This is a genomic window from Spirillospora sp. NPDC052242, from assembly GCF_040679555.1.
GTDB lineage: Bacteria > Actinomycetota > Actinomycetes > Streptosporangiales > Streptosporangiaceae > Spirillospora.
Window position 1 is genome coordinate 1 of sequence record NZ_JBFAUZ010000029.1, and the last position, 113739, is coordinate 113739.

At 73.9% G+C, this 113739-nt stretch carries 104 protein-coding genes and 1 pseudogene (1 of these 105 only partly in view); 48 read left to right on the plus strand and 57 right to left on the minus strand.

The window, feature by feature from the left end:
- Nucleotides 1–56: 56 nt before the first annotated feature.
- The 4 genes from AB0L25_RS23340 to AB0L25_RS23355 all read right to left on the minus strand — a co-directional run bounded on the left by AB0L25_RS23340 (nucleotide 57) and on the right by AB0L25_RS23355 (nucleotide 4467).
- Complete coding sequence (locus AB0L25_RS23340; RefSeq protein WP_500174771.1) at nucleotides 57–377, minus strand: hypothetical protein; 321 nt, start codon at nucleotides 375–377, stop codon at nucleotides 57–59.
- 128 nt (nucleotides 378–505) lie between these two features.
- Entirely contained in the window at nucleotides 506–1348 is an 843-nt protein-coding gene (locus tag AB0L25_RS23345) for a polysaccharide lyase family protein (protein WP_500174772.1), read from the minus strand.
- A gap of 4 nt (nucleotides 1349–1352) precedes the next feature.
- Nucleotides 1353–2945, minus strand: coding sequence for an alkaline phosphatase D family protein (locus AB0L25_RS23350; protein WP_500174773.1), 1593 nt, complete (start codon nucleotides 2943–2945; stop codon nucleotides 1353–1355).
- A gap of 127 nt (nucleotides 2946–3072) precedes the next feature.
- Nucleotides 3073–4467: a sulfatase family protein gene (locus AB0L25_RS23355; RefSeq protein WP_500174774.1), complete on the minus strand. Its 1395-nt coding sequence runs from the start codon at nucleotides 4465–4467 to the stop codon at nucleotides 3073–3075.
- A 390-nt stretch (nucleotides 4468–4857) separates the two neighbouring features.
- Here AB0L25_RS23355 and AB0L25_RS23360 point away from each other — a divergent pair, with 390 nt between their 5' ends.
- From AB0L25_RS23360 to AB0L25_RS23370, 3 genes are all read left to right on the plus strand, one after another.
- Entirely contained in the window at nucleotides 4858–7665 is a 2808-nt protein-coding gene (locus AB0L25_RS23360) for an aconitate hydratase (protein WP_500174775.1), read from the plus strand.
- Nucleotides 7666–7893: 228 nt separating this feature from the next.
- Entirely contained in the window at nucleotides 7894–9144 is a 1251-nt protein-coding gene (locus tag AB0L25_RS23365) for a sensor histidine kinase (RefSeq protein WP_500174776.1), read from the plus strand.
- Nucleotides 9141–9800 (plus strand): response regulator, encoded by a 660-nt coding sequence (locus tag AB0L25_RS23370; RefSeq protein WP_500174777.1) that lies wholly within the window; start codon nucleotides 9141–9143, stop codon nucleotides 9798–9800. Before AB0L25_RS23365 ends, AB0L25_RS23370 begins: the two co-directional genes overlap by 4 nt.
- Here the strand turns inward: AB0L25_RS23370 and AB0L25_RS23375 are convergent.
- A complete protein-coding gene (locus tag AB0L25_RS23375) occupies nucleotides 9797–10417 on the minus strand; it encodes a LysE family translocator (protein WP_500174778.1) in 621 nt (206 codons plus the stop codon). The genes AB0L25_RS23370 and AB0L25_RS23375 overlap by 4 nt on opposite strands.
- Nucleotides 10418–10737: 320 nt before the next feature.
- On the opposite strand from AB0L25_RS23375, the gene AB0L25_RS23380 reads away from it, so the two are divergent.
- Genes AB0L25_RS23380 through mug form a run of 3 tightly spaced genes read left to right on the plus strand, consistent with a single transcriptional unit; the run spans nucleotide 10738 to nucleotide 12425 of the window.
- Entirely contained in the window at nucleotides 10738–11124 is a 387-nt protein-coding gene (locus AB0L25_RS23380) for an aldo/keto reductase (protein WP_500174779.1), read from the plus strand.
- 18 nt (nucleotides 11125–11142) lie between these two features.
- Nucleotides 11143–11859, plus strand: a complete 717-nt coding sequence (locus AB0L25_RS23385; protein ID WP_500174780.1) for a sulfite exporter TauE/SafE family protein — start codon at nucleotides 11143–11145, stop codon at nucleotides 11857–11859.
- Nucleotides 11859–12425: a G/U mismatch-specific DNA glycosylase gene (mug, locus tag AB0L25_RS23390; RefSeq protein ID WP_500174781.1), complete on the plus strand. Its 567-nt coding sequence runs from the start codon at nucleotides 11859–11861 to the stop codon at nucleotides 12423–12425. Before AB0L25_RS23385 ends, mug begins: the two co-directional genes overlap by 1 nt.
- Here mug and AB0L25_RS23395 read toward each other — a convergent pair.
- From AB0L25_RS23395 to idi, 5 genes are all read right to left on the minus strand, one after another.
- A complete protein-coding gene (locus tag AB0L25_RS23395; RefSeq protein ID WP_500174782.1) occupies nucleotides 12422–12901 on the minus strand; it encodes a hypothetical protein in 480 nt (159 codons plus the stop codon). The two genes, mug and AB0L25_RS23395, sit on opposite strands and share 4 nt — an antisense overlap.
- A 242-nt stretch (nucleotides 12902–13143) precedes the next feature.
- Nucleotides 13144–13965: a carbohydrate ABC transporter permease gene (locus AB0L25_RS23400; protein WP_500174783.1), complete on the minus strand. Its 822-nt coding sequence runs from the start codon at nucleotides 13963–13965 to the stop codon at nucleotides 13144–13146.
- Nucleotides 13962–14855, minus strand: coding sequence for a carbohydrate ABC transporter permease (locus AB0L25_RS23405; protein WP_500174784.1), 894 nt, complete (start codon nucleotides 14853–14855; stop codon nucleotides 13962–13964). Before AB0L25_RS23405 ends, AB0L25_RS23400 begins: the two co-directional genes overlap by 4 nt.
- Nucleotides 14852–16165: an ABC transporter substrate-binding protein gene (locus tag AB0L25_RS23410; protein WP_500174785.1), complete on the minus strand. Its 1314-nt coding sequence runs from the start codon at nucleotides 16163–16165 to the stop codon at nucleotides 14852–14854. Before AB0L25_RS23410 ends, AB0L25_RS23405 begins: the two co-directional genes overlap by 4 nt.
- Nucleotides 16166–16276: 111 nt before the next feature.
- Complete coding sequence (gene idi / locus AB0L25_RS23415) at nucleotides 16277–16855, minus strand: isopentenyl-diphosphate Delta-isomerase (RefSeq protein WP_500174786.1); 579 nt, start codon at nucleotides 16853–16855, stop codon at nucleotides 16277–16279.
- A gap of 183 nt (nucleotides 16856–17038) precedes the next feature.
- Here idi and dxs point away from each other — a divergent pair, with 183 nt between their 5' ends.
- Nucleotides 17039–18958, plus strand: a complete 1920-nt coding sequence (gene dxs, locus AB0L25_RS23420) for a 1-deoxy-D-xylulose-5-phosphate synthase (RefSeq protein ID WP_500174787.1) — start codon at nucleotides 17039–17041, stop codon at nucleotides 18956–18958.
- A gap of 152 nt (nucleotides 18959–19110) precedes the next feature.
- Here the strand turns inward: dxs and AB0L25_RS23425 are convergent, their stop codons facing one another.
- The 10 genes from AB0L25_RS23425 to AB0L25_RS23470 all read right to left on the minus strand — a co-directional run bounded on the left by AB0L25_RS23425 (nucleotide 19111) and on the right by AB0L25_RS23470 (nucleotide 29314).
- Nucleotides 19111–19398: a hypothetical protein gene (locus AB0L25_RS23425; protein WP_500174788.1), complete on the minus strand. Its 288-nt coding sequence runs from the start codon at nucleotides 19396–19398 to the stop codon at nucleotides 19111–19113.
- Between the two features lie 114 nt (nucleotides 19399–19512).
- Nucleotides 19513–20868: an FAD-dependent oxidoreductase gene (locus AB0L25_RS23430; protein ID WP_500174789.1), complete on the minus strand. Its 1356-nt coding sequence runs from the start codon at nucleotides 20866–20868 to the stop codon at nucleotides 19513–19515.
- Nucleotides 20869–20916: 48 nt separating this feature from the next.
- Nucleotides 20917–22383 (minus strand): amino acid permease, encoded by a 1467-nt coding sequence (locus tag AB0L25_RS23435; protein ID WP_500174790.1) that lies wholly within the window; start codon nucleotides 22381–22383, stop codon nucleotides 20917–20919.
- A 189-nt stretch (nucleotides 22384–22572) separates the two neighbouring features.
- On the minus strand, nucleotides 22573–24663 hold the full coding sequence (locus AB0L25_RS23440; RefSeq protein WP_500174792.1) for a 3-hydroxyacyl-CoA dehydrogenase NAD-binding domain-containing protein: 2091 nt from the start codon (nucleotides 24661–24663) through the stop codon (nucleotides 22573–22575).
- A complete protein-coding gene (locus AB0L25_RS23445; RefSeq protein WP_500174793.1) occupies nucleotides 24660–25862 on the minus strand; it encodes a thiolase family protein in 1203 nt (400 codons plus the stop codon). Before AB0L25_RS23445 ends, AB0L25_RS23440 begins: the two co-directional genes overlap by 4 nt.
- A gap of 50 nt (nucleotides 25863–25912) precedes the next feature.
- Complete coding sequence (locus AB0L25_RS23450) at nucleotides 25913–26320, minus strand: hypothetical protein (RefSeq protein WP_500174794.1); 408 nt, start codon at nucleotides 26318–26320, stop codon at nucleotides 25913–25915.
- 69 nt (nucleotides 26321–26389) lie between these two features.
- Entirely contained in the window at nucleotides 26390–27535 is a 1146-nt protein-coding gene (locus tag AB0L25_RS23455) for a sensor histidine kinase (protein WP_500174795.1), read from the minus strand.
- Nucleotides 27532–28194 (minus strand): response regulator transcription factor, encoded by a 663-nt coding sequence (locus AB0L25_RS23460; RefSeq protein WP_500174796.1) that lies wholly within the window; start codon nucleotides 28192–28194, stop codon nucleotides 27532–27534. The genes AB0L25_RS23455 and AB0L25_RS23460 overlap by 4 nt, the downstream gene beginning before the upstream one ends.
- A 43-nt stretch (nucleotides 28195–28237) precedes the next feature.
- Complete coding sequence (locus AB0L25_RS23465) at nucleotides 28238–28771, minus strand: hypothetical protein (RefSeq protein ID WP_500174797.1); 534 nt, start codon at nucleotides 28769–28771, stop codon at nucleotides 28238–28240.
- Nucleotides 28772–28927: 156 nt separating this feature from the next.
- Nucleotides 28928–29314, minus strand: a complete 387-nt coding sequence (locus AB0L25_RS23470) for a nuclear transport factor 2 family protein (protein WP_500174798.1) — start codon at nucleotides 29312–29314, stop codon at nucleotides 28928–28930.
- An 86-nt stretch (nucleotides 29315–29400) separates the two neighbouring features.
- On the opposite strand from AB0L25_RS23470, the gene AB0L25_RS23475 reads away from it, so the two are divergent.
- Nucleotides 29401–30186, plus strand: a complete 786-nt coding sequence (locus AB0L25_RS23475; RefSeq protein ID WP_500174799.1) for a helix-turn-helix domain-containing protein — start codon at nucleotides 29401–29403, stop codon at nucleotides 30184–30186.
- On the opposite strand, the gene AB0L25_RS23480 is transcribed toward AB0L25_RS23475, so the two are convergent.
- The gene (locus AB0L25_RS23480) at nucleotides 30152–30742 is read right to left on the minus strand and encodes an aminoglycoside phosphotransferase family protein (RefSeq protein WP_500174800.1); all 591 of its coding nucleotides are present in this window, start codon (nucleotides 30740–30742) and stop codon (nucleotides 30152–30154) included. The two genes, AB0L25_RS23475 and AB0L25_RS23480, sit on opposite strands and share 35 nt — an antisense overlap.
- Before the next feature lie 167 nt (nucleotides 30743–30909).
- Between AB0L25_RS23480 and AB0L25_RS23485 the strand changes: the two genes are divergently transcribed.
- The 5 genes from AB0L25_RS23485 (at nucleotide 30910) to AB0L25_RS23505 (ending at nucleotide 34728) form a co-directional block, all read left to right on the plus strand.
- Nucleotides 30910–31389, plus strand: a complete 480-nt coding sequence (locus AB0L25_RS23485) for a hypothetical protein (protein ID WP_500174801.1) — start codon at nucleotides 30910–30912, stop codon at nucleotides 31387–31389.
- Complete coding sequence (locus AB0L25_RS23490) at nucleotides 31386–32426, plus strand: peptidoglycan-binding protein (RefSeq protein ID WP_500174802.1); 1041 nt, start codon at nucleotides 31386–31388, stop codon at nucleotides 32424–32426. The genes AB0L25_RS23485 and AB0L25_RS23490 overlap by 4 nt, the downstream gene beginning before the upstream one ends.
- Complete coding sequence (locus tag AB0L25_RS23495; protein ID WP_500174803.1) at nucleotides 32423–33112, plus strand: ABC transporter ATP-binding protein; 690 nt, start codon at nucleotides 32423–32425, stop codon at nucleotides 33110–33112. The genes AB0L25_RS23490 and AB0L25_RS23495 overlap by 4 nt, the downstream gene beginning before the upstream one ends.
- Nucleotides 33109–34302 carry an ABC transporter permease gene (locus tag AB0L25_RS23500; RefSeq protein ID WP_500174804.1) on the plus strand — a complete coding sequence of 398 codons (1194 nt, stop codon included), beginning with the start codon at nucleotides 33109–33111 and terminating at the stop codon, nucleotides 34300–34302. The genes AB0L25_RS23495 and AB0L25_RS23500 overlap by 4 nt, the downstream gene beginning before the upstream one ends.
- Nucleotides 34303–34365: 63 nt before the next feature.
- Nucleotides 34366–34728: a hypothetical protein gene (locus AB0L25_RS23505; RefSeq protein WP_500174806.1), complete on the plus strand. Its 363-nt coding sequence runs from the start codon at nucleotides 34366–34368 to the stop codon at nucleotides 34726–34728.
- A gap of 63 nt (nucleotides 34729–34791) precedes the next feature.
- Here the strand turns inward: AB0L25_RS23505 and AB0L25_RS23510 are convergent, their stop codons facing one another.
- The 3 genes from AB0L25_RS23510 to AB0L25_RS23520 all read right to left on the minus strand — a co-directional run bounded on the left by AB0L25_RS23510 (nucleotide 34792) and on the right by AB0L25_RS23520 (nucleotide 37127).
- Nucleotides 34792–36189, minus strand: coding sequence for a ribonuclease D (locus AB0L25_RS23510; protein WP_500174807.1), 1398 nt, complete (start codon nucleotides 36187–36189; stop codon nucleotides 34792–34794).
- Nucleotides 36190–36208: 19 nt separating this feature from the next.
- Nucleotides 36209–36775 (minus strand): DUF3000 domain-containing protein, encoded by a 567-nt coding sequence (locus AB0L25_RS23515; protein ID WP_500174808.1) that lies wholly within the window; start codon nucleotides 36773–36775, stop codon nucleotides 36209–36211.
- A gap of 136 nt (nucleotides 36776–36911) precedes the next feature.
- On the minus strand, nucleotides 36912–37127 hold the full coding sequence (locus AB0L25_RS23520) for a hypothetical protein (protein WP_500174810.1): 216 nt from the start codon (nucleotides 37125–37127) through the stop codon (nucleotides 36912–36914).
- 248 nt (nucleotides 37128–37375) lie between these two features.
- Between AB0L25_RS23520 and hemE the strand changes: the two genes are divergently transcribed.
- Entirely contained in the window at nucleotides 37376–38392 is a 1017-nt protein-coding gene (hemE, locus tag AB0L25_RS23525; RefSeq protein WP_500174875.1) for a uroporphyrinogen decarboxylase, read from the plus strand.
- 12 nt (nucleotides 38393–38404) lie between these two features.
- Here hemE and AB0L25_RS23530 read toward each other — a convergent pair whose 3' ends face one another.
- The gene (locus AB0L25_RS23530; protein WP_500174811.1) at nucleotides 38405–39409 is read right to left on the minus strand and encodes a DUF4349 domain-containing protein; all 1005 of its coding nucleotides are present in this window, start codon (nucleotides 39407–39409) and stop codon (nucleotides 38405–38407) included.
- Between the two features lie 167 nt (nucleotides 39410–39576).
- Nucleotides 39577–40740 carry a hypothetical protein gene (locus AB0L25_RS23535; protein WP_500174812.1) on the minus strand — a complete coding sequence of 388 codons (1164 nt, stop codon included), beginning with the start codon at nucleotides 40738–40740 and terminating at the stop codon, nucleotides 39577–39579.
- A 124-nt stretch (nucleotides 40741–40864) separates the two neighbouring features.
- Between AB0L25_RS23535 and hemG the strand changes: the two genes are divergently transcribed.
- Nucleotides 40865–42283 carry a protoporphyrinogen oxidase gene (gene hemG, locus AB0L25_RS23540; RefSeq protein WP_500174813.1) on the plus strand — a complete coding sequence of 473 codons (1419 nt, stop codon included), beginning with the start codon at nucleotides 40865–40867 and terminating at the stop codon, nucleotides 42281–42283.
- Complete coding sequence (gene hemQ, locus AB0L25_RS23545) at nucleotides 42280–42978, plus strand: hydrogen peroxide-dependent heme synthase (RefSeq protein ID WP_500174814.1); 699 nt, start codon at nucleotides 42280–42282, stop codon at nucleotides 42976–42978. Before hemG ends, hemQ begins: the two co-directional genes overlap by 4 nt.
- 35 nt (nucleotides 42979–43013) lie before the next feature.
- Here the strand turns inward: hemQ and AB0L25_RS23550 are convergent, their stop codons facing one another.
- Both AB0L25_RS23550 and msrB read right to left on the minus strand, forming a co-directional pair.
- Nucleotides 43014–43688 carry a TIGR04222 domain-containing membrane protein gene (locus tag AB0L25_RS23550; RefSeq protein WP_500174815.1) on the minus strand — a complete coding sequence of 225 codons (675 nt, stop codon included), beginning with the start codon at nucleotides 43686–43688 and terminating at the stop codon, nucleotides 43014–43016.
- Between the two features lie 17 nt (nucleotides 43689–43705).
- Nucleotides 43706–44107, minus strand: a complete 402-nt coding sequence (gene msrB / locus AB0L25_RS23555; protein WP_500174816.1) for a peptide-methionine (R)-S-oxide reductase MsrB — start codon at nucleotides 44105–44107, stop codon at nucleotides 43706–43708.
- A gap of 60 nt (nucleotides 44108–44167) precedes the next feature.
- Here msrB and AB0L25_RS23560 point away from each other — a divergent pair, with 60 nt between their 5' ends.
- Nucleotides 44168–45250 (plus strand): DNA polymerase domain-containing protein, encoded by a 1083-nt coding sequence (locus AB0L25_RS23560; protein ID WP_500174817.1) that lies wholly within the window; start codon nucleotides 44168–44170, stop codon nucleotides 45248–45250.
- Nucleotides 45251–45304: 54 nt separating this feature from the next.
- Here the strand turns inward: AB0L25_RS23560 and AB0L25_RS23565 are convergent, their stop codons facing one another.
- Complete coding sequence (locus tag AB0L25_RS23565; RefSeq protein ID WP_500174818.1) at nucleotides 45305–47269, minus strand: Xaa-Pro dipeptidyl-peptidase; 1965 nt, start codon at nucleotides 47267–47269, stop codon at nucleotides 45305–45307.
- A 181-nt stretch (nucleotides 47270–47450) separates the two neighbouring features.
- Between AB0L25_RS23565 and AB0L25_RS23570 the strand changes: the two genes are divergently transcribed.
- A complete protein-coding gene (locus AB0L25_RS23570) occupies nucleotides 47451–47654 on the plus strand; it encodes a DUF4236 domain-containing protein (protein ID WP_500174819.1) in 204 nt (67 codons plus the stop codon).
- 193 nt (nucleotides 47655–47847) lie between these two features.
- On the opposite strand, the gene leuA is transcribed toward AB0L25_RS23570, so the two are convergent.
- Entirely contained in the window at nucleotides 47848–49533 is a 1686-nt protein-coding gene (leuA, locus tag AB0L25_RS23575; protein ID WP_500174876.1) for a 2-isopropylmalate synthase, read from the minus strand.
- A gap of 288 nt (nucleotides 49534–49821) precedes the next feature.
- Here leuA and AB0L25_RS23580 point away from each other — a divergent pair, with 288 nt between their 5' ends.
- Complete coding sequence (locus AB0L25_RS23580; RefSeq protein ID WP_500174820.1) at nucleotides 49822–50529, plus strand: FadR/GntR family transcriptional regulator; 708 nt, start codon at nucleotides 49822–49824, stop codon at nucleotides 50527–50529.
- Nucleotides 50530–50535: 6 nt separating this feature from the next.
- On the opposite strand, the gene AB0L25_RS23585 is transcribed toward AB0L25_RS23580, so the two are convergent.
- A complete protein-coding gene (locus AB0L25_RS23585) occupies nucleotides 50536–52926 on the minus strand; it encodes a HelD family protein (protein WP_500174821.1) in 2391 nt (796 codons plus the stop codon).
- 209 nt (nucleotides 52927–53135) lie between these two features.
- On the opposite strand from AB0L25_RS23585, the gene AB0L25_RS23590 reads away from it, so the two are divergent.
- On the plus strand, nucleotides 53136–54815 hold the full coding sequence (locus tag AB0L25_RS23590; RefSeq protein ID WP_500174823.1) for an alkaline phosphatase D family protein: 1680 nt from the start codon (nucleotides 53136–53138) through the stop codon (nucleotides 54813–54815).
- A 458-nt stretch (nucleotides 54816–55273) separates the two neighbouring features.
- Here AB0L25_RS23590 and AB0L25_RS23595 read toward each other — a convergent pair whose 3' ends face one another.
- Complete coding sequence (locus AB0L25_RS23595) at nucleotides 55274–56365, minus strand: ATP-dependent DNA ligase (RefSeq protein WP_500174824.1); 1092 nt, start codon at nucleotides 56363–56365, stop codon at nucleotides 55274–55276.
- A 62-nt stretch (nucleotides 56366–56427) separates the two neighbouring features.
- On the opposite strand from AB0L25_RS23595, the gene AB0L25_RS23600 reads away from it, so the two are divergent.
- The gene (locus AB0L25_RS23600) at nucleotides 56428–57123 is read left to right on the plus strand and encodes a dihydrofolate reductase family protein (RefSeq protein WP_500174825.1); all 696 of its coding nucleotides are present in this window, start codon (nucleotides 56428–56430) and stop codon (nucleotides 57121–57123) included.
- Here AB0L25_RS23600 and AB0L25_RS23605 read toward each other — a convergent pair.
- Complete coding sequence (locus AB0L25_RS23605) at nucleotides 57102–57836, minus strand: pyrimidine reductase family protein (protein ID WP_500174826.1); 735 nt, start codon at nucleotides 57834–57836, stop codon at nucleotides 57102–57104. The two genes, AB0L25_RS23600 and AB0L25_RS23605, sit on opposite strands and share 22 nt — an antisense overlap.
- Before the next feature lie 118 nt (nucleotides 57837–57954).
- Here AB0L25_RS23605 and AB0L25_RS23610 point away from each other — a divergent pair, with 118 nt between their 5' ends.
- The gene (locus AB0L25_RS23610) at nucleotides 57955–58356 is read left to right on the plus strand and encodes a hypothetical protein (protein WP_500174827.1); all 402 of its coding nucleotides are present in this window, start codon (nucleotides 57955–57957) and stop codon (nucleotides 58354–58356) included.
- Nucleotides 58357–58362: 6 nt separating this feature from the next.
- Here AB0L25_RS23610 and glgX read toward each other — a convergent pair whose 3' ends face one another.
- From glgX to AB0L25_RS23625, 3 genes are all read right to left on the minus strand, one after another.
- Nucleotides 58363–60453 (minus strand): glycogen debranching protein GlgX, encoded by a 2091-nt coding sequence (gene glgX, locus AB0L25_RS23615; protein ID WP_500174828.1) that lies wholly within the window; start codon nucleotides 60451–60453, stop codon nucleotides 58363–58365.
- Nucleotides 60454–60564: 111 nt separating this feature from the next.
- Nucleotides 60565–61164 carry a GNAT family N-acetyltransferase gene (locus tag AB0L25_RS23620; protein ID WP_500174829.1) on the minus strand — a complete coding sequence of 200 codons (600 nt, stop codon included), beginning with the start codon at nucleotides 61162–61164 and terminating at the stop codon, nucleotides 60565–60567.
- A 32-nt stretch (nucleotides 61165–61196) separates the two neighbouring features.
- Nucleotides 61197–61745 (minus strand): DUF4262 domain-containing protein, encoded by a 549-nt coding sequence (locus tag AB0L25_RS23625; protein WP_500174830.1) that lies wholly within the window; start codon nucleotides 61743–61745, stop codon nucleotides 61197–61199.
- Between the two features lie 132 nt (nucleotides 61746–61877).
- Here AB0L25_RS23625 and AB0L25_RS23630 point away from each other — a divergent pair, with 132 nt between their 5' ends.
- Genes AB0L25_RS23630 through AB0L25_RS23640 form a run of 3 tightly spaced genes read left to right on the plus strand, consistent with a single transcriptional unit; the run spans nucleotide 61878 to nucleotide 65088 of the window.
- Entirely contained in the window at nucleotides 61878–63056 is a 1179-nt protein-coding gene (locus AB0L25_RS23630) for an acyl-CoA dehydrogenase family protein (RefSeq protein WP_500174831.1), read from the plus strand.
- A complete protein-coding gene (locus tag AB0L25_RS23635; RefSeq protein ID WP_500174832.1) occupies nucleotides 63047–63895 on the plus strand; it encodes a phosphate/phosphite/phosphonate ABC transporter substrate-binding protein in 849 nt (282 codons plus the stop codon). Before AB0L25_RS23630 ends, AB0L25_RS23635 begins: the two co-directional genes overlap by 10 nt.
- Nucleotides 63892–65088 carry a hypothetical protein gene (locus tag AB0L25_RS23640; protein WP_500174833.1) on the plus strand — a complete coding sequence of 399 codons (1197 nt, stop codon included), beginning with the start codon at nucleotides 63892–63894 and terminating at the stop codon, nucleotides 65086–65088. Before AB0L25_RS23635 ends, AB0L25_RS23640 begins: the two co-directional genes overlap by 4 nt.
- A gap of 108 nt (nucleotides 65089–65196) precedes the next feature.
- Here the strand turns inward: AB0L25_RS23640 and AB0L25_RS23645 are convergent, their stop codons facing one another.
- The gene (locus AB0L25_RS23645) at nucleotides 65197–66822 is read right to left on the minus strand and encodes an acyl-CoA dehydrogenase family protein (RefSeq protein ID WP_500174834.1); all 1626 of its coding nucleotides are present in this window, start codon (nucleotides 66820–66822) and stop codon (nucleotides 65197–65199) included.
- A 170-nt stretch (nucleotides 66823–66992) separates the two neighbouring features.
- On the opposite strand from AB0L25_RS23645, the gene AB0L25_RS23650 reads away from it, so the two are divergent.
- Nucleotides 66993–67679 (plus strand): DUF1707 SHOCT-like domain-containing protein, encoded by a 687-nt coding sequence (locus AB0L25_RS23650; RefSeq protein WP_500174835.1) that lies wholly within the window; start codon nucleotides 66993–66995, stop codon nucleotides 67677–67679.
- 4 nt (nucleotides 67680–67683) lie between these two features.
- On the opposite strand, the gene AB0L25_RS23655 is transcribed toward AB0L25_RS23650, so the two are convergent.
- Nucleotides 67684–68514, minus strand: coding sequence for a helix-turn-helix domain-containing protein (locus AB0L25_RS23655; RefSeq protein ID WP_500174836.1), 831 nt, complete (start codon nucleotides 68512–68514; stop codon nucleotides 67684–67686).
- A gap of 102 nt (nucleotides 68515–68616) precedes the next feature.
- Between AB0L25_RS23655 and AB0L25_RS23660 the strand changes: the two genes are divergently transcribed.
- The gene (locus tag AB0L25_RS23660; RefSeq protein ID WP_500174837.1) at nucleotides 68617–69348 is read left to right on the plus strand and encodes an SDR family oxidoreductase; all 732 of its coding nucleotides are present in this window, start codon (nucleotides 68617–68619) and stop codon (nucleotides 69346–69348) included.
- A 116-nt stretch (nucleotides 69349–69464) separates the two neighbouring features.
- Here AB0L25_RS23660 and AB0L25_RS23665 read toward each other — a convergent pair whose 3' ends face one another.
- The 3 genes from AB0L25_RS23665 to AB0L25_RS23675 all read right to left on the minus strand — a co-directional run bounded on the left by AB0L25_RS23665 (nucleotide 69465) and on the right by AB0L25_RS23675 (nucleotide 71322).
- Nucleotides 69465–69746 (minus strand): hypothetical protein, encoded by a 282-nt coding sequence (locus AB0L25_RS23665; RefSeq protein WP_500174838.1) that lies wholly within the window; start codon nucleotides 69744–69746, stop codon nucleotides 69465–69467.
- A gap of 66 nt (nucleotides 69747–69812) precedes the next feature.
- Nucleotides 69813–70517, minus strand: a complete 705-nt coding sequence (gene pepE / locus AB0L25_RS23670) for a dipeptidase PepE (RefSeq protein WP_500174839.1) — start codon at nucleotides 70515–70517, stop codon at nucleotides 69813–69815.
- A gap of 10 nt (nucleotides 70518–70527) precedes the next feature.
- Entirely contained in the window at nucleotides 70528–71322 is a 795-nt protein-coding gene (locus AB0L25_RS23675; RefSeq protein WP_500174840.1) for an IclR family transcriptional regulator, read from the minus strand.
- Nucleotides 71323–71418: 96 nt separating this feature from the next.
- On the opposite strand from AB0L25_RS23675, the gene AB0L25_RS23680 reads away from it, so the two are divergent.
- Nucleotides 71419–72363, plus strand: coding sequence for a DUF1177 domain-containing protein (locus tag AB0L25_RS23680; RefSeq protein WP_500174841.1), 945 nt, complete (start codon nucleotides 71419–71421; stop codon nucleotides 72361–72363).
- Between the two features lie 24 nt (nucleotides 72364–72387).
- Here AB0L25_RS23680 and AB0L25_RS23685 read toward each other — a convergent pair whose 3' ends face one another.
- The 4 genes from AB0L25_RS23685 to AB0L25_RS23700 form a co-directional block, all read right to left on the minus strand.
- On the minus strand, nucleotides 72388–73146 hold the full coding sequence (locus AB0L25_RS23685; protein WP_500174877.1) for a sirohydrochlorin chelatase: 759 nt from the start codon (nucleotides 73144–73146) through the stop codon (nucleotides 72388–72390).
- 20 nt (nucleotides 73147–73166) lie between these two features.
- Nucleotides 73167–73877 (minus strand): phosphoadenylyl-sulfate reductase, encoded by a 711-nt coding sequence (locus AB0L25_RS23690; protein WP_500174842.1) that lies wholly within the window; start codon nucleotides 73875–73877, stop codon nucleotides 73167–73169.
- Nucleotides 73878–74064: 187 nt separating this feature from the next.
- Entirely contained in the window at nucleotides 74065–75732 is a 1668-nt protein-coding gene (locus AB0L25_RS23695; RefSeq protein ID WP_500174843.1) for a nitrite/sulfite reductase, read from the minus strand.
- Nucleotides 75733–76014: 282 nt separating this feature from the next.
- The gene (locus tag AB0L25_RS23700) at nucleotides 76015–76227 is read right to left on the minus strand and encodes a hypothetical protein (protein WP_500174844.1); all 213 of its coding nucleotides are present in this window, start codon (nucleotides 76225–76227) and stop codon (nucleotides 76015–76017) included.
- Nucleotides 76228–76560: 333 nt separating this feature from the next.
- Between AB0L25_RS23700 and AB0L25_RS23705 the strand changes: the two genes are divergently transcribed.
- From AB0L25_RS23705 to AB0L25_RS23715, 3 genes are all read left to right on the plus strand, one after another.
- Nucleotides 76561–77637, plus strand: coding sequence for a YihY/virulence factor BrkB family protein (locus AB0L25_RS23705; RefSeq protein ID WP_500174845.1), 1077 nt, complete (start codon nucleotides 76561–76563; stop codon nucleotides 77635–77637).
- A 39-nt stretch (nucleotides 77638–77676) separates the two neighbouring features.
- On the plus strand, nucleotides 77677–78660 hold the full coding sequence (locus AB0L25_RS23710) for a phosphotriesterase family protein (RefSeq protein WP_500174846.1): 984 nt from the start codon (nucleotides 77677–77679) through the stop codon (nucleotides 78658–78660).
- 67 nt (nucleotides 78661–78727) lie between these two features.
- Nucleotides 78728–79453 (plus strand): phosphoribosyltransferase, encoded by a 726-nt coding sequence (locus tag AB0L25_RS23715; protein ID WP_500174847.1) that lies wholly within the window; start codon nucleotides 78728–78730, stop codon nucleotides 79451–79453.
- Between the two features lie 250 nt (nucleotides 79454–79703).
- On the opposite strand, the gene AB0L25_RS23720 is transcribed toward AB0L25_RS23715, so the two are convergent.
- From AB0L25_RS23720 to AB0L25_RS23735, 4 genes are all read right to left on the minus strand, one after another.
- Complete coding sequence (locus tag AB0L25_RS23720) at nucleotides 79704–80000, minus strand: WhiB family transcriptional regulator (protein WP_021600082.1); 297 nt, start codon at nucleotides 79998–80000, stop codon at nucleotides 79704–79706.
- A 190-nt stretch (nucleotides 80001–80190) separates the two neighbouring features.
- A complete protein-coding gene (locus AB0L25_RS23725) occupies nucleotides 80191–81096 on the minus strand; it encodes a ferredoxin family protein (protein ID WP_500174849.1) in 906 nt (301 codons plus the stop codon).
- Nucleotides 81097–81199: 103 nt separating this feature from the next.
- Nucleotides 81200–82741 (minus strand): glycerol-3-phosphate dehydrogenase/oxidase, encoded by a 1542-nt coding sequence (locus tag AB0L25_RS23730; protein WP_500174850.1) that lies wholly within the window; start codon nucleotides 82739–82741, stop codon nucleotides 81200–81202.
- A gap of 103 nt (nucleotides 82742–82844) precedes the next feature.
- On the minus strand, nucleotides 82845–83453 hold the full coding sequence (locus tag AB0L25_RS23735; protein ID WP_500174851.1) for a TetR/AcrR family transcriptional regulator: 609 nt from the start codon (nucleotides 83451–83453) through the stop codon (nucleotides 82845–82847).
- A gap of 59 nt (nucleotides 83454–83512) precedes the next feature.
- Here AB0L25_RS23735 and AB0L25_RS23740 point away from each other — a divergent pair, with 59 nt between their 5' ends.
- The 5 genes from AB0L25_RS23740 (at nucleotide 83513) to AB0L25_RS23760 (ending at nucleotide 90458) form a co-directional block, all read left to right on the plus strand.
- Nucleotides 83513–85099: an FAD-binding oxidoreductase gene (locus AB0L25_RS23740; RefSeq protein ID WP_500174878.1), complete on the plus strand. Its 1587-nt coding sequence runs from the start codon at nucleotides 83513–83515 to the stop codon at nucleotides 85097–85099.
- A gap of 2 nt (nucleotides 85100–85101) precedes the next feature.
- Nucleotides 85102–85998, plus strand: a complete 897-nt coding sequence (locus AB0L25_RS23745) for a diacylglycerol/lipid kinase family protein (protein ID WP_500174852.1) — start codon at nucleotides 85102–85104, stop codon at nucleotides 85996–85998.
- 601 nt (nucleotides 85999–86599) lie between these two features.
- Complete coding sequence (locus AB0L25_RS23750; RefSeq protein ID WP_500174853.1) at nucleotides 86600–88135, plus strand: metallophosphoesterase family protein; 1536 nt, start codon at nucleotides 86600–86602, stop codon at nucleotides 88133–88135.
- Nucleotides 88136–88225: 90 nt separating this feature from the next.
- Nucleotides 88226–88723, plus strand: coding sequence for a DUF4234 domain-containing protein (locus AB0L25_RS23755; protein WP_500174854.1), 498 nt, complete (start codon nucleotides 88226–88228; stop codon nucleotides 88721–88723).
- Between the two features lie 109 nt (nucleotides 88724–88832).
- Nucleotides 88833–90458, plus strand: a complete 1626-nt coding sequence (locus AB0L25_RS23760) for a bifunctional 3'-5' exonuclease/DNA polymerase (protein WP_500174879.1) — start codon at nucleotides 88833–88835, stop codon at nucleotides 90456–90458.
- A gap of 19 nt (nucleotides 90459–90477) precedes the next feature.
- Here AB0L25_RS23760 and AB0L25_RS23765 read toward each other — a convergent pair whose 3' ends face one another.
- From AB0L25_RS23765 to AB0L25_RS23785, 5 genes and pseudogenes are all read right to left on the minus strand, one after another.
- Nucleotides 90478–91737 (minus strand): flavin-dependent oxidoreductase, encoded by a 1260-nt coding sequence (locus AB0L25_RS23765; protein ID WP_500174855.1) that lies wholly within the window; start codon nucleotides 91735–91737, stop codon nucleotides 90478–90480.
- A 744-nt stretch (nucleotides 91738–92481) separates the two neighbouring features.
- Nucleotides 92482–93231, minus strand: a pseudogene (locus AB0L25_RS23770) (ABC transporter ATP-binding protein); the annotation flags it as partial.
- Between the two features lie 40 nt (nucleotides 93232–93271).
- Nucleotides 93272–94075, minus strand: coding sequence for an ABC transporter permease (locus tag AB0L25_RS23775; protein WP_500174856.1), 804 nt, complete (start codon nucleotides 94073–94075; stop codon nucleotides 93272–93274).
- The gene (locus tag AB0L25_RS23780) at nucleotides 94072–94848 is read right to left on the minus strand and encodes an ABC transporter permease (RefSeq protein ID WP_500174857.1); all 777 of its coding nucleotides are present in this window, start codon (nucleotides 94846–94848) and stop codon (nucleotides 94072–94074) included. The genes AB0L25_RS23775 and AB0L25_RS23780 overlap by 4 nt, the downstream gene beginning before the upstream one ends.
- Before the next feature lie 11 nt (nucleotides 94849–94859).
- Entirely contained in the window at nucleotides 94860–95837 is a 978-nt protein-coding gene (locus tag AB0L25_RS23785) for an ABC transporter substrate-binding protein (protein WP_500174858.1), read from the minus strand.
- Nucleotides 95838–96289: 452 nt separating this feature from the next.
- Between AB0L25_RS23785 and AB0L25_RS23790 the strand changes: the two genes are divergently transcribed.
- The 5 genes from AB0L25_RS23790 (at nucleotide 96290) to AB0L25_RS23810 (ending at nucleotide 102516) form a co-directional block, all read left to right on the plus strand.
- The gene (locus tag AB0L25_RS23790) at nucleotides 96290–99745 is read left to right on the plus strand and encodes a sensor histidine kinase (protein ID WP_500174859.1); all 3456 of its coding nucleotides are present in this window, start codon (nucleotides 96290–96292) and stop codon (nucleotides 99743–99745) included.
- Nucleotides 99742–100182 carry a roadblock/LC7 domain-containing protein gene (locus tag AB0L25_RS23795; RefSeq protein ID WP_026400464.1) on the plus strand — a complete coding sequence of 147 codons (441 nt, stop codon included), beginning with the start codon at nucleotides 99742–99744 and terminating at the stop codon, nucleotides 100180–100182. The genes AB0L25_RS23790 and AB0L25_RS23795 overlap by 4 nt, the downstream gene beginning before the upstream one ends.
- Nucleotides 100183–100212: 30 nt before the next feature.
- Nucleotides 100213–100674 (plus strand): DUF742 domain-containing protein, encoded by a 462-nt coding sequence (locus AB0L25_RS23800; RefSeq protein ID WP_500174861.1) that lies wholly within the window; start codon nucleotides 100213–100215, stop codon nucleotides 100672–100674.
- Between the two features lie 34 nt (nucleotides 100675–100708).
- A complete protein-coding gene (locus tag AB0L25_RS23805) occupies nucleotides 100709–101338 on the plus strand; it encodes a GTP-binding protein (RefSeq protein WP_026400462.1) in 630 nt (209 codons plus the stop codon).
- Between the two features lie 383 nt (nucleotides 101339–101721).
- A complete protein-coding gene (locus AB0L25_RS23810) occupies nucleotides 101722–102516 on the plus strand; it encodes an SGNH/GDSL hydrolase family protein (RefSeq protein WP_500174862.1) in 795 nt (264 codons plus the stop codon).
- 4 nt (nucleotides 102517–102520) lie between these two features.
- Here AB0L25_RS23810 and AB0L25_RS23815 read toward each other — a convergent pair whose 3' ends face one another.
- Nucleotides 102521–102916 (minus strand): STAS domain-containing protein, encoded by a 396-nt coding sequence (locus AB0L25_RS23815; RefSeq protein ID WP_500174863.1) that lies wholly within the window; start codon nucleotides 102914–102916, stop codon nucleotides 102521–102523.
- Nucleotides 102917–103084: 168 nt separating this feature from the next.
- On the opposite strand from AB0L25_RS23815, the gene AB0L25_RS23820 reads away from it, so the two are divergent.
- From AB0L25_RS23820 to AB0L25_RS23850, 7 genes are all read left to right on the plus strand, one after another.
- Nucleotides 103085–106708 (plus strand): AAA family ATPase, encoded by a 3624-nt coding sequence (locus AB0L25_RS23820; protein WP_500174864.1) that lies wholly within the window; start codon nucleotides 103085–103087, stop codon nucleotides 106706–106708.
- A 170-nt stretch (nucleotides 106709–106878) separates the two neighbouring features.
- Nucleotides 106879–108117 carry an LCP family protein gene (locus tag AB0L25_RS23825; protein WP_500174865.1) on the plus strand — a complete coding sequence of 413 codons (1239 nt, stop codon included), beginning with the start codon at nucleotides 106879–106881 and terminating at the stop codon, nucleotides 108115–108117.
- Nucleotides 108118–108126: 9 nt separating this feature from the next.
- Nucleotides 108127–108417 (plus strand): hypothetical protein, encoded by a 291-nt coding sequence (locus tag AB0L25_RS23830; protein WP_500174866.1) that lies wholly within the window; start codon nucleotides 108127–108129, stop codon nucleotides 108415–108417.
- 85 nt (nucleotides 108418–108502) lie between these two features.
- Nucleotides 108503–108661: a hypothetical protein gene (locus AB0L25_RS23835; RefSeq protein ID WP_500174867.1), complete on the plus strand. Its 159-nt coding sequence runs from the start codon at nucleotides 108503–108505 to the stop codon at nucleotides 108659–108661.
- Nucleotides 108662–109032: 371 nt separating this feature from the next.
- Nucleotides 109033–109173, plus strand: a complete 141-nt coding sequence (locus AB0L25_RS23840; RefSeq protein ID WP_169528779.1) for a hypothetical protein — start codon at nucleotides 109033–109035, stop codon at nucleotides 109171–109173.
- A 69-nt stretch (nucleotides 109174–109242) separates the two neighbouring features.
- Nucleotides 109243–109731: a glutathione peroxidase gene (locus AB0L25_RS23845; RefSeq protein ID WP_500174868.1), complete on the plus strand. Its 489-nt coding sequence runs from the start codon at nucleotides 109243–109245 to the stop codon at nucleotides 109729–109731.
- Between the two features lie 111 nt (nucleotides 109732–109842).
- On the plus strand, nucleotides 109843–110745 hold the full coding sequence (locus AB0L25_RS23850) for an oxidoreductase (RefSeq protein WP_500174869.1): 903 nt from the start codon (nucleotides 109843–109845) through the stop codon (nucleotides 110743–110745).
- Here the strand turns inward: AB0L25_RS23850 and AB0L25_RS23855 are convergent, their stop codons facing one another.
- Together AB0L25_RS23855 and AB0L25_RS23860 are read right to left on the minus strand one after the other, a co-directional pair.
- Nucleotides 110746–111288: a methylated-DNA--[protein]-cysteine S-methyltransferase gene (locus AB0L25_RS23855; protein ID WP_500174870.1), complete on the minus strand. Its 543-nt coding sequence runs from the start codon at nucleotides 111286–111288 to the stop codon at nucleotides 110746–110748.
- A gap of 141 nt (nucleotides 111289–111429) precedes the next feature.
- A protein-coding gene (locus tag AB0L25_RS23860) for a DUF7824 domain-containing protein (protein WP_500174871.1) crosses the window boundary here: on the minus strand, nucleotides 111430–113739 show its 3' portion. The gene runs 315 nt beyond the window's last position; 2310 of the gene's 2625 nt are visible here — the last part of the coding sequence; its start codon lies beyond the right edge, outside the window; its stop codon occupies nucleotides 111430–111432.

A 113739-nucleotide genomic window follows, 5' to 3' on the forward strand; every position in this document is an offset into this window, starting at 1 on the left:
CGGGGGGGGGGGCGCCCCCCGCCGCCCCGCCGCCCCCCCCCCGGGGAGGGGGCCGGTCAGGCGTCGAGTTCCTTGACGAGCGCGAGCACGTGCATCTGCGGCGGCGGGTCGAGCTGGATCTTGTCCGAGAGGTTCATGGAGCCGTCGCCCATGGCCTCCGTCAGCCGCTTCATGGCCGCCTTGGCGTCGCCCTCGATGTCGTACACCGCGACGTAGGGGTCGCCGTCCTTGGTCGGGGCGTAGCGGCGCGCGGAGACGAAGCCGTCGAGCGCCAGGACCTCGGGGATGTGGACGTCCTCGTACCAGCGGTTGTACTCGTCGGCCACCTCCGGGCTCGCGGGCCGGGACATGACGTGCAGGATCGACTTCGCGGACATGCGCGTACTCCAATCGCGTGGCTCCGACCGGATGCTATCTGCGCGGAATATGCCGGTTCCGGCCGGTGGCTCCGCTCGGATGTTATCCGCCTTCTCGATAATTGAGAATGACGTTCGCGCACGTGCGGTCAGCGGGCGAAGACGCCGAGCGCGTCGTAGGCGTGCCAGGAGCCGGTCCGCTTGTCGATCGTGAGGACGTTCTCGCCCGTCCGCAGCGCGGCGGACGGGAGCGGCAGCTCGACGTACGAGGGCTTGAGCGGCGTTCCGGGGCGCGTCGCGTCGCCTTCGAGGGAGCCGCGCGTGCCGCCGTTCTCGAGCGCCACCTCGCGGACCGGCGTGCCGTTGAGCGCGAGCTCGATCGTCCCCGGGATGGACGCGTGGGTGTCGATGAGCCAGATCGCGAGCCACGTCTCGCCGGACGGCACGGCCTCCAGCGGGAACCGGAACGTCGCGCGGCTCGGCTTGCGGCCCGCCCACGCGTCGGACGGGCCCGGCTGGATGTAGGCCCAGTCGTTCCCGGGGGTGCTCGTGCCGAACGTGTAGTCGGGTCCCTCGCCGAACCGGTCGCGGTACCGGGCGTAACCGTTGGGCGCGAGCGCCAGTTCGAGCGACTTGTGGTCGAACCCGCCGACGGTGGCGAGCGCCGTGCCGGACACGGTCACCGACTCGGTGCTGTGCCCCCGCAGCGCCGCGGACGGCCGGCTGCGGCGGCCCGCGGCGTCCACCGTGACGATCCGGTAGTGCCAGTCCTGCCGCGCGCCGCCCATCCGGTCGTGCACGAACGACCCGTAGACGGTCTTGCCGACGAGGGTGTCCGGCCCGATCTCGAAGCGGGACGAGCGGGACCCGTAGATCGCGTAGTGGTCGACGAGCGGCTCGTACGGCTCGCCCTTCCACGACAGGCGGATGCGCCCGATCCCGGGCTCGGCCCGCAGGGCGTGCACCGGGCGGGGCCGTCGGTTCGCGGTCATGGGTTCAGACCTCTCGGTTCAGTCCGGGACGGCCGGCCTCGGTGACGAAGCGGGCGGTCGTGCGGATCGGGGCGCCGGGACGGGTGACGTACTCGACCGTCTTGAACTGCGCGGTCATCCGGTCCGGGGTCAGGGCGCAGCTCAGGTAGCCGCGGCGCGCGCTGTACAGCTCGACGTGCGGGTTCGCCAGCCACAGGTCGCCGGTGGCGTCGGTCTCGGCGCCGTCGCCGTCGGAGGCGATCGAGCCGGTGACCAGCTCGGTCCCGACGGTGCGGGAGTCCGGGTCCTTCCAGTCGGCCTTCAGCTCGGCGGCGACGTGGCGGTGGATGTCGCCCGACAGCGCCACCGGGTTCGCGATCCGGTACCGCTCGAACGCCCGCCACAGCCGGTCGCGGTTCGCGGGAAAGCCGTCCCACATGTCGTTGCTGTACAGCTCCCCGGAGCCGGGCTGACGGTCGATCTCGGCCATGACGACGCCGGTGCCGAGCAGGTTCCACGTCGCGTCGGAGCGGCGGAGGCCGTCGTAGAGCCACTTCTCCTGGCGGGAGCCGAGGAGGGAGCGGCGCGGGTCGAGCCGCTCCGCGGAGTCGTCGATCACCTGCCCCGCCGGGTAGCGGTCGCGGAACTGCCGGTTGTCGAGCATGTCGATCTGCGCGAGGCGTCCCCACCGGTACCGGCGGTAGAGGGGCAGGTCGGGGCCCTCGGGGCGCATCACGGCGCGCAGCGGCTGGTTCTCGTAGAGGGCCCGGTAGGCGACGGCGCGGCGGCGCAGGAAGTCCTCGGGCGGGATGCCCTTCTCCGACCAGTCGTCGGCGTAGTTGTTCTGCACCTCGTGGTCGTCGGTGGTGATCAGCCAGGGCGCGTTCGCGTGCGCGGCCTGCAGGTTCGGGTCGCTCTTGAAGAGCGAGTAGCGCAGCCGGTACTGCTCGAGCGTCTCGGTCTCGACGGCGTGCTCGGCGGCGGGCAGCGGGACGCCCTGGCGCCACAGGTTGCTCGCGGTGATGCCGTACTCGTAGATGTAGTCGCCGAGGAACAGGACGAGGTCCAGGTCCTCCGCGGCCATGTGCTCGTACGCCGTGAAGTGCCCGTGGTACCAGGCCGCGCACGACGCGGTGGCGAACCGCAGCCCGGACGGCGTCGTCCGGTGGTCGGGCGCGGTCCGGGTGCGGCCCACCGGGCTCAGCTCCGCGCCCGCGCGGAACCGGTAGAAGTACTCCCGGCCGGGGCGCAGGCCGCGGACCTCCGCGTGGACGGAGTGCGCCAGCTCGGGCGTCGCGACGGCCCGCCCGCGCCGGACGACGCGGCGGAACGACTCGTCCTCGGCCACCTCGTACCGGACCGAGTACGGCCGCGCCGGCATGCCGCCGTGCCCGTCCGGGGCGAGCGGGTCGGGCGCGAGGCGGGTCCACAGGACGACGCCGTCGGGCAGCGGGTCGCCGGACGCGACGCCCAGCGCGAACGGGTCGGACGGGACCCTGCCGCCCACGGTCTCGTCGGCGGCGGCGGCCTCGCCGGTACCGAGCGCGAAGGCGGCGGCGCTGACGCCGGTCATCGCGAGGAACGTCCGGCGGGTGGGCGGGGGCAGGGCTGGGCTCATGCGCGGGCTCCTGGGGGAGGCGGGGGGACCGCAGAGGATCCTGGCTCCCCGGAGTGGACGGCGCCCGTCCGGCGGCCCAACCGGTGATGATCAGAAAACGATCATGAAGTGGCAGGCCGTCCGGGCCTCAGGAGGACGGGTACGGCAGGAGCCCGGCGTCGATCTCCTCCCAGCGCGCCGCCAGTTCCCTGAGGAGGCCGGGACGGCGGGCGGCGAGGTTCGCCTGCTCGCGGGGATCGGAGCCCAGGTCGTAGAGGGCGTCGGTGCCCGAGGTGCGCAGGTACTTCCACCGCCCCCTGCGCAGCGCCCGCGCGCTCCGCGTCCGCCAGAAGAGGTCGTGCCCCGGGGGCCGGGCGCCGTCCAGCAGGTACGGGGCGAGGCTGCGGCCGTCCAGCGGGTGGCCCGCCGCGGGCTCCACCCCGGCGGCGTCGAGGACGGTGGCGGTCCAGTCCTGCGTGGCGACCGGCACCCCGCTCACCTGGCGCGGCCGGATGCGGGCGGGCCAGCGCAGGATGGTCGGCACCCGGATGCCGCCCTCGTTCAGGCTCGCCTTCGCCCCGCTCAGCGGCCACTGGTACGACCAGCGCTCGCCGCCGTTGTCGCTGGAGAACAGCACGAGCGTGTCGCGCTCCTGCCCGGTGTCGCGCAGCGCCCGCAGCACCCGGCCGACCCCGGCGTCGAGCGCCTCGACCATCCGGCGGTAGGTGTCCAGGGACCCGCCGTCGTCGTGCCGCAGGGCCCGCTGGTCGCCCGCCTTGATCCGGGCGGTGATCTCCTCGCTGACCGCATGGTCGCCCGGCGCCTCCCACGGCCAGTGCGGGGCGGTGAAGTTGAGGTTCACCAGCCACGGCTCACCGCGTCGCTCCCGGACGTACGTGGCGGCCCGGTCGGCGATCGTCTCGGTGTAGTACCCGAGCGACTCGGTGGGCACCTCGCCCTCGTACAGGTCGACGCCGCGCGAGCTGATCTTGGAGTAGTAGTCGACGGCGCCCGACATGTTGCCGAAGAAGGTGTCCCAGCCCGACTTCAGCGGGCTGAACCACGGCAGGAAGCCGCAGTGCCACTTGCCGAACATCGCCGTCGCGTAGCCCGCCCCCTTGAGCAGGGAGGCGAGCGTGGGGTGCCCGGGCGGGATGCCGATCTGCTCGCCGGGGGTGCCGATCGGCTCCTCCAGGCCGCCGCGGAGGCGTCCGGGGTAGCGCCCGGTGTAGAGCCCGAACCTTGTGGGCGAGCACACGGCCGCCGCCGAGTACCCGTCGGTGAACCGCACCCCGCCGGACGCCAGCCGGTCCAGGTTCGGCGTGCGGATGTGCGTCGAGCCGTAGCAGCCGAGGTCGGCCCAGCCCAGGTCGTCGCCCAGGACGACCAGCACGTTCGGCCGGGCCGCCCGTCCGCCGGGGGCGGCCTCGAACGCGCGCTCCCGCGCCTGCGCGCCCGTCCCGCCCAGGACGGGCGCGGCGGCCGCCGCGGCGGCTCCCGCGACGGCTCCCGCGACGGCGCTTCTGCGGCTCACAGCGCCCACGAAACCACACCTTTCCTACCAAAGAAGTAATAAGACCAAAATAGTAGGGATTGGATGATCTCCAGGCAAGAGGGGCCTCGCGGTGCCGTCCGGGTGGCGGCGGGCGGGCGGCGGGACGCCGTGCGGTGCGGCGCGATCCGGGGCGCCTTCGGGGGCCGCGGCGGGCTCTGACCGGCGGGCGGAGGCCCGATGTGCAAGTAACTCGATATCGAGATAAATTGGAGATAGCTTGACGTCGAGAGAAATCTTGTCGAAGTTGGGCCGCCCCGATTCTCGGCCGAGGGCCGGGCTAAGGCAGGATCAGGGGAGATGAGCTTTCCGTCCCGCCCGGGCGACGCCGGTCACGGGGGCGGGATTTCGACGAACTGAGAAGACCAGCGCCGCGCGCTCATGTCCCGGACCGGACGCGCGGTGACGACGGAGGAGGAGTCCGTGTCCGCGAACAGCTTCGGCAGCCTGAGCAAGCTGCAGGTGGGCGATAAGTCCTACGACATCTACCGGCTGGACGCCGTCGAGGGCTCGGCCCGTCTCCCGTACAGCCTCAAGGTGCTGCTGGAGAACCTGCTGCGCACCGAGGACGGCGCGAACGTCACCGCCGACCACATCCGCGCGCTCGCGGGGTGGGACGCCAAGGCGCAGCCGAGCAAGGAGATCCAGTTCACCCCCGCGCGGGTGATCATGCAGGACTTCACCGGCGTGCCCTGCGTGGTGGACCTGGCGACGATGCGCGAGGCCGTCCGCGACCTCGGCGGCGACGCCTCCAAGATCAACCCGCTGGCGCCGGCCGAGATGGTCATCGACCACTCCGTCATCGTCGACTACTTCGGCTCGCCGGACGCGTTCGAGCGGAACGTGAAGGTCGAGTACGAGCGCAACAAGGAGCGCTACCAGTTCCTGCGCTGGGGCCAGACGGCGTTCGACGAGTTCAAGGTCGTGCCGCCCGGCACCGGCATCGTCCACCAGGTGAACATCGAGCACCTGGCCCGAGTCGTGTTCGACCGCGGCGGCGTCGCCTACCCCGACACCTGCGTCGGCACCGACTCGCACACCACGATGGAGAACGGCATCGGCGTCCTCGGCTGGGGCGTCGGCGGCATCGAGGCCGAGGCCGCGATGCTCGGCCAGCCGATCTCGATGCTCATCCCGCGCGTCGTCGGCTTCAAGCTGACCGGCGAGCTCCCGGCCGGGACGACCGCGACCGACCTCGTGCTGACGATCACCGAGATGCTCCGCGAGCACGGCGTCGTCGGCAAGTTCGTCGAGTTCTACGGCGAGGGCGTCGCCGCGCTGCCGCTGGCCAACCGCGCCACCATCGGCAACATGAGCCCCGAGTTCGGCTCCACCTGCGCGATCTTCCCGATCGACCAGGAGACGACGAAGTACCTGCGCCTCACCGGCCGCAGCGAGGAGCAGATCGCGCTCGTCGAGGCGTACGCCAAGGAGCAGGGCATGTGGCTCGACCCGTCGGCCGAGCCCGAGTTCTCCGAGTACCTCGAGCTCGACCTGTCGACGGTCGTCCCGTCGCTGGCCGGCCCGAAGCGCCCGCAGGACCGCATCGCCGTGTCGGAGGCCAAGGAGACCTGGCGCCGCGACGTGCAGAACTACGTCAGCAGCATCCAGGGCCCGACCGACGAGTCGTCCGACGAGTCGTTCCCCGCGTCCGACTCGCCGGCGATCAGCCACGGCGGCAACGGCGACAAGCCCCGCGAGCACGCCACCGACGGCGCGTCCCGCCCGCACAACCCCGTCCAGGTCACCCTGGAGGACGGCACGACCTTCGAGCTCGACCACGGGCACGTCGCCGTCGCGGCCATCACCTCCTGCACCAACACCTCGAACCCGTACGTCATGGTCGGCGCGGCGCTGCTGGCCAAGAACGCGGTCGAGAAGGGCCTCACCCGCAAGCCGTGGGTGAAGACCTCCCTCGCCCCCGGCTCGCAGGTCGTCACCGACTACTTCGAGCGCGCGGGCCTCACCCCCTACCTCGACAAGATCGGGTACAACCTGGTCGGGTACGGCTGCACCACCTGCATCGGCAACACCGGCCCGCTGCAGCCGGAGATCTCCAAGGCGGTCAACGACAACGACCTCGCGGTCACGGCCGTCCTGTCCGGCAACCGGAACTTCGAGGGCCGCATCAGCCCGGACGTGAAGATGAACTACCTCGCGTCCCCGCCGCTGGTCATCGCCTACGCCCTCGCCGGGACGATGGACATCGACATCCTCAACGACCCGATCGCCGACGGCACCGACGGCCCGGTCTACCTGCGCGACATCTGGCCCGCGCCGGAGGAGGTCGCCGCGATCGTCGAGTCGTCCATCGGCCAGGAGATGTTCACCAGCAGCTACGCCGACGTCTTCAAGGGCGACGACCGGTGGCGCGGCCTCGACATCCCGACCGGGAACCTCTTCGAGTGGGACCCGGCGTCCACGTACGTCCGCAAGGCCCCGTACTTCGACGGGATGTCCGCCGAGCCGGAGCCGGTCACCGACATCCACGGCGCGCGCGTCCTGGCGAAGCTGGGCGACTCGGTCACCACCGACCACATCTCCCCGGCCGGGGCGATCAAGGTCGGCACGCCCGCCGCGCAGTACCTCCAGGACAACGGCGTCGCGGTGAAGGACTTCAACTCCTACGGCTCGCGCCGCGGCAACCACGAGGTGATGATCCGCGGCACGTTCGCCAACATCCGGCTGCGCAACCAGCTCCTGGACGGCGTCGAGGGCGGCTACACCCGCGACTTCACCCAGGAGGACGCGCCGCAGTCCTTCATCTACGACGCCGCGCAGAACTACGCCGCGCAGGGCACCCCGCTCGTCGTCATCGCGGGCAAGGAGTACGGCTCCGGCTCGTCCCGCGACTGGGCCGCGAAGGGCACCGCGCTGCTCGGCGTCCGCGCCGTCATCGCCCAGTCCTACGAGCGGATCCACCGCTCGAACCTGATCGGCCTCGGCGTCCTGCCGCTGCAGTTCAAGGACGGCGAGTCGGCCGAGTCGCTCGGGCTCACCGGCACCGAGACGTTCGACATCACCGGCGTCACCGCGCTCAACGAGGGCGGCGTCCCCGAGGAGGTCACGGTGAAGGCGGACGGCAAGGAGTTCAAGGCCGTCGTCCGCATCGACACCCCCGGCGAGGCGGACTACTACCGCAACGGCGGCATCCTGCAGTACGTCCTGCGGAGCCTCATCCGCAAGTAACGCGATCCGCGCGCACGGGCCGTCTCCCTCGGGAGGCGGCCCGTTCCGCGTTCCCGGGACGTAGTACTCCGGAGCCAGGCGCGAGGTCGGTCCCGTGGAGGGATGCGCCCCGGCCGTCCCCGGCACAGGATCCCTTCTGGGTGGCGCCGGGGCCGCTGCCCGCCGCGGCTACCGTCGTGGCGAGGCGCCGGGCCGCGCGACAGACCGGCCGGACGGACGGGAGGCGCGATGACGCTCGGGTCGGTCGTGCGGAACGTGTGGCGGGACCTCTCCCCGGCCGCCGGTCCCGCGCTGCTGCCGCTGGACGTCCCGTCCCGGCCCCGGTTCGCGGCCTGGCTGCCGCACGCGCTGGTCGTCGGGGGCGCGGCCGTGCTCGCCGGATCGTCCTGGCACATCCTGCTCACCGACTACGCGGTGCCGAACGGGTGGGCGGCGGCGCTGGGCGTCGTCCACGCGTCCGCGGTGGCGGTGTGCGCGGTCCGGCCGATGGCCGGCTGGTGGCTGTCGCTCGCGATGGTGACGGTGACCGCGCTCGCCGCCGCGTCCGCCCGTCCGGACGGCGGGCCGCTGTGGGCGGGGCCGAGCCTGTCGGTGCACCTCGCGGTGCTCGCCCTGGTCGCGCTGCGGGTGCCCGCGCGCGTGGCGGCGCTGATGTGGGGGCTCACCGCGGCCGTCGCGGCCGCCCTGGCGGTCGCGCTGCCCGGCCGCGACGAGTTCCCGAGCCTCACCGAGGTGCTGTTGGTGTCCGGCACGGTGCTGCTGGCGGCGGCGGCCCTGCGGGGGAGGGGCGACGCGCTGCGCGGGCTCGCGCGGGAGCGGCAGCGGCGCGCGCTGCTGGAGGAGCGCGCCCGGATCGCGCGGGAACTGCACGACGTGGTCGCGCACCACATGTCCGTCGTCGCCGTCCAGGCCGAGGCCGCCCCCTACCGGGTGCCGGACGTGCCGGACGAGCTCGCGCGCAGCTTCACCGTCATCCGCGAGAACGCGCTGGAGGCGATCGACGAACTGCACCGCGTCCTCGGCCTGCTCCGGGAAGGGGACGGCCCGGCGGCGGGCCCGGCCGCCGACGCGGCGCCGCAGCCCACCCTGGACGGGCTGGACGGCCTCGTCGACGGCCTCCGCGCGACCGGCCTGGCCGTCGAGCTGCGGGTGTCGGGGCGGCGGCCCGCGACCACGCCCGCGCTGGAGGTGTCGGCGTACCGGATCGTGCAGGAGGCGCTGAGCAACGTCCTGCGCCACGCGCCGGGCGCCGCCGCCCAAGTCGTCGTCGCCCACCGTCCGGACCGCGTCGAGCTGACGATCGACAACGGCCCGCCGGCGCGGGCGCCGCAGCCGCCGCCGCGCCGCACCGGCCACGGGATACTGGGGATGCGGGAACGGGCCGCGATGCTGGGCGGCGAGCTCGCCGCGCGCCCGCGCCCGGACGGCGGCTTCACGGTGACCGCCGTGCTCCCGGCGGGGAAGGAGGGCCACCGGTGACGGTCAGGGTGCTGCTCGCCGACGACCAGGAGATGGTCCGCGAGGGGTTCTCGGTGCTGCTCGGCGCGCAGCCCGGCATCGAGGTGGTCGGGGAGGCCGCCGACGGGCACGAGGCCGTCGCGAAGACCGCCGAGCTGGCGCCCGACGTCGTCCTGATGGACGTCCGCATGCCCGGCATGGACGGGCTGGAGGCGACCCGGCGGATCTCCGCGACCACCCGGGTCATCGTCCTCACGACGTTCGACCTGGACGAGTACGTGTACGGGGCGCTGCGCGCGGGCGCCGCCGGGTTCCTGCTGAAGAAGGCGTCCGCCGGGGCGCTGGCGGAGGCGGTGCGGGTCGTGGCGGCCGGGGAGGCGCTGCTGGCCCCGTCGGTCACCCGGCGGCTGATCGCCGAGTTCACCCGGCTCGGCGGCCCCCGCGCGCCCCGCCGCGAGCGGCTCGGACGGCTCACCGGGCGGGAGACCGAGGTGCTGACGCTCGTCGCGCACGGCCTGTCGAACGCCGAGATCGCCGGGCGGCTGGTGCTGGCCGAGCAGACCGTGAAGACGCACGTCAGCAACATCCTCGCCAAGCTCGACCTGCGCGACCGCACCCAGGCGGTCGTCCACGCCTACGAGACCGGCCTCGTCCGGCCGGGCCCCGAGGCGCGCTAGTGCTCGGCGGCGAGGCGCAGCCCGAAGCCGATGAACGCGACCCCGGTGACCTGCTGGAGGCGGCGCTTCACGGACGGACGCGCGAGCGTGCGGCGCGCGGCGCCCGCGGCGCACACGAGCAGGGCGCACCACGCGAGGCCCTCGGCGATGTGGATGACGGCGAACAGCATGCTCGTCCCGAACACCGGGGCGTCCGCGGGGAGGAACTGCGGCAGTAGGCTCATGTAGAACACGCCGATCTTCGGGTTGAGCAGGTTCGTGGCGAGCCCGGTGCGGTAGGCGGCGGCGCCGGAGGGCTCCGGCTCCGGCGCGGCGCCGTCCGCGCCGGCCTTCCGGCGGGCCCGCCAGAGCGCCTGCCCGCCGAGCCACAGCAGGTAGCAGGCGCCCGCGATGCGCAGCACGTCGAACGCGAACCGGGACGCCGCCAGCAGCGCCGTCAGCCCCGCCGCGCTCGCCGCGCCCCAGCACAGCAGCCCGGACGCGATGCCCGCCGCGGCGAGGAGCCCCGTGCGGCGCCCGCCCGCCACGGTGGTGCGCAGCACCAGCATCGTGTCCAGACCGGGAGTGATCGTGACCAATGCGGCGACGGCGGCGAAGGTCAGACATGCACTGAGCATTCCGACATTCTGCCAAGTGGCCGCGGGCCGCGCGGGCATCGTCCCCGCCCGGTTGGTTACATCGCAGGTATGGCTGACACCACGAAGAAGATCGGCGACCTGGACGTCTCCGGGCTGTGCCTCGGCGGCAACGTGTTCGGCTGGACGGCCGACCGCGACACCTCGTTCCAGATCCTGGACGCCTACGCGGCGTCCGGCGGCACCTTCATCGACACCGCCGACTCCTACATGGCCTCCGCGCCCGGGAACGGCGGCGGCTGGCGTTCAGCGAGCGGGAAGGGACGGCCGGGTACGTCGGCATCCAGCCGCACTACAACCTCGTGTCCCGCGACACCTACGAGGGGCCCCGGCGCGACATCGCCGAACGGCACGGGCTGGCCTGCATGCCGTACTACGGCCTCGCCTCCGGGTTCCTCACGGCCAAGTACCGTCCGGACACCCGGGTCGACAGCGCGCGCGCCGGGAAGGCGGCGAAGCACCTGGAGACCGAGCGCGGACGCCGAGTGCTGCAGGCCCTCGACGAGGTCGCCCGGGAGACGGGCAAGGCCCACGCGACGGTCGCGCTGGCGTGGCTGGCCGCCCAGCCGACCGTCGTCGCGCCCATCGCCAGCGCCCGCACGATGGAGCAGCTCCCGCCGCTGCTGGACGTCCCGGGCACCGTGCTCACCCCGGACCAGCTGAGCCGCCTGACCGAGGCGTCCGCCTGACTTGTATCGTTCCACGGCGTGAATCCCGATTTCCTGATCATCGGGGGAGCGGCCGCGCTGCTGGGCGCCATCGTGCAGGGCAGCGTCGGCCTCGGCGTCGGCCTGGTCGCCACCCCGATCGTGACGATGCTGTTCCCGTCGCTGATGCCGGGCACGATCCTCGTGGTCGCGACCGTCCTGCCCCTGGCGACCCTCGCGCACGAGGCGCGGCACGTCGAACTGCGCGGCCTCGGCTGGGCGTTCGGCGGCCGCGTCGCCGGGACGCCGCTCGGCGTCTGGCTGGTGGCCGCCGTGCCCGCCCGCGCCCTCGGCATCGTCATCGGGTTCTTCGTGCTGGCCGCGCTCGCCGCCACCGCCTGGACGCGGGACGTGCCGCGCAACCGCCGCACGCTGACCGCCGCGGGCGTCATCGCGGGCACCACCGGCACCGCGTCCGGCATCGGCGGCCCGCCGATGGCGCTGCTGTACCAGCGCGAGAGCGGCCCGCGCGTCCGCGCCACCCTCGCGCTGTTCTTCGTCGGCGGGTGCCTGCTCTCGCTGGCGTCCCTCGCCGCGTTCGGGCGGCTCTCCGGCGAGCAGGTCGCCGCCGGGTTCGCGCTCGTCCCGTTCGTCCTGGCCGGGTTCTTCGCGGCGGGCCCGTTCCGCCGCTACCTGGACGCCGGGCGCCTGCGCGTCGCGCTGCTCATCGTCGTCGGCACGTCCGCGGTGCTGCTGATCGTCCGTAATCTGATGTGATGCGCCCGACGAAGGCCGATCTGGAGGCCGCCCGCGACCGTGTCATCCCCGACGTCCTGCCCGCCCCCGGCGGCGCGCTCCGCGTCCTGTTCAGCGGCATCAACCCGGGCCTGTACTCCGGCGCGACCGGCCACCACTTCGCCCGTCCGGGCAACCGCTTCTGGCCCGCGCTGTACCGCTCCGGGTTCACCGACCGGCTCCTCGACCCGTCCGAGCAGCACCTCCTGCCCGCGTTCGGCCTCGGCATCACCAACCTCGCGCAGCGCACCACGGCCCGCGCCGACGAGCTGACCGCGGACGAGCTGCGCGACGGCGGCCGCCGCCTGCGGGCCCTCGTCGACCGGCACCGTCCCGCCTACCTCGCGGTCGCGGGCGTCACCGCGTACCGCACCGCGTTCGGACGTCCCGGCACCCGGATCGGCCCGCAGGACGACATGTTCGGCTCCGCCCGCGTGTGGGTGCTGCCGAACCCGAGCGGCCTCAACGCGAGCTGGTCCCTCGACCGGATCGCGGGCGAGTTCGCCCGCCTCCGCGAAGCCGCCGACGCGGCCGCCGCCGCGGGCTAACCGGCCGGGTTCGCGGCGGACGCCGTGAGCATCGCCTCCACCTCGGCGACGAGCGACGCCGACGGCTCCCACAGGTCCGTGCGGCCGAGCGCCACGATCGGGCGGGGCAGCGCGCGAACGTCCGCCAGGTGCCAGTGGTGCATGCCCGGCTCGGCCCACGGGCCGCACGCGCACGCGTCCGCGTCACCGCCGCGGGCGCGCGGCAGGCCGGCCGTACCGGACGGCCCGACGGTCGCGGAGCAGACGGCGGCGAGATCGGCGACGGCGATGGCCGCGCCGATCGCGGCGAGCGGATCCCGCGGGTCCCACCCGGCGGCCTGCACGAGCGGGGAGTCGCACGCCGACAGGTCGACCCGCATGGACGCGTGGATCAGCAGCGGCCCGCGGTAGGCGGTCGGCGCGCCCTGGTTCGAGACGCTCTTGCCGCCGCGCGCGATCGCGAACGCCCAGGGCTGCTGAACACTTATCGCCTGCACGCGGTCACCTCCAGTGCTCGACCGTCTCCGTCTCCGGCTTCGTCTCCGGCGGGGACGCCGCGCGGCAATGCCCGAGAGGCTAGGCGCATCGGGGCGGTTGCGCCAACGGAGGAGGTGAGCGGCTCGGTCATGCCCGATCCATCTCGATCATCTGTGTGACGCGCGAGAACGCAAAGTGGTTGACGGAACAACTGTGCGCGAGTGACAAACGCGAAGAGGGGGATACGCCCCAGGACGCACGTTCACCCCTTGAGCGCGCCCGCCATGAGCCCGCGCATGAAGAACCGCCCGAGCAGCAGGTAGACGAGGATCGTCGGCAGCGACGCCAGCAGCGCCGACGCCATCTGCACGTTGTACTGGACGGCGACCGCGCCCGAGCCCGCCGTGTTGTTCAGCATCACCGTGACGGGCCACGAGTCGGGCGCGCCGAGGAAGACGGCGAACAGGAAGTCGTTCCAGATCGACGTGAACTGCCAGATCAGCGTCACGGCGAACGCGGGCGCCGACAGCGGCAGCACGACCGACGCGTACGTCCGAAGCATCCCCGCGCCGTCCACGCGCGCCGCCTCGATCAGCTCGTCCGGGATCGACACGTAGTAGTTGCGGAAGATCAGCGTGCAGATCGGGATGCCGTAGACGACGTGCACGAGGACCAGCCCCCGGATCGTCCCGACGATCTGCATGTCGGTGAGCAGGCCCGCGAGCGGGATCATCACGGCCTGGTACGGGATGAACATCCCGAACAGGAACAGCGTGAAGACCGCGTCGGCCCCCGGGAACCGCCACTTCGACAGCACGTAGCCGTTCAGCGAGCCGAGCACCGCCGAGATCGCCGCGCCCGGGATCGCGATCTGGAAACTGTTGACGATGCCGGGGCGCAGCTCGTCCCACGCGGCCGTCCAGCCGGACGTGCTCCACTGCTCGGGCAGGTTCCACGCGGTCGCGGGCCCGGCCTCCTGCAGCGGCTTGAAGCTGGTGACGAGCAGGACGTACGCCGGCATCAGGAACAGCACGACGAACAGCAGCAGGACGGCCGGGCGGCCGAACCGGAGCGCGCGGCTCACCGGGCCCGCTCCTGCCGGACCGTCCACACCAGGTACGGGACGACGAGCACGGCGACCGCGACCAGCAGGTACGTGGCGATCGTCGCGCCGTTCGCCGGGTCGTGCCGGTCGAAGATCTCGACGTAGGCGGCGACGGCCGGGACGTAGGTGATGATCTGCTTGCCCGCGATCGCCATGATCAGGTCGAACACCTTCAGCGAGATGTGCCCGAGGATGATCAGCGCCGACAGCGTCACCGGGCGGAGCTGCGGGAACACGACGTAGCGGTACACCTTCCACTCGGACGCGCCGTCCACCCGGGCCGCCTCGCGCAGCTCCTCGGGGACGCCGCGGAACCCGGCCAGGTACAGCGCCATGACGTAACCGGACATCTGCCAGATCGCCGGGAGCGCCATCGCGGCCATGCCCCAGTCGGGGTGCTGCCACCACGTGTTCGCCAGCGCACCCAGCCCTGTGTCGTGGAACAGCTGGTTCAGCCCGACGGCCCGCTCCGCGGGCGCCGGGTTCAGCAGCCACCGCCACACCACGCCCGCGGCGATGAACGACACCGCCATCGGGAACAGGTACACGACGCGGAACCCCGCCTCCGCCCGGACGCCCTTGTCCATCAGGAACGCGAGGAACGCGCCGAGCAGCAGGGCGCCCAGCACGAACACCGCCGTGAACACCAGCGCGTTGCGCACCGCGCCCGGCCAGCTCGGCTGGTCCCACAGGTCGACGAAGTTCTTCCCGCCGTCGAACCCCAGCGGGGACACCTCGTCGTGCTTGCCGCTCAGCGCGACCCTCGTGTTCCAGAAGATCAGCCCGTAGACGAACAGGCCGATCGCCACGACCGACGGCGAGATCAGCAGCAGGCCCGGCAGCCACCGCCGGACGCGGCGCGCCTTCACTGCCCGCTGTTCCGCGCCGCCTGCACCAGCGCCTGCCGGAGCTTCGCCGGGTCCTTGTGCTGGAGGAAGAGCCCGACCGCCGTGTCGATGTCGGTGTGCCACTTGTTGTTCGCCGTCACGCCGTGCCAGAACGACCCCGCGAGCTTGATACCGGGCTTGTTCCACTCGGTGATGGCGTACTCCAGGTAGCCCTTGTAGAGCGACTTGTCGCCGTCCGTGCGCGCCGGGATCGAGCCCTTCTTCGGGTTGAACGCGTCCTGGCCCTCCTTGCTTGCGACGGTCTTCAGCCAGGCGAGGGCGCCGCCGCGGTGGGGCGCGTTCTCAGGGAGCGTGAAGCTGTCCGACAGCCACATGTACGTGCCGTCGGTGCCGGGAGCGGGCGCGTGGTCGAAGTCCGTGCCCTGCTTCTTCGCCAGCCCGTTCGGGGCCGGGTTCACGAAGTAGCCGTACGCCCAGTCGCCCATGATGTTGAACGCGGCGCGGCCGTCCACCACGGCCTTCGCGGCGCCCTGCCAGTCGGTCGACGCGGCCTCGGCCGTCGTGTACTTCATGATCTCGGCGAAGTCGTCGAGGGCGGCCCCGACCGCCGGGGTGTCCCAGTTCGCCCCCGGCTGCCAGAGCGCGTTGTACGCCTCGGTGCCGAGCGAGCCGAGCAGGACGTTCTCCAGCAGGTGGTCGGCCGTCCACTGCGCGCCGAGCGACAGCGGCACCTTGTCGGTCTCGGCGTCCACGGCCTTCAGCGCCTCGATGAACGCGTCGATCGACTCCGGCGGCCCGTCGACGCCGGCGTCCTCCAGGATGCCCGGGTTGTACCAGAGGACGTTCGACCGGTGGATGTTCACCGGCACCGAGTAGATGCTGCCCTTGTAGGTGATCTGGTCGAGGAGCTGCTTCGGGTAGACGTCCCGCAGCCCGTTCTCGTCGTAGAAGTCGTTCAGCGGCTCGATCTGCCCGGCCTTGATGTAGTCGAGCAGCTCGGCGCCCGCGTGCCCCTGGAACGAGTCCGGCGGCTTGCGGTTCTGGAGCCGGCTCGACAGCACCGCCTTGGCCTGCGTGCCGGACCCTCCGGCGATCGCCGCGTTGACGAACTTCGTTCCCGGGTTCTGCTTCTCGAACAGGGCCTGCAGCGCCGTCAGCCCCTCGGCCTCGCCCGGCCCCGTCCACCACGAGAAGACCTCGACCTCGGAGCTGTCGTTCGAGCCGCCGTCGCCGCCGCAGCCCGCGAGGGCCAGCACACCGGCCAGCGCGGCCGCGGCGAACGACGTCGTCCGGCCCCGGCCGGAGGCGTTCCTTCGAGTACGTCCGAACATCGCCCGTCCCTTCGGTCGCCCGAGAAACAAGCGTCTGCTCGGTGATCAACACCGTCAACACCCGTACGAAACAGTGACCGCGCGGTTACATCGGCCTGTACGGGCGGCGGATCACCAGCCGACCGCGGGCGGCAGCGGACCCGCCCCCGCGTCCGGCCAGTCGAGCGGCGCGCCCAGCGGCGCCAGCTCGGCCATCTGCAGCCGGTACCACGGCGACGACTCCGGCCGCCCCGTCAGCTCCAGGCAGCGGTCCCACGACCACCACTCCGCCGCCTCGACCTCCTCCGGATTGAGCGCGACGGCCCCGCCCGCCGCGACCGTCGCCCGCACCACCGGGCACCGCTCGTGCTCGACCGTCCCGTCCTCGGCGACCGCCCGGTACCGGAACCGCGGCAGGACGGACGTCAGCGCCGCGCCCCCGATGCCCAGTTCGTCCCGCAGCCTGCGCTGCACCGCGTCCCGCAGCTTCTCCCCGGGGGCCGGGTGCCCGCAGCAGCTCCCCGTCCACACGCCCGGGAACGTCCGCTTGCCGAGCGCACGCTGTGTGATCAACACGCGACCGTCCGTGTCCACCACATAGCACGAAAAAGCCAGGTGGTAGGGCGTCTCGCTATGGTGGCTCGCGACCTTCGGGGCCGTCCCCACGGCCTCGTCGTCCGCGTTGAGCAGTACGATCTCTTCCTCGACCATGGGTTCTTCCTACCCCATCCCCCTCACGCGGAAAGGCCGTTCGACCCGGTGACCTCACCTTTGGTGAGCGGTTTCGCACCCGCGGGGGAGACTCCCTCCGGCACGTAGCGATCGAACCGGGATTAGACTCGGAACGGCCCGAGCCAGGGGAGCCCGTCGTCCCCCATGAGGAGTTGAAATCGCGTGAGCCTGCTGGAGTCGATCAAGGACCCCGACGACCTCAAGCGACTGGACGCCGCTCGGCTGTCTCGGCTCGCGGAAGAGATCCGCGAGTTCCTCGTCCACGCGGTGTCCAAGACCGGCGGTCACCTCGGCCCGAACCTCGGCGCCGTCGAACTGACGATCGCGCTGCACCGGGTCTTCGACTCGCCCAAGGACAAGATCCTCTTCGACACGGGCCATCAGGCCTACGTCCACAAGATGCTCACCGGCCGGCAGGACTTCGAGAAGCTCCGCCGCCGCGGCGGCCTCTCCGGCTACCCGAGCGCCGCCGAGTCCGAGCACGACGTCATCGAGAACTCGCACGCCTCGACCGCCCTGTCGTACGCCGACGGGCTCGCCAAGGCGTTCCAGCTCCGCGGCGAGGACGACCGCGCGGTCGTCGCCGTCGTCGGCGACGGCGCCCTCACCGGCGGCATGTGCTGGGAGGCGCTCAACAACATCGCCGGCGCCGCCGACCGCCCCGTCATCATCGTCGTCAACGACAACGGCCGCTCCTACTCGCCCACCATCGGCGGCCTCGCCGGCCACCTCGCCGACCTGCGCGTCACGCAGGGCTACGAGCAGGCGCTCGACCTCATCAAGAAGACGGTGCCCCGCGCCCCCGTCGTCGGCTCCATGGCCTACGAGACGCTGCACGGCATCAAGAAGGGCCTCAAGGACGTCCTGCAGCCGCAGGCCATGTTCGAGGACCTCGGCATGAAGTACGTCGGCCCCATCGACGGGCACGACGTCGACGCCGTCGAGAAGGCGCTCCGCCGCGCCCGCGGCTTCGGCCGCCCGGTCATCGTGCACTGCATCACCACCAAGGGCCGCGGCTACGCCCCCGCCGAGAACGACACCGAGGACTGCATGCACGGCGGCGGGGCGTTCGACCCCGAGACCGGCAAGTTCCTCCCCAAGAAGGGCGGCACCGCCTGGACCAAGGTGTTCGGCGACGAGATGGTCGCGATCGGCCGCGAGCGCCGCGACGTCGTCGCCATCACCGCCGCGATGCTGTACCCGACGGGCCTCGCACCCTTCGCCGAGGCGTTCCCCGACCGCGTCTACGACGTCGGGATCGCCGAACAGCACGCCGTCACGTCCGCCACGGGCCTCGCCATGGGCGGCCTGCACCCGGTCGTCGCCGTGTACGCCACGTTCCTCAACCGCGCGTTCGACCAGGTCCTGATGGACACCGCGCTGCACCGGCAGCCCGTCACGTTCGCGTTGGACCGGTCCGGCGTCACGGGCGACGACGGCGCCAGCCACAACGGCATGTGGGACATGTCGATCCTCCAGCTCGTCCCGGGCCTGCGCATGGCCGTCCCCCGCGACGGCGCGCGCCTCCGCGAACTCCTCCGCGAGTGCGTCGCCGTCTCCGACGGCCCCACCGCGATCCGCTACCCGAAGGGCCCCGCCGCCGACGACATCGAGGCCATCGACAAGGCCGGCGACATGGACGTCCTCGCCCGCCACGACGGCTCCAACGGCACCCGCGTCCTCCTCGTCGCCGCCGGCGCGATGGCCACCCCCGCGATGGAGGCCGCGACCCTCATCGCCGCGCAGGGCATCGGCGTCACCGTCGTCGACCCCCGCTGGGTCAAGCCCCTCGACCCGGCCCTGCTCGACCTCGCCCGCGACCACACGCTCGTCGCCGTCGCCGAGGACAACGGCCGCACCGGCGCCGTCGGCGACGCCGTCGCCCGCCTCCTGCGCGACGCCGAGGTCGACGTGCCCGTCCGCACGTTCGGCATCCCGCAGGAGTTCCTCGACCACGCGTCCCGCGCCGAGATCCTCACCGAAATCGGCCTCACCCCCCAGGCCCTCGCCCGCGACATCACCGAATCCGTGGCCCGCATCTCCTCCCTGGACGACCACGAACCGGCCCCCACCACCGACTGACCCCGCCCGGCCTCGACCCGTCTTGCACGCCCTCTGGGCGCGGGGCGCCCTGCCGCCGCGCTGGTGGTGGGGTGCCCCGGCTCGGGGCGCTGGGTTCGTGTGGGGTGGGCGGGCTTGGGGTGGGGTGTCGGGTTGGTTGGGGCTCGGGTGGGTCAGCCGCCTTCGGCGGAGAGGAGTTGCCAGAAGTGGCGGACGGACGCGGCCGCGGTGCCCAGTTCGCGGCCCGCGTACGTCCAGCGGCCGCGCAGCATCCAGAGGCGGCCGGCGCCGTCCTGGACGTAGACCTGCAGCGGGAAGCAGGCGTCGTGGGCGCGGATGACGCCCGCGTGGTCCACCGCCGGACGCAGGTCGGGGGCGCCCTCGCAGCGGACGCCCATGACGGACGTGCGGGGATCCTGGCGGAGGAGCCCTCGCGTCAGGTCATGCACGAGTACGGACACGTAGTCGGGACCTAGCCACCTCAGGTCGGGCACAGACTCGGGTGGGGGGAACCCGTACAGTTCTGGACCGCCGGTCACAGGCGGCACCGTAGCGCCCCGGTCACTCTCCCGTCACTACCCGGCGGACGGTTTGTTGCGGCAGGCGGACGTCATCGCCTCCCAGCGGCCGAGTTTGACGCGGTCGCCGCGGTCGAGCGTGCGGGCGAGGGCGATCTCGGCGGCGTCCAGGTTGAGCCAGTCGGCGTACGTGACGACGGGCAGCCCGCGGGACTCCAGGAGCTCCTCGACGGTGTGCTCGGGCGGGGTGCGGTCGGCGGGCAGGTCCGCGAGGAGGTTGCGGACGGTCTCGGCGGCGTCGGACTTGTTCGTGCCGACGACGCCGGTCGGGCCGCGCTTGATCCAGCCGGTGACGTACTCGCGGGGGACCTGCGCGCCGTCCGGGCCGATGATCCGGCCGCCCTCGTTGGGGACGACGAAGGAGCGTTCGTCGAACGGGACGCCGTCCAGGGGGACGCTCTGGTAGCCGACCGAGCGCAGCACCATCCCGACGGGGAGCGTCTCGTGCTCGCCCGTCCCGGTGACGCGGCCGTTCTCGTCGAGGCGGGTCTTCTCGAGCTTCAGGCCCTCGACGCGGTCGGTGCCGAGGATCTCGGCGGGGGCGCGCCAGAACCGGACGTCGATGCGGCGGGGGCGGTCCGGCGGCTCGGCCGTCCAGGCGTTGAGCACCTTGATGTTGCCCCGGACCTTGCGGTCGTTCTCGGCGAGTTCGGCGCTCGCGGGGTCGAGCTCCATGTCGGCGGGGTCGACGTGGATGCCGGCGTTCGCGAGTTCGCCGAGTTCGCGGGCCTCCTTCACGGTGAACTTCGCCTGCGCGGGGCCCCGCCGGCCGATCATGTGGACGCGGCGGACGCGGCTGCGGGAGAGGGCCTCGATGACGTGCTCGGGGACGTCGGTCGAGCGCAGTTCGTCCGAGGTCTTGGCGAGGATGCGGACGACGTCGACGGCGACGTTGCCGACGCCGATGACCGCGACCTCCTCGACGGACAGGTCGAACTCCTGGTCGGCGGCGTCGGGGTGCCCGCAGTACCAGTTGACGAAGTCGGTGGCGGCGACGCTGCCGGGCAGGTCCTCGCCGGGGATCCGCAGGTGCCGGTCGACCATCGCGCCGGTCGCGTAGACGACGGCGTCGTAGCAGCCGAGCAGGTCGGCGCGGGTGACGTCGCGGCCCAGCTCGACGCAGCCGAAGAACCGGACGGCGGGGTTCTCCAGCACTCGCTGGAGGTACCCCGCGATCGACTTGATGGACGTGTGGTCGGGGGCGACCCCGTACCGGACGAGCCCGTAGGGCGTCGGCAGCCGGTCGAACACGTCGACCCGGACGTCGCCGTCGGCCTGTTTCACCAGGGCCTCGGCGGCGTAGATGCCCGCAGGGCCGGACCCGATCACCGCGACTCGCGCAGGAGAAGCCATGCGGGCCATTGTGCACACCGTCTCATTCATTGAACACCGTGAGACAGGTCACTCGGCCCGCGCGAGGCGGCTGTGCCCGCGTCCGTAGAGGAAGTAGACGACGACGCCGATCGCCATCCACGCCAGGAACCGGTACCAGGTCTCCAGTGGCAGGTTGATCATCACGAACAGGCAGCCGAGCACCGACAGGATCGGGACGATCGGGACGAACGGCGTCCGGAACGCGCGGGGCAGGTCGGGCCGGGTGCGGCGCAGGATCGGGACGCTCAGCGAGACGACGACGAACGCGAACAGGGTCCCGATGTTGACGAGCGTCGCGAGTTCGGTGAGCGGGATGAACCCGGCGATGGCCGCGGCGAGGACGCCCATCAGGATCGTCGAGCGGTACGGCGTCTGGAAGCGCGGGTGCACGCTGGACAGGAACGGGGGCAGCAGGCCGTCGCGGCTCATCGAGAAGAACACGCGGCTCTGCCCGAGCAGGAGGATGAGCACGACGGACGTGAGCCCGACGACCGCGCCGACGTTGATGATCGTGGCGAACGCGGGCGCGCCGACGGACTCGAACGCGTGGGAGAGCGGCGCGTCGACGTTCAGCTGTGTGTACTTCTGCATGCCGACGACGACGGCGGAGACGGCCGCGTACAGGATCGCGGTGATGACGAGGGACCCGATCAGCCCGATCGGCAGGTCCCGCTGGGGGCGGCGGGCCTCCTCGGCGGTGGTCGCGACGATGTCGAAGCCGATGTAGGCGAAGAAGACGACGGCGATGGCGGAGAAGATGCCGAGCCAGCCGAAGTTGACCGGGGTGATGCCGAAGATCACCTGCATCAGCGGCGCGTCGACGCCGGACGCCTCGGGCGTCGACTGCGACGGCGGGATGAACGGGTCGTAGTTGTCGCCCTTGATGTAGAACAGCCCGGCGAAGATCACCAGCAGGACGATCGTCACCTTGATGGCGACGACGACGGCGTTGACCCGCGACGACACCTTGATGCCGAGGACGAGCAGGACGGTGACGGCGAGGACGAGCGCGATCGCTGGGACGTTCACGACGCCGCCCTCGCCCGGCGGCGCGGCGATCGACTCGGGGATGTCGATGCCGGCGTCGCTGAGCAGGGACGCGAAGTAGCCGGACCAGCCGACGGAGACGACGGCGGCGGCGAGCGTCAGTTCGAGGATGAGGTCCCAGCCGATGATCCAGGCGGGGAACTCGCCGAGGGTGGCGTAGGAGAACGTGTAGGCGGAGCCGGCGACCGGGACGGTCGAGGAGAACTCGGCGTAGCAGAGCGCGGCGAGCCCGCATACGACGGCGGCGAGGATGAAGGAGAGCGCGACCGCGGGACCGGCGTTGTTGCGGGCGACGACGCCGGTGAGCACGAAGATGCCGGTGCCGATGATGACGCCGACGCCGAACACGACGAGGTCGAGGGCCGACAGGCCCCGCCGGAGCCGGTGTTCCGGATCCTCGGTGTCGCGGATCGACTGCTCGACCGATTTCTTGCGCAGCAGGCTCATGCTTCGGCTCCCCGGGGCGGTCCGATCGTCGTCGGGGCTATGCCCGCTCGAACGCGAATTATGATCAGCCGAAACCGAAGGATGCCCGTGACGTGGTGGTATGCCGGGAAAGAGGCGTCCCGAAACGTGTTCGGGACGCCTCTTCCGTGCGATCCGCCGCGTCCTGAACGGGACGGGCGGCCGGTGGGGCTAGCGGGGCAGCGAGGCCACGCCCGGTTCGAGGAACCGGCGCCCGGTGACCCGCTCGGAGACGCCCGCGCGGTCCAGGTACGGGGTGATGCCGCCGAGGTGGAACGGCCAGCCCGCGCCGAGGATCATGCACAGGTCGATGTCCTCGGGCGCCGCGACGACGCCCTCGTCCAGCATGATCCGGATCTCGTCGGCCAGCGCGTCCAGCGCCCGGGCGAGGACCTGCTCCTCGGTGGACGGCGACGTGCCGCCCGCGAAGATTTCCACGACCTCGGGGTCGAGCGTGAAGTCCGGCCGGTACACGCCGGACTTGCCGGCCGCGACCAGCTTCGCGAGGTTGTCCGAGAGCGGGAACCGGTCCGGGAACGCGCCGTGCAGCGTCTCGTTGACGTGCAGCGCGATCGCCGGGCCGACCAGCCCCATCAGGACGAACGGCGGCATCGGCAGCCCGAGCGGCGCGGCGGCCCGCTCGGCGACCTCGATCGGCGTGCCCTCGTCCACGGCCCGGACGATCTCCGCGAGCAGCCGCAGCAGGACGCGGTTGACGACGAACGCCGGGGCGTCCTTCACCAGCACGCACGACTTCTTGAGCCGCTTGCCCGTCGCGAACGCGGTGGCGAGCGCGGCGTCGTCCGTCCGGTCGCCGCGGACGATCTCCAGGAGCGGCAGCACGGCGACCGGGTTGAAGAAGTGGAAGCCGACGACCCGCTCCGGGTGCCGCAGCTTCGACGCCATCTCTGTCACCGACAGCGACGAGGTGTTGGTCGCGAGCACGCACTCGGGGGACACGTGGTCCTCCAGCTCGGCGAACACCTTCTGCTTGACCGACATCTCCTCGAACACCGCCTCGATGACGAAGTCGGCGTCGTTGAAGGCGTCCTTGGTGAGCGACCCGGTGATCAGCGCCTTGAGGCGGTTCGCCTTGTCGGGGGAGACGCGGCCCTTGCCGAGCAGCTTGTCGATCTCCCCGTGCGCGTACCCGACGCCCTTGTCCAGGCGCTCCCGGTCGAGGTCGGTCAGGACGACCGGGACCTCCAGGCGGCGCGCGAACAGCAGCGCGAGCTGCGAGGCCATCAGCCCGGCGCCGACCACGCCGACCTTGGTGACCGGGCGGGCGAGCGCCTTGTCCGGCGCCCCGGCGGGCCGCTTCGCGCGCTTCTGCGTCAGGTCGAACGCGTACAGGCCGGCGCGCAGCTCGTCGCTCATGATGAGGTCGGCGAGCGCCTCGTCCTCGGCGGCGAAGCCCTCGTCGCGCGTCCGGTCCTTGGCGGCGGCGACCAGGTCGAGCGCGCGGGTGAACGACGGCGCCGCGCCGTGCAGCTTGCCCTCCAGGTTCCAGCGGGCGCCCGCGATCGCGTCGTCCCACGCCTTGCCTGTGTCGACCGCGGGCCGGTCGACGACGACGTCGCCCTTCAGCACCCGCGCCGTCCAGGCGAGCGACTCCTCGAGGAAGTCGGCCGAGTCGAAGATCGCGTCGGCGATGCCCAGCTCGAACGCCTGCCGCGCCTTCAGCATCCGGTTCTGCGCGAGCGGGTTGTCGATGACGACCTTGAGCGCCTTCTCCGCACCGATCAGGTTCGGCAGCAGGTAGGTGCCGCCCCAGCCCGGCACCAGCCCGAGGAACGCCTCCGGCAGCGCGAACGCCGGGACGCCCGCCGAGATCGTCCGGTAGGTGCAGTGCAGGCCGACCTCGACGCCGCCGCCCATCGCCGCGCCGTTGTAGTAGGCGAACGACGGGACGTCCAGTTCCCCGAGCCGCCGGAACACGTCGTGCCCCAGCTTGCCGATGGCCAGCGCGTCCTCGCGGGTGCGGACGAGCGGCACGCCCTTGAGGTCGGCGCCGACCGCGAAGATGAACGGCTTGCCCGTGACGCCGACGGCCGCGATGTCGTCGCGTGCCGCGACCGCGTCGAGCGCCGCGTCCAGCTCGGCGAGCCCGTTCGGGCCGAACGTGTTGGGCTTGGTGTGGTCGTGCCCGTTGTCGAGCGTGATCAGCGCGAGGGTGCCCGCCCCGTACGGGAGCGTCACGTCGCGGACGCGCGCGTGCGTGACGACCTCGTCGGCGAAGATGTCCTTGATGTTCGCGCTCACTTGGCGCCCTCCCAGTTCACGTTCTCCCAGAGGACGGTTCCGCCCATGCCCATGCCCACGCACATCGTGGTCAGTCCGTAGCGGACGTCCGTCCGCTCCTCGAACAGCCGCGCGAGCTGGTTCATCAGGCGGACGCCGGACGACGCCAGCGGGTGGCCGAGCGCGATCGCGCCGCCCCACGGGTTCACCCGCGGGTCGTCGTCGGCGATCTTGAAGTGCTCCAGGAACGCGAGGACCTGCACGGCGAACGCCTCGTTGATCTCGATGAGGCCGATGTCGTCCATGGTCATCGCGTTGCGGGCCAGCAGCCGCTCGGTCGCCGGGACGGGCCCGACGCCCATCACCTCGGGCTCCACGCCCGCGAACGAGAAGTCGACGAGCCGCATCTTCGGCGTCAGGCCCAGCTCGCGGGCGACGTCCTCGGCGGCCAGCAGGCACGCGGTCGCGCCGTCGTTCAGCCCGGCGGCGTTGCCCGCCGTCACGTTGCCGTGCACGCGGAACGGCGTCTTCAGCCCGGCGAGGCTCTCCATCGTGGTGCCGGGGCGGGGCGGCTCGTCCGCCGTCGCCAGGCCCCAGCCGTGCTCCACCGACCGGACGGCCGTCGGCACCAGGTCGGGCTGGATCTTCCCGGCCTCGTACGCCGCGGCGACCTTCTCCTGGCTGCGCACCGCGTAGGCGTCCGCGCGCTCCTTGGTGATCTGCGGGTACCGGTCGTGCAGGTTCTCCGCGGTGGAGCCCATGACCAGGGCGGACGGGTCGACGAGCTTGTCGGCGAGGAACCGCGGGTTCGGGTCGACGCCCTCGCCCATCGGGTGCCGGCCCATGTGCTCGACGCCGCCCGCGATCGCGACGTCGTAGGAGCCGAACGAGATGCCCGCGCCGGACGTCGTCACGGCGGTCATCGCGCCCGCGCACATCCGGTCGATGGCGTAACCCGGGACGCTCTTGGGCAGCCCGGCCAGCACGGCGGCGGACCGCCCGATGGTCAGGCCCTGGTCGCCGGTCTGGGTGGTGGCGGCGATCGCGACCTCGTCCACCCGCTCCGGCGGGAGGGACGGGTTGCGGCGCAGCAGCTCACGGATCGCGCGGACGACCAGGTCGTCCGCCCGGGTCTCCGCGTACAGGCCCTTGGGGCCGGCCTTGCCGAACGGCGTGCGTACGCCGTCGACGAACACGACGTCGCGTGCGGTGCGAGGCACGGGTGCGTCCTCCCTGGTCTGGGCTCGGTGGTCGCACCCAATGCTACTCGTCAGTAACTACTGATCCGGGTGGCCGGCGCCGGGGGCGCCGGCGCCCGTTCCCGGGCGTCCAGCGCCGCCAGCACCCCGCCCGCCAGCACGGCCCCGAGCATGATGCCGATCATTACCACCTGGAGACGTATCCGCAGGACAGGGCCTTGACACTCGCTCCGCACCCGCCCGCGCAGCCATTCCCGCAGCTCGCCCGGCGGCGGCGCCTCCGCCGCGTCCCGCAGCGCCAGCAGCACCGACCGGACGGCCTCGACCGCCCGGTCGTGGTCGCCGAGCAGCTCCTCGGCGTACGCGATCAGCTCCGGCCCGTGGAGGTCGTAGACGCGGCCGACCGCCCCGGGCCGCCGCGCGCGCAGCGCCCGCACCAGCCGCGCGTCCTCCACCGGATGACTCGTATGCATGGACACGCCCGGATTATCGGCACCCGGACGTCCCCGGCGGTGCGCCCGGACGCACACGCCGCGCGCGCCCGTTTGTCAGCGAGGTGACAGCGCGGGCAGCCGAACCGTGATCGACAGCCCGCCCTCCGGACGCGGCACGGTCTCGACCTCGCCCCCGTGCGCGGTCACCACCGCCCGCACGATCGACAGCCCGAGGCCCGCGCCGTCCGCCGACCCCACCCGGTCCGCCCGCAGCCGCCGGAACGGCTCGAAGATCCGCTCCACCTCGTACTCCGGCACGACCCGCCCCGTGTTCTCGACCCGCGCGAACGCCCGTTCCCCGTCCACGCCCGTCCGCACCCACACCCGTCCGTCCGGCACGTTGTACTTCACCGCGTTCTCCAGCAGGTTCCCGACGCACCGCTCCAGCAGCACCGGATCCCCGGCGACCGGCGCCGGCGCCAGCCGCGCGTCGACCTCCCGGTCGATCTGGTCGAGGGCGCCCCGCGCCACGTCCGCGAGATCGACCGGCGCGGGCGCCGTCGGCTCCCGCTCCGACCGCGCCAGCAGCAGCAACCCGTCGATCAGCCGCTCGTGCCGCGCCGTGTTGCCCAGCAGGACGTCCGCCAGCGCCTTCGTCTCCGGCGGGTTCCTCCTGCTCGCCAGCGCGACCTCCAGCACCGTCCGGTTGATCGTCAGCGGCGTCCGCAGCTCGTGCGACGCGTTCGCGACGAACCGCCGCTGCGCGTCGAACGCCCGGTGCAGCCGGTCGAGCATCCCGTCGAACGTGTCCGCCAGGTCCTTGATCTCGTCCTGCGGGCCCTCCAGCCCGATCCGCTCGTACAGGGTGCTCTCCGACAGCCGCCGCGCCGTCGCCGTCACCGTGTGGATCGGCCGCAGCATCCGCCCCGCGACCACGTACCCGATCGCCACCGCGACGACCCCGAGCACCCCCACCGTGACGAGCGCGCCCTCCAGCAGCCGCTCCAGCACGTTCGCCCGCCGGTCGGCGAGCGCCTCCTCGGCCCGCTCCCGCAGCCCCATCAGCGCCTCGATCCGGTCGCCCTCCGACAGCGCCCGCAGGTCGTCGGCGGTGATGACGGGATCGTCCTCCAGCGCGAACCCCGCGTCCATGCTCTGCACGGTCATCAGGTACATGACCGCGACCAGCACCGCCGACGTCACCAGGAACAGCGACCCGTACACCAGCGTCAGCCGCGTCCGGACGCTCGGCCGCGTCACCGCTCCTCCAGCCGGTACCCCGCGCCGGTGACCGTCTCGATCACCGGCGGCGCCCCCAGCTTCCGCCGCAGCGTCGCCATCGTCACCCGCACGATGTTGCTGAACGGGTCGATGTTCTCGTCCCACGCCCGCTCCAGCAGCCGCTCCGCGCTCACCACCCCGCCCTCGGCCCGCAGCAGCTCCTCCAGCACGGCGAACTCCTTCTTCGTGAGCCGCACCTCCCGGCCGTCCCGCTCCACCCGCCGCCGGTGCGGATCCAGCCGGACGCCCCGCCGCTCCAGCACCGGCGGCACCGGCGGCCCCGACCGCCGCGCGAGCGCCCGCACCCGCGCGACCAGCTCGCCGAACACGAACGGCTTCGGCAGGTAGTCGTCCGCCCCCAGCGCCAGCCCGTCCACCCGGTCCTCCACGTCCCCGGACGCCGTCAGCATCAGGATCCGCCCCGCGTGACCCCGCGCGACGAGCTCCCTGCAGACGTCGTCGCCGTGCACCGCCGGAAGGTCCCGATCGAGCACGATCACGTCGTACTCGTGGTACGACGCCCGCTCCAGCCCGGCGTCCCCGTCGTAGGCCACGTCGACGGCGATCGCCTCCTCGCGCAGCCCCTCGGCGATCGCGTCCGCCAGCACCCGCTCGTCCTCGACGATCAGAACCCGCATGCCCGCGAGCATGCCGTCCGGCACGTTAAACCCGGATAAGCCCTCACCCCCGCCAGCCCAGCCGAGACCGCCGCCGGGGCCGCCAACCGCTCCGGTCGTACTGCGCCATGGACCCCGAAAACAGAAAAAGCCCCCAGGAATGGTATTGGCGAGAGTGTCGAACTTTGCGGTTCCGATAAGGCCGACATGTCCGTAGGGTTGAGGCGTTCTGGACCCGGCCGGGAGGGGACGCATGGACGCGGGCGTCGCCGCGTTGATCGGCACCGGGATCGGCGCGTCGGCCACCCTCGCCGCGGCCTTCGTCAACGGCAAGGTGCAGGCGCGCGTCCAGCGGAACCAGTGGAGCCGCGAGCAGCGGCGCGCCGCCTACGCCGCCTACCTCACCGCCCTGTACGACCGCGACGTCGCCCTGGACGCCGTCCGCGAGGCCCTCGGCCGCGACGACCCCGACCTGCGGGACGTCGACGAGCGGCTGCACCGCTTCATCGCCCTCGCCCGGGACGTCCACCGCACCGTGGAGATCGTCCTGCTGGAGGGGCCGCCGTCCATCGCGGACGCCGTCGACCGCGTCGAGCACGCGTCCCGCGACCTCTCCCAGGTGGTGCGGCGCCTGGTGGACGACGCCCGCGCCGGCGACGCGTCCCGCAGGCCCGCGGACCTCGAGACGGCCGCCGAGCGCGAACGCGTCCTGTACCGGGCGGTCGCGGACTTCCGTGCGGCCGCCCGCGGCACCTCACGCCGTAGCCGGGTCCCACCACGCCAGGTTCGCGGCGGCCTGCGCCGTCGGCTCGATGATCTCCCAGCCTTCGGCGATCAGGCCGTCCTCGACCCGCCAGATGTCGACGACCGTGATCTCCGGCCCGTCCGGAAGCCGGCGCCGCGAGTGCATCACGACGTGGTCGCCGTCCGCCAGCAAGTGCCGGACCTCGACCTCCATCCCCGCGAGCGGCACCAGCGCCGCCCGTACCGCCGCGAGCCACTCGTCCTTCGTCGACGACGTCGCGTCCGGCCGGTGATGGACGAAGCCGTCCGCGAGGAATTTCCCGAGCGCCTCGACATCGCCCGTACTGATCAGTTCCGCCAGTGCCCGTTCGACGAGCCCCTTGTTCTCCGTGGTCATGGAGGCAGTTTTTCCGCGCCCGAGCCGATTGTCGATGAAATGGCATTTCATGGCGTCCGGCGCCGTGCCGAGTACCCTCGTCGATCATGCACACGGTCGGGGAACTGCTTCGCCACTGGCGGCACCGCCGCCGCATCAGCCAGCTCGACCTCGCGCTCGCCGCCGGGGTCTCGGCCCGGCACGTCAGCCTCGTCGAGACCGGCAGGTCGAAGCCGAGCGCCGACATGGTCCTGCGGCTCGCGGACCACCTGAACGTGCCGCTCCGCGAGCGCAACACGCTGCTGCTCGCCGCGGGTTTCGCCCCCCGCCACCCCGAACGCCCCCTCGACGACCGCGCGCTGTCGGCCGCCCGCGACGCGGTCGCGCGGGTCCTGCGCGCGCACGAACCGTACCCGGCGCTCGTCTTCGACCGCCGCTGGAACATCGTGCTGACCAACCGCGCCATCGACCTGTTCTTCGCGCACGTCGCCCCCGACCTCCTGCGCCCCCCGGTCAACCTCGTCCGCCTGGGCCTCGACCCGCGCGGCCTCGCGGGCATGGTCGTCAACGTCGCCGACGTGCGGGCGATGTTCCGCACCCGGATCTCGCGCCAGCTCGCCGCCGCACCCGACCCCGAGCTCGCCGCCCTCTACACCGAACTCCTGGCGCCCGACCACCCCGAGGACGCGGGCCGCTCGATCGACTCCGACGTCGTGATCCCGATGATCGTCCGCTTCGGCGGCCGGGAACTGCGGCTCTTCTCGACGACCACCACCTTCGGCACCCCGATGGACATCACCCTGGCCGAGGTGTCGATCGAGTCCTACTACCCGGCCGACGACGAGACCGCCGCCCACTTCACCGCCCTCTGGACGCCCCCGCCGGACCAGTGAGCGACTCGGCCAGGCGGTCCGCGAACTCTGTGAGCCGCTCCAGCCACGGACCGCTCCGGGCGATCCCGAACCCGTGGCGGCGGCCGTGGAACGCGGCCTGGACGGCGTGGAGCTGCGCCCAGCGCCGGACGCGTTCCCGATCGAGCTCCGCGGCCTCGGCGAAGACGTCCAGGAACCGGCGCACGGCCTTGTGCGGATCGTCCGCCTCCAGCAACGCCGGGCCCCGCGCCTTGAGCAGCGTGCCGCCGTCGTAGGCCGGGTCGCTCACGACGCCCTTGGGATCGACGGCCGGCCACGGCTCGCGCTCGGCGCGAAGGACGTTCCCCGCGTGCAGGTCGCCGTGGACGAGCGCCTCCGGCTGGTCGCGCCCCAGCTCCCGGACGGTCGCGACCGCGGCGTCCACGACCGTACGGGGCATCGTGTGCGGCAGCTCCCCGGCGTCCGCGCGGAGCCGGGCCTCCCACTCGTCCGCCCGGTCGCGCAGCCGCGGCAGGCCGGACGGCGCCGGGACGGCGAGCCGCCGGGCGAGCCGCCCCGGGGCAGGCCGGCGAGCCACGCCGCCCCGGCCGCCCCCTCCCGTTCGACCGTGCCCCGCGCGAACGCGTCCGGTACCTCGATCACCGGAGCACCCTACGCGGACGCGGCGGCGGCTAATGCGGGTTTAACCCCTCGGGATGTCACATGGCTGCCGTCGGGGCAGGGTGCTTCGGCGGGAAGGGTGTCATGGGACGTCGGGTGTGGGCCGTGGTGGCGGCGGTGCCGATCGTGGTGGGGCTCGCCGGGTGCGGCGGCGGGGGCGCGACGGGGGCGGCGGCTTCGCCGACCGGGTCGGCGGCCGCGGAGGACGCGAAGCTCGAGTTCGCGCGGTGCATGCGGGAGAACGGGGTCGACGTGCCCGACCCCGGGTCCGGGGAGCAGGGCACGCGGGTGCTCGGGAAGGGCGCCGGCGGGGAGAAGCTCGAGAAGGCGCTCGACGCGTGCCGGTCGCTGCTGCAGGCCGGGGGAATGCTGCCGGACCTGAAGGATCCGGAGGTGCGCGACCGGTACGTGGAGTTCGCGCGGTGCATGCGGGAGAACGGCGTCGACGTGCCCGATCCCGCGCCGGACGGGACGGTGCGGCTGCCGGAGGGGGACATCGACCCGGGGCGGCTCGACCGGGCGCGCGCGGCGTGCGAGAAGGCGCTGCCGGGGGCCGGCCGGTGAGGCGCGCCGTGGTGGCGGCGGGCGCGGTCGTCGGCGTGGGCGTGGCCGCGGGCGCCGTCGTCTGGACGGCCGGGGAGGAGCCGGCCCGGGCGGGACGGACGGGGCCGGCCGCGACGGCGCCCGTGCAGCGGGGCGATCTGGTCGACACCGAGTCCGTGGACGGGACGATCACCTACGCGGGCGTCCGGGACGTGTGGACGGCGGCGAGCGGCGTCGTCACGTGGACGCCCGGGCGGGGCGCGAAGATCGAGCGCGGGGAGACGCTCGTGGCGATCGACGGGCGGCCGGTCACGCTGATGTACGGGAAAGCGCCCATGTACCGGGCCCTCGGGCAGGGCGACGAAGGGAAGGACGTTCGCGCGCTGGAGGAAAATCTGAAGGCGCTCGGCCACGGGGACTGGATGACCGTGGACGGCGACTTCACCGCGGCCACCGCGGACGCGGTCCGGGAGTGGCAGGACGAGCGGGGCCTCGAGGTGACGGGGACGGTCGATCCGTCGCAGGTGGTGTTCCAGGACGGGGCCGTCCTGGTCCGGGCGGCGAAGGCGCCCGAGGGCGGGCGCGCCTCGCCGGGGCAGCCGATCCTCACCGTGTCGGGCACGGAACGCGTGGTGCACGTCGACCTGGACGCCGACCGGCAGGACCTCGCGGAGGAGGGCGCGAAGGTCGCCGTGGACCTCCCGGGCGGGACGAGCGTCGAGGGCGTGATCGCGGACGTCGGCGCGGTCGCGGAGAGCGGCGGGAGCGGGCAGGACGCGACGACCACGGTGGACGTCGAGATCAGCGTGGAGTACGAGGGGCGGTTCGACGAGGCGCCGGTGAGCGTGGAGCTCGTGGCCGAGCGCCGCGAGGACGTCCTGTCGGTGCCGGTCGAGGCGCTGCTGGCGCTCCGGGACGGCGGGTTCGGGGTCGAGGTCGTCGCGGGCGCCGGGTCCCGGGTCGTGCCGGTGACGGTCGGGGCGTTCGGCGGCGGGCGCGTCGAGGTCGCCGGGAAGGGACTCGCGGACGGCGTGCGGGTGGGGGTGCCCGCCGGATGAACATCGTGGAGCTTTCGGGGGTGACGAAGGAGTATCCGGGCGGGGTCGCCGCGCTGCGGGGCGTCGACCTGGTGATCGCCGAGGGGGCGGCGACCGCGATCACGGGGCCGTCCGGGTCGGGCAAGTCGACGCTGCTGCACATGATCGGGACGCTCGACCGCCCGACGTCCGGGACGGTGCGGATCGCCGGGCACGACGTCGCGGGGCTGTCGGACCGGGAGCTGTCGGCGCTGCGGGCGACCCATATCGGGTTCGTGTTCCAGCAGTTCCACCTCGCCGAGGGCGTGACGGCCCTCGACAACGTCGCCGACGGCCTCCTGTACGCCGGGGTGCGGCAGGCGGAACGGCGGGAGCGGGCGCGCGCGGCCCTGGAACGCGTGGGGCTCGGCGAACGGGTCGGGCACCGGCCGCACGAGCTGTCGGGCGGGGAGCGGCAGCGGGTCGCGGTGGCGCGCGCCGTGGTCGGCGAGCCGGACCTGCTGCTCGCGGACGAACCCACCGGCAACCTCGACAGCGCGGCGGGCGCCGAGGCCCTGGCGCTGCTGGACGACCTGGCCCGGGACGGGACGACGGTCGCGATCGTCACGCACGACCCGGAGGTCGCCGCGCGGATGCCCCGCCGCGTCCGCGTCCGCGACGGCCGCGTCGTGGCGGACGAGCGGGCCGACCGCGGGGGCGTCCGATGAGCGCGGGGCTGCGGCCGGCGCGGCTCGCGCCCGCGGACGTGCTGCGCACGGGCCTCGCGGGGCTGCGGGCGCGGACGGGACGGGCGGTGCTGTCGGCGCTCGGCGTCGCCATCGGCATCGCCACGATGACCGCGGTGATCGGCATTTCCGCGTCCGGGCAGGAGGACCTGCTGCGGCGCCTGGACCGGCTCGGCACGAACCTGCTGACGGCCGGGCCCGGCGAGACCCTGTTCGGGGAGGAGGCGCGGCTTCCCCGGGAGGCGCCGGGCATGGTGGGCCGGGCCGAGGGCGTCACGTCGGTCGCCGCGACGGGCGTGGTGGACGCGACCGTCCGGCGGACGAGCGCGATCCCCGAGGAGGTCACGCACGGGATCGGCGTGCAGGCCGCGACGGTGGGGCTGCCCGGGACGCTGCGGGCCCGGATGGAGAAGGGGCGGGCGCTGAACGACGCGAACGTCCGGTATCCGGGGGCGGTGCTCGGGGCGGAGGCGGCGCGGCGGCTCGGCGTCGACCGGCCCGGCGCGCAGGTGTGGATCGGCGGCCGGGACTTCACGGTCCTCGGGGTGCTGGCGCCCGCGGAACTCGCCCCGGAGATCGACCGGTCGGTGCTCGTCGGGTGGGACGCGGCCGAACGGTACCTCGGGTTCGACGGGCACCCGACGACGATCTACGCGCGGGCGGCGGACGGGGCGGTGCCGGACGTCCGGGACGCCCTCGCGCGGACGGCCGACCCGCAGCACCCGGAGCAGGTGGAGGTGAGCCGCCCGTCGGACGCGCTGGAGGCGAAGGCCGCGGCGGCGGGGGCGTTCACCGGGCTGCTGCTGGGGCTCGGGGCGGTGGCGCTGCTCGTCGGCGGCGTGGGCGTCGCGAACACGATGGTGATCTCGGTGCTGGAGCGGCGCCGCGAGATCGGGCTGCGGCGGTCGCTGGGCGCGACGCGGGGGCAGGTGCGGGCGCAGTTCCTCACCGAGTCGCTGCTGCTGTCGGGGTTCGGCGGGGCGGCCGGGACGGTGCTGGGCGCGGCGGTCACCGCGGCGTTCGCGCTCGTCCGGGGCTGGCCGCCGGTCGTGCCGGGCTGGGCGCTCGGCGGCGCGTTCGCGGCGACGCTGCTGGTCGGCGCGGCGGCGGGGCTGTATCCGGCGATGCGGGCGGCGCGGTCGTCGCCGACGGCGGCGCTGGCCACGGCGTGACGAGTCGGGGCATGATTGACATCGCCGACGACGTCCCGCCCCCGGGGAGGTGTCCCGACCGCCATGCCCGTGCCAGGCCCCCTTCGCAAGACCTGCCGCGACTTCCTGGGCATCGACGGGGAGATCCGCTACATCTTCCCGGCGCAGAGCCACGGCGGCGGCGCCGGATTCATCTTCGTGATCACCGACGACCGCATCTCGGTGATCACCACGGGCGCGCTGAGCCGCACCAAACCGAAGAGCGTGTGGGGCGGCTACCCGCGCGGGACCCGCATCGGGCCGGTGGAGACGGGCACCGGCGCGTCGTTCATGTTCGCCGGCGGCCGGTTCGAGATCGACGACGAGTACATCGCCGTGATCAATGCGGCCGACGCCGAGGTCTTCGACCGCGACAGCCTGCCGCGCGACCCCCTCCCCGACCTGTAGCGGCCCTTCCCGGCCCGCGGCCGGGGAGGGCGGCTCCCGCGGGGAAGGGGCCCGCGGCCGGGCCTACAGCTCGCCTTTGGTCTCCAGCCGCAGGAACGCGCGCGCGATCGGCTGCGCGGTGAGCGCCGCCTGCCAGCGGCGCGCCCCGAGCCGCCGCAGCTCCGCGCCGATCACCGACGCGGACGGCTCGTCCGGCGGCGTCCACGCGAGGCGCCGGACCACGTCGGGCTGCAGCAGGTTCTCCGCGGGCATCGAGTTCTCCTCGGCGAGCCCGGCGACGACGGCGCGCACGGCGGTGAGCCGCTTCGCGGCCTCCGGGTCGCGGTCGGCCCAGCGGTGCGCGGGCGGCGGACCGTCCCCGGGCAGGTTCGCGGCGGGCAGCCGGCGGTCGGGCAGCTCGCGGGCGCGCGTCACGGCGCGCAGCCACGCCGACTGGTGCCGCCGGGCGGCGCGGCCCCGCATGGTGGGGAGGGCCTGCAGGTCGGCGAGGGTCTGCGGGGCCTGCTGCGCGAGCTCGATGATGGCGGCGTCCTGCAGCACCCGGCCGGGGGACAGGTCCCGCTCCCGCGCGATCTTGTCGCGCATCTCCCACACCGACCGGACGATCGCGAGCGCGCGCCGGTTGCGGATCCGGTGGATCCCGGACGTGCGCCGCCACGGGTCGGCGCGCGGCGGCTTCGGCGGCGTCGCGAGGATCGCCGCGAACTCCTCCAGCGCCCACTCGAGCTTCCCGGCCGCCGTCAGCTCGTCGTGCAGGGCGTCGCGCAGCTCGACGAGCAGCTCGACGTCCAGCGCCGCGTAGCGCAGCCAGTCCTCGGGGAGGGGGCGGCTGGACCAGTCGGCCGCCGAGTACCCCTTCTCCAGCAGGAACCCGAGCACGTTCTCGACCATGGAGCCGAGCCCGACCCGGGGGTAGCCGAGCAGGCGCCCGGCCAGCTCGGTGTCGAACAGCCGCCGGGGGACGAGCCCGACCTCGGCGAGGCACGGCAGGTCCTGGTTGGCGGCGTGCAGGACGATCTCGGCGTCGGCGAGCGCGGCGTCCAGCCCGGACAGGTCGGGGCAGGCCACCGGGTCGATCAGCGCGGTGCCGGCCCCGGCGCGGCGCAGCTGGACCAGGTAGGCGCGCTGCCCGTACCGGTAGCCGGACGCGCGCTCCGCGTCGACCGCGACCGGGCCGTGCCCGGCGGCGAACGCGGCGATGACGCGTTCCAGGCCGGCGGCGTCCGCCACGACCGGCGGGACGCCCTCGCGCGGCTCCAGCAGCGGGACGGCCGCCGGCGCGTCCGCGGGAGCGCCGTTCGACGCATCGGTGGCGGGCGGGTCGCCGCCGGTGGGGTCCGGAACGCTCCCGGCCGCCTTCCGCGCCCCGGAACCACCGTCGGGGCCGGTGGCGCGCGTCTCGGACATTCCCACGATTTCCGTGTTCTCCCCCGCCGCCTCGGTTTCGGACGCTGTGCTCACGCCCCCTACCGTACGTCGCTCAGCCGCCTCCGCCGCCGGGTCCGCCCGGCAGCGCGGCGACTCCGGTGGGCGGCAGGCCCGCCGTGGTGCACATCACCTCGATCCACGCGGCGACGTGGCCGGCCACGTCGTCGCCGGTCGGGGACCACGAGGCGCGCAGTTCCAGCTCGGTGGTGGACGGCTCGTCGCGCTTGTCGCCGAAGCTCTCGGAGACCGCACGGGTGATCGTTCCGGACACGCCCGCGTAGCCGACCGGTTCGAGGGCCTCGAGCAGCCAGTCCCACGCGACGGAGCCGATCAGCTCGTCGGCGGCGATGTCGGGCTCGAGGTCGGCGCGGATGTAGGCGACGACGCGGAACCCGTTCGTCCAGCCGTCCTGGCCCTCCGGGTCGTACAGGACGATCAGCCGTCCGGTGGCGACCTCGGTGTCGTCGTCGCGGTAGACGCTGCCGGACAGCGCCGCCGCGTGCGGCGCGAGCCGCTGCGGGGCGGGCATGTCCTCGAGGTCGAGCTCCGGCCGGACGGCCGGGCCCTCGAGGAACTCGCGGAACGTGTCGAGGACCCGCTGGAAGGCGGGCGGCGTCATGGGCGCACCGGCCGGTGCGTGCGGGCGGGCGTCGGGCCGGTGATGCCGGGGCGGGTGGCCGCCGCGCGCGGCGACGGGCGGAGATGGAGGGGGAACAGGCACAGCACAGGTTGTTTCGTTTCGGGGGCCGGGCCGGTCAGGCCGCGGTCCGCGTGGAGGCGCCGTCGCCGGACGCGCCGGCGGTGCGGCGGGCGGACGGGCGGGAGGAGGCGTCGTCGCGGGCGCGCGCGGGATCGCGCGCGGGATCGGGGGCCGGGTCGGGACCGACCAGGACGGCCGTGCCGCAGTCGACGCACGCGCGCTCGGGACAGTCGGGACCGTGCCCGTCGGGGCACGGCGGCTGCTCGAACATACGTTCATCACCGCAGGTGGAGCAGTACAAGGGGGAACCTCCCTCACCTATGACACGGATCACGTTCGCATGAGCCGCCGACAGAATGCGGGACTTCGCTCGGCGTGTCCGGAACTTCATGCGCCCACCGGACGTACGCGCGTCGCCGCGCCGGGACTCTACGCGCTCCGCGGGAGTGCGGGGTCGGTGCGTGGCCGTGCGTGTTTCGTGGGACCATCTCAGACGTGGTTGACAACGAGAGCCCGTTCCTGCGGGCCTGCCGCCGCCAGCCGGTCCCGCACACGCCCGTGTGGTTCATGCGGCAGGCGGGGCGGTCGCTGCCGGAGTACCTGCGGGTGCGCGAGGGCGTGCCGATGCTGGAGTCCTGCACCCGGCCGGAGATGATCGTCGAGATCACGATGCAGCCGGTGCGCCGGTACGCCGTGGACGCCGCGATCTTCTTCAGCGACATCATGGTGCCGCTCAAGGCGATCGGCGTCGACCTCGACATCAAGCCCGGCGTCGGCCCGGTGATCGCCGACCCGATCCGGGACGCGGCGGGCCTCGGCGCGCTGCGCCCGCTCGAACCGGACGACGTCCCGTACGTGGCCGAGGCCGTCGCGGGCCTCGTCGGCGAGCTGGGCGGCACGCCGCTGATCGGCTTCGCGGGCGGCCCGTTCACGCTCGCCTCGTACCTGATCGAGGGCGGCCCGTCCAAGAACCACGAACGCACCAAGGCCATGATGTACGGCGAGCCCGAGCTGTGGTCCGCCCTCATGGAGCGGCTCGCCGACCTCACGATCGAGTTCCTGAAGATCCAGGTCGCCGCGGGCGCGAGCGCCGTCCAGCTGTTCGACTCCTGGGTGGGCGCGGTCGCCGAGCAGGACTACCGCGCGTCGGTGCTGCCGCACACCCGCCGGATCTTCGCGGCGGTCGAGCCGCTGGGCGTCCCGCGCATCCACTTCGGCGTCGGCACCGGCGAGCTGCTCGGCCCGATGGGCGAGGCCGGCGCGGACGTCGTCGGCGTCGACTGGCGGGTGCCGCTGGACGAGGCCGTCGGCCGCGTCGAGCCCGGCAAGGCCCTGCAGGGCAACCTCGACCCCGCGATCCTGTTCGCCCCGTGGGAGACGGTCGAGGAGCGCGCGCGCGACGTCCTCGCCCGCGGCCGCACGGCGGAGGGGCACATCTTCAACCTCGGGCACGGCGTGCTGCCGTCCACGGACCCCGACGTGCTGGCCCGCCTCGCGGACCTGGTCCACGAGGCGAGCGCGGAGCGCACGTCCTGACGTTCGCGCGGGTCAGGGGTTCCCGCCGGTGCCGCCGGTGGACGGCGGGCCGGACGGCCCCGGCGGCGGGGCGCCCGGGCCCGTGGCGCCCGGGACGTGCGGCGCGGGCGCGAGACGTCCGCGCGAGTCCGTCCACGCGCGGAACCGCGCGCGCAGCCGGTGCCGGAGCAGGTAGACCGGGACGGCCAGCACCGCGAGCGTCACGAGGAACGGCAGCAGCCAGCCGAGCATGACGGCGATCCCGCCGGCGAACGTGCTGAAGGCGTCCCAGCCGTCCCGCAGGCCGCCGAGGAAGCCGCCCGCCTCGTCCTCCTTGGGCTCGTTCTTGGGCTCGACCTTGCCGACCAGGGTGACGGTGAGGGTCGCGTAGCCGGTGCTCGCCTGGAGCGCCTTGTGCCGGGCCTGCAGCGACTCCAGGTCCGACTCCCGCTCGGAGATCTCGTCCTCGAGCTTCATGATCTCGTCGAGGGACTCGGCGCGCTCCAGCAGCTTGCGGAACGACGCGAGCGTCGCCTCCGCCGACCGGACGCGGCTCTCGACGTCGGCGACCTCCGCCGTGACGTCCTCCGCCTCCTGCGTCAGCGACAGCTTCTCGCCCAGCTCCGAGCTCAGCCGCGCCAGCAGGTCCGCGTAGCGGTCGGCGGGGATCCGCAGCGCGATCTCGGCGCGCGGCGGGCGGCTGCTCGCCGACTCCCGCCCCACGTAGCCGCCCGCCGCGGTCGCGAGCTGCTTGGCCCTGACCGCGGCCTTCTCCACGTCGTCCGCGCGCACCCTGAGCTCGGACGTGTAGACGACGGCGCGGGACGCGGACGGCAGCTTCGCGTCCGAGCCGCGGGCGCCCTGCTCCCCGCCGCTCCCGCCGCCCTCCTCGCCCTCCGCGGCGCTCGGCTCCTTCTGCAGGGCGGCGCCGCCGCCCTGCCGGGCCCCCTCGTCGCGGGCCTCGGCGGGCGCGCCGCCCGCCGACTCGCTCCCGCCCGAGCAACCGGCGAGCAGCCCGGCCAGGAGTAGGGTGACCAACACGAATGTCGCTTGCCTGACGCTTCTGGCGATCCGCATGCGGCTTGGACGGAGTGGTGCAGATCACCGTTCCGCGGGGCGAATCGCGATACGGGCACGAACCGGGCACGTCCGGGTCACGGCCGGCGCCCCCGCCGGGCCGGCCGCGCCCCGGACGGGCCGGTGGATCAGCGGCCCGTGGGCTGGTCGGTCAGCAGCATCGGCCCGCCGATGTTCACGTCTCCGAGCAGCCACAGGTGGCCGGTGCCCGGGACGACGGCCATCGCCGTCCCGTGGAAGTTGCTCCGGTTCGGCGCCGGGGTGGTCCGCACCCGCCGCCACGTCCCGCCGTCGAGGCGCAGCAGCCCGGGCTCGGCGGGCTCGTGCAGGGAGTGGCCGAGGGCCCAGACCGTCCCGTCCGGCCCCGGGACGAGCTTGCTCAGCTCGTTGAGGCCCGCGGGCGGCTCGACGTCCGTCCACGACGCGCCGTCCCAGCGCATGATGACGGGCGTGGCCGGAGACGTACGGTGGTTCGTGCCGACGGCCCACGCCTCGGTGGGCGACACCCCGAGCACGTCCGTCATCCACGCCGACCCCGGGGGCTGCTCGACCGGGACGTCGCGCCACTCCCGGCCGTCGAATCGGCGCGCGACCGTGTCGCCGCTGTACCGGTCGGACCTGCCCAGCATCCAGATGTCGTCGTCCGCCCGGATGTCCGCGGCGTTCAGCGTGCCGTCCCGGAAGGCCGGCGGCGCCACGTGCGTCCACGCGTCGCCCGTCCGGCGGTAGACGCCGCCCGTGCTCAGCAGCCAGACGTCCGCGCCCCGCACCTGCAGCCCGGCGGAGGTCGAGCCCGCCGGGAGCTCGACCTCGGTGAAGGCGGTCCCGGTGAAGCGGGCGACGTACGGCTCGCTGGAGCCGTCCAGGTGGCGGGTGCCGTTGATCCAGACGTCCTCCGGCCCGGCGGCGTGCACGCCGGTGATGGTGCCGTGGCGGGACAGGCCGCCGAGGTCGTACTCGACCCAGCGGTCGCCCGTCCAGCGCCGCACGACCGGGTTGCCGGGGATGGTCTTCCCGGTGCCCGGGATGGGGCCGGGCACGACGATCTCGCCCTGGAGGCCGCTGATCCAGACGCTGTCGGGGGACGCGGCGGCGAGGCCGTAGAGGTGGTTGTTCGGCCAGAACCAGGGCAGCCCCACGGAGGCGAGGCCGAGGGGCGCGGCGGGGTCGGGCGCCGTCGCGGCGGTCGCGGCGGAGGCGGGGACGGAGGCGGCGGCCGGGGGCACGGCCAGCGCGAGGCCGGCGCACAGCACGCCGGCGCCCGCGCGGCGGAGGAACGTCCGAAGATCCATGGATGCCAGTATTCACTGGCGGAGTCGTGCCCGCTTGTCATCCGCGGCACAAAAACCGCCCGGCGCGGGGCCGCAGCGGACGCCCCGGTGCACGATCCGGCGGGACGTCTGGAAAGGTGGAGGCATGACCACGTCCCATGCCGTCGTCATCGGAGGCGGCATCGCGGGCCTCGCCGCAGCACGCCTCCTCGCCCGCGCGGGCGTCCGGACGACCGTGCTGGAGGGCTCCCCCCGGATCGGCGGAAAGCTGCGCGTCAGCGAGATCGCCGGGCTCCCGGTCGACGAGGGCGCCGAGTCGATGCTCGCGCGCCGCCCCGAGGGCCTCGGCCTCGTCCGCGACCTCGGCCGCGCGGACGATCTCGTGCACCCCGGCACCACGTCGTCGGGCATCCGCAGCCGCGGCGCGCTCCGCCCCATCCCGTCCGGCCAGGTGATGGGCGTCCCCTCCGACCTCAAGGCGCTCGCCGCGGCGCAGGTGCTGTCCCCGGCCGGGCTCGCCCGGGTGCCCCTCGACCGCGTGCTGCCCGAGACGCCGCTCGGCGCCGACGTGTCGGTCGCCGGCTACATCGGCGCCCGCGTCGGCTCCGAGGTCGTCGACCGGCTCGTCGAGCCGCTGCTCGGCGGCGTCTACGCGGGCCGCACCGAGCTGCTGTCGTTCGAGGCGACGATGCCGGCCGTCGCCGCCGCCGCGCGCTCCCACCGGTCGCTGATCGACGCGGTGCAGAGCGTCCGCGACGCCGCCCCGAAGGACTCCGGCCCCGTCTTCACCACCCTCCCCGGCGGCCTCGGCACGCTGCCCGGGCTGGTCGCGGGCGACCTGACCGCGGCGGGCGGCACCGTCCGCACCGGCGCGATGGTCCGCGAACTGCGGCGCCGCCCGGACGGCTGGCGCCTCACGGTCGGGCCCGCCCGGGCGCCCGAGACGCTCGACGCCGACGCCGTGGTGGTCGCGGTCCCGGCCGCGCCCGCGTCCCGCCTCCTGGCGGCGGACGTGCCCGCCGCCGCGACCGCCCTCGCCGGCATCGAGTACGCGAGCATGGCGATCGTCACGCTCGCCTACCCCGTCACCGCGTTCCCCGAGCTCCCGGCGGGCAGCGGCTACCTCGTCCCGGCCGTGGAGAACGCGCACGGGGTGAAGGCCGTGACGTTCAGCTCCGTAAAATGGCCCCACCTGCGCGACCGCGATCCCGGCCTCGTCGCCGTGCGGTGCTCCATCGGCCGGTTCGGCGAGGAGCACACCCTGCAGCGGACCGACGAGGAGCTGATCGCGGCGGCGACGGCGGAGCTGGCCGCGACCTGCGGCGCCTCCGACGTGCCCGCCGCCACCCGGGTGACCCGCTGGGGCGGCGGTCTCCCGCAGTACAACGTCGGCCACGCCGACCGCGTGGCCCGGGTCCGCGCGGCGGTCGCCGCGCAGCCGGGGCTGGCCGTCGCGGGCGCCGCCTACGACGGCCTCGGCGTCCCCGCGTGCCTCGCCACGGCGCGCGCGGCGGCCGACCGGGTACTGGACCACCTGCGCAGTCGAGAAGGAGCAGCGACATGACCGAGTCCGCGGCGAAGCCGAAGGCCCGCGACCTGAACAAGCAGATCCGCTACACCATGTGGTCGGTCTTCCGGGTGTCGCGCCCGGGCGAGATCGGCGAGAAGGACGCCGCCGAAGTGCAGGACCTCCTGGACCAGGCGGGCCAGAAGGACGTCACCACCCGCGGCCTCTACGACGTCGCCGGGCTCCGCGCCGACGCCGACTACATGTTCTGGTGGCACGCGCCGAGCTCCGACGACCTGCAGGAGGTCTACAGCCGGTTCCGCCGCACGTCCATGGGGCGCGCGAGCGAGCCCGTCTGGTCGCAGATGGCGCTGCACCGCCCGGCGGAGTTCAACAAGAGCCACATCCCCGCGTTCCTCGCCGACGAGGAGCCCCGCGCGTACGTGTGCGTGTACCCGTTCGTCCGGTCCCTGGAGTGGTACCTGCTGCCGGACGAGGAGCGCCGCGCCATGCTCGCCGAGCACGGCAAGATGGCCCGCGACTACCCGGACGTCCGCGCCAACACGGTGTCGGCGTTCGCGCTCGGCGACTTCGAGTGGATGCTCGCCTTCGAGGCCGACGAGTTGCACCGGATCGTCGACCTCATGCGGCACCTGCGCGGCGCGAAGGCCCGCCTGCACACGCGCGAGGAGATCCCGTTCTACACGGGCCGCCGCAAGCCGCTGGGCGAGCTCATCGCGTCCCTCCCGTAGGGCCGGTCGCTAGTCGCCGCCCCCGAGGCCGCCGGTCAGGGCTCGCCGCCCCCGCCGCCGAAGTCGCCGCCGTCGCCGTACCGCCGGTCGGCCGAGGGGCCGGCGGAGCCGCCCCACCCTCTGGCGCGGAACCCGCCGCGCGAGAGGCGCACCCGCTTCGGGACCGGTTCGCAGAGCACCGCGCGCATCTTGGCGTCCCCGACGGCAGACGGCCCGAGCGCGGCGAGCCGGGCGACGTCCGGGGACGTCCCGTCCGGCGGGAACTCGGGCAGGACGCCCCGCCGCGCGGCGTCCAGGACGACGCGGCCCTCGCGCGTCGGCCGGAGCCGGCGCAGTTTCCCCGCGCCCAGCAGCCCGCCGTCGATCAGGCCGTCGCAGACGTCCCACACCGCGTCGGCCGCGGCGCCGAAGAGGAGCAGGTCGGCCAGCGGCGTCCCGGCGTGCGGCACCTTCTTCAGCAGCGCCGCCTGCACCGGGTCGGGCACGGGGTCGTCGTCGTCCTCGCCGACGGCCGGGTCGACGCGGTGCGTCAGCCGGGACACCCGCACGACGCCCCGCTCGTACAGCGCGAGCAGCGCCGCCTGCACCACCCGCTCCGGGCCGCCGGACAGGAACGCGATCTCGTAGGGACCGATCATGGTGACCCCCTCGGGGCGTGCCGTCGCCTCTTGGACGCGCGGCACGCTCGGGAGGTTGCCGGGGACCGGCACGGCGGCGCCGGCCGGCGTTACTCGGCGGGCTCGAGGGTCAGCGAGATCGAGTTGATGCAGTAGCGGTCGTCGGTCGGGGTGTCGTAGCCCTCACCGTGGAACACGTGCCCGAGGTGCGAGTCGCACGTCGCGCACCGCACCTCGGTGCGGACCATGCCGAGGGACCGGTCGTCGCGCAGGACGACCGCGTCCGAGTCGGCCGGCGCGAAGAACGACGGCCAGCCGCAGTGGCTCTCGAACTTGGTCTCCGACCGGAACAGTTCGGTGCCGCAGGCGCGGCAGCGGTAGACGCCGACGGTCTTGGTGTCGGTGTACTCGCCGGTGAACGGCTTCTCGGTGCCCGCCTCCCGGAGCACGTGGTACTCCTCGGGCGACAGCTCGGCCCGCCACTCGTCCTCGCTCTTGCGGATCTTCTCCATGCCCTCGAACGTACCCGGCGCCTCCGGGGGAATGTCGCACCCCTGGGTTAACGTGCACCTATGGCCTCGCCCTTCATCGAGATCCCGGTCGGGGATCGGCTCGTCAAGGTGTCCAATCCCGACAAGCCGTACTTCCCGCAGCACGGCTACACCAAGCGGCAGCTGGTGGAGTACTACCTGGCCGTGGGGGAGGGGATCCTGCGCGCCACCCGCGACCGCCCGACGACGCTGGAACGCTGGCCCGCCGGGGTGTTCGAAGGCGCCAAGATGGCCACCCGGGAGGACTACGCCCGCGGCCAGGCGGGCATGGGCGCCGGCAAGTCCGACGCGTTCTACCAGAAGCGCATCCCGAAGGGCGCGCCCGACTGGGTGCCCACCGCGCGGATCAAGTTCCCCAGCGGCCGGTACGCCGACGAGGTGTGCCCGTCCGAGGTCGCCGTGATCGCCTGGGCCGCCAACCTCGGCACGCTGACGTTCCACCCCTGGCCCGTCCGCAAGGGCGACGTCGACCACCCGGACGAGCTGCGCATCGACCTCGACCCGCAGCCGGGCACCGACTTCGCCGACGCCGTGCGGGTCGCGCTCGGCCCCGCCCGCGACCTGCTCGGCGAACTCGGCTACACCGGCTACGTCAAGACGTCCGGGAAGGCCGGCGTGCACATCTACGTCCGGATCGAGCCGCGCTGGACGTTCACCGAGGTGCGGCGGGCCGCGCTCGCGTTCGGCCGCGAGGTCGAGCGGCGCGCCCCGTCCGAGGTGACCACCCGCTGGTGGAAGGAGGAGCGCGGCGAGCAGATCTTCATCGACTTCAACCAGAACGCCCGCGACCGCACCATCGCCTCGGCCTACAGCGTCCGCCCGGCCCCGCACGCGCCCGTCTCGGCGCCCGTCACCTGGGACGAGCTGGGCGACGTCGACCCGCGCGACCTCACCATCGCCACGATGCCCGACCGGTTCGCGAAGGTCGGCGACCTGCACGCGACCATCGACGACGCCGCGTTCTCGCTCGAGCCGCTGCTCGAGATGGCCGACCGCGACGAGAACGACCACGGCCTCGGCGACATGCCGTACCCGCCGAACTATCCGAAGATGCCCGGCGAGCCCAAGCGCGTCCAGCCCAGCAAGGACACCGACAACAAGTGAGGCCGCCGCCCCCCGGGAGGGGAGCGGCGGCCCCGCGTCACGCGGTGACGCCGGTCAGTGGAAGCGGCGCTCCTGCACCGGCAGGCCGACCTCGGCCGGGCCGCGCCACGCCGACTTCGGCCGCGGGACGACGAGGTTCGCCGGGGCGTCCCCGGTCGTCTCCACCACCGGGAACCGGATCGAGCTGGACGCCAGGTCCACGGTCACCGCCGCGCCCGTCGGCGTCTCGGTGGTGTAGTCGGCGTCCGTCCCGGCCAGCACCAGCCCCAGCCGGTGCCCCTTCTTCAGGACGTACTCCTGGCTCAGCGTCTCCCAGCGGATGCTCTCGAACTCGCCGGGCGTCAGCGGCTCGGGATCGCTCAGCGAGCCGTGGTTCTGCACGTCCAGCCAGCCGCGCGCGATCACGTTGACCGGCGACGTCGTCGTGGTCACCCGCGTCTCCCGGTAGCACGCGTCGTCGAACGCCGTGCTCGCCCCGTGGCAGCTCTCGGTGCCGAGCGTCTCGATGCCCGAGCCGGGGCCGAGATGGTCGACGCGCTCGGCCGTCCCGTAGTCGACGAGCAGCGCCGTGACGTTCGCGGTCGGCCGGTCGAGCTTCACCCGCAGCCGGACGTCCGGGGTGCCCGACAGCCGCCCGGAGTTCGGCAGCGGCCCCGACACGAACGCCGCCCGGTACGGCCGGTCGGCCGTCGGGTCCTCGACCATCGCGCCCTCGGAGTACCCGTTCCCCTCGGGGCCCGCCGCGTCGGCGAACGTCGCGGTGTCGCCCTTCGGGGTCCGCTGCTGCGCGAGCGTCCCGTCGGCGCGGGGCCGCAGGATCACCGTCTCCGCGTCCCGCGACGGCCAGTCGTCCTGCGTGATCCACTCGTCCGGCCCGACCTCGATGTCGGCGCGCGGCTCGTCCATGATCCCGTTGTCGATGCCGTGCAGCTCGTGGTCGAACCAGCGGTGCAGCGTCCGCACCCACTCGTCCCGGCGGAAGTCGAACGGGTCCACGTGCCCGCGCTGCGTCAGCCACACCTTCCGCTTCACGTCGTGCTGCGCGAGCTCCTCCCACCACAGCGAGAAGTGGTCGTCCTTGACGTTGAGGTCGTTCACGCCGTGCACCGCGAACACGCTGGCGCGCACGTTGGCCGCCCGCCCGATCGTCCCGTGCCGGTAGTCCGTCGTCTTCCAGTAGGCGTTGTAGTTCCCGGTCGCGTCGTCCTCGCCCTCGTCGAGGTCGGCGTTCACGGCGGCGCACTTCGCCGGCGGGTCCGTGTCGACGTAGCCCGCGAGCCACGGCTGCTCGTCCGTCCAGTACTTCACGCCGTTCATCCGGCTGTAGTTGTACCAGCCGCTGATCGCCGCGATCGGGACGATCGTCTCCAGCCCCTCGACGCCCGTCGCCGCGACCCCGTTCGCGAGCGTCCCGTCGTACGACTTGCCGATCATCGCGGTGCTGCCGGTCGTCCAGTCGGCCGCGACCGGGGTGCCGTCCGCCCGGAACGCCTTCGCGCGCCCGTTCAGCCAGTCGACGACCGCCTTCCCGCCCAGCACGTCCGACGGCCCGCCGCTCACCGGGCAACCGTCGGACCGGGTCGTCCCGACCATGTCAACGGCCAGGAACGCGTACCCGCGGGGGACGAAGTAGTTGTCGTAGTACAGGGGGAACTTCAGCGGGTCGCCGTTCCCGTCGTAGGACTTGCGCTCGCTCTCGTTGCCGCGTCCCGCGTTGTCGTAGTACGGGCTCTCGTCCATGACCACCGGGACCTTGAGGCCCTGCTCGGTCTCCCGCGGCCGGACGATGTCGACGTTGACGCGGTCGAGTTCCCCGTCGCGGTCGCTGTCCACCTGCGTCTGCACGTACACGTGCTCGCGGATGGCGTCCTCGTACGAGAAGACGGGCTGCGTCACGCCGTCCTTCACCACGATCTCGGGCGCCGTCCGGGCGAGCGCCGTCCCGCCGCCCGCGGCGAGCGCCGCGCCGGTCAGCACGGCGATCGCGGCCGTCCGCCGCCTCAGGGGTCTCCTGGTCAACCCGCACCTCCGGGAGTGGGAAATGATCTCTACCGGAGCACACGTTCCCGAACGCGCGGCACGAGGTAAAGAGCGGTGCTCTGCCAACTCGCCGCATTTTTGGTCATGTCCTGCCCTTGCGCCCGGCCGTCCGATGCGGATCGCGAGGTGCAAGGCCGCCCGAAGTGGGAACCCCGCCACCATGGGATGGCATTACCGAAAATCGATCCGGCTCGGACCCTTCCGGCTCAACCTGTCGAGACACGGAGTCGGCCACAGCGTCGGCGCCCGCGGCGCCCGCTACACCCGGTCCGCGCACGGCCACCGCTACCTGACCCTCCGCATCCCCGGCACCGGCCTCTCCTGGCGCCGCCCCCTCCGCCGCCGCCCCCACCGCCGCCGCTGACCCGCGCCGACCGCCCCCCCCCGCCCACCGCGACGGCCCTCGCGCTCCCCACGTCCGGCGAGAGCGAGGGCCGTCACGGCCCGCTACTGGACGTGCTCCACCACGCCCCCCTCCTCGGCGACCTCGTAGACCGTCAACCGGACGAGCCTCCGCACCCACCCGGGAACGGCGGAGCAAGCGGGTGCGGGTGTGCTCAGGCGGTCTTGGCGCGGTTGACGGCGGACAGGACGGCCTGGACGGACGCGGTGAGGACGGAGGTGTCGCGGCCGGCGCCCCAGCGGACGACGCCGTCGACGCGGCACTCGGCGTAGGCGACGGCGGGGGAGCCGCCGCCGGGGGCGGTCGCGTCGGTCGAGTGCTCGGCGAAGCGGAGGACGTCCACGGTCACTCCGGCGGCGGCCAGCGCGGCGGTGAGCGCGTCGATCGGGCCGTTGCCGGTGCCGGTGTGCTCGCCGGTGCGGCCGTCCACCGCGACGGTGCCGGTGAAGTCGTGCCGGGCGGGGCCGGTGTGCGCGGTGCGCCAGCCGGTGACGGCGACGGGGCCGGTGCGGTCGAGGTACTCGGCGCGGAAGAAGTCCCACAGCTGCTCGGCGGTCACCTCCTCGCCGCTGCCGTCGGTGGCCCGCTGGACCACGCGGGAGAACTCGATCTGCAGGCGGCGCGGCAGGTCGAGGCCGTACCCGGTGCGCAGCAGGTAGGCGATGCCGCCCTTGCCCGACTGGCTGTTCACCCGGATGACGGCCTCGTACCCGCGGCCCACGTCGGCGGGGTCGATCGGCAGGTACGGGACGTCCCAGGGGGCCTGCGCGGGCGGGACGCCCAGGTCGGCGGCGCGCTTCGCGTGGTGCGCCATGCCCTTCGCGATCGCGTCCTGGTGCGTGCCCGAGAACGCGGTGTAGACGAGGTCGCCGCCGTAGGGGTGGCGTTCGTGGACGGGCAGGCGGTTGCAGTGCTCGACGGTGCGGCGGATCTCGTCGATGTCGGAGAGGTCGAGGCGGGGATCGACGCCCTGGGCGTGCAGGTTCAGCGCGAGGGTGACGAGGTCGACGTTGCCGGTGCGCTCGCCGTTGCCGAACAGGCAGCCCTCGACGCGCTGGGCGCCCGCGAGCATCGCCAGTTCGGCGCACGCGACGCCGGTCCCGCGGTCGTTGTGCGGGTGCACGGAGAGGATGACGGCGTCGCGGCGGGCCACGTTCCGGTGCATGTACTCGATCTGGTCGGCGTACACGTTCGGGGTCGCGATCTCGACGGTCGCGGGCAGGTTGAGGATGACGGGACGGTCGGGGGCGGCGTCCCACAGGTCCGTGACGGCGTCGCAGACCTCGAGCGCGAAGTCGGGCTCGGTGAAGTTGAACGTCTCGGGGGAGAACTCGAACCGGACGCCGGGGCCCGCGAGGCGCGCCACGTCCGCGGCGCCGTCGAGGATCAGCCGGCGGACGCCGTCGCGGTCCTCGCGGAGGACGACGTCGCGCCAGGCGGGGCCGGTCGCGGTGTACAGGTGGACGACCGCGCGGGGCAGGCCCTCGATGGAGGCGAAGGTCCGCTCGATGAGGTCGCGGCGCGCGGGCGTGAACACGACGGGGGTGACGTCGTCCGGGACGCCGGTCTCGGCGAGCCGGCGGACGAACGCGAAGTCGGTGGCGCTCGCGGACGGGTAGCCGACCTCGATCTCCTTGAAGCCCATGGCGACGAACAGGGCGAACATGCGGGCCTTGCGGTCGGGGTCCATGGGTTCGGCGAGGGCCTGGTTGCCGTCGCGCAGGTCGACCGGCACCCAGAGCGGGGGCGCCTCCAGGCGGCGGGACGGCCAGGTGCGCTCGACGTCCGGGACGGGCGAGGGTTCGCGGTCGTGGACGGAGCGGTACCGGTGCGACGGCATGGCGCCGCCGCGCTGCGGGTTCCAGAACGGCGCGCCGGCGGGGACGGGGCCGGTGGGCGTCCGGAGTGTCGGGAAGGCGTGGTTCACGGGAGGTCTCCTGGGTGTCGCCGGTCGGACGACCGGCAGCACCGGACCCCGCGGCGGGGTGCCGGTCGGATCAGGCCCCGCCGCGGCGGCCGAGAAGGAGGGCCTGCCACGCCATGCCGGGCACTCTAGCGACATGTCAGGTCCTCAGACAAGTTGGTCTCGCGCTACCGTGGTCCGGTCCCGCGTCCCGGAAGGATCCGCATGCCGCTCGGCCCGCTCCGTCCCAGCCCGCTCGTCGAGCAGGCCGCGCAGCGGCTGCGCGGGCAGATCGCGGACGGGACCTGGCCGGTCGGCACCCGCCTCCCCGGCGAGACCACGCTCGCCAGGGAGCTGGGCGTGGGCCGGTCGACCGTGCGGGAGGCGCTGCGCGCCCTCGCCGGCGCGGGCCTGGTGCAGGCGCGGCAGGGCGCGGGCGTGTTCGTCCTCGCGACCGAGCCCGACGAGGACTGGCGGGCCCGGCTGCGCCGCGCGTCCGTCGCCGACGTCTACGAGATCCGCGAGATGATCGAGGGCCGCGCCGCCGAGCTGGCCGCGGTGCGCCGCACCGACGCCGACCTCGACGCCATCGAGCGGGCCCTCGCCGACCGCGACGCGGCCCGGCCCGCGGCGGGCGCCGCGGGCCCGGCCGTCGAGGCGTTCATCGACGCCGACATCGCGCTGCACGCCGCGATCGTCCGGGCCGCGCACAATCCGGTGCTCGTCGACCTGTTCGCCGAGTTCGTCCCGGTCCTGCGCGAGGGCCTGCTGGACCTGACGGCGCTGCTGGACGTGCGCCGCCACGACCTCGACCACGGGCGGGACGCGCACGCCGCCCTGGTCGCGGCCGTGCGCGACCGCGACCCGGCGGCCGCGGCCCGGATCATCGAGGCCGAGCTGGAGCAGACCCTGGGGAACCTGCGCCGCCGCTGACCCCGCTCACCCGAGGGACGCCAGGACGGGCGGCAGGTCGCCCGCGTGGACGACCGTCAGGCGGCGGGTCGCGCGGGTGAGGGCGACGTACAGGTCCTGGCCGCCCTTCGGCGACCCGGCCAGGACGCCCGCGGGGTCGACGAGGATCACCGCGTCGAACTCCAGGCCCTTCGCCTCCTCGGAGGTGAGCACCACGACGGGGGAGTCGAGGGCGGCCGGGGTCGCGCCGGCGGCCGCCCCGGGCAGGACGGCCCGGACGTCCGCGTGCCGCGCCCCGGAGACGATCACCGCGAGGCGGCCCTCGCCGATGGCGTCCAGCTCGTCCTCGACCAGGGCGGGCAGCCCGGTCACCGGGAGTTCGACGGCGCGGGGCGGCGCCTCGTCGTCGCGCACGGACTCGGGCGGCGTCTGCCCCGGGTCGACCGCGGCGAGGACCTCCGCGGCCACCCGCATGATCGCCGCCGGGGTCCGGTAGTTGACCATGAGGCGCTGCTCCCGCCACCGGCCCGGCACGTAGGGGTCGAGCATCTGCCCCCACGACGCGGCCCCGGCGGCGCTGCCCGTCTGCGCGATGTCGCCGACGACGGTGAGGGAGCGGGTCGGGACCCGCCGCATGATCGTCCGCCACGCCATCGCCGACAGCTCCTGCGCCTCGTCCACGATGACGTGCCCGTACGCCCACTCGCGGTCGGCGGTCGCGCGCTGGGCGGTGGTGAGCGGCGGGCCGTCGTGGTGGTGCCGCCCGGCGAGCCCGGCGGCGTCGATCACGTCGGCGGCGTTCAGCAGGTTCGACTCGTCCCGGGACTCCAGGATCTCGCGCGCGTACCGCTCCTCCTCCGCGCGGGCCGCCGCGGCGGCGCGGGCGCGGGCCCGGTCGGCCGTGTCGTCGACGCCGAGCCATTCGGCGGCCTCGTCCAGCAGCGGGACGTCCGAGACCGTCCACTCGGCCGTGGACGGACGGTGCAGCAGTGCGGCCTCGTCCGGCCGCAGGCCCGCGCGGCCGCCGACGCGGGCCAAGGCGTCCGGGTCGGCGAACAGGTCGGACAGGAGGCGCTGCGGCGTCAGCTCCGGCCACAGCGCGTCGATCGCCGACCGGACGGCCGGGTCGAGCCACAGCGCCTCCTTCGCCAGCCGGAGGTCGGCCTCGTCCAGCAGCGGCTCGTCCTCGGCCTCCTCCATCAGCTCCTGGAGCCACGCGGGCAGCCCGCCCTCGCTGATCATCTGCTCCAGCGGCTCGTCGACCATCCGGTCGTACTGCTGGGCCCGGTTCAGCGCGAGCGCCTCCAGCAGGTCGTGGACGAACCGGCGCCGCTGCACGTTGTGGGGCACGCGCAGCGCGCGCGCACGGTCGCGGGCGCGGGCGCACTCCTCGGCGGACACCTTCAGCGTCATGCCGTCGGCCTCCACCTCGAACCCGTCCTCCGGCGCGCGCTGCCGGTCCCGGACGGCCTCCGCGACGAGATCGGCCATCCGCGGATCGCCCTTCACCACCGCGACGTCCGGCCGGTCGGACGCGGTCGCGCGCGTCCCCGGGAACAGCTCGCCGACCGTGGCGAGGACGACGTCGGTCTCGCCGAGCCCCGGGAGCACCTGCTCGATGTACCGCAGGAACGTCGCGTTCGGGCCGACCACCAGGACGCCCCGGCGTTCGAGCACGTCGCGGTGCGTGTAGAGCAGGAACGCGGCGCGGTGCAGCGCCGCGACGGTCTTGCCGGTGCCGGGACCGCCCTGCACGACCAGCACGCCGTGCAGGCCGGCCCGGATCACCTCGTCCTGCTCCTGCTGGATGGTGGCGACGACGTCGCTCATCCGCCCCGTCCGGCCCTTGCGCAGCGTTGCCAGCAGGGCCGCCTCCCCGACGAGCGTGCGGCGCTCCGACTCCGCCAGGCCGTCGATGTCGAACACCTCGTCGTCCAGCCGGACGACCTCGCGGTGCCGCAGGTGCAGGTGGCGGCGGCGCGCGAGGGTGCCGGGCGCCCCGGGCGTCGCGGTGTAGAACGGGCGCGCGGCGGCGGCGCGCCAGTCGATCAGCAGCGGCTCGTGGTCCTCGTCGCGCAGCCCGATCCGGCCGATGTAGAACGTGTCGCCCGGCCCTTCGCCGTCGGCGCGGTGGTCGATCCGGCCGAAGCACAGCCCGTCCTCCACCCCCGCGAGCTGCGCCAGCCGGCGCGCGGCCTCGTCGGTGGCGACGGCGCTCTCCAGCCGCGCCTGGAACGCGCTGCCGCCGCCCGCCGCCGGTCCTTCGCGCAGCGCGGCCTCGCTCTTGGCCCGCTCGGCGTCGAGCCGCCCGTACAGGCGGGTGACGTGCTCCTGCTCCGCGCGGACGGCCGCGCGCCGCGCCGCGTCCCCGTCGGTGGTCTCGGCGGATTTGACAACACTGGATTGACGGGTCTCCATGTGTTAGGTACACTCCTATGTGTAGGGGTGGGTTAACTGTGTCTGCACGTAACCCACTACCCTAGCACCCCTGTGCACCCTTGGTGGTTGATCTTCCGAAAAGATCACCTCTGTTGCGCGGTGCGTCACCTTCCCGGTGCTCTTCCGTCACCGACCTTCGCGAGGCTGACCGGCGATCGATGCCGGATTCCTCCGAAAGGTCGCTCCCCATGGCCGACGCGCCCCAGCTCGACCGGCGTTCCTTCCTCGTCACCACCGGACTCGCGGTCGGCACGGCCGCCGCCGTCTCCGCGTTCCCCGGCACCGCCCACGCCGCCCCGCGCGCCCGCCGCGCCGCCGGCGACCCGTTCACCCTCGGCGTCGCGTCCGGCGACCCCGAGCCCGACGGGTTCGTCCTGTGGACCCGCCTCGCCGTCGACCCCCTCGCCGAGGACGGCCGCGGCGGCATGCCGAACCGGAACGTGGACGTCCGGTGGGAGGTCGCGCGGGACGAGCGGTTCCGCAAGGTCGAGCGGCGCGGCACGGTCGTCGCGCGTCCCGAGGACGCCCACTCCGTCCACGTCGAGCTGAACGGGCTGCGGCACGGCCGCGACTACTGGTACCGGTTCCGCGCCGGCGACCACGTCTCCCCGGTCGGGCGGACGGTCACCGCGCCCCGCCTCGACTCGTTCGGCCCCGCCCTCGCGATGGCGTTCGTCTCCTGCAGCCAGTACGAGCACGGCTACTTCACCGCGTACCGGCGGCTCGCGGAGGAGCACCCAGACCTGATCCTGCACCTCGGCGACTACCAGTACGAGTACAAGCCCGACGACTACACGATCCCGGGCGGGAACGTCCGCGACCACCGGGGGCCCGAGACCGTCACGCTGGCGAACTACCGGCAGCGGCACGCCCAGTACAAGGCCGACCCCGACCTGCAGGCCGCGCACGCCGCCGCGCCCTGGCTCGTCGTGTTCGACGACCACGAGGTCGAGAACAACTGGGCCGACGACGTCCCCGAGGCGGGCTCCGACACGCCCGACCCCGCCGACTTCCGGCGCCGCCGCATCGCCGCGTTCAAGGCGTACTACGAGAACATGCCGCTGCGCCGCCGCTCCATCCCGAACGGCCCGGACATCCAGATCTACCGGCGCGTCCGCTGGGGCAAGCTCGCCAACTTCCACATGCTCGACACCCGCCAGTTCCGCGACGACCAGGGCTGCGGCGACGGCTACAAGGACTGCCCCGCGGCCACCGACCCCAAGCGGTCCATCACCGGCGCCGAGCAGGAGAAGTGGCTGCTCGACGGCTTCGACGCGTCCCGCGCCCGCTGGGACGTCATCGGCCAGCAGGTCTTCTTCGCGCAGCGCGACAACAACGCCGGCCCCGCGAAGATCACCTCGATGGACGGCTGGGACGGCTACGTCGCGTCCCGCGAGCGCATCACGCGGGGCTGGCTCGACCGGAAGGTGCGCAACCCCGTCGTCCTCACCGGCGACGTGCACGCCCACTGGGCGAGCGACCTCAAGCTCGACTACGACGACCCGGACTCGCCGACCGTCGGCTCCGAGCTCGTCGCGACGTCCATCACCAGCGGCGGCGACGGCCGCGACTCCGACCCGGCCGACCACCCGTTCCTGCAGATCAACCCGCACCTGCGCTTCTACAACAACCAGCGCGGCTACGTGCTCACCAAGATCGACAAGCATGAGATGCGGGCCGACTTCAAGACCCTCCCGACCGTCCGCGACCACGAGGCCCAGGCGTCCACGAAGGCCACGTTCGTGATCGAGGACGAGGTTCCGGGCGTCCGGCAGACCTACCTGCGGCCCTTCGAGGCGCCCAAGATGTCGGTCAAGTCCGACCGGGACCTGATCCAGGAGACCATCCGGAACGAGACCGTGCGCTGACACGCGGTCTCCCGCCGGACCCCCTCGGACGCCGCGCACCGCGCCCAGGGGGTCCGGCCGGTCTTCCTCACCCGGCCGGGACGGCCGCCACGGCGGCCACCGCCACCCCGGCGGCAACCTCGGCGGGGTGACTGAGCCGCGGGGCGTGCCCGGCCCCGCGGACGATCGTCACCGGAACGCCCGGCACCCCGGCGACGCCCGCTCGGACGGACGCTGCGCGCGGGCGAGCCACCGCGCCGTGCGGCGCGCGACCCCCGGGCGGCGCAGCCGCGCGGCCGCGTCCTCGAGCGCCCGCAGGGCCGGGCCGACGAGCGCCGGGGCGGGCGGGGGAGCGGCGGTCGCCCGCGACGTAGGTGCGGGCGCCTCCGGCGGCGTTTAACCCGCCCGGCAGCGGCGGCGCGGCGCGCCCGAACCGCTCCGCGACGAGCCGATCTGCGACGAGCCGCGCGGAAGGACCCTCAGCGGTCGGTGCGGGGGCTGGTGGCGGGGCCGCCGAGAATCTCGTCCAGGTCGTAGGCGACGGGGGTCTCGAGCTGCTCGTACGTGCAGGACTCCGGCGTCCGGTCGGGGCGCCAGTTGCGGAAGCGGGCGGTGTGCCGGAACCGGTCGCCCTCCATCGCCTCGTAGGCCACCTCCACGACCAGCTCGGGCCGCAAGGCGACCCACGACAGGTCCTTCTTGCCGGTCCAGCGGGAGATCGCGCCCGGCATCCGGTCGACGGTCGCCTCGGTCTGCCGCGCCCACTCGGCCCACGGGTGGCCGTCGTAGTCCTCCATCCGGTACGGCTGCAGCTCCTCGACGAGCTCCGCGCGCCGCTTCATCGTGAACGACGCCGCCACGCCCACGTGCTGCAGGTGGCCCTTGTCGTTGTAGAGGCCGAGCAGCAGCGACCCGACGATCGGCCCGGACTTGTGCCAGCGGAAGCCCGCGACGACGCAGTCGCAGGTACGCTCGTGCTTGATCTTGAACTGGACGCGCTTGTCGGGCTCGTACGGCAGGTCGCGCGGCTTGGCGATGACGCCGTCGAGGCCCGCGCCCTCGAACTCGTCGAACCAGCGCAGCGCCAGCTCGTACGAGTCGGACGCGGGGGTGACGTGGATCGGCGCGTTCGCCCCGGCGAGGGCGTCGACGAGCCGGCGGCGGCGCTCGCCGAGCGGCTTCTCCAGGTAGGACTCGTCGCCGAGCGCGAGCAGGTCGAACGCCACGAACGACGCCGGCGTCTGCTCCGACAGCAGCTTGATCCGGGACGCGGCCGGGTGGATGCGCTGCTGCAGCGTGTCGAAGTCGAGCCGGGAGCCGCGCGGCATGACGATCTCGCCGTCCACCACGCAGCGCTCCGGCAGCTCCCGCTTCACCGCCTCCACCAGCTCGGGGAAGTACCGGGTGAGCGGCTTCTCGCCGCGGCTCGACAGCTCCACCTCGTCGCCGTCCCGGAAGACGATGCAGCGGAAGCCGTCCCACTTCGGCTCGTACAGCAGGTCGCCCTGGGGCATGGTCTTGACCGCCTTGGCCAGCATCGGCGAGAACGGCGGACTGATCGGCAGGTCCATGCCCCCATCTTGCGCCCGGCCACCGACAGTCTGCGGCCCCGGGGTCCGATAACGTGCAGCTCATGCGCCGTCTGCTGCCCGAACCCGCGATGGACGGCGCCGACCCCTACGTCGAGTACGGCGACGCGCCCGGCCTGCGGATCGGCATGGTGATGAGCGCGGACGGCTCGGTCACCGACGCCGAGGGCTGGACGGACGGGCTCGGCGGGGCGGCCGACTTCCGGGTGTTCCGTACGCTGCGGGCGCTCGCCGACGCGATCGTCGTCGGCGCCGGGACCGTCCGGACGGGACGGCTCGGCCCCGCGCGGCTCCGCGCCGATCTGCGCGCGCGCCGGGGCGGTCCGCCCGCGCCCATCGTGGTCGTGAGCCGTTCGCTCGGCTTCGACTGGACGCTGCCGCTGTTCACCGAGGCCGAGACCCCGACCGTGGTCGTCACCACCGAGCGTGCGCGCGCGCACGTCCCGTCCGGGATTCGCGTGATCGCGGCGGGAGAGGACGACGTCGACCTGCCCGAGGCGGTCCGGCTGCTGCACGGGGAGCTGGGGCCGCGCCTGCTCTGCGAGGGCGGGCCCGGCCTCGCCACCGCGCTGCTCCGCGCGTCCCTGGTCGACGAGCTGTGCCTCAACATCGCCCCCGCGCTGCACGGCCCGCGCACGCCGCTGCTCACCGCCCTGCCCGCCGAGATCCCGGTGGATCCCGCCGCGCTGTACCTGGACGAGGGCGTGCTGTTCGTCCGCTACCGGGTGGCGCGGGTGTAGCGGAGGAAGAGGTAGTCCTCGTCGGTGAGGGCGTGCGCGAGCCGCCAGCACGCCGGGTCGGGCACGCTCGGGCCGTCGAGGATCCGCAGCGCGTCGCCGCCGAGCAGCATCGGGCTGAGCGTCAGGCACAGCTCGTCGAGGAGGCCGGCGGCGGCGATCTGGCCGAGGACGGCCGGGCCGCCCTCGCACAGCAGCCGCCGGTGCCCGCGCGCGGCGAGGGCCCGGAACGCGACGCCGAAGTCGAGGGCCCGCTCCCCGGCGATGATCACGTCGGCGTGCGCGCGGGCCGCGCGCAGCCGGTCCGGGTCGGCGTCCGCGCAGGTCAGCACGATCGTCGGGACGCGCGCCTCGGTGAACACCGGGCCGTCGAAGTCCAGGCCGAGGGACCGGGAGACGATCACGAGCGGCGGCACCGGCGGCCGTCCGTCCCGCACGCCGTCCCACTCGGGGACGGGCCGGACCGGCCCGTAGCCCTCGGCGCGGACGGTCCCGGCGCCGACGATCACGGCGTCGGCGAGGCCGCGCAGCAGCAGGAACAGCCGCCGGTCGGCCTCGTTGCCGAGGCCGCCGCTGCGCTCGTCGCGCTGGGCGGCGCCGTCCAGGCCCGCGACCATGTTGGCGCGCAGCCACAGGCCGCCGGACGGGGGGTCGGCCGGGTAGGCGTACCGCTCGGCGAGATCGACGGGCTCGGCAGAAGTCGTCAGTGGCCGCATAGGGATCTCACGGTAGTACACGGCCGGGAGCGGCAATCTGTGCGAATTCCTCATTTCCGCGTCATGAGCGGGCGACACTGCCGTCGGGGGACATGAGAATCTCAGAAGGGAGCAGGGGGTGGAGTTCGCTGCGCTCGCAGCATGGGTCCTCGCCGCACTCGCCGGCGGCTATCTACTGATCACCTGGATCGTGCACGGGGGGCTCGCGACCAAGGTGACGCGCTTCCCGCGACTCGTCGTCGTGGGGCATCCGCTGGCCGCCGCGGGCGGCCTCGCGCTGTGGATCGGCCACCTGGCCACCAGGGACCCGGTCTACGCCTGGTGGGCGTTCGCCGCGCTCATCGTCGTCGTCCTGCAGGGCTTCCTGCTGTTCACCCGCTGGCTCGTCGGCCGGGGCAGGCACGCGCGCGGCGCGGAGCAGGCGTTCCCGGCGGCGGCCGTGGCCGTGCACGGCGCGGTGGCCGTCGCGACGGTCGTCCTGGTGTTCCTGACCGCGATGGAGGTGACCGCCGCGACCTGACCCCGGCTACACGCGCCGCAGCACCGACAGGGAACGGTCGGCGATCTTCAGAGTCGCGCGGGCCTTGGCGAGCGGGCGCTCCCCGACCCCGCCGGGCTCGGCGGTGTCCAGCGTGTGGGCCCACCGATCGCCGTACTCGGCCCCCGGGAGGGTGAACTCCAGGGGGTCGGGTCCGGCGTTGATCAGCAGGAGGAACGAGTCGTCCCGGACCCGGCGCCCGCGCCGGTCGGGTTCGGTGATGGCGTCGCCGTTGAGGAACACGCCGAGGCACTTCGCGAACCCGACGTTCCAGTCCTGGTCGGTCATGATCTCCCCGGCCGGGGTGAGCCACGCGATGTCGGCGGCGGCGCCCGTCCCGGTACCGGTGAAGAACCGGCGGCGCCGGAACACCGGGTGGTCGCGGCGCAGCCGCGACAGGGACCGGACGAACTCGACGTCCTCGGCGTCGTCCCAGTGCACCCACGCGAGCTCGTTGTCCTGGCAGTAGGCGTTGTTGTTGCCCTGCTGGGTGCGGCCCAGCTCGTCGCCGTGCGACAGCATCGGCACGCCCTGCGACAGGAACAGCGTCGCCAGGAAGTTGCGCTTCTGCCGGGCCCGCAGCCGCCGGACGGCCGGATCCCGCGCGGGCCCCTCGTGCCCGCAGTTCCACGAGCGGTTGTCGTCGGTGCCGTCCCGGTTGTCCTCGCCGTTCGCCTCGTTGTGCTTGTGGTCGTAGGAGACGAGGTCGTGCAGCGTGAACCCGTCGTGGCACGTCACGAAGTTGATGGACGCGAACGGGCGCCGCGCGCTGTGCTCGTACAGGTCGGACGAACCGGTCAGCCGGGACGCGAACTCCGGCATCGTCGCGTACGAGCCGCGCCAGAAGTCGCGGACGGTGTCGCGGTACTTGCCGTTCCACTCGGTCCACAGCGGCGGGAAGTTCCCGACCTGGTAGCCGCCCTCGCCGACGTCCCACGGCTCGGCGATCAGCTTCACCTGCGAGACGACCGGGTCCTGCTGGACGAGGTCGAAGAACGCGGCGAGCCGGTCGACGTCGTGCAGCTCGCGGGCCAGCGCGGACGCGAGGTCGAAGCGGAACCCGTCCACGTGCATGTCCAGGATCCAGTACCGCAGCGAGTCCATGATGAGCTGCAGGGCGTGCGGGCTCCGCACGTTCAGCGAGTTCCCGCAGCCGGTGTAGTCGAGGTGGTAGCGCTTGTCGTCGTCCCGCAGCCGGTAGTACGACGCGTTGTCGATCCCGCGGAACGACAGCGTGGGCCCCAGATGGTCGCCCTCGGCGGTGTGGTTGTAGACGACGTCCAGGATCACCTCGATGCCCGCCTCGTGCAGGGCGCGGACCATCGCCTTGAACTCCAGCACCTGCTCGCCGTGCTGCCCGGACGAACTGTAGGAGTTGTGCGGCGCGAAAAACCCGATCGTGTTGTAGCCCCAGTAGTTGTCGAGGCCCCGCGCGACCAGCGCGTGCTCGGGCACCGACTGGTGCACCGGCATCAGCTCGACGGCCGTCACGCCGAGGTCGAGCAGGTGGTCGATCATCACCGGGTGCGCCAGCCCCGCGTACGTCCCGCGCTGCTCCTCCGGGATCCCCGGGTGCAGCCGCGTCAGGCCCTTGACGTGCGCCTCGTAGATGACGCTCTCGTGGTACGGGACGCGCGGCGGCCGGTCGTCGGCCCAGTCGAAGAACGGGTTCACCACCACGTTCTTCGGCATGTAAGGGGCGCTGTCGTCCTCGTTGAGGACGTCCGGGTCGGTGAACCGGTACGAGAACAGCGACTCGTGCCACCGCACGTTGCCCTCGACGGCCTTCCCGTACGGGTCCAGCAGCAGCTTCGCCGGGTTGCAGCGGTGCCCCTCGCGCGGGTCGAACGGCCCGTGCACCCGGTACCCGTACCGGCGTCCCGGCCCGACGCCCGGCAGGTACCCGTGCCAGACGAACCCGTCCACCTCGGGCAGCTCGTACCGCGTCTCGCGGCCCCGCTCGTCGAACAGGCACAACTCGACCCGCCGCGCCACCTCCGAGAACAGCGCGAAGTTGGTGCCCGTGCCGTCCCAGGTGGCGCCCAGCGGGTACGGATCCCCGGGCCAGACCTCCAGCATGTCTCCCACTCCCCGCCGTCTCGGTACGGCCGTCTCGTCCCGCGCGCCACTGCGCAGCCGATTCTGACGTACCCGTGTCCGGCCCGCCCGCCACCGCCCGATATCAGAGTGTCATCCCGGCGTGTCCGTACCGGTGGCGTCGCCGGCGGGGAGGCGCCAGACGGTCTCGTCGTCGGCGGTCTCGGCGGTGGGGCGCAGCCCGAGCCGGGCGGCGACGGCGGCGGACGGCCGGTTCGCGGGGTGGATCAGCGCGACGATCTCGTCGACGCCGCGGTCGCGGAGCCAGCCGACCAGGGCGCGGGCGGCCTCGGTCGCGAACCCGAACCCCTGGTAGGGCATGCCGATCACCCACGCGACCGACGCGACCGTGGCGGGCGGCGCCGGGGTGACCGTCGAGCCCGAGGCGGGCGGCGCGACGGCGTAGCGGCCGGGCGCGGGCCGCACCGTCGCCTGGACGTAGCCGACGGCCCGGCCGTCGCGGACGCGGCGGACGATCCAGTACAGCCAGTACTCCTGGTGGAACGGGGCCGGGCCGGCGGCCAGCCGCGCGTAGCGTTCGCGGAGCTCGTCGCGGGTGAGGGGCTCGCCGCCGATGTAGCGGTGCAGTCGGCGGTCGTCCAGAACGGGGGCCATCTCGTCGGCGTGGTGCGGCGCCGGCGGCTCCAGCACGAGCCGCTGCGTCCGGATGGTCTCCGCGATCGGCCCGTACACCCGCCGATCCTACGCCACGCCCCCGGAGCCGCTCAGAGCCGTCGCGTCCACACGCCCGGGGAGTGCTGGCCGGGCGACAGCCACAGCCAGGGCTGCGAGCGCCGGAACGGCAGGTCGGTGCCGGGCTGCCAGGGGAACAGGCCGTCGGCGTTCGGCCACAGGACCTGCAGGAACGGCGGCGGCGTCCGCCGGTAGAACGCGACGGCGCCGCGCAGCAGCGCCTCGTACCAGCGGCGGTCGACGGCGCGGAACCCGGCGGGCCGGTCCCGGACGACGCCGTCGCGGCGCTCGCCGTCGGCGGGCGGGCGGCCCTCGGCGGACTGCCGGCCGAGCAGATCCAGCGACTCCTCCATCTCGTACACGTCCCCGCCGAACATGGCGAGCTCGGGCACCCGGTGGGTGTGCCACAGCCCGATCGTGTACGCCCAGCCGGGGCCGATGTCGTCCGAATGGTGCAGCACCACGCTCCACCCGTACTGGGTGATGTGGACCATCGTGCGGAGGAGGAAGTTGTCCAGCCGGTCGCGGTCGCCGTAGTCGTGGCAGAGCACGCACGCGCAGGGGGGCGGACCGTCGGGCATGCCGCAAGCTTACGGCGACCCGCGCGCGCCGCGGGCGGCGAGCCGTTTGAACTGCGCGGACGGAGGAACAGCACCCTACGGCGCCTGCCGATGATCATGCGTCGGCGGCCCGCCGACCCGTGGGAGAACCCTGTGACCTCTGCCGTCATGCCCGAACCCCGCGCCGCCGACGCGGCGGCACTCGACGCCCGCGTCGACGCCGCGGTCGCCGACGTCGTCGCCCCGAACGCCGCCGCGGTGGACGAGACCGGGGCGTTCCCCCGGGAGGGCGTCGCGGCGCTCGCCGCCGCGGGCGCCCTCGGCCTGCTGAGCGCCCCGGAGGCCGGCGGCGCGGGGCGCGGCCTCGCGGACGCCGCCCGCGTCGTCGAGCGGCTCGCCGGGGCGTGCGGGTCCACGGCGATGGTCGTCCTCATGCACTACGCCGCGACCGCGGTCCTGGAGGCGCACGGACCGGACGACGTCCGCCGCGCCATCGCCGCCGACGAGCACCTCGCCACCCTCGCGTTCTCCGAGACCGGGTCGCGCAGCCACTTCTGGGCGCCGCTCGGCACCGCGGCGCCCGCGGGCTCCGCCGTCCGGCTGGACGCCCGCAAGAGCTTCGTCACCTCCGCCGGGGAGGCCGACGGGTACGTGTGGTCGAGCCGCCCGCTGGCCGCGCGGGGCCCGATGACGCTGTGGCACGTGCCGTCCGGCGCGCCCGGCCTGACCGTCGGCGGCCCGTTCGACGGGCTGGGCCTGCGCGGCAACGCGTCGAGCCCGGTCACCGCGGACGGCGTCCGGGTCCCGCCCGGCGCGATGCTGGGCGCGGACGGCGCCGGGCTCGACATCGCGCTCGGCACGGCGCTCCCCACGTTCCTCGTGCTCGGCGGGGCGTTCTCCCTCGGCGTCATGGAGGCGCTGATGGACGCCGCCCGCGACCGCATGACCGGAACTCGCTTCGAGCACCTCGGCCGGACCCCCGCGGACGACCCGGCGACCCGCGCCGCCTACGCCCGGCTCCGCATCCGGGTGGACGAGGCCCGCGCGTTCCTGCGCGACACCCTCGACGCGCTCGGCACCGGACGCGCGGACGCGACGCTGCGGGTCCTGCAGGTCAAGGCCGTCGCGGGGGAGGCGGCCGCCGAGGTCGCCGACGGGGTGCTGCGGCTGTGCGGCGGGTCGGCGTTCGTCCGGGGCACGCCCGTCGAGCGCCGCTTCCGGGACGCGCTGGCCTCCCGCGTCATGGCGCCGACGACCGAGGCGCTGCACGACTTCGTCGCCCGGGCGGGCCTCGGCCTGCCGCTGTTCGGAGAGGAGACCCGATGCTGCTGATGGGGGCGGTCGCCTACGACCCGAAGGTCGTGACGATCTGGACCGGGTTCCGCGCGTGGCTCGCCGCGCGCGGGTTCGCGTTCGACTTCGTCCTGTACTCCAACTACGAGCGGCAGGTCGAGGACCTGGCCCTCGGCCGGATCCACGCGGCGTGGAACTCGCCGCTCGCCTGGATCCGGGCGCGCCGCCTCGCCGAGGCGCGCGGCCGCCGCGTCCGTCCGCTCGTCATGCGCGACACCGACCGCGACCTGACCTCGGTGATCGTCGTGCGCGAGGGCTCGCCGGTCACGTCCGTCGGCGACCTGCGGGGCGCGACGGTCGCGGTCGGCGCCGTCGACTCGCCGCAGGCCACGCTGCTTCCGCTGTCGCACCTGCGCACGCACGGCCTGGTCCCGGGGACGGACGTGGACGTCCGCCGGTTCGACACCGGCGTGGGCCTGCACGGCGACCACGTCGGCGGGGAGCGGGACGCGGCCCGGGCGCTGGCGTCCGGTGAGGTCGCCGCCGCCTGCATGGTCGACGCGAACCACCTCCTGTTCGGCACCGAGGGCGTCCTGCCTCCCGGCGGGACCCGGGTGCTCGCGCAGACCCCGCCCTACGACCACTGCAACCTCACGGTGTCCGACTCGGTGCCGGAGAGGGCCGCGGAACGGTTCGCCGGGCTGCTGCTGTCGATGAGCTTCGCCGACCCGGACGCCCGCCCGCTGCTGGACCTCGAGGGCCTCAAGGCCTGGGAGGACGGCCGCGACGACGGCTACGCCGCGCTGGAGCGGGCCGTCGACGAGACCGGCTTCTACGACGCGGACGGACGGGTGACCGCGCGCGGCTACACCCCGTGAGGGCCCTCGACCTGGGAGAACTCGGCTTCGAGCACGGCGCGCACCTGCTCGTCCGGCACGCCCTGTCCGACCTCGCACCCGGGGACGAACTGGCCGTCACGGGCACCGACCCGGCCCTGCCCGTCCACCTGGCCGCCTGGTGCCGCACCGAAGGCCACCGCTTCACCCCGCCCGAAGACCCGCCCACCACCCGGCTCCGAGGCCGGATCGTCCGGGGGCGGGCGGATCTCGATCGGTGGGCGGGCGCCGAACGGGCGGGGGCGCCCGCGCCCGGCGGCATCGTGCGGCGCCCGGACCCCCGCTGGGGGCTCGCGGCGCGCGGGGCGCTCGTCGAACCGGGCGGCCCCGCGCTCGGCGCCGACCTGGCCGACCGCGACGTCGTGTGGGCCGACATCGCCCCGCGCCTCTACGCGCACGCCGCGTCCGCCCAGTGGGACCCCGCGACGGCCGTCCCGTGGGACGCCGCGTTCGCGATCCCGGCCGAGGTCGAGCGGGCGGTCGTCCAGGTGATGACGTACCTGGTCGAGAACGAGCAGGCGGCGCTGGTCGTCCCGGCGCGGCTGCTCGCCCGCGTCCACCCGCACTTCCGGGAGGTCCTGCAGCTGCTGGCCGTCCAGGCGGCCGACGAGGCCCGGCACGTGGAGGTGTTCGCGCGGCGGGCGCTGCTGCGCGGCGGGGAGATGGGCACGTCGTCGGCGGGCGGCCGCGCCTCGCTCGCGACGCTGCTCGCGGAACCGGACTTCTCGCTCGCCTCGTTCCTGCTCTCGGTCCTCGGCGAGGGCGCGTTCCTCGACCTGCTGTCGTTCCTCGACCGGCACGCGCCCGACCCCGTCACGCGCGCGGCCGTCCGGCTGGCCCGGCGGGACGAGGCGCGCCACGTCGCGTTCGGCGTCGCCCACCTGGAGCACCGCGCGAAGCTCGACCCGGCGCTGCGCGGCCGGCTGCGCGGCGCCGTCGAGCGGCGCCACGACGCGCTGCGCGACACGGCCGGGCTGAACGCGGACGTGTTCGACGCGCTCGTCGTCCTCGCGGCGGGGGAGTGGACGCCCGCCGCGATCGCGTCCGGTCACCGCGCGGTGCGGCGGCTCCGCGAGGGAATGGACGAGGGACGGCGGCACCGGCTGGAGCGGCTCGGCTTCCCCCCGGACGAGGCGGCGGAACTGTCCGCCCTGCACACCCGCAACTTCATGTGACCCCACCGGCTTCGGCCCGCTCGGCTGCCAGACGCCGCACGCGGCACGGGCGCGACCCGAGCCCCGGCGACCGCCGAAGCTGCCTCGACGCCGTCCCGCGGGCGGGCGCTAGCCGATCTTCGGTACCGCGCGGTCGATGATCGGGGCCAGGTCGAGGCCCGGGGGGAGGGTGCCGAAGGCGGTGCCCCGGTCGCCGGCGAGGCGGGTGGCGCAGAAGGCGTCGGCCACGGCCGGGTGACCGTGTCTGACCAGCAAGGAACCCTGGAAGACGAGTGCCAGGCGTTCGGCGACGCGGCGGGCGCGGAACTCGATCGTGGCGGTGTCGGTGAAGCCGTCCTTGGCTTCCTTGACGGCGGCGTCGAGGCGCGGGTCGGCTCCGCGGGCGAGGTCGACTTCGTCGAAGAACGCCTCCAGGGTGTGCGGCTCGCGCAGGGTCGCGCGCAGGAGATCGAGGGCGGCTACGTTGCCGGAGCCCTCCCAGATGCCGTTCAGTGGGGACTCGCGGAACAGCCGGGGCATGCCGGACTCCTCCACGTAGCCGTTGCCGCCCAGGCACTCCAGGGCCTCGGCGGCGTGCGCGGGCCAGCGCTTGCACACCCAGTACTTGCCGACCGCGAGGCCGAGCCGCTTGACCGCCGCCTCGGTCTCGTCGCCGCGCACCGACCGGTCGGTCGCCCCGGCGAGCCGCAGCATCAGGGTCGTGGCGGCCTCGGACTCGATCGCGAGGTCGGCCAGGACGTTGCGCATCAGCGGCTGGTCGATCAGGTCGCGGCCGAACGCGGCGCGGTGCGCGGCGTGGTGCGCGGCCGCCGTCACCCCGTGCCGCATCCCGGCCGCCGCGCCGATCACGCAGTCCAGCCGGGTCATGTTCACCATCTCGATGATGGTGCGGACGCCGCGTCCCTCGTCCCCGACGCGCCACGCGACCGCGTCGTCGTACTCGATCTCCGCGGACGCGTTGGACCGGTTGCCGAGCTTGTCCTTGAGCCGCATCAGCCGCAGCGGGTTCAGCGTCCCGTCCGGCAGGACGCGCGGGACCAGGAAGCACGTCAGGCCGCCCGGGGCCTGCGCCAGCGTGAGGAACACGTCGCACATCGGCGCGCTCGTGAACCACTTGTGCCCGACGAGACGGTACGTGCCGTCGGGCTGCGGCGTCGCGCGGGTGGTGTTGGCGCGGACGTCCGAACCGCCCTGCTTCTCGGTCATCGACATGCCCGCGAGCAGCGCGCGCTTGGTCAGCGGGGCGCGCAGCCCGTAGTCGTACTCCGGCGCGGCGAGCAGCGGCTCGTACACTGCGGCGAGCTCCGGCTCGCGCCGCAGTGCCGGGACGGACGCGTACGTCATCGAGATCGGGCAGCCGTGGCCCGCGTCGACCCGCCACACGTAGAACTTCGCGGCCCGCGCGACGTGCGCGCCCGCGCGTCCGTCCGTCCAGGCGGACCCGTGCAGGCCGTGCGTGACGGCCACGGTCATCAGCTCGTGCCAGGCCGGGTGGAACTCGACCTCGTCGATGCGGTGCCCGTACCGGTCGTGGGTGCGCAGGACGGGCGGGTGCTCGTTCGCGAGCCGGCCCTGCTCCTGCGCGTGCTCGGTGCCCGCCAGCCGGCCCAGCTCGCGCACCTCGCCGACCGCCCAGCCGGCGCCCTCGCGCGCCAGGCCGTCCAGCAGCGCCGCCTCGTCGGCGACGTCGTGGCCCGCGAGCGGCGGCACCTGGTTGAGAACCTCGTGGGTCACGGCACGCTCCCTCCCCGCGGGCGTCGTTCGCGCCCACCCTACCGAACAGTGTTCGGCGCGGTAGATGATCATGTCAGGAGGGCCCGCGCGGAGCATCCTCCTGAAGTGGTGGGGGCATCTCGTCCGCGCGGCGGATTGTACAAAGGCCCCGGGGGCATACCTTCGGAACCATGAGTCAGTCCACCCCGCAGCCGGGATCGCCGTCCCCCGGCGGCTCGAAGGATCCGGCGCCCGCCCCGCGCCCCGACCGTCCCGCGACTCCCGGCGTCCGCGCGTCCGACGCCGAGCGGGAGGCGGTGGTCGAGCGGTTGCGGGTCGCCTCCGTCGAGGGCCGGCTCACGCTCGAGGAGCTCACCGAGCGCACCGAGGCCGCGTACGCGGCGGTGTCCCGCGACGACCTCGAAATGATCACCGCCGACCTGCCCGGCATGGGCGCCCCCGGCGCCGAGCCCGCCCCGCTCCAGGTCAAGCGCCGGTTCAGCGCGATCATGGGGGACTGCAAGGAGCGCATCGTCGGCCGCATCGACGAGCCGCTGGAAGCCGTGTCGGTGATGGGCGACGTCGAGCTCGACCTGCGCGGCGCCCAGGTGCCCACCGGGGTGGTCCGCGTGCAGGCCACCGCCGTCATGGGCGACGTGAAGATCATCGTGCCGGACGGGATCGCCGTCGAGCTGGACGGCTACGCGTTCCTCGGCGATCGCCGGGTCGCCGTCCGCGAGTCCGGCGGCGGCGCCCGCGTCCCGGTCGTCCGCGTCACCGCCCGCGCCGTCATGGGCGACGTGAAGATCGTCGACGACGAGCACCACGCCCCCGTCCGCCGCGCCATCGCCGCCTGGTGGCGCGACCGCAACTCCTGACGGCTCAGCCGTCCCGGCGGGACGTCGCGGCGAGCGAGCCGAGGAGCGCGAGGGCCTCGGCGCTCGCCGACCCCGGCTCCGCGTGGTACACGACCAGCTCCTGCCCCGGGCTCGACCGGACGTCGAACGTCTGCATCGTCAGCGTCACCGGGCCGACGTCGCGGTGCACGAACCGCTTGTGCTCCAGCGACTTGCCCCGCGCGTCGTGCCGCGCCCACAGCTCCGCGAACTCCGGGCTCGCGTCGAGCAGATCGGCCAGCACGCGCCGCACCCGTGGATCGTCCGGTGCCTGGCCGTGCCCGAGCCGGAACCCGGCCACCGCGTTCCGCGCCACGTCGCGCCAGTCCCGGTAGAACTCCCGCGCCGCAGGGTCGGTGAACACGACGTGCATGAGGTTGCGCGAGTGCGCCCAGTCGTGGAACAGCGCGTCCGCGATCGCGTTGGAGGCCAGCACGTCGTAGGCCCGGTTGTAGACGATCGCGGGATTGCTCGGCCACGCGCTCATCAGCTGCAGCAGGCCCGGGTCGACGCGGGCCGGGACGGCGGCGCCCCGGTCGCGCGGGCCGAGCCCGGCCAGCCGGAACAGGTGCAGCCGGCCGTCCTCGCCCAGCCGCAGCGCGTCCGCGAGGGCGTCGGCGACCTGCGGGGACGGCGTCCGCTCGCGGCCCTGCTCCAGCCGGACGTAGTAGTCGGCGCTGACCCCCGCCAGCATCGCGACCTCCTCCCGCCGCAGCCCCGGAACCCGCCGGTGGCCCGTGCTCGGCAGGCCGACGTCGTCCGGTGAGACCTGCGCCCGCCGTGCCGTGAGGTAGGCGCCGAGTTCGGAACGTGACATGCCGTCCAGCCTAGGCGGCGGCCCGCCGGTCTTCCTGGGTGCGGCGCTCCCAGGAAGAGCCCGCACTGCCGCCGGACGCGCGGCGCGGGCAGGGTCGAGGACATGTCGAACGACAACAAGACCATTCTCGTGACCGGAGCCAGCAGCGGGATCGGCGAGACCGTCGCCGCCGGACTCGTCCGCGAGGGACACCGGGTCGTCGCGGGCGCCCGGCGCACCGACCGGCTGGACGCCCTCGCCGAACGCACCGCGAAGGAACCCGGGAGCCTGCTCCCGCTGCGCCTCGACGTGACCGACCGCGCCGACGTCGAGGCGTTCGTCCGGACGGCCTGCGACCGCTTCGGCCGCGTCGACGCCATGGTCGCGAACGCCGGGATCATGCCGCTGTCGCGCCTCGACGCGCTGCTCGTCGACGAATGGGACCGGATGATCGACGTGAACGTCCGCGGGCTGCTGCACTCGATCGCCGCGGTCCTGCCCCGCTTCACCGCCCAGGACTCCGGGCACTTCGTCACGATCGCGAGCATCGGCGCCCACGAGGTGTCCCCGACCGCCGCCGTCTACTGCGGCACCAAGCACGCCGCCCGGGCCATCACCGAGGGCCTCCGCCTGGAGTCCGCCCCCTCGATCCGGGTCACCACCGTGTCCCCGGGCGTCGTCACGTCCGAACTCGCCGACTCCATCACCGACCCGGGCGCCGCGGAGGCGATGCGCGCCTACCGGGCGAATGCGATCGCCCCGGACGCGATCGCCGCGGCCGTCTCCTACGCCCTCGCGCAACCGGCCGACGTCGACGTCAACGAGATCGTCGTCCGCCCCGCCGCCCAGCGCTGACCGCCCCGACCCATGGTGCGCCTGCTCGAAGGCGCGGCCGCTCGGGGGCGCGGCCGGTCGGGGGCGCGGCCGCTCGGGGGCGGCCCGCCCGCTGACCCCCCGCCCGGGGGCGGGGGTCAGCGGGTGTCGTCGTGGCGTTCGGCTTCGGTGACGCCGCGTTCGTCCGCCGGGAGGGAGTCGGGGTGTTCGCGCTTCACGCCGGGCGTGCCGGTGCCGCTGATCTCGGTGCCGCCGCCGTTCGTCTCGGCCTCCTCGCCGTCCCGGGCGCGGTGCGGGACGGGCGCGCCCGGGCGCGTCCGGCCCCGCGCGTCCGATCCCTGGTTCACGGGCGCGAACGCGCGGTCGTGCGTCTCGCGAGGCTCGTGGCCCGATTCTTCGGAGGATTCGCGTTCGTTCATAACGCGCGCATACCCGACGTTCCGCCCATCGAACGCGCCGCGCCGGTCGGGACTGGCGGTCGGCGGTCAGGCGTCGAAGGCGGCGGGAGCGGTCAGGAGGAAGGAGACGTCGGCGCCCGCGGGGAGTTCGCGCGGGGGCTCGGCGCGGCGGAACAGGCGGGCGTCGAGGGGGCCGCCGAGCGTCGCGGTGCCGTCCGACACGCGCAGCCAGGTGCCCTCGCGCAGGCCGAGGACGGGCACGTCGTTGCACTCGAGGAACTCCGCGAGCCGCTGCTCCCGCGTCTCGCCCATGTGCGTGTCGCCGGGGCGCGGGTCGATGTAGTGCGGGTTGATCTGGAACGGGACGAACCCGAGGGTCTCGAAGCTCGGCGGCTGCACGATCGGCATGTCGTTCGTGGTCCGCAGGGTGGGGCACGCCATGTTCGTCCCGGCGCTCGCGCCCATGTACCGGAGGCCGCCCCGGACGGCGTCGCGCAGTTCGTCCCGCAGGCCGGTCCGGTACAGGTCGCGGAGCAGGCGGAAGGAGTTGCCGCCGCCGACGAACACCGCGTCGGCGCCGTCGAGTCCGGAGGCGTGCGCCCCGCGGACGGTGATCCCGCGGGGTTCGAGGGCCGTGCGGACGACGTCGGTGTAGGCGTCGTGGTCGGCGAGCGCGTACGGGACGAACGCGAGCGCGGAGCCCGCGCCGACGAACGCGGTCACCGTGTCGAGGGCGTGCTCGAGGTAGGCGCGGCCGTGGTTCGTCGAGTTCGACAGCAGCAGCAGTTCCACAGTGCTCCTTTCAGTGGCGGCGGGCGCCGGTCAGCAGCCGCTCCACCTGTTCGGCGGCGCGGCGGAGGCGGGGGAGGCGGTCCACCGGGGCCTCGAAGCGGTCCTCGTGGCCGCCGAGGCTGAGGCTCCCGTACGGCTCCCCGTGCAGGTGGACGGGCACGGCGAGGGTCGCGACGTGGGCGTCGTACTCGCCGATCGTGAACGCGTACCCGAGTTCGCGGACGCGGTGGAAGCGGCGTTCGAGCGCGTCCGGGTCGGTGAGGGTGCGGTCGGTGAAGCGGGCCATCGGACGGTCGCGGAACAGGCGGCGGCGCCGGTCCTCGGGGACGAACGCGAAGTACGCCTGGGCGGTCGCGCCCGCGTGCGCCGGGTAGAGCTCGCCGACCAGCGGGTAGTAGCGGAGCGGCCCCTCCTCGCCGTCGACCGCGGCGACGCACCGGATGTGGAAGCCGTCCGGGACCGAGAGCAGCGCGGTGTCGCCGGTCAGCGCCGCCAGGTCCGCGAGGATCGGCGTGACGAGCATGCGCAGGGAGCCCGAGCGTTCCCACGTCCGGCCGAGGTGCAGGGCGGCGGGGCCGATGCGGTAGCGGCGGGTGTCGGGGTCGGCGACGAGGAAGCCGCGGTGCGCGAGGGTCGCGAGGACCCGCTGGGCGACGGACTTGTCCCACCCGAACTCCTCGGCGACCTCGGTGACGCCCCAGTCGGTGCGGTGCCGGTCGAAGCCGAGGAGGACGAGCAGCGCGCGGTCGGCCGTCTGCAGGAGGCCGCGCGGGGTGTCGCGGTCGGCGGCGAAGCCCGTGCCCATGCCTGCTCCCCGTTGCGAATAGCGGGACAAAGTTGCTTATTCCGATAATAGCGCTGCAACCTGGGGAAACACGCTCCTCGCCAGCAAGGAAGGCCCATGCTCAAGCACGTCCTCGCCGTGATCGACCGCCTCGACGACCCGGCCGCGTCCGGGCGCTCCCTCGCCCGGCTCCTCGACGCCGCCGCGGGTCCCGCGGGCTCCGGCGCGGAGGTCGTCACCGTCACCGGAGACAAGGGCACCACCGACTTCGTGCGCGTCCGCGTGCCGGGCCGGCGGGGCCGCTCCGCCGGCGGGGACGCCCCCACGCTCGGCATCGTCGGACGGCTCGGCGGCGTCGGGGCCCGCCCCGAGGTCCTCGGGTTCACCTCCGACGGGGACGGCGCGGCGGCGGCGCTCGCGGCGGCGGCGAAGCTGCTGGAGATGCGCTCCCGGGGCGACGTCCTGGACGGCGACGTCGTCATCGCCACGCACGTCTGCCCGGACGCCCCCACGCAGCCGCACGACCCGGTCCCGTTCATGGACTCGCCGGTCGACATCGCCGTCATGAACGAGCACGAGGTGACGTCCGACATGGACGCCGTGCTGTCGATCGACACCACCAAGGGCAACACGATCATCAACCACCGGGGGCTGGCGCTGTCGCCCACGGTCAAGCAGGGCTACATCCTGCGGGTCAGCGACGGGCTGGCGAACCTGCTGTCGGTCGTCACCGGCGAGCCGGCCGTGACGTACCCGATCACCATCCAGGACATCACCCCGTACGGCAACGGGGTCTACCACCTGAACTCGATCCTGCAGCCCGCGACCGCGACGGACGCGCCGGTCGTCGGCCTCGCCGTCACCGCCGCGTCCGCCGTGCCCGGCTGCGCGACCGGCGCCAGCCACGAGACCGACATCGCCGCGGCGGCGCGGTTCGCGGTGGAGACGGCCAAGGCGTTCGGCGCGGGCGCGGTGACCTTCCACGACCAGGACGAGTACGAGGCGCTCGTCGCCCGGTACGGCTCCCTGGCCCACCTGCAGACCCTCGGCCGGGTCGGCTAGCCGGGCCCCGGCCGGACGGGCCGGTCAGACGGCGGCGGCCTCGCGCGCCGCCAGCAGCGCCTCGTCGTACCGCCGCACGACCAGCTCGGCGACCTCGGGCGCCGCGCCCAGCGGCGGGGAGACGGCGTCGGCGCCGGCGGCCAGGGCGGCGTCCCGCACCTTGTCGGTGAAGTAGCCCGGCGCCAGGAAGTAGGACGCGACGACGACGCGCGGGGCGCCCGCCTCGCGCAGCGCCGCCACCGCCTCCGCGGGCGTCGGGCTCGCGGCGGACGCGTACGCCGCGGCGGCGTCCCACCAGCCGCGGGCGCGCCAGCGGTCGGCGAGGGCGGCGACGGTCGCGTTCGCGGACGCGTCGCTGGAACCGGCCGACACCACGACGACGGCCGTGTCGGGGGAGCCGGGCCGCACGCCCGCCTCGGCGAGCCGCCGCTCCAGCGCGGCCGTCAGGAGGGGGTGCGGGCCGAGCGTCCGGGCCGTGTGCAGCCGCAGCCGCGGGCGCCGGGTCCGGACCCGCGCCAGCACGCCCGGGATGTCGGTCTTGCTGTGGTACGCGGCGGTGAGGAGCAGCGGCAGCACCACCGCCTCCATCCCGTCGCCGTCGGACGCCGCGTCCGAGCCGTCCCGGACCAGCCCTTCCAGCACCCGGTCGGGCGCGGGCGGGGCGTGGTCCAGGAAGGACGGCAGCACCGGCACGTCCGGACGTCGGATCCGGACGGCGCGGAGCAGTTCGGCGACGGTCGCGGCGGCACGGGGGTCCCGGCTCCCGTGCGCGACCGCGACCATCGGCGGGGTCGTCGGATAGGTCACAGGTGGATGCCGCACTCGGTCTTGCCCAGGCCGGCCCAGCGGCCGCTGCGGGGGTCCTCGCCGGGCGCGACCGGACGGGTGCACGGCGCGCAGCCGATCGAGGGGTAGCCGTCGTAGTGCAGGGGGTTGACCAGGACCCCGTTGTCCTCGATGTAGTTGTCCATCTCCTCCTGGGTCCAGTCCAGGATCGGGTTGACCTTCACCATGCCGCGCTTGCGGTCCCACTCCACGACCTTGCGGTCGCGGCGGCTCGCGGTCTCGTCCCGCCGGATGCCGCTGAACCACGCCATGTAGCCCTCCAGGGCGCGGCCGAGCGGCTCCACCTTCCGCAGGTGGCAGCACAGGTCGGGGTTGCGGCCGAACAGCCGCGGCCCGAGCGCCGCCTCCTGCTCCTCGACCGTCCGGGACGGCGTCACGTTGATCACGTTCACCGGGTAGACGGCCTCGACGGCGTCGCGCGTCCCGATCGTCTCGGCGAAGTGGTAGCCGGTGTCGACGAACAGGACGTCGATGCCCGGCTTGACCTTCGACACCAGGTGGATCAGGGCCGCGTCCGACATGGACGAGGTGAGGCAGATGCGGTCGCCGAACGTGGCGGCGGCCCACCGGATGACCTCCAGGGTGGGCGCGCCCTCCAGCGCCGCGGCGGCGGATTCGACGACGTCTTCGAGATCTAGTGCCGGTCTGTCGGTCTCCAGGAGTGTCACCGGGAGTTCTCCTTGGTAGTGCGGGGGGCTCCGGTAGTGCCGGGTGCTCCAACGCCGAGGAACTTCAAACTGAAGGAACGGACGCAGTCGGGGCAGAACCACGAGCCCGCGCCCTCGCGGGGCTCGAGGTTCTCCTCACCGCAGTAGGGGCAGTAGAAGGGCGCCATCCGTTCGCTCATCGGTATCCCTACTTGAGGTCCGCGTCGTCGGCGCGCTGCACCCACGCCGCGAACGTCTCGCCGTCGGTGCGCTGCTCGTCGAAGTTGCGGACGACCCGCTCGATGTAGTCGCCGAGCGCGGCCGAGGTGGTCTTCAGCCCGCGGACCTTCTTGCCGAACGTCGCGCCGAGCTGCCCGCCCAGGTGGATCTGGAAGCCCTCGACCTGGTCGCCGTTCTCGTCCACGACGAGCTGGCCCTTGAGGCCGATGTCGGCGACCTGGATGCGGGCGCAGGCGTTCGGGCAGCCGTTCACGTTGATCGACAGCGGCTGGTCGAAGTCGGGCAGCCGCTTCTCCAGCTCGTCGATCAGGTCCATCGCGCGCTGCTTGGTGTCGACGATCGCGAGCTTGCAGTACTCGATGCCGGTGCAGGCCATCGTCTGCCGCCGGAACGTGGACGGGCGCACGTGCAGGTCGTGCTTCGCCAGTTCGTCCGCGAGCGCCTCGGTCTTCTCCTCCGGGACGTCCAGGATGACCATCTTCTGCTCGATGGTCGTGCGGACCCGGCCGGACCCGTACTTCTCGGCGAGGTCGCCGATGACGCCGAGCAGCTCGCCGTTCACCCGTCCGGCGCGCGGCGCGAACCCGACGTAGAAGTTGCCGTCCTGCTGCCGCCGGATGCCGACGTGGTCGCGGCTGGGGAGCGGAGCGGTCGGCTCGGGGCCGTCCGGCAGCGCGTACCCGAGGTACTCCTTCTCCAGCACCTCGCGGAACTTCGCCGCGCCCCAGTCCTTGACGAGGAACTTCAGCCGGGCGCGGTTGCGCAGCCGCCGGTAGCCGTAGTCGCGGAAGATCGAGGTGACGCCGTGCCACACCTCGTGCGTCTGCTCCGGCTTCACGAAGACGCCGAGGCTCTGCGCGAACATCGGGTTCGTCGACAGCCCGCCGCCGACGAACACCTGGTAGCCGGTCTCGCCCTCGTCGTTCTTCACCCCGACGAACGCGACGTCGTTGATCTCGTGGACCGTGCAGTGCGACGTGCAGCCGGACAGCGTCGTCTTGAACTTGCGCGGCAGGTTCGAGAACTCGGGGGAGCCGATGTAGCGGTCGTGGATGTCGCGGAGCTGCGGCGTCGCGTCGATGATCTCGTCCTCGGCGATCCCCGCCAGCGGACAGCCCATGATCGTGCGCGGGGTGTCGCCGCACGCCTCGATCGTGTGCAGGCCGACCGCCTCGAGCCGCTCCCAGATCGCCGGGACGTCCTCGATCCGCACCCAGTGCAGCTGGACGTTCTGCCGGTCGGTGATGTCGGCGGTGCCCCGCGCGTACGTCGTGGAGATGTCGGCGATCGTCCGGAGCTGCGGGCCGCTGAGCTGGCCGCCGTCGATCCGGACGCGCATCATGAAGTACTTGTCCTCGAGTTCCTCGTCCTCGAGGGCCCCGGTCTTACCGCCGTCGATGCCCGGCTTGCGCTGGGTGTAGAGCCCCATCCAGCGGAACCGCCCCCGCAGGTCGGCGGGGTCGATCGAGTCGAAGCCGGTCTTCGAGTAGATGTCGATGATCCGCTGACGGACGTTGAGCCCGTCGTCGTTCTTCTTGTTCTCTTCGTTCTTGTTGAGCGGTTCCCGGTAGCCGAGGGCCCACTGGCCCTCGCCCTTCTTGCGCTTGATCGCGGGTGGCACGGCGCGCGTCCTCATCTGTGGTCGTGAGGGACGCGTAGCGCACCGGCAGTCTCGTTCGGCCGGCTCGACGCTGAGCAGGAGTTAAGGGTGACGCCGATGCACCACGCGCCCGGCTGGAGCGATACGGGGGCGTGGTCGGGGCGTCACCGACAGATCGCGCTGCGGACGCGCAGAAAGTCCACGTGCCGGCGCTTGGCCAGCATCGGGTCCGCAGCAGTCATACCGGAACTCTGACATGCCGTCTCACGGCCTGTCCAGTTACGTCCGTGATGCGGACGCGTGAGAAGAGTCATCGTTTCACCCCTGCCGCCGCCAGTTCACGGCCGGCTCGCTCTTCCCGGCGTCCTCGCCGGCTTCCGGGCTCGGTCCGCCCCGCGCGTCGTCCCGCGTGCCGGACGTCGTCGTCGCACGCGTCGCGGGGCCGTCCCGGTGCTGGCAGTCGCACCACGAACCGCCACGGCACTCCTCGTGGCGGCGCTCACGGCACGACTCGCATATCACGGGTTCCATTGTCCCCGATGATGGGCGATGCTCACTTCCCGTTTTCCGTGTGCCCCGCGCCACCCCTCCCGGCGGGCCCGCCGGACGGACGGTCGGACGGGCGGAAGGGCGGCGGGGCGGCTCGCCCGGACGGGCGGCCGTCCGGGACGGCGGCGGGGGACGGCTGCGATGATCTTGGGCGGGACGGCACCCGGTGGCGTCAGAGTGAGGGGCCGGGGAACGGGACGGGACGATCGGCCGAACGGGGGGTGGCGTGCGACGCGCGGAGCGGAGCCGCGGGACGGGCGGTCCGGGACGCCGCGGGCGCCCGGGCGGGCGGCCGACGCCCTACGGTGAGGCGGTGTGACGACCGTCTCCGACGCCGAGGGCGTCCCGCCGAGCGGGGGCGCGGAAACGAACGAGGACCCGGGGCCGCGGACCGGGCCGCTCCAGCGCGCGCGGCGCGGGGCGGAGGCCGCCCCGCGGGTGGCGTGGCTGCTGGTCAAGGGAACGACCGTGACCGCGTTCCGGCACCGGGTCACCGGGCTCGCGGCCGAGGCGGCGTTCTTCGCGCTGCTGTCGCTGCCGCCGCTGGTGATCGGCCTGATCGGCACGATGGGGCACCTGCGCGGCGCGCTCGGGCCCGGCACCGTCACCGAGATCCGCTCCTGGGCGATCGAGCAGGCCCGCACCGTGCTGACCGGGCCGTCGGTGGACTCGGTGGTCGTCCCGCTGCTCGACGACGTGATCCGGGGCGGCAACGCCAACATCGTGTCGATCGGGTACCTGATCTCGCTGTGGGCGGGGTCGCGGGCGACGAACGTGTACGTCGACACGATCACGATCGCGTACGGGCTGTCGGGCGTCCGCGGGGTGATCCGGACGCGGCTGCGCGCGTTCTTCCTGTACCTGGTCGGGCTGATGGTGATGCTCGTCGTCATCCCGCTGCTGGTGCTGGGGCCGACGCTGGTGCGGCACGCGCTGCCGGAGAGCGCCGAGTTCGTCCGGGTCCTGTACTGGCCGATCGTGGTGACGCTGTCGATCGTCTTCCTCGCGCTGCTGTACCACATGAGCGTCCCCGTGCGGACGGCCTGGTACCGGGAGGTGCCGGGCGCGGTGCTGGCGCTGCTGATCTGGATCGCGGGCAGCTTCTCGCTGCGGCTCTACCTGGCCGGGTCGCTGCGCGGCGTGTCGGTGTACGGGTCGCTCGCGGCGGCGATCGCCGTGCTCGCCTGGCTCTACGTGGCGGCGTTCGCGGTGCTGATCGGCGCGGCGCTGAACGCGGAGATCGACCGGCTGTGGCCCAGCGCGGGGACGGCGCGGGCGCGAGCCGTCCGGGACGCCCAGGGGGACGACTCCGGTGACGACTCCGGGGACGACGACGCCGGTGACGGCGCAGGTGAGAGAGATGCGGCGGACGGTAAAAACTCCGCCGGTTAAACCCATGATAAGGCTAAACATGTCGTAACCTCGGCGTACATGACCCTTGGTGAGGAGACCCGCCGGATCCGGACCGTGACCGGCGCGATCGCGACGTCCGACATCACCGGCCCCGTGCTCTCCCACGAGCATCTGCGGCTCGACCTGCGGTGGCCGGCGCGCCCCGCCATGGTCGGCTCGGACCCGCGCCGCTGGCTCGACGAGGAGAAGGCCGTCAAGCACGAGCTGGCCGCGCTGCGCGCGGACCGGGGCCTCGGCTTGGTCGTCGACCTGACCTGCGCGGGCATGGGCCGCGACGCCGCGTCGCTGGCCCGCATCGCGGCCGCCTCCCGGGTCGCGGTGGTCGCCGCGACCGGCGTGTTCACCGAGCCGTTCCACCCCGCGTTCGTCCGCGAGGCGGTGGCCGCCGGGGAGTCCGGCGGCGGCCCGTCCGCGGTGGACCGGCTGGCCGAGCGGCTGCTCGCCGAGATCGGCTTCGGCATGGACGGGACGAACGCGCTGCCCGGCGTGATCGGCGAGATCGGCACCTGGGGCGAGGCGCCCACCGAGGCGGAGGAGCTGTGCCTGCGGGCCGCGGCCCGCGCCGCCCGCTACTCCGGGCTGCCGGTCGCCACCTACGGCCGCGCGGGCCTCGCCCAGCTGGAGATCCTCACCACGGCCGGGCTGGCGCCCGAGCGGGTCGCCGTCGGCCAGCAGGACCGGGTGGACGACCCCGGCCAGCACCGCAAGATCGCCGAGGCGGGCGCGTACGTCTCGTTCGGGACGCTGGGCCTGGCGGGGGACGACCACGCCGCCCTCGGCGCCCGCGTCCGCGCCGTCATGGACATGCTCGACGCCGGGCACGCCGACCGGGTGCTGCTGAGCACCGGCGTGTCCCGCATGACGCAGGTCGTCCGCTACGGCGGCGCCGGGTACGGCTACCTGTTCGAGACGTTCCTGCCCGCGCTGCGCGCCGCCGGCGCCGACGACGCGACCCTCGACGGGATCCTGCGCGACAACCCGCTGAGGTGGCTGTCCGCCTGACAGAACCGCGCTGAGCGGGTAGGGCTCCGGGGTGAAGGTGCAAGCGACCCCGGAGGGGGTGTGCGCGATGCCCTGGGACAGGACGAGGAACAGGACGCGCGAGGAGATCCAGCGGGACGAGACGGTCCGGCTCCCGTACGCGGACCGGACCGAGGCGGGCCGGGTGCTCGCCGAGCGGCTGGCGCCGCTGGGGCTGGAGGGCGCCGCTGTGCTGGCGCTGCCGCGCGGCGGCGTCCCCGTGGGCTACGAGATCGCGCGGCGGCTGGACGCGCCGCTGGACGTCCTGGTGACCCGCAAGATCGGCTACCCGCCGCAGCCCGAGCTGGGCGTGGGCGCGATCGCCGAGGGCGGCTCGCCGGTGTTCGACGCCGGGCTGCTGGCGCGGCTCGGGCTCACCGAGGACGACCTGGCGGACACGGTCGCCGCCGAGCGCGCCGAACTGGACCGCCGGGTGGCGGTTTACCGGGGCGGGCGGCCGCTGCCGGAGACGTCCGGACGCCCGGTCGTGGTGGTCGACGACGGCCTGGCGACCGGCGGGACGGCCCGCGCGGCCGTGCGGGCGCTGCGGGAGCGTGGCCCGTCGCTGCTGGCGCTGGCGGTGCCGGTGGGCGCGGCGGAGACGGTCGAGCGGCTGGCGGCGGAGGTGGACGTCCTCGTGGTGCCGGCGGCGCCGTGGGACTTCCGCGCCGTCGGGCAGTGGTACCGGAACTTCGATCAGCTCACCGACCGCGACGTGATCGGCTGGCTGGAACGCGCCGGGCGCGCTACCACGCCCGACAATGGACCGAGATGAATTCCGGGAAATTGCTTACGCGGTGCCGTTCGATGCGGTAAAAGGCGACCGCCCGGCAATTCGGGAACTCCGGAACGGTGCAAGGGTGACGCAAACGCCCGTACCCGGTCCTTCGGGACCGGGCACGGGCAACGCAAACGGCCCCGCTGGTGCGGGGCCGTGTCGTTTTCTCGGTGGCGTGCCGGGGTGGTTCTGGGAGCGGTTGGGGCGGCCGGTACTGCAGGGGCTTCGCCGCCCTGTGCGCGGTCGGCTAGGCGGCGTTGGCGCGACGCATCCGGCGCCGGCGCTCGGACGCGCGCTCATCCTCGTTGAGGCCGCCCCACGTGCCGTACTTCTCGGGCCGGGACACCGCGTAGTCCAGGCACTCCGTGCGGACCGGGCAGCCCATGCAGATCTGCTTGGCCTTGCGCTCGCGAATCTCGCGCTCGGGCTGGCGCTCGCCGTCGGGACCGAAGAAGAGGACGAGGTCTTCCCCCCGGCACGCCGCGGCGTCCTGCCAGCCCCAGCTGGGACGAGGGAGGTTTGCCTGCCGACGTACCTGAGCCATGGAACACCCACCTTGATTGGTTTCGTACTGAGCAAAGGACATGGACGCTCGACGTGCTTCACATGACGAGAGTCAGAAGCGAAGCGCCGAATGGTCCAACGTCTGGAGTTGCCGCTCTGTTCCCCGTCCGGTTACTCCGGAATCCTGGGGACGTGCGACACGGAGGCCCTCTAAAGGGACCTCCGAGAGATTACACGAGGGCCGCCGCGTTGAGAAGGGTGAGGTCCCTAACAATGTAGGTTTCCAGGTTCTCCCCGCAGTCCGGACCGCACGGGGCCGACTGCTGCACGGCCTCGAAGGCGACCCGGTAACGGCTCCCCTGAACGATGACCACCGCTTCGTACCGAGTTGTCCCTGTGAGCGATTCCACGTTCACGGCGTCCACTTCGAGCCGTCCCGTGTGCGCCCGGACGAAGTGCTCGGCGGCCTGCGCGGGCTCGGGGGTCCCGGCGCGTCCGCGCAGCCGGTCCAGGACGATCTCGCCCCGCAGGTACGCGTTCACCGCGGCGATCGCCTCGGTCTCGCCGAGGTCGCCGTAGTAGAAGCCGTGGGGGAGACATACCAGGTTCGCCGCGAATCGGTCACCGCCGACATGGGTGGTTTCCCAGACGAGCGGCCCGAAACGCGACGCCAGCGAACGCGCGAGCGGCGCGCCCGTGCGGGCGCAGCACGCGTTGCGCTTGCCGTGCGTGCACACCAGCAGGACGGGGTCGACGACCGGCGCGCCCAGCCCCGGCGAGCGCCCCGCGGCGAGGGCGTCCAGATCGAGGGCGTCCAGCTCCTCCGGATCGGCGAGCTTGCGGCCCTCCGCCCAGACGCGGTCGCCCTCCGAGAACGCCGCGTACACCTGCATCGGCGGGATCGCGCGGCGGCGGCCGGTCCGGCGGATGAGCTGCGGCCGGACGCCCGCGCGCAGCGCGGCGCGCACGGCCCGCACGACCGGCGCCGGCCCGGCGATGTCCTCGACGCGCTCCGGCCACGGGCCCGGGTGCTCGATGAGCAGCCAGGAGCGGGCCTTCGTCGTGGCGCTCGCCAGGCACGGCCGCTCGCCGGTGTGACTGCCCGGGCAGTGCCCGCAGCCCTTGCCGCGCGTCAAAGAGAACCCCCCGCCGATCTTGGCCTATTAGGTTAGGTTAACCTAACAGAACTCCGGGGGGCCAGCGATGGTGGTGAACGTCATACCCGCCGGGGCCGCCGTATCACCCGGTGGAAGCCCTGGTCAGCGCCTCGGCCGCCGGGAGCGCGGCCGCGCGGTCGGCGGCCACGAGCCCGATGCGGGTCCGCCGGTCCAGGACGTCGCCCGCGTCCAGCGCCCCCTCGTGCCGGACGGCCCACGCCAGTTCGGCGCCCAGCACCGGCAGCCCCGGGACCACGGGCTCCAGCAGCGCGGGATCGTCCGCGCCGAGCGCCGCCAGCAGCGGCGCCTCCGTCCCGTACCGGCGGACGAGCCGCTGCGGCGCGTCCAGCCGCGCGAGCCGGTCCGGCGGCGCCGCCCCGACGAGCGGGATCCGCGTGGTGCGGCACGGCCCGGCCGCGAGCCCGCGGGCCGCCACGGCGGCGTCCACGGCGTCCTGCGCCATCCGCCGGTAGGTGGTCAGCTTGCCGCCGACGACCGTCACGACCCCCTCCCGCGACGCCAGCACCGCGTGCCGCCGCGACAGGTCGGCCGTCCCCCCGCCCGCGCCCGTGTCCAGCAGCGGGCGCAGCCCGGCGAACGCGCCGACCACGTCCGCCGGCCGCACCGGCACCTCGAGCGCCGCGCCCAGCACGTCCAGCAGGAACCCGATCTCGCCGGGCGACGGCTCGGGCACGTCCGGGACCGGCCCGTCGACGGGCTCGTCCGTCAGCCCCACGTAGACCCGGCCGTCCTCCTGCGGCAGCACCAGCAGGAACCGGCCGAACTCGCCCGGCACCGGGATCTGCATCCCCGCCCGCCCCGGCAGCGCCTCCGGCCGCACGACCAGATGCGTCCCGCGCGACGGCCGCAGCCGCACCCCGTCCACGAGGCCGCCCGCCCACACGCCCGCGGCGTTGATCACGGCGCGCGCCCGCACGGTGAACTCCCGCCCGGTCTCCTCGTCGCGGACGAGCGCGCCGTCCCCGGCCAGCGCCACCGCGCGGCACCGGGTCAGGATCCGGGCGCCGTGCGCGGCCGCCGTCCGCGCGATCGCCGTGACCAGGCGCGCGTCGTCGGCGAGCCGCCCGTCCCAGGACAGCAGCCCGCCGCGCAGCCCCAGCCGGCGCAGCGCCGGCGCGGCCCGCAGCGTCTCCACCGCCGACAGCCGCCGGGGGCGCGGCAGCGCCGCCCGCGGCGTGCGCGCGGCCGTCCGCAGCACGTCCCCGGCGTGCAGCCCGGCCCGGGTCACCAGCGCGTGCGTGCGCGGCACCAGCGGCGTCAGCGGCAGGACGAACGGCTGCGCGGCCACCAGGTGCGGGGCCGTCCGGGTCAGCAGCGTCCCCCGCTCGACCGCGCTCTCGTGCGCCACGTCCACCTGCCCGGACGCCAGGTAGCGCAGCCCGCCGTGGATCAGCTTCGAGCTCCACCGCGACGTCCCGAACGCCAGGTCGTGCGCGTCGATCGCGGCGACCGACAGCCCCCGCGACGCCGCGTCCAGCGCCGCCCCGGCCCCCGTGGCGCCGAGCCCGACGACCAGGACGTCCACGACCTCGCCGGGCAGCGCCGCCAGCTCCCGCGCGCGCCGCTCCCGGTTCAGCGACGATCGTCCGGGTGCGTCGGTCATGGCGTGAGTCCTCCTGTTGGCGTGCGGTTCTGTGGCGTGCGGTGCGACCCAGCGAGAGCGGTTCGGTGGTGTTCGCGAACGGACGTGCCGCCGCGTGGAGCGGTCACGGGGCGAGGAGGCGGTCGAGGGCGTCGCGGAGTTCGGTGTCGAACGCGGCCGCCGTCAGGTCGGGGTCGTCCTCGTCGATCACGGTGCGGCCCGACAGCCCGTAGGACTGGACGACCAGCAGCAGCGCGCGCGCCTGGCGTGCGGGGTGGCCGGGACGGATCGTGCCGTCGGCGTGCCCGGCGGCGATCGCCTCCTCGAACAGCTCCAGGAACGCCCGCTGGCTGGCGCCGAGGCGGTCCAGGACATAGGGGAGCAGCAGTTCGGGGTCCACATCGACGATCTTGCGGAGCAGCGGGTGGCCGCGGAACGCGCGGACGCCCTCGACCAGGCCGTCCACGAGCCGCTCGCGCACCGGACGGCCGTCGTCGGGCGGCTGCACGGCGGCGCCGATCTGCACCCACTCGCGGGTCATCAGGTCGGCGACGATCGTGCGGACGTCCGGCCAGCGGCGGTACAGCGTCATCCGCGAGACGCCGGCGCGGCGGGCGATGTCGGTCAGCGTCGTCCGGCGCACGCCGACCGCGAGGACGCAGTCTCGGGCGGCGTCCAGGACGGTGTCGTCGGCGGTCCGGGCGCCGGTCCCATTGTGACGATTCGACGTCATGTGTCACAGTGTAAGCCACACGGAACGGACAGCCGGGAGGCAGGGTGGACGCGCGCGACATGCGGTGGAGCGGCTGGGGGGACCCCGACCGGGCGGCGCCGCTGCCCGAACCCGTCGTCGGGCTGCTGCGGGACATGCTCGGCGTGCGGACCCACGACGCGCGCCCCGTCGACCTCGCCGGGATCGCGCCCGCCGAGCCCCGGCTGGACGCCGTGGAGCTCGCCGCGCTCGCCGAAGCCGCGGGCGGCGCCGAACACGTCCGCACCGACGCCGAGACCCGCGTCCGGCACACGCGCGGCAAGTCGACGCCCGACCTGATGCGTGTGCGCGCGGGCGAGACGTCCGCCGCGCCCGACGCGGTCGTCCTGCCGGGCGGGCACGACGAGGTCCTCGCCGTCCTGCGGGTCTGCACCGCCCACCGGATCGCGGTCGTCCCGTTCGGCGGGGGGACGTCCGTCGTCGGCGGGCTCGCGCCGCAGGGCGTCGACCGGTTCGTCGCCCTCGACCTGCGCCGGATGGCCGACCTCGTGTCGATCGACGACGAGTCGCGCACCGCCGTCCTGCGGCCCGGCCTGCGGGCGCCCGACGCCGAGGCCCTGCTCGCCGAGCACGGGTACACGCTCGGGCACTTCCCCCAATCGTACGAATGGGCGACGATCGGCGGATTCGCCGCCGCGCGGTCCAGCGGGCAGGCGTCCGCCGGGTACGGCCGGTTCGACGACATGGTGCTCGGGCTCACCGTCGCCACCCCCGAGGGCACCCTCGACCTCGGCCGCGCCCCCAAGTCCGCCGCCGGGCCCGACCTGCGCCAGCTCGTCCTCGGCTCGGAGGGCGCCTTCGGCGTGATCACCGCGGTGACCGTCCGGATCCACCCGATCCCCCCGGAGCGCGCCCACGAGGGATGGCGGTTCCGGACGTTCGCCGAAGGGGCCGCCGCGCTCCGCCGTCTGGCCCAGGACGGCCCCACCCCCGCCGTCCTGCGCCTCTCCGACGAGACCGAGACCATGATCGGCCTCGCCGACCCGGCCGCGATCGGCGCCGGCTCCACCGCCGGCTGCCTCGCCGTCCTCGGCTTCGAGGGGACCGCCGCGCAGGTCGCCGACCGGCGCGCCCGCGCCGTCGGCGTGCTGCGCGCCGCGGGCGGCGAACCCCTCGGCGCCGCGCCCGGCGAGAAATGGGCGCACGGCCGCTTCGACGCCCCCTACCTGCGCGACTCCCTGCTGGACGTCGGCGCGTTCGTCGAGACGCTGGAGACCGCCGGCTTCTGGTCGCGGATCCCCGACCTGTACGAGGCCGTCCGCAACGCCCTCATCGGCACCCTGTCCGGCTCCGGCACGCCGCCCCTCGTCATGTGCCACATCTCGCACGTCTACCACTCGGGCGCGTCCCTCTACTTCACGGTCGTCTCCGCCCAGGGCGAGGACCCCCTGCCGCACTGGGACAAGGCGAAGCGCGCCGCCAATGACGCCATCATCGACGCGGGCGGGACGATCAGCCACCACCACGGCGTCGGCACCGACCACCGCGACTGGTACGAACGCGAGATCGGCCCCCTCGGCGCCGCCGTCCTGCGCGCCGTCAAGGACCGCCTCGACCCGGCCGGGATCCTCAACCCCGGCGTCCTGATCCCGCCGGCCGGGGAGTGACCGTGCCGCGCGCCTTCACCGCCGTCGTCAACCCCGCCGCCGGGGGCGCGGCGTCCGCCGCCTCGCTCGTCCCGCTCGCCCGCGCCCTGCGCGACGCCGGCGCCGACCTCGCCGTCGAGTACAGCCGCGGCCTCGACCACGCCGCCGACCTCGCCCGCACCGCCGCGGACGCCGGCCGCGTCGTCCTCGGCGTCGGCGGCGACGGCATGGTCGGCCGCGTCGGCGGCGCCCTCGCCGGGACCGGCGCCGTCCTCGGCGTCGTCCCCGCCGGGCGCGGCAACGACTTCGCCCGCCAGCTCGGCGTCCCGTCCGACCCCGCCGCCCTCGCCCGCCTCCTCCTGGACGGCGAACCGCGCGCCGTCGACGCCGTCGAGGCCAACGGCACCGCCGTCCTCGGCAGCGTCTACGCGGGCGTCGACGCCGTCGCGAACGCCAACGCCAACGCGTCCCGCCTGCTGCGCGGGTCCGCCGCCTACTACGTCGGCGCCCTGCGCGCCATCCTCGCCTGGCGCCCCGCCGACTACCTGGTCACCGCGGACGGCGCCGAGCACCGGTTCCGCGGCTACACCGTCGTCGCCGCCAACTCCGGCTACTACGGCTTCAACAAGCACATCGCCCCGGACGCCCGCGTGGACGACGGCCTCCTCGACGTCGTCCTCGTCCGCGCCGCCCCGAAACCCCTGTTCTTCGCCGTCATGCGCGAACTCGAGGCCGGAACGCACGTCCGGCGCCCCCAGGTGGACGTCCTGCGTGCCCGGGAGGTCCGCATCGAGCTGACCGGCCCGCCCGGCCGCACCCTGCCCTACGGCGCGGACGGCGAACTCCCCGGCGTCCTGCCCGTCACCGCCCGCGTCCTTCCGCGCGCCCTCCAGGTCATCGCCCCCGATCCGACGCCCTGACCAGCGGATACGTGCGGTCCTCGCAGATTTGGGGCCCGCGTTTGGGGCGATTTACACGGCCATTACGGCCATCCGGATAGCGTCGTATACGTCCCGCTAAGGGACCTTGGGGCCGTCTGCGGACGCATCATGAGAAGGCGACTGCTCGCCGTTCTGGGGGGACTCATGATTCCCGCGGACGCCCTCCACGTGACAGCGTCGGCGTCTCTGGGGGTGGCGCCGACGCTGTCGTGTTTATTGCAAGGCCCTCGGCGTCAGGCCGCGAGGCGGCCTTCCTTCCACGGGCCTTGCGTGCGATTGCTGCATCGCTCCGACTCGCCCAGGGGCTCGCTGCGCGATCAGGTTCTCGCTTCGCTCGAACCTGGCTTCGCTCGCAATCGCAGTGGTTCCGGTCCGCTCTGGCTGGCGTGCCGGTGGTGGGGGTGGATGACCTCGGTATTTGGGGGTCGGGGTGGGAGTCGGCTCGAAACGCTGTGGCGAGGTTGATCGTGGTGGGGTCTTGGGTGGCTGGGAAACGTCGGGGTGTTCGGGGCGGTGATCCTTCGGAGCGGGGGTGCGCAATTAGACTTCTCGTGTCGCCCCCTTCCCCCGGAGGTCTTCTGTGCGTGCTGAGGAATCGGCCGGTCCGAACGGCATGGCGGAGGGCGACGGGAACTCGCGGACGTCCGAGGCGGGGGCGGGGTGGGGATGCCGCAAGCCCGGCACATTCCGGGAACTGCTGCCGGAGCGGGTGCCGGACTTCTCATGGCGGCGGCCCCGGGTGCTGTGGCGGTCCCGCAACGACGTCATCGCGAAGTGGTTCGGGGACCCGTCGGGCGCGATCCGGCGGCGCTGCGTCGCGGCGCTGCGGGAGCGGGGGACGCCCGCGGCGTTCACCGTGCACCGGCCGGAGCCCGAGTTCTCGTTCGTCCTGCTGGGCGACACGGGGGAGGGGGACCGCTCGCAGTACGCGGTGGTGCCGCCGCTGCTGAACGCGGCCGCGGGCACCGACTTCATGATCATCGCGAGCGACGTCATCTACCCGGCGGGCGAGGCCGCCGACTATCCGGACCGGTTCTTCCGCCCGTACAAGGACTACCCGGGCCCGGTGTTCGCCGTGCCGGGGAACCACGACTGGTACGACGGTCTGCGGGGCTTCCTGCACGTGTTCTGCGGGCTCGACATGGACTGCACGCCGCCGAAGTGGGGCGGGCCGTTCGGGTGGCTCGCGGGGGCGCTGTGGCGGAAGGCGGGGGACGTCGACGCCGCGGCGGTCGCGGAGGCCCGCCGGACGTACCGGGGCGCGGCGGGGCAGCGGTCGGCGCAGCCGGGGCCGTACTGGGTGATCGACACCCCGTCGCTGCGGATCGTGGGCGTCGACACCGGGATCGAGGGCGGGATCGACCGCGACCAGGGGGAGTGGCTGCGGGGGGTGTCCGGGGGGCCGAAGCCGAAGCTGCTGGTCACCGGGAAGCCCCTGTACGTGGACGACGAGCACCACCCGTGCCCGATCGAGGGCGGGGGGACGGTCGACGAGATCGTCCGCGATCCGGCGCACAACTACGTGGCGGCGATCGGCGGCGACATCCACAACTACCAGCGGTACCCGATGACGCGGGCGGACGGGCGTCCGCTGCAGTACGTCGTGGCGGGCGGCGGCGGCGCGTTCATGCACGCGACCCACACGATCCCGCGGACCCGGTTCGTCGAGGAGGGCGAGTTTCGCTGCTACCCGCTGCGGGGCGACTCCCTGTCGCGTTACAGCAGGCTGTACGGGCGGTGGCTGCACCTGCCGAAGCTGTTCGACCTCACGCCGGAGTTGGCCACGGCGGCGGTGCGGCGGCGGCTCGGCATCGAACCCGGCCGGGGGTACGAGGCGCGCGAGGTTCCGCTGCGGGCGCGGTTCGTCGCGTGGGTGCTGGGAGTGCCGCGCGGGGACCGGCGGCGGCGGGGGGCGCTGCGGCTGCCGGTCCGCAAGCTGCCGCAGCGGTTCCGGTCGGAACTGGCCGACTGGGACGAGCCGCCGTTCTTCAAGAGCTTCCTGCGGTTCGACGTCACCGCGGACGAGCTGCGGATCCGATGCCACGCGGCGACGGGGTGCGGCGACCACGAGACGTTCCCGCCGGTCGAGGACGAGGTGCGGATCCCGCTGCGGTAGGGCGACTTCGGCGATCTCGTCGCACGAGCCGCGCGCCGGGCGTTACAGTTCTTGATCACGCACGGGTGAACGGCTTCCACAGGAGAGTGCATGAGTTACCCCCAGCAGGGGCAGGGCCAACCACAGCAGGCCTACCAGGGCGGCTACGCGCCCGCCCCGGCGCCGCAGCAGGCGCCCGCCGCCGCCGGCACCGGCGCCAACATGAAGCGGCGCAACCCGCTCGGCGCCTGGCTCGGCCTGCCCATCATCACCTTCGGCATCTACGGCCTGGTGTGGTTCTTCAAGGTCCACGCGGAGCTGTACCGCTACGACCGGCGGGTCGGCGACTCCGCGCTGAACGCGCTGCTGTCGATGCTCTTCGGCTTCCTGACCCTCGGCATCTGGCCGCTGGTGATGTGGGTCAAGCTCGGCGGCCGCATCGCCCGGGCGCAGCGCGCCGCGGGGCTGGCCCCGAGCTGCAGCGGCGGCATCGGCTTCCTGCTCGGCCTCATCGGGTTCGGGGTGCTGTACTACCAGATCCAGCTCAACAAGGTCGTCGACCGCTACGGCGGGACGCCGCCCGAGCAGCAGGTCTCGCTCGTCGCCTGACGCCCGTTGGGGGCCACGGCCCTGGCCCCTCCCGACCCCTCCGCGCCCACCCGTCGCGGAGGGGTCACCCGTTTCTGTCGGTGGGCGGCGCCAGAATGGACGGGTGCGAATGGCGGTGGCCGCGGGGCCCGGCGGCGGGGGCGAGCTGCGGCCCCTCGCCGAGGACGGTGCGCCCGCGGGGCCCGCGCGCGCCGTGCCCGACCTGGTCGCCGCGATCGCGGCCGCCGAACGCGACGCGGAGCCGCGGTGGGTGTGGGCGTCCACCGCGCGGCTGTACCCGCGGCTGCTGGACGCGGGCGTGCGGGTGGCGCGGTGCCATGACCTCGAGCTCGTCGAGAGTCTGCTGCTCGGGCACGCCGGACGGTACGGCGAGCCGCGGTCGGTCGCGGCGGCGCGGGCCCGGCTGCACGGCGCGCCCGTCCCGCCCGACCCGGCGCCCGTCCGGGAGGCGGCGCAGGCGTCGTTGTTCGACTCCGACCGGGACGTGCCGGACGACCTCGCGGCGATCGTCGAGGTGCACGCGGCGCAGCGGCGGGCGATGGCGGAGCTGGACGGGTTCCCGCTGCTCGCGGCGGCGGAGTCGGCGGGGTCGCTGGTCGCCGCCGAACTGGGCCACGACGGGCTGCCGTGGTCGGCGGAGGAGCACGACGCGCTGCTCACCGAGCTCCTCGGGCCACGGCCGTCGGGCGGGCTGCGGCCGCGCCGGCTGCAGGACCTCGCCGACCGCATCGGCGCCGCGTTCGGCCGCCGGGTCAACCCCGATTCGCCCGCGCAGATCCTCAAGGCGTTCGCGGCGGCGGGCCTGCCGGTGCCGTCGACGCGGGCGCACGTCCTGAAGGGGATCGACCATCCGGCCGTGCCGCTGCTGCTGGAGTACAAGGAGCTGGCGCGGCTGCACACCGCGCACGGGTGGGCGTGGCTCGACACGTGGGTGAAGGACGGCCGGTTCCGCGCGGAGTACGTGGTCGGCGGGGTGGTGTCCGGGCGGTGGGCCACCAGCGGCGGCGGCGCCCTGCAGATCCCGCGGGTGCTCCGGCGGGCGGTCGTCGCCGACCCCGGGTGGCGGCTGGTCGTCGCGGACGCCGCCCAGCTCGAACCGCGCGTCCTCGCCGCCCTCGCCGGCGACCGGGCGTTCGCCGACGCCGCCGCCCACGGCGACCTGTACGCCGCGCTCGCCGAGTCGTTCACCGCCGGCCCCGAGCTGAGCGCCCGGGACAAGGCGAAGCTGGCGCTGCTGTCGGCGATGTACGGCGGCGGGACGGGCGAGGCCGTGCAGCTGCTCGGGGTGCTGAAGAAACGCTTCCCCGACGCGTTCGGGTACGTCGAGGCGGCCGCCCGCGCGGGCGAGCGGGGCGCGCTCGTCCGGTCCCTGCTCGGCCGGACGTGCCCGCCGCCGTCCGCAGGCTGGCGGGCGCTGACCTCGGACGACGGCGGCGCGCGGGAGCTGCGCAGCCGGGGCAGGTTCACCCGCAACTTCGTGGTGCAGGCGACCGCCGACTGGGCGCTGGCGCTGCTCGGCGCGCTGCGCCGCCGGCTGACCGGGCTCGGGCCGCCGCGGCTGGTGTTCTTCCAGCACGACGAGGTGATCGTGCACGCGCCCGCGGACCTGGCGGGGGACGTCGCGGACGCGGTGCGGGCGGCGGCGGACGAGGCGCGCCGCCTGCTGTTCGGCGGCACGCCCGTCGTGTTCCCGATGGAGATCGCGGTCGTGGACCGCTACTCCGAGGCGAAATGACCCGCGGCCGGCGGCCGGGTCAGCGCGCCGCCGTGTAGGACGGGCGCGAGTTCAGCGCGTCCACGTCGGAGAACGACGTCTGCCGGTACGCGCTGGTGATCGTCTTGAGCTCCTCCGGCGCGAGCACCTCCTCGATCGCGGTGAACCCCTCCGGGGCGCGCTCGCTGACCGTGTGCAGCACCCGGTCGGCGGGCATGTCCCGGCAGGCCAGCACGATCGAGTTGACGCTCTCGCGGCGCTCCCGCTCGTAGGCGAGCAGGCCGTCGAGGGGGCCCGCGGCGGCCAGCTCGTGCGCGAGGACCCGCGCGTCCAGGACGGCCTGCGAACCGCCGTTCGACCCGATCGGGTACATCGGGTGCGCGGCGTCGCCGAGCAGGGTGACGCGGCCGAACGTCCAGCGCCCGAGCGGCTCGCGGTCGACCATCGGGTACTCGAGGATCTCGTCCGTGGCGCGCAGCATCGCGGGGACGTCCAGCCAGTCGAACGTCCAGTCGGCGAAGTGCGGCAGGACGTCCTCGAGCCGGCCCGTCCGGTTCCAGTCGGCGGTCCGGTCCAGCCGGTCGTCGGCCAGCTTCACCTCGGCCACCCAGTTCAGCAGCGCCTTCCCGCGGCGCTCGGCGCGCCGGGAGATCGGGTAGACGACGAGCTTCGCGGTGGCGTTGCTGCCCGCGACCGCGAGGGTCCGGCCGGTGAGGAACGGCTCGCCCTCGGCGACGCCGCGCCACATCCGGATCCCGTTCCACAGCGGCGCGCGCTCGTCCGGGTACAGCCGGGCGCGGACGGCCGAGTGCAGCCCGTCGGCGCCGACGAGCACGTCGGCCTCCTCGGTGCCGGCCTCGCCGGACGCCCGGTCGCGCAGCCGGGCCCGCACCGCGGAGCCGTCCTGCTCGAAGTCCTCGAAGACGGTGCCGGTGCGGACGGCGCCGTCGCCGAGCCGCTTGCGGACCGCGTCGAGCAGGGCCATCTGCAGCTCGCCGCGGTGGATCGAGTACTGCGGCCAGTTGTAGCCGAGGTCGCGCCCGCGCGGCTCGCCCCAGATGCGGCCGCCGTACCGGTCGAAGTGCACCATCTCGGCGGTGGGGATGCCGATCTCGGCGAGGTCGTCGCCCAGGCCGAGCTCGGTCAGCTCCCGGACGGCGTGCGGCAGCAGGTTGATGCCGACGCCGAGCGGGCGCAGCTCCCGCGCGGCGTCGACGATGACGGGTTCCGCCCCCGCCTCGTGCAGGCTCAACGCGGTGGTGAGCCCGCCGATCCCGGCCCCCACGATGAGTACGCGCATGAATCGCCCTTCGTTGGTCCCCGGGAGCGGCGGGACCGTCGGTGGGCGGCCCCGCCCCCGGGTCGTGTCATCGCCGCCCTGTCGGCGGCGGCCCTTGGCCGGCCGGATCGCCGTGGGACCCGGCCCGCGAACCGGACGTCGCGTCCGGCCCGCCCTCGCCATGATCTCCGAATCGGCATCCGGATTCGGCCCGTTGTCCGATTCCGGCTCGTTCTTCGCCCTCGGTCCGCCGGGCGTTCTCCCGCCGGCCCCATTGCCGGCGGGCACGTTCGTCCCGGCGGAATCCTCGGCGGAATCCTCGGCGGACGTCGCGGCGGTGCCGCGCGCGGGCTAGCCGGCGTCCTTGCCGGTCCTCTTCGCGGCGGCCTTGGCGACGGACCCGCCGCTCTTCGCCTTCGCGTCGTCCCGCTCCTCCGCCGCCCCCGCGGGCGCGGCGTCGGTCTTCGTGGCCTCGGCCTTCTCGGCGTCGGTCTTCGCGGTGTCGACCTTCTTGTCCTCCGCCTTCGCGACCTCGGACTTCTCGGCGTCCGCCTTCGCGTCGACGGTCTTCTTGACGTCGGTCTTCGCGTCGACGGTCTTCTTGACGTCGGTCTTCGCGACGCCGGTCTTCTTGACGTCGGTCTTCTTGACGTCGGACTTCGCCGTGCCGGACGGCTCGGTCTTGCCGGCGTCGCCCTTGCGGACCGGGCCGTCGCCCGCGGTGTCGGCGCCCATGCCCTTGGCGGGAGCGGCGCCGGCGACCTTGGCGCCGCCGCGCACCAGCCGGCCCACCTCGGCCCTGAGGCGGATGAACTCGGGCAGCCCGCGGGTCTCGATCTGGTCGCGCTCGGTTGGCAGGTCGACCCGCAGGTCGGCGTGCACGCGGGCGGGGGACCGGTTGAGGACGACGACGCGGTCGCCGACGTAGACGCTCTCGTCGATGTCGTGCGTGACGAGCAGGATCGTCATCTTCTCGTCCCGGTGGACCTTCAGGACGAGGTCCTCCAGGTCCTCCCGCGTCTGCGCGTCGACCGAGCCGAACGGCTCGTCCATCAGCAGCAGGGACGGGCGGTAGGCGAGCGCGCGGGCGATCGACACGCGCTGCTGCATGCCGCCCGACAGCTGCCACGGGTACTTCTTGCCCGCGTCCGGGAGGCCGACCGACTCGAGGGCCTCCTGCGCGGCGGCGCGCCGGTCGGCGCGGGACTTGCCGCGGCGCCGCAGCGGCAGCGCCACGTTGTCGCGGACGGTCAGCCAGGGGAACAGCGAGCGGCTGTAGTCCTGGAAGACGACCGCCAGGTCGTCCGGCACGCCGTCGATCGGCCTGCCGTTCAGCTCGAGCTTCCCACCGGTCGGGCGGATCAGCCCCGCGATGCAGCGCAGCAGGGTCGACTTGCCGCAGCCGGACGGGCCGACGATGCTGAGCAGCTCGCCGTCCGCGACCGTGAGGTCGAGGGAGTCGAGAGCGGTGAACCCGTCTCCGTAGGAGTGCGTGAGGCCGTTGATCTCTAGCATCGCGGCCGCCTTTTCTGTGTGTGCGTTACGTGGAACATCGTCAGGTCGCGAGCCTCTTGGCGCCGGCGTGCCAGGACAGCAGCCGCCGCTCCAGCAGCATGAAGACGGCGTTGAACAGGAACCCGAGGATGCCGAGCATGACGATGCCGGCCCACATCCGCGGCAGCTCGAACTGGCGCTGCGCGTCCAGCAGCTCGGTCCCGATGCCGACGGTGCTCCCCATCAGCTCGGACAGCACCATCAGGATCAGCGCGAACGACAGCGCGACCCGCAGGCCCGCGAAGATCTTCGGCGCGGCCGCCGGGAGGATGATCGTCGTCATCCGGCGGAACCGGGAGACGTTGAAGACCCGCGCGGTCTCCAGCTGAAGGGCGTCCACGGAGCGGACGCCGTCGGAGGTGTTCAGCAGCACCGGCCAGATCACGCCGAACGCGATCGTCACGATCCGCATGGTGTCGCTGATCGAGAACACCAGGATGAAGAACGGCAGCAGCGTGGGCGGCGGGACCGCCCGCAGGAGCTGCAGCACCGGGTCGAACATGTCGAACAGGACGCGGGACCGTCCGATGGCGGCGCCGATCACCACGCCGATGAGGCCGGCGGCGGCCCAGCCGATGAACAGGTTCTTCAGGCTGCTGGCGAAGTCCTCCAGCGCGTCTTCGGAGAGGAACAGGCGCGACGCGGGCCCGGAGAACCAGATGTCCTTGAGCGTACGGACGATCTCCGTGGGCGGGGGGAAGTAGGTCTCGTTCACCGCGCGGGTGACGAGTTCCCACAGCACGACCGCGGCGGCGACGAGCCACAGGCGCGCGAGGACTCCGCGTCCCAGTTTCAGCGCCTTCACGAGACCCCCTCCACCCGCGCGGTGTTCCAGCGGAACGCGATCCGCTCGAAGAGCAGCAGCAGGCCGTTGGCCAGCAGGCCGAGCAGGCCCGCCCAGAACGCGCCGGCGAGCAGCAGGTCGGTGCGGCCGCCGCCCGACTGGGTGTCGGAGAGGTAGATGCCGATGCCGTCCCAGCCGCCGGCGAACAGCTCGGTGCTGATCACGACGATGAGGGCGACGGACGCGGCGATCCGGACGCCGGTGACGATGAACGGCGCGGCGCTCGGCAGGGACACCCGCCACAGCACCGACAGGGTGCCGAAGCCGAAGCTGCGGAGGCTCTCCTTCGCCACGGGGTCGACGTCGCGGAGCGCGTAGAGCGTGTTGATGAGGATCGGCCAGAGGCACGCGTAGAAGACGAGCGACATCTTCATCTGCAGCGGCTCGGCGAACAGGATGATGGCGAGCGGGATGAGCGCGACCGAGGGAATCGGACGGAGCAGCTCGACCAGGGCCCGCGACGCGGTGTCGAGCAGCGGGACCGAGCCGAGCAGCACGCCCAGCGGGACCGCCACCAGGACCGCGAGCGCGAGCCCGCCGAGCCACGCCTGCAGGGAGGCGCCGACGTCGACGAGGAACTCCTCGTCGACGGCGAGCTTGGCGGCCTCCGACAGGACGGTCGTCATCGGGGGCAGGGCGTCGCGGTCCAGGAGGCCGGCACGGCTGACGCCCTCCAGAACCGCGAGCACCCCGACACCGCCGGCCGCGCCCAGCGCGATTCGGCGAATGTTCATGAAACGAGAGTTCATGAAACCTGTGCGATGAGGGTCTTGATGTCGAGCTTCTTGTCGATGTAGCCGAACTGCTGCATGACGTCCGGGACGCGCTGGAGGCGCTCGGCGCTCAGGGTGCTGGTGTAGGTGCCGTAGCTCATCGTCGCGGCGACCTCGGCGTCGATCTTGGCGTACTTCGGCAGGGTGTCCTGGACGACCTTACGGTCGGCGCACTGTCCCGCGGCCTTCTGCAGCGCGCGCTGGAACGCGGCGACGGTCTTCGGGTTCTCCTTCACGAACTTCTCCGTGGAGGCGTAACCGGCGATCGGGAAGTCGGCGGTCGGGCCGCTCGACAGGTCCGTGACCATGCGCGCGCCGATCGACTGCTGCATCTGGGTGCCGAACGGCTCGATGGCCTGGACGGCGTCGACGCTCTTGGACTTGAGCGCCTGCTCCATGTTCGGCGGCGGCACCTCGACGAAGTCGTCCTCGCTGAAGGTCACGCCCTTCGGCTGCCCGGCCGCCTGGATCATCAGCGTGCTGATGTTCTGCTTGGTGTTGACCCCGATCTTCTTGCCCTTGAGGTCCTCGATCGAGTGATACGGGGAGTCCTTGCGCACCATCAGCGTGTGGGTCTTCGGACCGCTCTGGAAGCCCTCGGCGACGATCCGGGGCTTGAATCCGGGGTCCTTGACCGATGCGGTGACCAGGGAGACGTAGTTGCCGAAGCTGATGTCGAGGGCGCCGCTCTTCAGCTTCGGAATGGCCTCGGCGCCGCCCTGGAGGGTCTGGAGCTTGACCTCCAGGCCCTCGGCCTCGAACAGCCCCTTCTCCATGGCGAGCTGAACCGGCGCGGTGTCGGCGACGGTCATCGTGCCGAGCGTGATCCTGGAGGTCTCCAGGCCGTTGGCGGAGGCGGTCTCGTCCTCGCCGCCACAGGCGGCGCCGGTGAGGCCGACGGCGATGGCGAGCGCGCCGGCGAGGACCGCGCGACGGTGTGTGACTGGCATGCGCAACGCTCCGTATGCGGGGGAAGCTTGATGAGCTGGGCTGAAAGCTGATCTTTCAACGAGCGGGGAGCGTAGCGCACCGTAGACACGCTGGGGGTGAGATGTCAGGTTTACGTGGACTTATGTGAAGATGCGTAAACAAGCTGTGACATTGATATCTCCTGCATCACAAGTCCGGACTTGTGTGATCATTCGGGTTGGCCATGATGGTCGCTCTGTGTTGCAATGTTCCGCGCTCGTCCGCAGCGGAGCGGGTGGGCGACACGACCCGAATCTCATTCAGGTCACCGTGCGCCGCGAGCGGTCAACCCAGTGAGAGGTAGCGGAGGGCAGTGCGGAAAGCCGAAGGGGCCGAAGGGGCCCCGCAGTCCCCCGAGCAACGCCCGTCTGCCAGCGAAGACGTTCCGAAGAGAGGCTTCCTGGGCGGGCGGTTCCGGCTGCGCAACTGGCGCGTGCGGACGCGTCTGCTGGCCCTCATCGTGGTCCCCACGGTCGCGGTCGCGCTCGTCGCCGGACTCCGCGTCTCGGAGTCGATCGAGAACGCCGACGCCTACGAGCGCACCGGCCGGTTGGCCACGCTCGGTAAGGAGTTGACTGCGCTCACCCACGAAGTCGAGGGCGAGCGGGACATGACGGCCCGCGCGGCCGCCGGCGGCGCCAACGCCGTCAACCCGGAGGAGCTCAAGGCCCAGCAGGACGCCGTGGACACCGCCGCGCGCAAGGTGCGGGACGTCGCGCAGGACGTCGAGACCGGCTCGCAGTCGCTCGACCTCGCCGTCACGAACGTCCTCAACCGCGTCGACGACCTGAGCGCGCTGCGCAAGGTGTCGGGCAGCCTCGCGCCCGGCGTCGTCATCGACCGGTACAGCGACTTCGTCTCCGCGTTCAGCGACTTCCACCAGGTCGTCTCGCAGACGGCCCCGACCCCCGAGATCGCGCAGAGCGCCCTGGCCCTGTCCGACCTCGCGCACGCCAAGGACGCCGCGTCCCGCGAGCGGTCGCTCATCGCCGCCGCCATGTGGCAGCAGCGGTTCGAGCCGCTGGAGCGCAGCCGTGTCGAGGACGCCCGCGCCGAGCTGAACGCCAGCGTCGGCTCCTTCCGCAGCACCGCCACGACCGTGCAGCTCCGGCTCTACGACGACACCGTCACCGGCCCCGAGCTCGACCAGGCCGAGTACACCCGGATCCTGGTGCTGGCGCGCGCCGACGCCACCACGAACCTGTTGGTGAAGTTCAGCGCGAACGCCGCCAAGGACTGGGTGAGCGACTCGTCCGCGCGGGTGGACCGGCTGCGGACGGTCGAGCAGAACATCGCCGCCGACCTGGCGGAGGACGCCGACGCCGCCCGGTCCGGCGCGCAGATGGACGCGGTCCGCGACGCGGTGCTGCTGTTCCTCGTCCTCGCGATCGTCGTCGCGCTCGTCCTCATCGTCGCCCGCTCGCTGGTCCTCCCGCTGCGCCGCCTGCAGACGGGCGCGCTGGAAGTCGCCGGCACCCGGCTGCCCGGCCTGGTCGAGCGGCTCCGCGACCCGGAGGCCGCGGCCGGCGGGATCGAGGTCGAACCGATCGACGTCGACTCCCGCGACGAGATCGGCCAGGTCGCGCGCGCGTTCGACGAGGTCCACCGCGAGGCGGTCCGGCTGGCGGCCGACGAGGCCGTCCTGCGAGGCAACATCAACGCGATGTTCGTCAACCTTTCACGCCGCAGCCAGTCGCTCATCGAGCGCCAGCTCCGCCTCATCGAGGAACTGGAGCAGAGCGAGCGGGACGAGGAGCAGCTCGGCAACCTGTTCCGGCTCGACCACCTCGCCACCCGCATGCGCCGCAACAACGAGAACCTGCTGGTCCTCGGCGGGCAGGAGCAGGTCCGCCGGTGGCGCAAGCCCGTCCCGCTCATCGACGTCGTCCGCGCCTCGCTGTCGGAGGTCGAGCAGTACGAGCGGGTCTCGCTGCGCGTCCAGGGCGACATGACCGTCGCCGGACCCGCCGTCAACGACCTCGTCCACCTGCTGGCCGAGCTCATCGAGAACGCGACGACCTTCTCGTCCGAGCACACCAAGGTGACGGTGTCGGGGCAGCTGCTCAGCGGCGGCGGCTCGATGCTGCAGATCACCGACAACGGCGTCGGCATGTCGCCCGAGGAGCTGGAGCAGGCCAACTGGCGGCTGGCGAACCCGCCCGTCATCGACTTCGGCGCCGCGCGCCGCATGGGCCTGTTCGTGGTCGGCCGCCTCGCCGTCCGGCACGGCATCCGCGTCGAGCTGCGCGCCGCGCAGGGCGGCGGCCTCACCGCGTTCGTCGTCCTGCCGGACGCCGTCATCAGCCCCGGCGAGTCCGGCGGCATCGGCGCCCGCGGCCTGCCCGGCCGGGAGGCCGCCGAGCAGGGCCCGCTGGCCACCCTCACCGCGCCCGCCGAGGCGCCCGCCGTCGGCGCCACCGGCGCCTTCCAGCAGGAGGGGCCCGGCACGGGCGGCACCCCCGCGCTCGGCCTGGGCGGCCCCGCCGGCAGCGGCTCGCACCCGATGGTCGGCGGCACCGGCCCGCTGCGCCCGCTGCGCGGCGCCACCGGCCCCCAGCCGACGATGAACGACTCCGGGCCGTTCGGTCCCGTGGGCGGGACCGGCGCGCACGCCGCCCGGCCCGGCACCGGCCCGCTCCCGCGCGTCCCCGCGGACGAGCCCGCGTCCCGGCACCCGTCCGAGCGGCCCACCGAGGAGTGGCGCCCGGACGACCAGGAGCCGCCGCGGCGCCCCGGCGAGCTGCCGGTCCGGCGGCCGGGCGCCCAGCTGCCGGGACGTCCCGCCGGCGACGACGGCGGCAACGGCCTGTTCGAGCCGCGCGGCGAGCGGCCGGCGGAGCAGCCCGCCGAGCAGCCCTTCGACCGGCCCTTCGAGCAGCGGCCCGACGAGCCGGGACGCGACGACGCCGGCGGCCGTCCGGGCGGCCCCGAGCCGGTCGTCCCCGAGGCGCAGCCGATGGTGCCCGAACCCCGGTCGGCGCGGCACATCCCCTGGGAGACGGGCCCGCTCGACCAGCTCGGCGACCAGTACGGCGAGCCGTTCGGCGGACCGGCGGACGCCACGATCGCCGACGGCTCCCTGAACGGCGCGGCGCACGGCGGCGAACCCGCCCGGGCCGAGAGCGGCTGGGGCGCCCCCGGCGACACCGCGTGGGGCGAGCCCGCCGACCGCGCCCCGGCGGAGCCCGCACGGCCGGACGCCCCGGCGCCGCAGGGCCGCCCCGGCCCGCGCGCGGCCGAGGACGCCGTCCCCGAGCGGCCCGCACCCGAACCGTCGATGTTCGACCGTCCGGCGCAGGCCCCCGCCGCGCCGCCGCAGAGCGCGCCGGGACCGCGACCGTCCCCGCCCGCGCCGCCGCAGCCCCCCGCCGGGCCGCCGCGGGTCCCCGAGCGCTCACCGATCTTCGACGCGATGCAGTCGGAATGGTTCCAGCGCAGGTCGGGGGAGATGGTGAACGAGGATCCGGTGAAGGGCTGGGAGTCCCCGGCGGACGCGGGGTTCCGCGCCGCCGAGGCCGCCCGCGAGCCCGTGGCGGAAAAGCGCACGGCGGTCGGGCTGCCCAAGCGGGTGCCCGGCAAGAACAGGGTGCCGGGCGCCGTCGGCAAACCGGGCGGGACGCTCCAGCCGCCCACCGTGCCGACGGCGGACCCGACCGCGGGCCGTCCGCCGCAGCAGCCGGGCGCCGCCCAGGGCGCGCCCGTCCAGGACGCTCCGGCGCAGGGCCGGCCGGAGGAGCAGCAGGGACTCGGCCAGTCGGCCGACGTCGTACGCAACCGCTTCGCGAGCCTGCAGCGCGGCGTCAATCGGGGCCGCACCGAAACTCGCGGCGGAGGCACGTCAGGTGAGGCGCCGTCACAGGACGACGGCGAGACAGGAGGCGCTCGGTGAGCGGGCAGGATCTCAACTGGTTGGTGACGAACTTCGCGGACCGTGTCCCGAAGGTCGCGCACGCCGTCGTTGTCTCCTCGGACGGCCTGCCGATGGCGTACTCGGCGGGCTTCCCGCCGGAGCGCGCGGACCAGCTCTCGGCGATCGCGTCCGGCCTGATGAGCCTCACGCAGGGCGCCGCGAAGATCTTCGACGCGGGCGGCGTGAACCAGACGGTCGTGGAGATGGACCGCGGGCTGCTGTTCGTCATGTCGATCACCAACGGATCGGTGTTCGCCGTGCTCGCGGCCCCCGACTGCGACCTCGGCCTGGTCGCGTACGAGATGACGCTCCTGGTGGAGCGGGTCGGCCGCGTGCTGAGCCCGGCGCTGCGCGGGCAGGCCGAGCCGCACGGGCCGTCCGTGACCGAGATGGGCGCCGGGCCCGCCCGCTACTGACCCTGACTGACTCTGACGGAGGTCAGCGACATGGATCGAGGCAGTCCCTACGGAGGCGGCCCCGGCGGCCCCGGCGGCTGGCCGGGCGAGCCCCGGCCGCCGCGTCCGATGCCGGGGCGGGCGCCCGCGCAGGAGGACGACGGCGAGTCCAGCTCACTGGTGCGCCCGTACGCCGTCACCGGCGGGCGGACGAAGCCGCGGTACGACCTGGCCATCGAGGCCCTGGTCACCGCCGCCCCCTACCCGCCCCGGGACGTGGCCGTGCTGACCCCGGAGTACCGGGCGATCATGGACCTGTGCCGGCAGGCGCGTTCGGTGGCCGAGGTGTCGGCGCTGCTGCGCATCCCGCTCGGGGTGGCGCGCGTCCTGGTCGCCGACATGGCCGTCGAGGGCCTGCTGCGCCTGCACCAGTCGCAGCCCTCCACCACCGCCGGCGGTCAGCCGGACATCCGCCTGCTAGAAAGGGTGCTCAGTGGCCTTCGGAAGCTCTGACCAGGTCCCCGGCCCGCCCGCCGGCGAGGCCGAGCTGACCTCGGTCAAGATCGTCGTCGGCGGCGGGTTCGGCGTCGGCAAGACGACCTTCGTGGGCTCGGTCTCGGAGATCATGCCGCTCACCACGGAGGCGGTGATGACGGCCGCGTCCGCGGACGTCGACGACCTGTCGGCCGTCCCGGACAAGACCACCACGACCGTCGCGATGGACTTCGGCCGCGTGTCGCTCGACAGCGAGCTGATCCTGTACCTGTTCGGCACCCCCGGGCAGCACCGGTTCTGGTTCATGTGGGACGACCTGGTGCGCGGCGCCATCGGCGCGGTGGTGCTCGTCGACACCCGCCGGCTCGAGGACTGCTTCGCCGCCGTGGACTACTTCGAGGAGCTCGGGCTGCCGTTCGTCGTCGGCGTCAACGGGTTCCACGGGGAGTTCCAGTACGCGATCGAGGACATCCGCGACGCCCTGTCGATCAGCGCGCACGTCCCGATCGTGCAGTGCGACGCGCGCAGCCGCGAGTCCACCAAGCAGGTGCTGATCACGCTGGTGCAGCACGCGATGACGGTGCACGCCACGGCCGGCGCCCACGCGCAGCCCGCCGCCCCGCCCGCCCCGCCCGCGCCGCCGGCCGGCCCCCTCGGCACGTCCTCCCCCAGCTGGACGTGATTTCCCAGGGGGGCGTGATTTCCCAGGGGGGCGACCCCCTGGAACCCCCGCCGCGGGGACGGCGATCCTCGCGTGCTGTTGCAAGGCCACCGGTTCCGTGCGTCTGTCGTACGCACGCTGCGGTCGCCGTCCCCGTCGCTTCGCGCGACCTCCGGCGCCGGGGCGCCTCCGGCCGCGCGAAGCGTGATGCGTGGCTGTGGGCGGTTGGCTTGGTTTGTTCGGGGGTTCGCCCCCCGGAAGTTCGTCGTGGGGTGGGACACGCGGTCGGGTGTCGTTGGTCGGGCTCGGGGTGACTCCGTGGTTGTGGGCGGTCGTGTTTGTTCGTTCACATCGGGGGTTCCTACGGTCGCGTAGGTCGTGTGTACGATGCATCATTGTTCGACGTGATCGAACATGATTCAGCGTCGGGGGCGGCGGGCGGGATCCGCACGTACGTCGCCCTCGGGGACAGCTTCACCGAAGGACTGAACGACCCCTACCCCGGCGAGGACGACCGGTTCCGCGGCTGGGCGGACCGGCTCGCCGAGCACATCGCCGCGCGGAATCCGGGGCTGCGGTACGCCAACCTCGCGGTGCGCGGCAAGCTGGTGCGCCAGATCGTCGACGACCAGGTCCCGCTAGCCGTCGAGATGGACCCCGACCTCGTGACCTTCTGCGCGGGCGGCAACGACATCCTGCGGCCCGGCGCCGACCCGGACGCGCTCGCGGTGGTGTTCGACGACGCCGTGCGGCGGCTGCGCGCCACCGGTTCGCGTGTGGTGGTCTTCACGGGGTTCGACCCGCGCGGGCTGCGCAACGGGCGGCGCATCCGGGGGAAGGGCGCCACCTACAACATGCACCTGCGGGCCATCGCCGACCGGCGCGGGTGCACGGTCGTCGACCTGTGGTCGCTGCGGGTGTTCGACGACCCCCGGGCGTGGTTCGAGGACCGGCTGCACCTGTCGCCGGAGGGGCATCGCCGCATGGCGCTGCGCGTCGCGGAGGTGATCGGGCTGCCGGTGGAGGGCGACTGGCGCGAGCCCTGGCCGCCGTTCGAGGGGGCCGACTGGCTCACGTCCCGGCGCGAGGACCTGCACTGGGCGCGCGCCTACCTCCTGCCGTGGATCGGCCGGCGGGTGACCGGACGGTCGTCCGGGGACGGCCGCGATCCCAAGCGGCCCACGCCGCTGCCGCTCTGACGGCTCAGGCCGGATCGGCGTGGGCGGCGCTCCGGGTGTTCGGAGCGCCGTCGCCGTCCGGCGTCCCGGCGAGGGCCTCGCGCAGCGTGCCGTGGACGGGCATCCGGCGGTGCAGGCCGGTGATCTCCAGCGCGCGGCGGATCACCGGCCGCGGCGCGGCCAGCGTCACGCCGCCGCCGGCGGCGGCCGCCGCCTTGTAGCAGGCCACGATGACCGACAGGCCGCCCGAGTCCATGAACTCGAGGTCGCTGAGGTCGAGGACGAGATCGTCGCCGTGGTCGCGCCGCGCGTCGCGCAGGCCGCGGCGCAGCGTGTCGGCGGTGGCGATGTCCAGCTCGCCGCACAACCGGACGACGGCGCGCCCGTTCTCGGTGCGGGCGGTGACTTCGAGCGGTCGCACGCGGTCCCTCCTCCTTCGGTTCGATGCCGACATTTACTTTACACATGACAAATTCTCGCACCAGTCCGCGCGGACCGGGCATGTCGCGGGCGGGTGTGTCGGGCGTCACCGGGGTCATAGGGTGCTCACCAGACGTGCCGCCCCCTCGCGTAGGAGAAGGACCCACAGGTGAGTTCCCCCCGGCTGCCGGACCATCTCGAAGTGCTGCTCACCGAGGAGCCCGTGCTCGACGTGTACGCGCACGGGCCCTGGCGCGTCCCGGACGGGCTGTACGACGAGCTGCGCGAACGGGCCGTCGCGTTCAACGACGACCCGCGCGTCGTGGAGCTGCCGCGCCGCCACGGCGACTTCTACAACGAGGGCACCACCGCCGCCGGGGCCGAACTGTGGTCGCTGCTGACCTTCCTGCTGGGCGCGGCGGCGCTGCGCGGCGGCTCCCGCGGCGACGTCGACTACGAGGTGCTGGCGGACTTCATGGCCGCGCCCGAGCCCAGCGTCCGCGACCCCCTCGCCTGGTTCTCCCAGGCCGGGCGGTGGCGGCCGCCGGGCCTGTGGCTGGCCGAACCCGCCGGGGACGACCCGGCCCTGCGCGCCCTCATGCTGGACCTCGCGCGGACGGGCCTGGACGTGTTCGAGGGGCTCGAGCCCGTCGAGCGGCGCCGCCGCGCGCTCATCGGGATCTTCGAGCGGCGCGCCGCGGACCCCGTCCTGCACGAGTGCGACCTGACCGTCCCGAAGCCGCTGCTGGAGGACGCCTGGGGCGCCGAACCGACGGACGAGGAGCTGGCCGTCCTGCCCGAGCTGGCCGGGCCCGTCGCCTACCTCGGCTGGGCCTGCGACGGGTTCGACGCCGCGCACGGGCGGCTCCTCGCCGCCCTCGGGGCCGGGGAGCCCGCGGACGACGCGCTCGCCCGGCTGCTGCTCGCCGCCGACGCCGCGGCCGCGCCCGCCGAGCTGGCCGTGACCCTCGGCACCGACCGGCACGCGAACATCCAGGACCGGATGCGCGCGCTCCGCGCCGACTTCGCCGTCGACCCGTGGCGGCACGACGTGCGCGACCGGCTCGCGCTCGCCCTCGTCGCGGGCGAGGCCGACGCCGCCCGCGCGTGGCTCGACATGGCCGTCCGGATCACCGGCGCCGTGCAGGGCCTGCCGGGCGCGCCGGTCGCCCCGCGCGACCGCGTCCCCGTCCGCGCGTTCCAGGCGGACGTGCGGCGGCTGTTCACCGCGCGCCGCGTCGCCAACCCGCTGGGCGACGCGCTGTTCCCGGGCGCCCGCCGCGCGACGGCCGAGGACGCGACGGGCGAGGAGGCGTCCGGCGGCGAGCCCGCGGCGGCGACGGACGAGCGCCCGCCGGACGACGACCTCGTCGGGCAGCCGGAACTCGCGCGGGCCGTCGCGGACGCCGTCGCGGCGCGGCTCGCGGGGGAGCGGCCCGTCCGGCTGCTGATCACCGGACCGGCCGGGACCGGCAAGGGCACCGCCGCCGAGCTGGTGGAGCGGCGGCTGGCCGTCGGCGGCGCCGTCCGCGAGGCGCTGTGGATCTCCGACCAGGTGTTCGCGTCGCTGGGCGTCAGCGACGCCGTGCTGTGGTTGCAGGCCCGCGTCCGCGACTGCGTCGAGGCCCGGATGCTGCTGGTGGTGGACGACCTGGAGCGGCTCGCCGCGCACGAGCGGTGCGGCGCCGCCGCCGTCGAGGAGCTGCGGCGGCTCATGGCCCGCTCGCCCGCGCTGGACGTCGTCGCGCTGTGCCGTCCCGGCGGCGACCGGCGGCTGTTCGACGCGAACCCGGCGCTGGTCGGCGCGTTCGACACCGCCCGCACCCGCGACTTCGCCGAGGACGACTTCGCCGAGCTGTTCACCCGGGCCGCCGCGCGGCGCGGGTTCGCGGTGCCGGCGGACGTCGCGGCGGCCGCGGGCGCGCGGCTCGCCCGCACCCCGGCGCTGCTGAACCTGCGCGGCGCCCGGCTCGCCGAGCAGCTCGCCGAACGGTCCGCCGGGGCGGCCCGCGCCCGCCTCCGCGGGGCGGCGGCGGAGGACGCCGGGAGCGCGCCGCGGATCGCCGCGGACGACCTGCCCGAGCGGCTCATCCCTGGCCGTCCGCCGCAGAGCGACCCGTTCGCCGAGCTGGCGGCGTGCGTCGGGATCGAGCCGGCGAAGCGGGAGGTCGAGGCGCTCGTCGCCGAGGCCGAGGCGGCCCGGCTGCGCCGCGAGGCCGGGATGGCGGCCGCCGCCCGGCCCCGGCACCTGGTGTTCGCCGGCGGGCCCGGCACCGGCAAGACGACGGTCGCGCGGATCCTCGGCCGGATCTACGCCGACCGCGGCATCCTGTCGTCCGGGCACCTCACCGAGGTCGAGCGGGCCGACCTGCTCGGCGAGTACGCGACCGAGAGCGTCCTGCGCGTCCGCCGGGCGGTGGAGCAGGCGCTCGGCGGGGTGCTGCTGGTCCGCGACGCGCACGCGCTCGTCTCGTCCGGGGACCCGGCGCGCGGCCGGGAGGTGCTGGACGTCCTGATCGCCAGCGTGCAGGCCCACACCGACGACCTCGTGGTGGTGCTGACCGGGCCGGAGGCCGAGCTGAACGGGCTGCTGAAGGCGCACTCCGACCTCGCCGCGTTCTTCCCCCGCACGGTCCGGTTCCCGGGCTTCACCGAGGACGAGCTCGTGCGGGTGTTCGCGGCGAAGGCCGCCGACGCCGGGTTCGCGCTCGCCGACGGCGTCCTGGACCGGGTCCGCGCGCTGCTGCAGGCCGCGCCGCAGGGCCCCGGGTCCGCGAACGCCCGCACGATGGTGAACCTGCTCGACCGGGCCGTCGCCCTGCAGGGCCGCCGCGTCCTCGCCGACGGCGTCGTCGACGAGACCGAGTCGCTCGACGAGATCCTCCTCGAGGACGTCCCGGACGCGCTCGCCCGCGGCCGCGAGGGCGTCCCCGGCGACCCGCTCGCCGAGATCGAGCGGCTCATCGGCCTCGACGCGACCAAGCGGGAGGTCGCCGCGCTCGTCGCCGAGGCCCGCGCCGGGCGGCTCCGCATGGACGCCAAGATCGCGCCGGGCTCCCCGGCACGGCACATGGTCTTCACCGGGAACCCCGGCACCGCCAAGACCACCATCGCCCGGCTGGTCGCCGCCGTCTACGCGCAGCTCGGGCTGCTGTCGTCCGGCCACCTGGTCGAGGTGACCCGCGCCGACCTCGTCGCCGAGTACATCGGGCAGACGGCGCCGCGGGTGCGCGCCGCGGTCGAGCGGGCGCTCGGCGGCGTGCTGTTCGTCGACGAGGCGTACGCGCTGGCGCCCGCCGACCCGTACGCGGGCGGCGACCGGCGCGACTTCGGGCACGAGGCGATCGCCGAGCTGCTGCGGCTGATGGAGGAGCACCGCGGCGACCTCGTGGTCATCGTCGCGGGCTACAAGACGGAGATGGAGCGGTTCGTCAAGGCCAACCCGGGCCTGGAGTCCCGCTTCCCGAAGTTCCTGCACTTCCCCGACTACTCCGACGACGAGCTCGTCGCGATCTTCGAGTTCATGGCGGCCGAGGACGGGTTCGTCCTCGCGCCGGGGACGACGGACGCGCTGCGCGGGCTCGTCACCGGGCACCCGCGCGGCGACACGTTCGGCAACGCCCGGTACGTCCGGAACCTGCTGGAGGCCGCGATCTCCCGGCAGGCGCGCCGCATCACCTCGGTCGAGGGCGAGCTGCCGCCCGGCGAGGCGGGCACGCTCCGTCCCGAGGACCTGCCGGAGGCGCCGCCCGCCGAGCGGGACGGCGGCGCGGGCTACGGCCCGTACCTGTGAGCGGGCCGTCGCACCCGGTGGCATGGGACGCGCGCCGCGGGGCAGGGTGCGCCGTGCGGGACGTGGACCTGATCGCGACGCCGTGTCCCTCGACATGGTGATTTGGAGCTGTGGACAATCATGCGGGGGATGGAAGCGAGGGACGCCCCGTTTTGTCTAAGGTCTACGGCATGAGTGACGGCTGGCCGGAAGGCCGGGGACGACGCGAGGAGGGCCGCCGCGTGGCGCGCAGCGGGTACGAAGGCGCCGGAGCGGAACACCCCCACGCGGGCCGCGGGCGGGATCCGTACGGGGACGCGTACGGCGCTCCGCGCCGGGACCCGTACGCCGATCCCTACGACGACCCGTACGCCGGCGACCAGCTCGCCGGTTCCCGGCCGTATCCGGGCGATCCCGGCGGCCCGGGCGGTCGCGGCGGCCCGCCGCCGGCCCGGCGCCGCCCGCCGCGCCGCCGGCCCCGGTGGGGGCGCGGGCTGAGCGTCTTCCTGGTCCTCGTCCTGCTGCTGATCGTCGGCGGCTACTTCTACCTCGACGGCAAGCTCGAGCGCGAGGACGTCCTGGTCGACTACGCCGGCCGCGTCGCCGACACCCCCGGGACGAACTGGCTGATCGTCGGGTCGGACAGCCGCGAGGGCCTGTCGCGGGAAGAGCGCGCGAAGATGGCCACCGGCAAGGCGTCCGGGCGCCGCACCGACTCGATGATGCTGCTGCACTACGGCGAGGGCGGCACGTCGCTCGTCAGCCTCCCGCGCGACTCGTACGTCCCGATCGAGGGGCACGGGCGCAACAAGCTGAACGCCGCGTTCGCCCTCGGCGGCCCCAAGCTGCTCGTCCGGACGGTCGAGGAGGCCACCGGCGTCCGCATCGACCACTACGCCGAGATCGGGTTCGCCGGGTTCGTCGGCGTCGTGGACGCCGTCGGCGGCGTCGAGATCTGCGTCAAGGAGCCGATGAAGGACCCCAAGGCCGGTCTCGACCTCAAGCCCGGCTGCCAGACGCTCGACGGCGCGCAGGCCCTCGGCTACGTCCGGAGCCGGAACTACGCCCGCGCCGACCTGGAGCGCGTCGAGAAGCAGCGGCAGTTCTTCGGGGCGCTGATGAAGAAGGCGGCGAGCCCCGGCACGCTCGTCAACCCGTTCCGCAGCATCCCGCTCGCGACGAACGGCGCGAGCAACTTCCTCGTCGACGAGGACGACCACATCCACGACCTCGCCCGGATGATGTGGGCGATGAAGGGCGTCAGCGGCGGCGACGGCGTGATGACGACCGTCCCGATCGGCGGGTCGGGCAGCTCGGCGTCCGCCGGGGCCTACATCACCTGGGACCGGCAGAAGGCGAGCGCGCTGTTCGACGCGCTCAAGCAGGACCAGCCGATCCCGGCGAGCGTCGCGGAGAAGGCCGCGGGTTAGAGTCGGAACATGCCGGACGCGACACCCGAGGAGAACCTGGACCAGCTGACGTCCAAGGAGCTGTACGACCGCGCGATGCGGGTCGCCAAGGACGAGCGCGACGTCGGCTTCCTGTGGGACCTGCTGCGCGCGATCCCCGCGGCGGCCGCCGCGGTGGGCGAGACCGACCGCGCCAGGTTCGACATCCTGCACGGGCTGTCGCTGCTGGAGGAGTTCACGCACGCGGGGGAGGGCGAGCTCGGCGACGCCCTCCGCCCCTTCTACATCGAGTACCTCACCGAGCACGCCAAGCGGGCTTGACCGGCTCTTTTACCCGTCTTGATCTCCGTTCGGCCACCCTAGGGAATCACTGTGCGTAGGCATCCGACCTCAGAGGGTGGTTGAAGTGAACAAGAAGCACCTGAAGATCGCGTCCATCGCGTTCTTGGCGTGGTACGTCGTGAGCAGGCCCGAGGGGGCGGCGAGCATGGTCAACAACGCCCTGAGCGGCCTCGGCACCGCGGCGGAGTCGCTGTCGACCTTCATGAGCGCGATCCCCGCGTAGCCCCGGACGGCCGTCCCCGGGCGGTCGTCCCGGGCGGAGGCTCCGGGAGCGGTTCCGCGGCGCCGCGTCATCAGCGCCGAGTTTTCCGCGCCGAGTCTTGCACGCTGAGTCTTCCGCGCGGCGGCCGTCGAAGCGGCGGTCATCGACCCGTCGGCCGCTGATACGGCGGCCACGGAAGCCGCCCCGGTTCTTCTTCGGCCCCGTACCTCGGGCGGTACGGGGCTCTTTCGCATGGCCACCAAGCGCTGGCGGCCGCGTCACAGTAAAATCGCGCTTTGCGGGCGGACACGCCTGGGCACAATCAAAGCGGGTCATTGTGTCACGGCGCTAGGACAGGGACGGCGTTGCTCATGAAGAAGAACATGAAATATGTGGCGATCGCTTTCGTCATCTTCTACCTCCTGAGTTCACCGAACGAGGCGGCCGGCTTCGTCAACAACATCTTCACGCAGCTCGGCCGGGCCGGCGGTTCCCTCTCGTCGTTCGTGGACGGCCTGGACCTGTCCCCCTGACCCCGGCACCGTGACGCCGTCCCCGGCCGGCCGGCGGCCGGGGAGGGGCGATCTCCTAGGATCGGCCCCATGTCTGTCTTCGACGTAGAGATCGAGGGTCTGCGGGGCGGCTCCGCGGACCTCGCGCAGTACCGGGGCAAGGCCGTGCTCGTCGTCAACGTCGCCTCCAAATGCGGCCTCACCCCCCAGTACTCCGGCCTCGAACGGCTGCAGGAGCGGTTCGCCGAACGCGGCTTCACCGTCCTCGGCGTCCCCTGCAACCAGTTCATGGGCCAGGAGCCCGGCACCCACGAGGAGATCGCCGAGTTCTGCTCGACGACCTACGGCGTCACGTTCCCGCTGACCGAGAAGGTCGACGTGAACGGCGACGACCGCCACCCCCTCTACCGGGGCCTCGTCGGCGTCGCCGACGCCGAGGGCCACACCGGCGACATCCGGTGGAATTTCGAGAAGTTCCTCATCGCCCCCGACGGCACGGTCTCCGCCCGTTTCGCGCCGCAGGTCGAGCCCGAATCGGACGAGGTCGTCACCGCCATCGAGAACACCCTTCCGGCCTGAACCCGCGCACCCGGGCGGCGATGTGAATCGCACCACACCGCCGTCCGGTTGTCGGCCATTCGACGGCCGGTCTAGCTTGAGGGCTCCCCGCGAAGCGACCTGGAGGTTCCCATGCGAGGCTGGACCGCGGACGACATCGGCGACCTCAGCGGACGCCGCGCGATCGTGACCGGGGCCAACAGCGGCCTCGGCTACCACACGGCCCTCCAGCTGGCGCGGCACGGCGCGTCCGTCATCCTCGCCTGCCGCAGCGCCGAACGCGGGCAGACGGCCCACGACCGGATCCGCGCCGCCGTCCCGGACGCCGACGTCACGCTCGGCTCCCTCGACCTCGCCGACCTGTCGTCCGTCCGCGCCTTCGCCGAACGCCACCCCGAACCCCTCGACGTCCTCGTCAACAACGCCGGCGTCATGGCGCTCCCGCACCGCACCACCGCCGACGGCTTCGAGATGCAGTTCGGCACCAACCACCTCGGCCACTTCGCGCTCACCGGGCTGCTCCTGCCCGCGCTCCGCGCCGCGAAGTCCCCCCGCGTCGTGAACGTGACGTCCGGGCTGGCCTGGAGCGGCCGGTTCAACTGGAAGGACCTCCAGGGGGAGCGCCGCTACCGCAAGTGGGCCGCCTACGGGCAGTCGAAGCTGGCGAACCTCTCCTTCACCGCCGAACTCGACCGGCGCGTTCCCGAGCTGACCGCCGTCGCCGCGCACCCCGGCTACGCCGCCACGAACCTCCAGCAGACCGGCCCCCGCATGCAGGGCAGCCGCCTCCTCGAACGGGTCACGGGCCTCGGCAACGCCCTCGTCGCGCAGCCCGCCCGCGACGGCGCCCTGCCCCTGCTCTACGCCGCGACGTCCCCCGACGTGCGCGGCGGCGCCTGCTACGGCCCCCGCATCCTGCAGTACCGCGGCGCCCCCACCGAGGTCGTCACGCCCCCGCAGGCCACCCGGCCCGGCGTCCCGGCCCGCCTCTGGCAGGTCTCCGAGTCGCTCACCGGCGTCTCCTACGAGGACTGATCACGGCGCGCGGGCGATGTCCCAGTCGAGCGTCGCGGGCACCGCGCCCTCCAGCGTGAGCAGCCACCGCTTGCCCTCGACGCCGCACGCCCCGCTGTACCCGCCGAGCCCGTTCGACGCGACCACCCGGTGGCACGGCACGATCAGCGGGATCGGGTTCGCGCCCATCACCTGCCCGACGACCTGCGCGTGCACGCCCGTCCCGCTGCGCTCGCCCAGCTCCCCGTACGTCACGACCGTCCCGTACGGGACCGCCTCGTACAGGGTCGAGAGCACCGCGCGGTGCGCGTCCGACGTCAGCCGCCAGTCGATCGGCAGCCCGAACGTCTCGCGCCCGCCCGCGAAGTAGGCCCGCAGGGCCTCGAGCGCGGGTGCCGTCCGGCCCGGGTCGTCCACGACGGGCAGCCCGGACGCCTTGACGGTGCGGGCGCGCGCGCCGGGGGTGTCGTGGAAGTTCAGCGAGACCACGCCGGTCTCGCTCACGGCCACGAGCAGGCGCCCGAGCACGGTCTCGACCGTGCCGAACGCGAGGGTTTCCTCCATCGGTGCGCTCCTTCCTCCCGGTATTCAACCCCGTCGGCCCCGCCCGCGTTGCACCGAACGCCCACTCCGGCGACCGCCGTCCACCCCCCCGATTCTTGCCCGGGTGCGGCCCGTCCGGGGAGACGGGCCGCACCCGGGCGTTCAGGGGCCGGTGAGGACGCGGTGGAGGCGGGCGGCCTCGGCGACGAGGCGGCTGGAGCCGCCGCGGGCGGCGGCCTCGGCCAGCCCCGGCACGGCGTCCCGGGCGCGGACGAGCTCGGCGGTGCGGGTGCCGAGGGCGACGAGGTCGGGGAGACCGGACGGGGCGCGGGTGCCGGGCTCGGGGAGCAGTGCGGGCAGCGCGGCGGCGATCACCCGCCAGACGTCGGCGTGCGCGCCCGCGTCGGCGGCCTCGCTCAGGGACCGGACGGCGCGGTTCGGCTTGAGCCGGTCGATGCGCGTCAGCGCGCCGACGGCGGTGCCGGTCTCGGCGGCCGGGAGGCCGCCGCGGGCGCTGAGGGCGAGGAACGCCTCGACCGCGTCCGCGCGCTCGCGGGCGTCCTTGTGCCCGAGGGCGTAGGCGAGGACCGTCGCCGTGGCCGCGCCCGCCGGGCCGTCCGCCGCGGCCAGCGCGAGGGCGGTGGCGCCCTGGCCGGACGCGTACTCGTACTCGTCGATCTGGTGGGGGAGGACGTGCGCGGCGGCGACCTCGCGGTGCGACGGCAGCAGCGCGGGCCACGATTCGGTGCCTCCCGGGTTCTGCCGGGAGGTGAACTTCGCGGTGTGCTCCCACAGGTCCGCGAGGTCGCTCGGGACGTCACGGGTGGAGGTCACGGTCACCATGCCGACCGGCGGCAGGTTCAGGGGGCGCCCGGTCCCGGTGCGGAGCGGTTCGTCGACCAGGCCGCACTCGACGGTGGGGTCGGGCAGTCCGCCGGGGCCCGCCAGCGCGAGCGCGAGCGTCCGTCCGGCCTTGGACGTCAGGCGCTTCGCGCGGACGGCGGCGTCGGTGTCCTCGTCGCGGGGGAGCCGCAGGAGGGCCTGGACGAAATCGGCGCGGCCCGGGTCCGCGCCGGCCGCCTCGTACCGTTCGATGCGTTCGACGAGCGCCATCGGCGCGATGTGGCCGCTGCCCTCGGTCGGCGCCGCCAGCAGCGCCGGGACGCGGCCGACGAGGGCGGGCAGCTCGTGCTTGCGGCGGATGAGGAACCGCTGGAGCGGCGGGCCGCCCGTCCGCGCCGCGTGCCGCAGCTGGTCGCGGACCTTCGTGATCAGGCCCGGGGCGGGCTCGACCAGCGCACGGACGGCGTGGTCCGCCCAGAAGCGCCGGGCGTCGGTGGCCGGGTGCAGCACCCCGTCGGCCCCGCGCAGGGAGTCGGCGAGGGGCCGGAGCGCCTCCCTCGTGCCGGACGGATCGGCGAACGCGAACTCGACGAGCCCCGCGAGGAAGCGTTCCGTCTCGACCCACCTGAACATGGTGTACCGCTGCGCCGCGAACACCTCGGCCAGTTCGGTGAGCGAGGCGATCGGGGCGGGCAGCGCGCGCGGGACGAACGGGGGCGGGCCGGACGGGACGGGCGCCGGTTCGGCGCCCCCGTCCACCTCGCCGTAGGCGGCGGCGATCGCGGCGCGGAGGTCCGCGGGGAGGCCGGCGGCCGCGTCCCGCACGGTCTCGCGGGTCGCGTCGTCCACCCGTCCGGCATGCTTCACCGCGATCTTCACGGCGCGTTCGCGCAGGTCGAGGGCCTCGGCGACGAAGACGGCCGTGATCGCGCGGACCGTCGCGTCGGCGCGGTCGCGCTTGCGGGCCGTCCGGTCCAGCCAGGCGAGGGCGGTCCGCACGAGCTTCTTCTCGGGGCGGAAGGCGAGCGCGTCGGCGGCCTCGGCGAACAGGCCGGCGTCGAGCCGGCCGAGGTCGTCCGCCCGCCGGACCTGCCGGAGCGCCAGGTCGGCGACGGTGGACGGGGCGGACGGCAGCAGCCGGACGTGGTCGCGGACGCGCGCCGCGGCCTCGTCGCCCGCCGGGTCGAGCCGGTCGTGCAGCCGCACGAAGAAGCGCAGATCGTGGGGCGAACCGCCGCGCAGGAACCGGCTGACGCAGCCGTCGATCAGCGCGGCGCGGTCGAGCCGTCCGGCGGCGGCGAGCCCGGCGAGCGCCTCGGCCCAGGTGCTCTTGCGGTCCCGGTCCCAGCGGAGGCGGGCCTCGTCGTCGGCGAGCGCGCCGCCCACGCCGTCCGCGTCGAACAGCCGGGGGACGAGCGCGTCGAGGAACGGGTCGTCGGCCAGCCCGGACGGGTCGGCGAGGACCGTCCAGCCGACGACGAAGCCGTCCGACGCGGGCGCCTCGGCCCCGGCGGACAGGGTGAGCGTCGCCGCCATCCGCCACAGCGACTCGCGGCGATCGTCGGCGACGCGGATGCGGTCGGCGATGCGGCGGCCGACGTCGGCGCGCCACTCGGCGGGGCGCGCGGC

Coding starts and splice junctions, on each gene's coding strand:
- AB0L25_RS23605 (WP_500174826.1), bottom strand. CDS start 57,836: ATGCGGCCACTGACGACTTCTGCCGAGCCCGTCGATCTCGCCGAGCGG.
- AB0L25_RS23740 (WP_500174878.1), top strand. CDS start 83,513: ATGCGGTGGAGCGGCTGGGGGGACCCCGACCGGGCGGCGCCGCTGCCC.
- AB0L25_RS23570 (WP_500174819.1), top strand. CDS start 47,451: ATGGGATGGCATTACCGAAAATCGATCCGGCTCGGACCCTTCCGGCTC.
- AB0L25_RS23760 (WP_500174879.1), top strand. CDS start 88,833: ATGGCGGTGGCCGCGGGGCCCGGCGGCGGGGGCGAGCTGCGGCCCCTC.
- AB0L25_RS23685 (WP_500174877.1), bottom strand. CDS start 73,146: ATGGTCGCGGTCGCGCACGGGAGCCGGGACCCCCGTGCCGCCGCGACC.
- AB0L25_RS23520 (WP_500174810.1), bottom strand. CDS start 37,127: ATGTTCGAGCAGCCGCCGTGCCCCGACGGGCACGGTCCCGACTGTCCC.
- AB0L25_RS23845 (WP_500174868.1), top strand. CDS start 109,243: ATGTCTGTCTTCGACGTAGAGATCGAGGGTCTGCGGGGCGGCTCCGCG.
- AB0L25_RS23680 (WP_500174841.1), top strand. CDS start 71,419: ATGCTCAAGCACGTCCTCGCCGTGATCGACCGCCTCGACGACCCGGCC.
- AB0L25_RS23600 (WP_500174825.1), top strand. CDS start 56,428: ATGCGCCGTCTGCTGCCCGAACCCGCGATGGACGGCGCCGACCCCTAC.
- AB0L25_RS23505 (WP_500174806.1), top strand. CDS start 34,366: ATGCCCGTGCCAGGCCCCCTTCGCAAGACCTGCCGCGACTTCCTGGGC.
- AB0L25_RS23635 (WP_500174832.1), top strand. CDS start 63,047: ATGCTGCTGATGGGGGCGGTCGCCTACGACCCGAAGGTCGTGACGATC.
- AB0L25_RS23730 (WP_500174850.1), bottom strand. CDS start 82,741: ATGACCGACGCACCCGGACGATCGTCGCTGAACCGGGAGCGGCGCGCG.
- AB0L25_RS23515 (WP_500174808.1), bottom strand. CDS start 36,775: ATGACGCCGCCCGCCTTCCAGCGGGTCCTCGACACGTTCCGCGAGTTC.
- AB0L25_RS23365 (WP_500174776.1), top strand. CDS start 7,894: ATGACGCTCGGGTCGGTCGTGCGGAACGTGTGGCGGGACCTCTCCCCG.
- AB0L25_RS23695 (WP_500174843.1), bottom strand. CDS start 75,732: ATGAGGACGCGCGCCGTGCCACCCGCGATCAAGCGCAAGAAGGGCGAG.
- AB0L25_RS23410 (WP_500174785.1), bottom strand. CDS start 16,165: ATGTTCGGACGTACTCGAAGGAACGCCTCCGGCCGGGGCCGGACGACG.
- AB0L25_RS23625 (WP_500174830.1), bottom strand. CDS start 61,745: ATGCCCGACGGTCCGCCCCCCTGCGCGTGCGTGCTCTGCCACGACTAC.
- AB0L25_RS23710 (WP_500174846.1), top strand. CDS start 77,677: ATGACCCTTGGTGAGGAGACCCGCCGGATCCGGACCGTGACCGGCGCG.
- AB0L25_RS23350 (WP_500174773.1), bottom strand. CDS start 2,945: ATGAGCCCAGCCCTGCCCCCGCCCACCCGCCGGACGTTCCTCGCGATG.
- AB0L25_RS23850 (WP_500174869.1), top strand. CDS start 109,843: ATGCGAGGCTGGACCGCGGACGACATCGGCGACCTCAGCGGACGCCGC.
- AB0L25_RS23460 (WP_500174796.1), bottom strand. CDS start 28,194: ATGCGGGTTCTGATCGTCGAGGACGAGCGGGTGCTGGCGGACGCGATC.
- AB0L25_RS23500 (WP_500174804.1), top strand. CDS start 33,109: ATGAGCGCGGGGCTGCGGCCGGCGCGGCTCGCGCCCGCGGACGTGCTG.
- AB0L25_RS23830 (WP_500174866.1), top strand. CDS start 108,127: ATGCCGGACGCGACACCCGAGGAGAACCTGGACCAGCTGACGTCCAAG.
- AB0L25_RS23660 (WP_500174837.1), top strand. CDS start 68,617: ATGTCGAACGACAACAAGACCATTCTCGTGACCGGAGCCAGCAGCGGG.
- AB0L25_RS23470 (WP_500174798.1), bottom strand. CDS start 29,314: ATGACCACGGAGAACAAGGGGCTCGTCGAACGGGCACTGGCGGAACTG.
- AB0L25_RS23580 (WP_500174820.1), top strand. CDS start 49,822: ATGCCGCTCGGCCCGCTCCGTCCCAGCCCGCTCGTCGAGCAGGCCGCG.
- AB0L25_RS23485 (WP_500174801.1), top strand. CDS start 30,910: ATGGGACGTCGGGTGTGGGCCGTGGTGGCGGCGGTGCCGATCGTGGTG.
- AB0L25_RS23360 (WP_500174775.1), top strand. CDS start 4,858: ATGTCCCGGACCGGACGCGCGGTGACGACGGAGGAGGAGTCCGTGTCC.
- AB0L25_RS23435 (WP_500174790.1), bottom strand. CDS start 22,383: ATGAGCCTGCTGCGCAAGAAATCGGTCGAGCAGTCGATCCGCGACACC.
- AB0L25_RS23800 (WP_500174861.1), top strand. CDS start 100,213: ATGGATCGAGGCAGTCCCTACGGAGGCGGCCCCGGCGGCCCCGGCGGC.
- AB0L25_RS23785 (WP_500174858.1), bottom strand. CDS start 95,837: ATGCCAGTCACACACCGTCGCGCGGTCCTCGCCGGCGCGCTCGCCATC.
- AB0L25_RS23375 (WP_500174778.1), bottom strand. CDS start 10,417: ATGCTCAGTGCATGTCTGACCTTCGCCGCCGTCGCCGCATTGGTCACG.
- AB0L25_RS23495 (WP_500174803.1), top strand. CDS start 32,423: ATGAACATCGTGGAGCTTTCGGGGGTGACGAAGGAGTATCCGGGCGGG.
- leuA (WP_500174876.1), bottom strand. CDS start 49,533: ATGCCGTCGCACCGGTACCGCTCCGTCCACGACCGCGAACCCTCGCCC.
- AB0L25_RS23345 (WP_500174772.1), bottom strand. CDS start 1,348: ATGACCGCGAACCGACGGCCCCGCCCGGTGCACGCCCTGCGGGCCGAG.
- AB0L25_RS23755 (WP_500174854.1), top strand. CDS start 88,226: ATGAGTTACCCCCAGCAGGGGCAGGGCCAACCACAGCAGGCCTACCAG.
- AB0L25_RS23665 (WP_500174838.1), bottom strand. CDS start 69,746: ATGAACGAACGCGAATCCTCCGAAGAATCGGGCCACGAGCCTCGCGAG.
- hemQ (WP_500174814.1), top strand. CDS start 42,280: ATGACCGAGTCCGCGGCGAAGCCGAAGGCCCGCGACCTGAACAAGCAG.
- AB0L25_RS23855 (WP_500174870.1), bottom strand. CDS start 111,288: ATGGAGGAAACCCTCGCGTTCGGCACGGTCGAGACCGTGCTCGGGCGC.
- AB0L25_RS23650 (WP_500174835.1), top strand. CDS start 66,993: ATGAGTCAGTCCACCCCGCAGCCGGGATCGCCGTCCCCCGGCGGCTCG.
- AB0L25_RS23735 (WP_500174851.1), bottom strand. CDS start 83,453: ATGACGTCGAATCGTCACAATGGGACCGGCGCCCGGACCGCCGACGAC.
- AB0L25_RS23430 (WP_500174789.1), bottom strand. CDS start 20,868: ATGGCTTCTCCTGCGCGAGTCGCGGTGATCGGGTCCGGCCCTGCGGGC.
- AB0L25_RS23675 (WP_500174840.1), bottom strand. CDS start 71,322: ATGGGCACGGGCTTCGCCGCCGACCGCGACACCCCGCGCGGCCTCCTG.
- mug (WP_500174781.1), top strand. CDS start 11,859: ATGCGCCCGACGAAGGCCGATCTGGAGGCCGCCCGCGACCGTGTCATC.
- AB0L25_RS23475 (WP_500174799.1), top strand. CDS start 29,401: ATGCACACGGTCGGGGAACTGCTTCGCCACTGGCGGCACCGCCGCCGC.
- AB0L25_RS23595 (WP_500174824.1), bottom strand. CDS start 56,365: ATGGACCTGCCGATCAGTCCGCCGTTCTCGCCGATGCTGGCCAAGGCG.
- msrB (WP_500174816.1), bottom strand. CDS start 44,107: ATGGAGAAGATCCGCAAGAGCGAGGACGAGTGGCGGGCCGAGCTGTCG.
- AB0L25_RS23720 (WP_021600082.1), bottom strand. CDS start 80,000: ATGGCTCAGGTACGTCGGCAGGCAAACCTCCCTCGTCCCAGCTGGGGC.
- AB0L25_RS23825 (WP_500174865.1), top strand. CDS start 106,879: ATGAGTGACGGCTGGCCGGAAGGCCGGGGACGACGCGAGGAGGGCCGC.
- AB0L25_RS23780 (WP_500174857.1), bottom strand. CDS start 94,848: ATGAACATTCGCCGAATCGCGCTGGGCGCGGCCGGCGGTGTCGGGGTG.
- AB0L25_RS23715 (WP_500174847.1), top strand. CDS start 78,728: ATGCCCTGGGACAGGACGAGGAACAGGACGCGCGAGGAGATCCAGCGG.
- AB0L25_RS23535 (WP_500174812.1), bottom strand. CDS start 40,740: ATGGATCTTCGGACGTTCCTCCGCCGCGCGGGCGCCGGCGTGCTGTGC.
- hemG (WP_500174813.1), top strand. CDS start 40,865: ATGACCACGTCCCATGCCGTCGTCATCGGAGGCGGCATCGCGGGCCTC.
- AB0L25_RS23560 (WP_500174817.1), top strand. CDS start 44,168: ATGGCCTCGCCCTTCATCGAGATCCCGGTCGGGGATCGGCTCGTCAAG.
- AB0L25_RS23340 (WP_500174771.1), bottom strand. CDS start 377: ATGTCCGCGAAGTCGATCCTGCACGTCATGTCCCGGCCCGCGAGCCCG.
- AB0L25_RS23765 (WP_500174855.1), bottom strand. CDS start 91,737: ATGCGCGTACTCATCGTGGGGGCCGGGATCGGCGGGCTCACCACCGCG.
- AB0L25_RS23655 (WP_500174836.1), bottom strand. CDS start 68,514: ATGTCACGTTCCGAACTCGGCGCCTACCTCACGGCACGGCGGGCGCAG.
- idi (WP_500174786.1), bottom strand. CDS start 16,855: ATGGTCGAGGAAGAGATCGTACTGCTCAACGCGGACGACGAGGCCGTG.
- AB0L25_RS23585 (WP_500174821.1), bottom strand. CDS start 52,926: ATGGAGACCCGTCAATCCAGTGTTGTCAAATCCGCCGAGACCACCGAC.
- AB0L25_RS23590 (WP_500174823.1), top strand. CDS start 53,136: ATGGCCGACGCGCCCCAGCTCGACCGGCGTTCCTTCCTCGTCACCACC.
- glgX (WP_500174828.1), bottom strand. CDS start 60,453: ATGCTGGAGGTCTGGCCCGGGGATCCGTACCCGCTGGGCGCCACCTGG.
- AB0L25_RS23700 (WP_500174844.1), bottom strand. CDS start 76,227: ATGGAACCCGTGATATGCGAGTCGTGCCGTGAGCGCCGCCACGAGGAG.